This window comes from Agarivorans sp. QJM3NY_33 (assembly GCF_050870865.2).
GTDB lineage: Bacteria > Pseudomonadota > Gammaproteobacteria > Enterobacterales > Celerinatantimonadaceae > Agarivorans.
In genome coordinates, this window is record NZ_CP194039.2 from 4,987,374 (window position 1) to 5,083,309 (window position 95,936).

The 95,936-nt window shown below is 43.8% G+C and carries 91 protein-coding genes and 1 pseudogene (1 of these 92 only partly in view); 25 read left to right on the forward strand and 67 right to left on the reverse strand.

The genetic code is table 11. The features are described from left to right. The 3 genes from ACRRSY_RS22570 to ACRRSY_RS22580 all read left to right on the forward strand — a co-directional run. On the forward strand, positions 1 to 820 hold the 3' portion of the coding sequence (locus ACRRSY_RS22570) for an SPFH domain-containing protein (RefSeq protein ID WP_432460521.1). 116 nt of this gene lie to the left of the window's left edge; only the last 820 of its 936 coding nucleotides appear in the window; the start codon falls outside the window, past its left edge; it ends in the stop codon at positions 818 to 820. A gap of 3 nt (positions 821 to 823) precedes the next feature. Continuing rightward, positions 824 to 1,282: an NfeD family protein gene (locus ACRRSY_RS22575; RefSeq protein WP_432460522.1), complete on the forward strand. Its 459-nt coding sequence runs from the start codon at positions 824 to 826 to the stop codon at positions 1,280 to 1,282. A gap of 169 nt (positions 1,283 to 1,451) precedes the next feature. Next, positions 1,452 to 1,937, forward strand: a complete 486-nt coding sequence (locus ACRRSY_RS22580; protein WP_432460523.1) for an LEA type 2 family protein — start codon at positions 1,452 to 1,454, stop codon at positions 1,935 to 1,937. Between the two features lie 62 nt (positions 1,938 to 1,999). Here ACRRSY_RS22580 and ung read toward each other — a convergent pair whose 3' ends face one another. Together ung and ppk2 are read right to left on the reverse strand one after the other, a co-directional pair. Beyond that, complete coding sequence (ung, locus tag ACRRSY_RS22585; protein WP_432464076.1) at positions 2,000 to 2,668, reverse strand: uracil-DNA glycosylase; 669 nt, start codon at positions 2,666 to 2,668, stop codon at positions 2,000 to 2,002. Between the two features lie 73 nt (positions 2,669 to 2,741). After that, entirely contained in the window at positions 2,742 to 3,521 is a 780-nt protein-coding gene (gene ppk2 / locus ACRRSY_RS22590) for a polyphosphate kinase 2 (protein WP_432464077.1), read from the reverse strand. Between the two features lie 232 nt (positions 3,522 to 3,753). Here ppk2 and gmk point away from each other — a divergent pair, with 232 nt between their 5' ends. The 4 genes from gmk (at position 3,754) to trmH (ending at position 7,690) form a co-directional block, all read left to right on the forward strand. After that, positions 3,754 to 4,380 carry a guanylate kinase gene (gene gmk, locus ACRRSY_RS22595; protein WP_432455317.1) on the forward strand — a complete coding sequence of 209 codons (627 nt, stop codon included), beginning with the start codon at positions 3,754 to 3,756 and terminating at the stop codon, positions 4,378 to 4,380. A gap of 83 nt (positions 4,381 to 4,463) precedes the next feature. Continuing rightward, positions 4,464 to 4,739, forward strand: a complete 276-nt coding sequence (gene rpoZ, locus ACRRSY_RS22600; protein ID WP_432455316.1) for a DNA-directed RNA polymerase subunit omega — start codon at positions 4,464 to 4,466, stop codon at positions 4,737 to 4,739. Positions 4,740 to 4,846: 107 nt separating this feature from the next. Beyond that, complete coding sequence (gene spoT / locus ACRRSY_RS22605; protein WP_432455315.1) at positions 4,847 to 6,958, forward strand: bifunctional GTP diphosphokinase/guanosine-3',5'-bis pyrophosphate 3'-pyrophosphohydrolase; 2,112 nt, start codon at positions 4,847 to 4,849, stop codon at positions 6,956 to 6,958. A gap of 15 nt (positions 6,959 to 6,973) precedes the next feature. Further along, positions 6,974 to 7,690, forward strand: coding sequence for a tRNA (guanosine(18)-2'-O)-methyltransferase TrmH (gene trmH, locus ACRRSY_RS22610; protein ID WP_432455314.1), 717 nt, complete (start codon positions 6,974 to 6,976; stop codon positions 7,688 to 7,690). Between the two features lie 101 nt (positions 7,691 to 7,791). Here trmH and ACRRSY_RS22615 read toward each other — a convergent pair whose 3' ends face one another. Together ACRRSY_RS22615 and ACRRSY_RS22620 are read right to left on the reverse strand one after the other, a co-directional pair. After that, positions 7,792 to 8,031, reverse strand: coding sequence for a hypothetical protein (locus ACRRSY_RS22615; protein WP_432464078.1), 240 nt, complete (start codon positions 8,029 to 8,031; stop codon positions 7,792 to 7,794). Positions 8,032 to 8,066: 35 nt separating this feature from the next. Beyond that, positions 8,067 to 8,501, reverse strand: coding sequence for an HIT domain-containing protein (locus tag ACRRSY_RS22620; protein ID WP_432455312.1), 435 nt, complete (start codon positions 8,499 to 8,501; stop codon positions 8,067 to 8,069). A 417-nt stretch (positions 8,502 to 8,918) separates the two neighbouring features. Between ACRRSY_RS22620 and ACRRSY_RS22625 the strand changes: the two genes are divergently transcribed. Together ACRRSY_RS22625 and ACRRSY_RS22630 are read left to right on the forward strand one after the other, a co-directional pair. Then, the gene (locus ACRRSY_RS22625) at positions 8,919 to 10,595 is read left to right on the forward strand and encodes an ABC transporter substrate-binding protein (protein ID WP_432464079.1); all 1,677 of its coding nucleotides are present in this window, start codon (positions 8,919 to 8,921) and stop codon (positions 10,593 to 10,595) included. Further along, positions 10,583 to 11,317 (forward strand): substrate-binding periplasmic protein, encoded by a 735-nt coding sequence (locus ACRRSY_RS22630; RefSeq protein WP_432464080.1) that lies wholly within the window; start codon positions 10,583 to 10,585, stop codon positions 11,315 to 11,317. Before ACRRSY_RS22625 ends, ACRRSY_RS22630 begins: the two co-directional genes overlap by 13 nt. Positions 11,318 to 11,491: 174 nt before the next feature. Here the strand turns inward: ACRRSY_RS22630 and ACRRSY_RS22635 are convergent, their stop codons facing one another. From ACRRSY_RS22635 to ACRRSY_RS22670, 8 genes are all read right to left on the reverse strand, one after another. Further along, positions 11,492 to 12,100, reverse strand: a complete 609-nt coding sequence (locus ACRRSY_RS22635; protein WP_432464081.1) for a thiol:disulfide interchange protein DsbA/DsbL — start codon at positions 12,098 to 12,100, stop codon at positions 11,492 to 11,494. 245 nt (positions 12,101 to 12,345) lie between these two features. Then, positions 12,346 to 14,007 carry an AMP-binding protein gene (locus ACRRSY_RS22640; RefSeq protein WP_432455308.1) on the reverse strand — a complete coding sequence of 554 codons (1,662 nt, stop codon included), beginning with the start codon at positions 14,005 to 14,007 and terminating at the stop codon, positions 12,346 to 12,348. A gap of 108 nt (positions 14,008 to 14,115) precedes the next feature. Further along, positions 14,116 to 14,589 (reverse strand): CYTH domain-containing protein, encoded by a 474-nt coding sequence (locus ACRRSY_RS22645; RefSeq protein WP_432455307.1) that lies wholly within the window; start codon positions 14,587 to 14,589, stop codon positions 14,116 to 14,118. A gap of 1 nt (position 14,590) precedes the next feature. Next, the gene (locus ACRRSY_RS22650) at positions 14,591 to 15,562 is read right to left on the reverse strand and encodes a serine/threonine protein kinase (protein ID WP_432460530.1); all 972 of its coding nucleotides are present in this window, start codon (positions 15,560 to 15,562) and stop codon (positions 14,591 to 14,593) included. A gap of 80 nt (positions 15,563 to 15,642) precedes the next feature. After that, positions 15,643 to 16,038 carry an MAPEG family protein gene (locus tag ACRRSY_RS22655; RefSeq protein ID WP_432460531.1) on the reverse strand — a complete coding sequence of 132 codons (396 nt, stop codon included), beginning with the start codon at positions 16,036 to 16,038 and terminating at the stop codon, positions 15,643 to 15,645. 6 nt (positions 16,039 to 16,044) lie between these two features. Then, positions 16,045 to 17,460 carry a cytochrome c oxidase accessory protein CcoG gene (gene ccoG / locus ACRRSY_RS22660; protein WP_432464082.1) on the reverse strand — a complete coding sequence of 472 codons (1,416 nt, stop codon included), beginning with the start codon at positions 17,458 to 17,460 and terminating at the stop codon, positions 16,045 to 16,047. 81 nt (positions 17,461 to 17,541) lie between these two features. After that, the gene (locus ACRRSY_RS22665) at positions 17,542 to 17,808 is read right to left on the reverse strand and encodes a YihD family protein (protein ID WP_432456120.1); all 267 of its coding nucleotides are present in this window, start codon (positions 17,806 to 17,808) and stop codon (positions 17,542 to 17,544) included. Between the two features lie 2 nt (positions 17,809 to 17,810). Continuing rightward, entirely contained in the window at positions 17,811 to 18,959 is a 1,149-nt protein-coding gene (locus tag ACRRSY_RS22670) for a diguanylate cyclase (protein ID WP_432455303.1), read from the reverse strand. A gap of 288 nt (positions 18,960 to 19,247) precedes the next feature. On the opposite strand from ACRRSY_RS22670, the gene pgi reads away from it, so the two are divergent. The 4 genes from pgi to ACRRSY_RS22690 all read left to right on the forward strand — a co-directional run bounded on the left by pgi (position 19,248) and on the right by ACRRSY_RS22690 (position 24,930). After that, positions 19,248 to 20,900 carry a glucose-6-phosphate isomerase gene (gene pgi / locus ACRRSY_RS22675; protein ID WP_432464083.1) on the forward strand — a complete coding sequence of 551 codons (1,653 nt, stop codon included), beginning with the start codon at positions 19,248 to 19,250 and terminating at the stop codon, positions 20,898 to 20,900. Between the two features lie 141 nt (positions 20,901 to 21,041). Next, the gene (locus ACRRSY_RS22680; RefSeq protein ID WP_432455301.1) at positions 21,042 to 22,124 is read left to right on the forward strand and encodes an acyltransferase family protein; all 1,083 of its coding nucleotides are present in this window, start codon (positions 21,042 to 21,044) and stop codon (positions 22,122 to 22,124) included. A gap of 152 nt (positions 22,125 to 22,276) precedes the next feature. Continuing rightward, positions 22,277 to 24,619 (forward strand): DNA polymerase II, encoded by a 2,343-nt coding sequence (locus ACRRSY_RS22685; RefSeq protein WP_432464084.1) that lies wholly within the window; start codon positions 22,277 to 22,279, stop codon positions 24,617 to 24,619. Positions 24,620 to 24,792: 173 nt separating this feature from the next. Then, a complete protein-coding gene (locus ACRRSY_RS22690; RefSeq protein WP_432455299.1) occupies positions 24,793 to 24,930 on the forward strand; it encodes a hypothetical protein in 138 nt (45 codons plus the stop codon). Here the strand turns inward: ACRRSY_RS22690 and glgX are convergent. The 3 genes from glgX to ACRRSY_RS22705 form a co-directional block, all read right to left on the reverse strand. Then, positions 24,927 to 27,017 (reverse strand): glycogen debranching protein GlgX, encoded by a 2,091-nt coding sequence (gene glgX / locus ACRRSY_RS22695; RefSeq protein WP_432460534.1) that lies wholly within the window; start codon positions 27,015 to 27,017, stop codon positions 24,927 to 24,929. The two genes, ACRRSY_RS22690 and glgX, sit on opposite strands and share 4 nt — an antisense overlap. Before the next feature lie 177 nt (positions 27,018 to 27,194). Next, positions 27,195 to 27,377 carry a hypothetical protein gene (locus tag ACRRSY_RS22700; RefSeq protein WP_432455296.1) on the reverse strand — a complete coding sequence of 61 codons (183 nt, stop codon included), beginning with the start codon at positions 27,375 to 27,377 and terminating at the stop codon, positions 27,195 to 27,197. Between the two features lie 79 nt (positions 27,378 to 27,456). Continuing rightward, complete coding sequence (locus tag ACRRSY_RS22705; protein ID WP_432455295.1) at positions 27,457 to 28,578, reverse strand: 1-acyl-sn-glycerol-3-phosphate acyltransferase; 1,122 nt, start codon at positions 28,576 to 28,578, stop codon at positions 27,457 to 27,459. Positions 28,579 to 28,746: 168 nt separating this feature from the next. On the opposite strand from ACRRSY_RS22705, the gene ACRRSY_RS22710 reads away from it, so the two are divergent. Beyond that, entirely contained in the window at positions 28,747 to 30,105 is a 1,359-nt protein-coding gene (locus tag ACRRSY_RS22710) for an MATE family efflux transporter (RefSeq protein WP_432460535.1), read from the forward strand. Positions 30,106 to 31,424: 1,319 nt separating this feature from the next. Here ACRRSY_RS22710 and ACRRSY_RS22715 read toward each other — a convergent pair. After that, positions 31,425 to 32,045: a trimeric intracellular cation channel family protein gene (locus ACRRSY_RS22715; RefSeq protein ID WP_432464085.1), complete on the reverse strand. Its 621-nt coding sequence runs from the start codon at positions 32,043 to 32,045 to the stop codon at positions 31,425 to 31,427. 104 nt (positions 32,046 to 32,149) lie between these two features. Beyond that, positions 32,150 to 32,980: an ammonia-dependent NAD(+) synthetase gene (nadE, locus tag ACRRSY_RS22720; protein ID WP_432455292.1), complete on the reverse strand. Its 831-nt coding sequence runs from the start codon at positions 32,978 to 32,980 to the stop codon at positions 32,150 to 32,152. Positions 32,981 to 33,603: 623 nt separating this feature from the next. Here nadE and pyk point away from each other — a divergent pair. Next, the gene (gene pyk, locus ACRRSY_RS22725) at positions 33,604 to 35,040 is read left to right on the forward strand and encodes a pyruvate kinase (RefSeq protein ID WP_432460537.1); all 1,437 of its coding nucleotides are present in this window, start codon (positions 33,604 to 33,606) and stop codon (positions 35,038 to 35,040) included. A gap of 161 nt (positions 35,041 to 35,201) precedes the next feature. Here pyk and ACRRSY_RS22730 read toward each other — a convergent pair whose 3' ends face one another. Together ACRRSY_RS22730 and ACRRSY_RS22735 are read right to left on the reverse strand one after the other, a co-directional pair. Next, positions 35,202 to 35,888 (reverse strand): DUF2786 domain-containing protein, encoded by a 687-nt coding sequence (locus ACRRSY_RS22730; protein WP_432455290.1) that lies wholly within the window; start codon positions 35,886 to 35,888, stop codon positions 35,202 to 35,204. A 216-nt stretch (positions 35,889 to 36,104) separates the two neighbouring features. Next, entirely contained in the window at positions 36,105 to 37,802 is a 1,698-nt protein-coding gene (locus ACRRSY_RS22735) for a mechanosensitive ion channel domain-containing protein (RefSeq protein ID WP_432464086.1), read from the reverse strand. 183 nt (positions 37,803 to 37,985) lie between these two features. Between ACRRSY_RS22735 and ACRRSY_RS22740 the strand changes: the two genes are divergently transcribed. Beyond that, complete coding sequence (locus ACRRSY_RS22740) at positions 37,986 to 38,813, forward strand: hypothetical protein (RefSeq protein WP_432464087.1); 828 nt, start codon at positions 37,986 to 37,988, stop codon at positions 38,811 to 38,813. A 51-nt stretch (positions 38,814 to 38,864) separates the two neighbouring features. Here the strand turns inward: ACRRSY_RS22740 and trpB are convergent, their stop codons facing one another. The 16 genes from trpB to mioC all read right to left on the reverse strand — a co-directional run bounded on the left by trpB (position 38,865) and on the right by mioC (position 54,006). Next, positions 38,865 to 40,088: a tryptophan synthase subunit beta gene (gene trpB, locus ACRRSY_RS22745; protein WP_432464088.1), complete on the reverse strand. Its 1,224-nt coding sequence runs from the start codon at positions 40,086 to 40,088 to the stop codon at positions 38,865 to 38,867. Positions 40,089 to 40,243: 155 nt separating this feature from the next. Then, complete coding sequence (gene glmU, locus ACRRSY_RS22750; protein WP_432464699.1) at positions 40,244 to 41,605, reverse strand: bifunctional UDP-N-acetylglucosamine diphosphorylase/glucosamine-1-phosphate N-acetyltransferase GlmU; 1,362 nt, start codon at positions 41,603 to 41,605, stop codon at positions 40,244 to 40,246. A 157-nt stretch (positions 41,606 to 41,762) separates the two neighbouring features. After that, complete coding sequence (locus ACRRSY_RS22755) at positions 41,763 to 42,188, reverse strand: F0F1 ATP synthase subunit epsilon (RefSeq protein WP_432455286.1); 426 nt, start codon at positions 42,186 to 42,188, stop codon at positions 41,763 to 41,765. Between the two features lie 31 nt (positions 42,189 to 42,219). Then, positions 42,220 to 43,596, reverse strand: coding sequence for a F0F1 ATP synthase subunit beta (gene atpD / locus ACRRSY_RS22760; RefSeq protein WP_432455285.1), 1,377 nt, complete (start codon positions 43,594 to 43,596; stop codon positions 42,220 to 42,222). A gap of 35 nt (positions 43,597 to 43,631) precedes the next feature. Next, on the reverse strand, positions 43,632 to 44,495 hold the full coding sequence (gene atpG, locus ACRRSY_RS22765) for a F0F1 ATP synthase subunit gamma (protein ID WP_432455284.1): 864 nt from the start codon (positions 44,493 to 44,495) through the stop codon (positions 43,632 to 43,634). Between the two features lie 29 nt (positions 44,496 to 44,524). Continuing rightward, positions 44,525 to 46,066 carry a F0F1 ATP synthase subunit alpha gene (atpA, locus tag ACRRSY_RS22770; RefSeq protein WP_432455283.1) on the reverse strand — a complete coding sequence of 514 codons (1,542 nt, stop codon included), beginning with the start codon at positions 46,064 to 46,066 and terminating at the stop codon, positions 44,525 to 44,527. Between the two features lie 14 nt (positions 46,067 to 46,080). After that, positions 46,081 to 46,611, reverse strand: a complete 531-nt coding sequence (gene atpH, locus ACRRSY_RS22775; RefSeq protein WP_432455282.1) for a F0F1 ATP synthase subunit delta — start codon at positions 46,609 to 46,611, stop codon at positions 46,081 to 46,083. Between the two features lie 20 nt (positions 46,612 to 46,631). After that, positions 46,632 to 47,105, reverse strand: coding sequence for a F0F1 ATP synthase subunit B (gene atpF / locus ACRRSY_RS22780; protein WP_432455281.1), 474 nt, complete (start codon positions 47,103 to 47,105; stop codon positions 46,632 to 46,634). Positions 47,106 to 47,138: 33 nt separating this feature from the next. Continuing rightward, positions 47,139 to 47,393 (reverse strand): F0F1 ATP synthase subunit C, encoded by a 255-nt coding sequence (gene atpE, locus ACRRSY_RS22785; RefSeq protein WP_432455280.1) that lies wholly within the window; start codon positions 47,391 to 47,393, stop codon positions 47,139 to 47,141. 45 nt (positions 47,394 to 47,438) lie between these two features. Then, the gene (gene atpB, locus ACRRSY_RS22790) at positions 47,439 to 48,251 is read right to left on the reverse strand and encodes a F0F1 ATP synthase subunit A (protein WP_432455279.1); all 813 of its coding nucleotides are present in this window, start codon (positions 48,249 to 48,251) and stop codon (positions 47,439 to 47,441) included. Beyond that, positions 48,241 to 48,645 (reverse strand): ATP synthase subunit I, encoded by a 405-nt coding sequence (locus ACRRSY_RS22795; RefSeq protein WP_432455278.1) that lies wholly within the window; start codon positions 48,643 to 48,645, stop codon positions 48,241 to 48,243. The genes atpB and ACRRSY_RS22795 overlap by 11 nt, the downstream gene beginning before the upstream one ends. Positions 48,646 to 48,928: 283 nt before the next feature. Then, positions 48,929 to 49,849: a ParB/RepB/Spo0J family partition protein gene (locus ACRRSY_RS22800; RefSeq protein WP_432455277.1), complete on the reverse strand. Its 921-nt coding sequence runs from the start codon at positions 49,847 to 49,849 to the stop codon at positions 48,929 to 48,931. A gap of 17 nt (positions 49,850 to 49,866) precedes the next feature. Continuing rightward, entirely contained in the window at positions 49,867 to 50,658 is a 792-nt protein-coding gene (locus ACRRSY_RS22805) for a ParA family protein (RefSeq protein ID WP_432455276.1), read from the reverse strand. Between the two features lie 11 nt (positions 50,659 to 50,669). Continuing rightward, complete coding sequence (gene rsmG / locus ACRRSY_RS22810) at positions 50,670 to 51,296, reverse strand: 16S rRNA (guanine(527)-N(7))-methyltransferase RsmG (protein WP_432455275.1); 627 nt, start codon at positions 51,294 to 51,296, stop codon at positions 50,670 to 50,672. Positions 51,297 to 51,305: 9 nt separating this feature from the next. After that, positions 51,306 to 53,195, reverse strand: coding sequence for a tRNA uridine-5-carboxymethylaminomethyl(34) synthesis enzyme MnmG (gene mnmG / locus ACRRSY_RS22815; RefSeq protein WP_432455274.1), 1,890 nt, complete (start codon positions 53,193 to 53,195; stop codon positions 51,306 to 51,308). A gap of 373 nt (positions 53,196 to 53,568) precedes the next feature. Further along, a complete protein-coding gene (gene mioC / locus ACRRSY_RS22820) occupies positions 53,569 to 54,006 on the reverse strand; it encodes an FMN-binding protein MioC (protein WP_432464089.1) in 438 nt (145 codons plus the stop codon). Between the two features lie 354 nt (positions 54,007 to 54,360). On the opposite strand from mioC, the gene ACRRSY_RS22825 reads away from it, so the two are divergent. Then, the gene (locus tag ACRRSY_RS22825; protein WP_432455272.1) at positions 54,361 to 54,681 is read left to right on the forward strand and encodes a heavy metal-binding domain-containing protein; all 321 of its coding nucleotides are present in this window, start codon (positions 54,361 to 54,363) and stop codon (positions 54,679 to 54,681) included. 96 nt (positions 54,682 to 54,777) lie between these two features. Here ACRRSY_RS22825 and ACRRSY_RS22830 read toward each other — a convergent pair whose 3' ends face one another. From ACRRSY_RS22830 to urtA, 10 genes are all read right to left on the reverse strand, one after another. Next, positions 54,778 to 55,782 (reverse strand): cytochrome d ubiquinol oxidase subunit II, encoded by a 1,005-nt coding sequence (locus ACRRSY_RS22830; protein WP_432455271.1) that lies wholly within the window; start codon positions 55,780 to 55,782, stop codon positions 54,778 to 54,780. After that, positions 55,779 to 57,170 carry a cytochrome ubiquinol oxidase subunit I gene (locus ACRRSY_RS22835; protein WP_432455270.1) on the reverse strand — a complete coding sequence of 464 codons (1,392 nt, stop codon included), beginning with the start codon at positions 57,168 to 57,170 and terminating at the stop codon, positions 55,779 to 55,781. The genes ACRRSY_RS22830 and ACRRSY_RS22835 overlap by 4 nt, the downstream gene beginning before the upstream one ends. Before the next feature lie 26 nt (positions 57,171 to 57,196). Beyond that, positions 57,197 to 57,760, reverse strand: coding sequence for a GbsR/MarR family transcriptional regulator (locus ACRRSY_RS22840; RefSeq protein WP_432455269.1), 564 nt, complete (start codon positions 57,758 to 57,760; stop codon positions 57,197 to 57,199). A 266-nt stretch (positions 57,761 to 58,026) separates the two neighbouring features. Next, positions 58,027 to 58,383 carry an FmdB family zinc ribbon protein gene (locus ACRRSY_RS22845; RefSeq protein WP_432455268.1) on the reverse strand — a complete coding sequence of 119 codons (357 nt, stop codon included), beginning with the start codon at positions 58,381 to 58,383 and terminating at the stop codon, positions 58,027 to 58,029. A 12-nt stretch (positions 58,384 to 58,395) separates the two neighbouring features. After that, the gene (gene fmdA, locus ACRRSY_RS22850; protein WP_432455267.1) at positions 58,396 to 59,631 is read right to left on the reverse strand and encodes a formamidase; all 1,236 of its coding nucleotides are present in this window, start codon (positions 59,629 to 59,631) and stop codon (positions 58,396 to 58,398) included. 38 nt (positions 59,632 to 59,669) lie between these two features. Beyond that, the gene (gene urtE / locus ACRRSY_RS22855) at positions 59,670 to 60,359 is read right to left on the reverse strand and encodes an urea ABC transporter ATP-binding subunit UrtE (RefSeq protein ID WP_432464090.1); all 690 of its coding nucleotides are present in this window, start codon (positions 60,357 to 60,359) and stop codon (positions 59,670 to 59,672) included. Between the two features lie 11 nt (positions 60,360 to 60,370). Next, positions 60,371 to 61,123 carry an urea ABC transporter ATP-binding protein UrtD gene (gene urtD / locus ACRRSY_RS22860; protein ID WP_432464091.1) on the reverse strand — a complete coding sequence of 251 codons (753 nt, stop codon included), beginning with the start codon at positions 61,121 to 61,123 and terminating at the stop codon, positions 60,371 to 60,373. Further along, positions 61,110 to 62,294: an urea ABC transporter permease subunit UrtC gene (gene urtC, locus ACRRSY_RS22865; protein WP_432464092.1), complete on the reverse strand. Its 1,185-nt coding sequence runs from the start codon at positions 62,292 to 62,294 to the stop codon at positions 61,110 to 61,112. The genes urtD and urtC overlap by 14 nt, the downstream gene beginning before the upstream one ends. An 11-nt stretch (positions 62,295 to 62,305) precedes the next feature. Then, positions 62,306 to 63,232: an urea ABC transporter permease subunit UrtB gene (urtB, locus tag ACRRSY_RS22870; protein WP_432455263.1), complete on the reverse strand. Its 927-nt coding sequence runs from the start codon at positions 63,230 to 63,232 to the stop codon at positions 62,306 to 62,308. Between the two features lie 63 nt (positions 63,233 to 63,295). Continuing rightward, a complete protein-coding gene (gene urtA, locus ACRRSY_RS22875) occupies positions 63,296 to 64,558 on the reverse strand; it encodes an urea ABC transporter substrate-binding protein (protein ID WP_432464093.1) in 1,263 nt (420 codons plus the stop codon). A 294-nt stretch (positions 64,559 to 64,852) separates the two neighbouring features. Between urtA and ACRRSY_RS22880 the strand changes: the two genes are divergently transcribed. Together ACRRSY_RS22880 and ACRRSY_RS22885 are read left to right on the forward strand one after the other, a co-directional pair. After that, entirely contained in the window at positions 64,853 to 68,236 is a 3,384-nt protein-coding gene (locus ACRRSY_RS22880; RefSeq protein WP_432464094.1) for a hybrid sensor histidine kinase/response regulator, read from the forward strand. Continuing rightward, positions 68,233 to 69,141 carry a response regulator transcription factor gene (locus tag ACRRSY_RS22885; protein WP_432464095.1) on the forward strand — a complete coding sequence of 303 codons (909 nt, stop codon included), beginning with the start codon at positions 68,233 to 68,235 and terminating at the stop codon, positions 69,139 to 69,141. The genes ACRRSY_RS22880 and ACRRSY_RS22885 overlap by 4 nt, the downstream gene beginning before the upstream one ends. 481 nt (positions 69,142 to 69,622) lie before the next feature. On the opposite strand, the gene ACRRSY_RS22890 is transcribed toward ACRRSY_RS22885, so the two are convergent. After that, positions 69,623 to 70,576 (reverse strand): helix-turn-helix domain-containing protein, encoded by a 954-nt coding sequence (locus tag ACRRSY_RS22890; protein ID WP_432464096.1) that lies wholly within the window; start codon positions 70,574 to 70,576, stop codon positions 69,623 to 69,625. Positions 70,577 to 70,744: 168 nt separating this feature from the next. Here ACRRSY_RS22890 and ACRRSY_RS22895 point away from each other — a divergent pair, with 168 nt between their 5' ends. Both ACRRSY_RS22895 and ACRRSY_RS22900 read left to right on the forward strand, forming a co-directional pair. Further along, positions 70,745 to 72,184: a PKD domain-containing protein gene (locus ACRRSY_RS22895; protein ID WP_432464097.1), complete on the forward strand. Its 1,440-nt coding sequence runs from the start codon at positions 70,745 to 70,747 to the stop codon at positions 72,182 to 72,184. Continuing rightward, positions 72,165 to 73,253, forward strand: coding sequence for a PKD domain-containing protein (locus tag ACRRSY_RS22900; RefSeq protein ID WP_432464098.1), 1,089 nt, complete (start codon positions 72,165 to 72,167; stop codon positions 73,251 to 73,253). Before ACRRSY_RS22895 ends, ACRRSY_RS22900 begins: the two co-directional genes overlap by 20 nt. 175 nt (positions 73,254 to 73,428) lie before the next feature. Here the strand turns inward: ACRRSY_RS22900 and ACRRSY_RS22905 are convergent, their stop codons facing one another. The 3 genes from ACRRSY_RS22905 to ACRRSY_RS22915 all read right to left on the reverse strand — a co-directional run bounded on the left by ACRRSY_RS22905 (position 73,429) and on the right by ACRRSY_RS22915 (position 76,586). After that, entirely contained in the window at positions 73,429 to 74,553 is a 1,125-nt protein-coding gene (locus ACRRSY_RS22905) for an ISAs1 family transposase (RefSeq protein ID WP_432464099.1), read from the reverse strand. 412 nt (positions 74,554 to 74,965) lie between these two features. Beyond that, positions 74,966 to 75,814, reverse strand: a complete 849-nt coding sequence (locus ACRRSY_RS22910) for a hypothetical protein (protein WP_432464100.1) — start codon at positions 75,812 to 75,814, stop codon at positions 74,966 to 74,968. A gap of 388 nt (positions 75,815 to 76,202) precedes the next feature. Next, complete coding sequence (locus ACRRSY_RS22915) at positions 76,203 to 76,586, reverse strand: hypothetical protein (RefSeq protein ID WP_432464101.1); 384 nt, start codon at positions 76,584 to 76,586, stop codon at positions 76,203 to 76,205. A 103-nt stretch (positions 76,587 to 76,689) separates the two neighbouring features. Here ACRRSY_RS22915 and ACRRSY_RS22920 point away from each other — a divergent pair, with 103 nt between their 5' ends. Beyond that, positions 76,690 to 77,016, forward strand: a complete 327-nt coding sequence (locus ACRRSY_RS22920) for a helix-turn-helix domain-containing protein (protein ID WP_432464102.1) — start codon at positions 76,690 to 76,692, stop codon at positions 77,014 to 77,016. A gap of 135 nt (positions 77,017 to 77,151) precedes the next feature. Here the strand turns inward: ACRRSY_RS22920 and ACRRSY_RS22925 are convergent, their stop codons facing one another. The 9 genes and pseudogenes from ACRRSY_RS22925 to ACRRSY_RS22965 form a co-directional block, all read right to left on the reverse strand. Then, complete coding sequence (locus ACRRSY_RS22925; protein ID WP_432464103.1) at positions 77,152 to 77,850, reverse strand: hypothetical protein; 699 nt, start codon at positions 77,848 to 77,850, stop codon at positions 77,152 to 77,154. 107 nt (positions 77,851 to 77,957) lie between these two features. Continuing rightward, positions 77,958 to 78,467 carry a hypothetical protein gene (locus ACRRSY_RS22930; RefSeq protein ID WP_432464104.1) on the reverse strand — a complete coding sequence of 170 codons (510 nt, stop codon included), beginning with the start codon at positions 78,465 to 78,467 and terminating at the stop codon, positions 77,958 to 77,960. Further along, positions 78,467 to 79,045 carry a conjugative transfer protein MobI(A/C) gene (gene mobI, locus ACRRSY_RS22935; RefSeq protein ID WP_432464105.1) on the reverse strand — a complete coding sequence of 193 codons (579 nt, stop codon included), beginning with the start codon at positions 79,043 to 79,045 and terminating at the stop codon, positions 78,467 to 78,469. Before mobI ends, ACRRSY_RS22930 begins: the two co-directional genes overlap by 1 nt. Positions 79,046 to 79,607: 562 nt before the next feature. Further along, complete coding sequence (locus ACRRSY_RS22940; RefSeq protein ID WP_432464106.1) at positions 79,608 to 80,642, reverse strand: virulence RhuM family protein; 1,035 nt, start codon at positions 80,640 to 80,642, stop codon at positions 79,608 to 79,610. 51 nt (positions 80,643 to 80,693) lie between these two features. Continuing rightward, complete coding sequence (locus ACRRSY_RS22945) at positions 80,694 to 81,551, reverse strand: HNH endonuclease (protein WP_432464107.1); 858 nt, start codon at positions 81,549 to 81,551, stop codon at positions 80,694 to 80,696. A gap of 124 nt (positions 81,552 to 81,675) precedes the next feature. Beyond that, entirely contained in the window at positions 81,676 to 81,999 is a 324-nt protein-coding gene (locus tag ACRRSY_RS22950; RefSeq protein ID WP_432464108.1) for a hypothetical protein, read from the reverse strand. Between the two features lie 114 nt (positions 82,000 to 82,113). Then, a pseudogene (locus ACRRSY_RS22955) lies at positions 82,114 to 82,245 on the reverse strand (hydroxyacid dehydrogenase); the annotation flags it as partial. Between the two features lie 65 nt (positions 82,246 to 82,310). Next, the gene (locus tag ACRRSY_RS22960; RefSeq protein WP_432464109.1) at positions 82,311 to 84,722 is read right to left on the reverse strand and encodes an AAA family ATPase; all 2,412 of its coding nucleotides are present in this window, start codon (positions 84,720 to 84,722) and stop codon (positions 82,311 to 82,313) included. Positions 84,723 to 84,791: 69 nt separating this feature from the next. Then, the gene (locus ACRRSY_RS22965; RefSeq protein ID WP_432464110.1) at positions 84,792 to 85,304 is read right to left on the reverse strand and encodes a type II toxin-antitoxin system RelB/DinJ family antitoxin; all 513 of its coding nucleotides are present in this window, start codon (positions 85,302 to 85,304) and stop codon (positions 84,792 to 84,794) included. Between the two features lie 563 nt (positions 85,305 to 85,867). On the opposite strand from ACRRSY_RS22965, the gene ACRRSY_RS22970 reads away from it, so the two are divergent. The 3 genes from ACRRSY_RS22970 to ACRRSY_RS22980 are packed head-to-tail and all read left to right on the forward strand — an operon-like array spanning position 85,868 to position 88,117. Beyond that, a complete protein-coding gene (locus ACRRSY_RS22970) occupies positions 85,868 to 86,059 on the forward strand; it encodes a helix-turn-helix transcriptional regulator (RefSeq protein ID WP_432464111.1) in 192 nt (63 codons plus the stop codon). A 12-nt stretch (positions 86,060 to 86,071) separates the two neighbouring features. Next, positions 86,072 to 87,730 (forward strand): DUF927 domain-containing protein, encoded by a 1,659-nt coding sequence (locus tag ACRRSY_RS22975; protein ID WP_432464112.1) that lies wholly within the window; start codon positions 86,072 to 86,074, stop codon positions 87,728 to 87,730. Positions 87,731 to 87,781: 51 nt separating this feature from the next. Then, positions 87,782 to 88,117: a helix-turn-helix domain-containing protein gene (locus ACRRSY_RS22980; RefSeq protein WP_432464113.1), complete on the forward strand. Its 336-nt coding sequence runs from the start codon at positions 87,782 to 87,784 to the stop codon at positions 88,115 to 88,117. Positions 88,118 to 88,136: 19 nt separating this feature from the next. Here the strand turns inward: ACRRSY_RS22980 and ACRRSY_RS22985 are convergent, their stop codons facing one another. The 9 genes from ACRRSY_RS22985 to ACRRSY_RS23025 form a co-directional block, all read right to left on the reverse strand. Next, entirely contained in the window at positions 88,137 to 89,321 is a 1,185-nt protein-coding gene (locus ACRRSY_RS22985) for a site-specific integrase (protein WP_432464114.1), read from the reverse strand. 171 nt (positions 89,322 to 89,492) lie between these two features. Next, positions 89,493 to 90,857: a tRNA uridine-5-carboxymethylaminomethyl(34) synthesis GTPase MnmE gene (mnmE, locus tag ACRRSY_RS22990; protein WP_432460551.1), complete on the reverse strand. Its 1,365-nt coding sequence runs from the start codon at positions 90,855 to 90,857 to the stop codon at positions 89,493 to 89,495. A 97-nt stretch (positions 90,858 to 90,954) separates the two neighbouring features. After that, entirely contained in the window at positions 90,955 to 92,592 is a 1,638-nt protein-coding gene (yidC, locus tag ACRRSY_RS22995; RefSeq protein ID WP_432464115.1) for a membrane protein insertase YidC, read from the reverse strand. A 7-nt stretch (positions 92,593 to 92,599) separates the two neighbouring features. Further along, a complete protein-coding gene (gene yidD / locus ACRRSY_RS23000) occupies positions 92,600 to 92,854 on the reverse strand; it encodes a membrane protein insertion efficiency factor YidD (protein WP_432455255.1) in 255 nt (84 codons plus the stop codon). Beyond that, on the reverse strand, positions 92,815 to 93,132 hold the full coding sequence (gene rnpA / locus ACRRSY_RS23005; RefSeq protein WP_432456118.1) for a ribonuclease P protein component: 318 nt from the start codon (positions 93,130 to 93,132) through the stop codon (positions 92,815 to 92,817). The genes yidD and rnpA overlap by 40 nt, the downstream gene beginning before the upstream one ends. A 49-nt stretch (positions 93,133 to 93,181) precedes the next feature. Continuing rightward, entirely contained in the window at positions 93,182 to 93,316 is a 135-nt protein-coding gene (rpmH, locus tag ACRRSY_RS23010; protein WP_016400276.1) for a 50S ribosomal protein L34, read from the reverse strand. Between the two features lie 218 nt (positions 93,317 to 93,534). Beyond that, positions 93,535 to 94,281 carry an amino acid ABC transporter ATP-binding protein gene (locus ACRRSY_RS23015; RefSeq protein ID WP_432464116.1) on the reverse strand — a complete coding sequence of 249 codons (747 nt, stop codon included), beginning with the start codon at positions 94,279 to 94,281 and terminating at the stop codon, positions 93,535 to 93,537. Position 94,282: 1 nt separating this feature from the next. Further along, on the reverse strand, positions 94,283 to 94,951 hold the full coding sequence (locus tag ACRRSY_RS23020) for an amino acid ABC transporter permease (RefSeq protein WP_432455253.1): 669 nt from the start codon (positions 94,949 to 94,951) through the stop codon (positions 94,283 to 94,285). Continuing rightward, positions 94,951 to 95,709 carry an amino acid ABC transporter substrate-binding protein gene (locus ACRRSY_RS23025; protein WP_432464117.1) on the reverse strand — a complete coding sequence of 253 codons (759 nt, stop codon included), beginning with the start codon at positions 95,707 to 95,709 and terminating at the stop codon, positions 94,951 to 94,953. The genes ACRRSY_RS23020 and ACRRSY_RS23025 overlap by 1 nt, the downstream gene beginning before the upstream one ends. Positions 95,710 to 95,936: the final 227 nt, after the last annotated feature.

Sequence of the window (95,936 nt, forward strand, 5' to 3'; positions counted from 1 at the left end):
GCGCTTCGGTAAATACCAATCCACCAAAGAAGCCGGGCTGAACTTTCTATTACCGATGGTCGATCAGGTTGCAGCGCGTCGAACCCTAAAAGAACAAGCCTTCGATATTCCGAGCCAAGCCGCGATTACCAAAGATAATATTTCACTCACGGTTGACGGCGTATTGTACTTTCGAGTCCTTGAGCCTTACAAAGCCACCTATGGTGTAGAAGACTATGTTTTCGCAATTACCCAGCTCGCACAAACCACCATGCGCTCAGAAATCGGTAAAATTGAATTGGATAAAACCTTTGAGGAACGTGACACCCTCAACGCAGAGATTGTCAATTCAATCAATGAAGCATCCGCCTCTTGGGGCGTCGCAGTCATGCGTTATGAAATTAAAGATATTACGCCACCAGCATCAATTATGGATGCGATGGAATCGCAAATGCGTGCCGAACGTGAACGTCGCGCTAAAATTCTCGAATCGGAAGGTGAAAAAGCCGCCGCGATTAATATTGCCGAAGGTCAAAAACAATCGCGTGTTTTAGCTGCCGAAGCTGAAAAACAAGAACAAGTATTAAAAGCTCAAGGCGAAGCGCAAGCATTAATAGCGGTTGCCGACGCACAAGCACAGGCGATTAATACCATTGGTGCCTCTGCTGCAACCGAACAAGGCCAAAAAGCGGTACAACTAGACTTAGCGACTAAAGCCATTGAAGCGAAATTGGCAATAGCCAAAGAATCAACCGTGGTATTATTACCTGATAGCAGCAGTGAGGCAGGCTCTATAGTCGCCCAGGCAACTAGTATTTTAAATACCCTAAATCGAGGTTAAATCATGACTGAGCTGTTTGCCAATCACATTCCACAAACCATGGTTGCGCTAGGCTTGATCTTGCTGACCATTGAAGTTGGCCTGATCGGCTTTGCCACCTTTATTTTATTTTTTGTTGGTTTGTCGTTGGTGCTGACAGGCTCTTTGATTTGGTTAGATATACTGGCTGATAGCTGGAATAGCATCTTGCTGTCGAATGCGATTGCCAGCAGCGTATTAGCCGGTTTGCTGTGGAAACCGATGCGCAAACTACAAAATCATTCCGATGATAAAACAGTAAGCAGTGACTTTGACGGTCACCGTTTCTTTTGTGAGCAAGCCATCGATAGACGCGGTCAAAGTAGCTATAAACATTCAGGGATTAGCTGGGTGTTAAAAAGCGAACAAGCCATTGCCGCCGATACTGAAGTAGAAGTGATTAAAGTGGAAGTGGGAACCTTTTGGGTCAAGCCAGTTGATTAAATGCTTTCACTGGTGAGAGCGGTTGCTCTCACCAGTCCCTTTCAGTATACGCCATAACTTCTCAGTAGAATGCTCTGTTAGCGAACAGGCGCTTGATTCAGCATGCAAAACCCAAACAATTATGCTTAACTTAAGCCTGTTCTCCGCTCACTCTCGTAGGCTAAAATGGATGCTTAAATTGTTCACTAAACCCACTGTTTTATTGCTTATTATTGCTTTGAACGGCTGTAGTAGTATCGCCCCCACCGAAGCTCCCAAGGTTAATTTAGTCTCGGTTGTACCAGTCAGCAGTGATGGTATGGCTCCTAATTTCAAGATTAATCTGCGGGTGGTCAACCCCAACCAACAAGCCCTAAGCCTCGCTGGCGCCGTCTATTCCTTATCCTTGAATGGCCATGAGGTGGTCAACGGTGCCACCAGCGATTTACCCAGTGTTCCCGGCTATGGAGAAGCAAATTTTAGCCTGCCCGCCCAAGCCAACCTGATTGCCAGTTTTCGCTTGCTTAGCTCCTTAATGCAACAGTCGCGTCCGGAGTTAGCATATCAGGTCAAAGTGAAACTAGATCTCGGCAGCTTTTGGCCCGACATTACACTCAATGAGGAGGGCAAACTGAAATTGGAAGATCTCGGCGATACTCTCAACTCAAGCCTATAGCTCGATGTCTCGCAACCGTTAAAAATGATGCTAGCGCTGCGACGCAACACCGAACCGTTGAGTTAAACTTGCCAATTAATCGGCTTTTGCCCCTGCTCACTCAGTAAACGATTGGTTTGGGAGAAATGTTGACAGCCAAAAAATCCTCGGTGCGCCGACAAAGGTGATGGGTGCACCGCCGTTAAGCAATGATGCCGCGAGCTATCGATGGCTCGCCCCTTTTGTTGTGCATGCGCGCCCCACAATAAAAAGACCACACCAGAACAGTGCTGATTAATTTGAGCGATCACCGTATCGGTAAATTGCTCCCAACCATATTTGGCATGAGAATGAGCCTTGCCCTGTTCTACACTCAATACGGTATTTAGCAGCAATACCCCTTGTTCAGCCCAAGCCAGCAGGTCGCCATGCTCGGGGATCTCAAAGCCACTGATATCGGTCGCCAATTCTTTATAGATATTACGCAAAGAAGGCGGGATCTTAATGCCCGGCGGCACACTAAAACTTAAACCGTGGGCTTGGCCTGGCCCGTGATAAGGATCTTGACCCAAAATCACAACTTTTAGTTTAGCCAAGGGCGTCGCTTCAAAGGCGGCAAATAACTGCGTATCGGCAGGATAAATCAGCTTCCCAGCCTGACGCTCATCTTTAATTCGTTTCATCAGAGTCTGAAAGTAAGCTTGTTGCTTCTCAGCCTCCAGTAATCTGTCCCATGTCAACGCTTTGGTCACGGTTTGCTCTCTATTAGTCATACGCCAACATCATAACTGATCGCCCAACAGATCGATATGCTGTGGGCTTCAGCTAATAAGACTCCGGCACAAAACTTTGCTCATGCAACGGCACTCTGACATAACCTTGGCGATCAATCGTCGGTAATTCGATCGCTGGATGCGGTAACTCTTGATAATCAATTTGCGATAACAGATGACGAATACAGTTGAGTCGCGCACGTTTCTTGTCATCCGAATTCACCACCCACCACGGAGAATGTTTGGTATCGGTATGCGCGAACATTTCATCTTTGGCTTGAGAATAGGCCACCCAACGAGAGCGAGACTCAAGATCCATCGGACTAAATTTCCAGCGTTTTAAGGGATTGTTAATTCGCTCGAGAAAACGCTTTTCTTGCTCTTCATCGGAAACCGAAAACCAATACTTCAATACAATAATACCGGAGCGGATCAACATCCGTTCAAATTCAGGACAGGCGCGAAGAAAATCTTGATGTTGCAGCTCATCACAAAAGCCCATCACCTTTTCCACGCCAGCACGGTTATACCAAGAACGATCAAACAGCACCATTTCTCCGGCCGCAGGCAAATACGCCACATAACGCTGAAAATACCATTGGGTTTTCTCGCGCTCACTCGGCGCAGGCAAGGCGGCAATCCGACAAACGCGAGGATTAAGCTTTTCCGCAATACGTTTAATCACTCCCCCTTTACCAGCCGCATCCCTACCTTCAAAAATCACCACCACTTTCAAGCCAGTTTCCACTATCCAGCGCTGTAGTTTCACCAACTCAACCTGCAATTCGGTTAAACACTGCTCATACTCTCGTTTACTCAATTTATCAGCCATAGACTCGCTCACCTTGTTTGTTCAACTGCATTGAAAATAAAACCAATGAATACAAAGAGTTAAATCAATAGATCGTAAAACTAATAATGCTTCACACTAAGCATAACGATTTAAGCTTAGTAAATCCGTTCAGCAGAGTGAGCACTTGGTATGAATTTTCACTGACAATACTTTAAAAAAAAACTTAAAATGGTAACCTTAGGCGCCTTTATACACTCGCTAAGAACTCAGCATGGCAATCACAGGCACTCTTTATATCGTATCGGCCCCCAGCGGCGCAGGTAAATCAAGCATGATTAATGCTTATCTTTCGCGCCATCGCGCTTATCCCGCTCAAGTGTCTGTCTCGCATACCACCCGATCGGTCCGTCCCGGTGAGATCGATGGTAATCACTACCATTTTGTAGACCATCATCAGTTTAAACAGCTCATCGATGAACAAGCCTTCTTCGAATACGCCGAAGTATTTGGCAACTTTTATGGAACCTCTCGGCATAGCATTGAGCAAACCCTCGCCGAAGGGATCGATGTATTTTTAGATATCGATTGGCAGGGCGCTCGCCAAGTGAAAATGATGATGCCAGAAGCGGTATCGGTATTTATTCTGCCTCCCAGTCGTGAGGAGCTGGAAAACCGCTTGCACATGCGTGGCCAAGACAGCCCTGAAGTAATTAAAAAACGAATGAATGAAGCCGAAAGCGAAATGTCCCACTACGATGAATACGATTATCTAATCATCAATGGCAATTTTGATGAGGCGCTCAGTGAATTAACCGCCATCATTACGAGCCAAAGGTTACAAACTCGACAGCAAGCAGCAAAACACCAAGCCTTGCTAAATGAACTTTTATCGAAATAAATACCGTAAGTTCTAGCAAATCTTGCTAAGATCGGCTAGGATCTTGCGTCATTTTTAGTCAACATACATCAACGGAGCTGTGCATGGCACGAGTAACAGTAGAAGATGCAGTAGAACAAGTCGGCAACCGCTTTGACCTTGTCCTTATCGCCGCACGTCGCGCGCGTCAGATCGCAGTAGAAGGTAAAGAGCCTCTAGTTGACGCAGATAACGACAAACCCACAGTTATCGCTTTACGTGAAATTGAAGAAGGTTTGATCACCACCGAAACCATGGATGCTCAAGACCGTCAAGAACGTCAAGAACGTGAAGCAGCCGAATTGGCAGCTGTTGCAGCTATCGCCGATAAACGCATCTAGATCTTCCCGCTATAAAATTACCGTGCTGGGTTTACTCCGCACGGTAAAACTCCCATAATTCATTCAATCATATCTATCACTGCGATCCTCTGCTACTGAGGTACTGTTTGTATTTATTCGAAAGCTTGCGCGAAGTCGCTTCTAGTTATTTAAGTGAAGAACACGTGATCCTGTTACGTGATGCTTATTTATTAGGTCGAGATGCCCATGAAGGCCAGTTCCGTTCTAGCGGAGAGCCTTATATTACCCACCCACTAGCGGTGGCGCGGATTTTAGCCGAGGTGAGGATGGACCATCAAACCCTCGCGGCCGCGATATTGCACGACACCATCGAAGATACACCGGTAACTTATGAACAACTCAGTGAACAGTTTGGCAGTGAAATTGCCGACTTGGTGGAGGGCGTAAGTAAGCTCGATAAAATTAAGTTTCGCGACAAAAAAGAAGCCCAAGTCGAAAACTTTCGCAAAATGATGATGGCGATGGTTCAAGATATTCGGGTGATTTTAATCAAGCTCGCCGACCGCACCCATAATATGCGAACCTTGGGTTCGCTGCGCCCAGACAAACGGCGCAGAATTGCCCGGGAAACCCTCGAAATTTACGCGCCCATCGCCAATCGGTTGGGGATCCACAGCATCAAAACTGAACTAGAAGAACTCGGTTTTGAAGCGCTCTATCCAATGCGTTATCGCGTCTTAAAAGAGTGTGTAAAAAATGCCCGTGGCAATCGTAAAGAATTAATCAACGGGATCCATCAAGAGCTACAAGGGCGGATCGAAGATGCAGGGATCGAAGCATCGGTGACTGGCCGCGAAAAAAACCTCTATAGCATCTATAAGAAGATGGTCAGCAAAGAGCTTCAATTCCATGAAGTGATGGACATTTATGCCTTTCGAATCATCGTTGACCAACTTGATACCTGTTATCGCGCCTTAGGTATTAGCCATAGCCTCTACAAACCTCGCCCAGGCCGATTTAAAGACTATGTCGCGATTCCTAAGGCTAATGGCTATCAAAGCCTGCATACCTCGTTGGTTGGCCCTCACGGCGTCCCTGTCGAAGTGCAAATTCGTACCGAGCACATGGACCAAATGGCCGATAAAGGTGTGGCCGCACACTGGACATACAAACAAGCAGGCGAAAGCCCTGGCACCACCGCACAAATTAGAGCCCAGCGTTGGATGCAGAGCTTGTTAGAACTACAGCAAAGTGCTGGCAGCTCCTTCGAATTTATCGAAAATGTGAAAACCGATCTGTTCCCCGATGAAATTTATGTATTTACCCCAGAAGGGAAAATTATTGAACTACCAGCCGGCGCCACCCCGGTAGACTTCGCCTATGCGGTCCATACCGATGTGGGCCACGCCTGTGTAGGCGCACGGGTAAACCGTCACCCTTTCCCTCTTAGCAAAGCCTTAAGTAATGGTCAAACCATCGAAGTCATCACCGCTCCGGGCGCTCGACCCAATGCCGCTTGGTTAAACTTTGTGGTGACCGGTAAGGCACGCGGTAAAATTCGCCAATTGTTAAAAAATCAACGCCGCGAAGAATCGGTTAGTTTAGGCCGCCGCCTGTTAAATCATGCGCTAGGCAGTACCAAACTCGCCAACATCGATCCGGCACACCTGGAGCAGGTATTACAAGATCTAAAAGCGGAGTCTATCGACGATCTGTTAGCCGAAATCGGCTTAGGCAATGCCATGAGTATTGTGGTCGGTAGACGATTATTGGGCAATACCGAAGAACTTGGCCAACACAAGGGCAAAGGGATTATCGCGATTCAAGGCGCCGAGGGTTTGTTACTCACTTATGCCAACTGCTGTCGACCTATTCCCGGCGATCCGGTCGTGGCACATATAAGCCAAGGCAAAGGCTTAGTGGTGCATCTCGAATCCTGTAAAAATATCAGCGGCTATCAAAAAGAGCCTGATCGCTACATCAATGTCGATTGGTCAAAAGATGCCGAGAATACCAGCGAATACAAAACCGAAATGCGTATCGACATGGTTAATCACCAAGGGATCCTAGCCAGTTTAACCAATGTCGTAGCCTCGACTGGTGCCAATATCGTAAACATTGTCACCGAAGAAAAAGAAGGACGGGTTTATACCGTCGACTTGCTCATTACCACCCATAGCCGTATCCACCTAGCCAACATCATGCGAAAAATCCGAGTCATGCCAGAGGTATTACGGGTGGTTCGCTTAAGAAATTAAATAAACGAGAAACTAATGACACCTGAACGCCATCAGCGCATTCGCGCTATGTTAGACGCCCGCCAAACAGACTTAACCGTTTGTATGGAGAACGTACACAAGCCACATAACTTATCGGCGATTGTGCGTACCTGTGATGCCGTGGGTGTCGACCATGTACATGCCATTTGGGAAAACTATAAAGACGAACTTCGTCGAGGCACCGCCACCGGCAGTCAAAACTGGGTGAAAGTGCATAACCACGACAAGATCGAAGATGCAGTGGCTCAGTTACGCAACAGCGGCATGCAGATTTTAGCCACCAACTTGTCAGATAGTGCGGTAGACTTTCGTGAGATTGACTATACCAAACCCACCGCAATCTTAATGGGCCAGGAAAAATACGGGATCTCTGATACTGCGCTTGCCTTAGCCGATCAAGACATTATTATCCCCATGGTTGGGATGGTACAGTCACTGAATGTTTCGGTGGCTAGTGCACTGATTCTTTATGAAGCGCAGCGACAACGCCAACTGGCGGGGATGTATCAGGGTCCTTGCTTGGTCAGCCCAGAAGAGCAAAACAGGATTATGTTTGAAGGCGGCCACCCGATTTTTGCCGATGTCTGCAAACGCAAGGGTTTACCCATCCCACAGATAGATGAACATGGCCAAATTGCCGCCGATGATACTTGGTGGGCCAAGGTACAAATGAACAAAGAAGCCTGGGATCATCTGGACGACGAGTCATAAGCTTCGCCAATCAACAGCCATTGACCTTATTGGTCAGTGGCTATGAGTCCATCGGCCGCTATTAACATCGCAACACCAGGCTACACTTATTCAAGTGAGGACTACTCGCTCTCACTCGAATATAGCTTAAATTGATAATCATCATCCCAAGGCAAATGATAACCCCATACCATCGGCTGGCCCACTTGCTTATCCACCCAAACAAACGGGGTAGCTAAGAATCGAGGGATCTCTAATCGGATGCCATTGCTTTCAGCCTGATATAAAGACGCATGAGTTTCACAACGCACCAATAACATCACCACAATGATAATCAATAACCAACGCCAAAAACCTTCCATTGTTTATCCTATTTAGCTTAAGTCCAATTGTTACATCATGATTCGGCGACCACCTGCCAATGCGCTTGCAGAGCCTGTTGGATCTGGCTCACCTGCTTCGCACGCTGCTCAGGGCTGTAGGCTTTGAGCGGCAATTGTCCCCAAATGGCTTGCGGCCACAACGGATCATCATGAAACCTCACCACATGATGCACATGTAGCTGCGGCACCACATTTCCCAAAGCAGCAAGATTTAATTTGTCCCCTTGATAGAGGTCCATTAAGGCTTCACTGACCCGTTTAGATTCTCGCCAAAACTGCGCTTGTTGACAATTATCCAACTGGTAAATATCAGCAATATTATCTTCCATTGGTACTAATACTAGCCATGGAAATTGACTATCATTGATTAATAATACTCGGCATAGTTCAAAATCGCCGAGCCAAATGCCGTCTTTTGCCAATTGCGGATGTAACACAAAATCAGTCATCGTATTTCCTAAGATGTGGGTTTTTAGGCTCACCAATACAAACCTTCAGCGCTTAAACCTTTGCCGATTCTTACGCTCGCCCTCATAGCATCAGAAACCAAGGAATAAACACCAATCAAAAAATGATTATACGGCGAGCTTCAGCACATTGTTACGCTTTTATACTAGAACATAAATCATTCGATACGAGCACCCAAAAACAAAGCCTAAGGGGGGCCACAACGCTATTCAAACGACTTAAGCATGGGCACAACAAGCCTCATGATTTAAGTAGAGTTCTTATGTTATTTAATATAAAAATAAATCACTAATATCCAGAATTCAAATTCAAAACCCAGCTCATCCCAGAAAGTCTTAGGCTTCAATTTTTAAACATCTGCTATTTTTAGTAGGAGGATATAACAATAGGTGGATAACATGCGAACAATACTATTGTGCTGCGCTCTCAGTAGCGTGAGTCTCGCCGAAGAATGGGATCCATGGTTAGATGAATTTAGCCCGTCAACCCTCAGTCGCCAGCAACAAATCGAAGAATTAATCTGGTTTAAACAAGCCGCCAAACCCTATCAGGGAATGACCATTCGTGTTGCAACCGAGCGTATAAGCACACATTGGTATGAAGCAACCGTTATCGCACCATTATTTCAAGATCTCACCGGTATTAGGGTGATCCATGAAGTCATTAATGAAAATGACGTGGTCAAAAAATTACATAATCAAATCGATTTAGGCATCAACCATTACGACATTTATGTGAGTGACAGCGATCTCATTGGTGGCCATTACCGCTCCAATAAAATACTCAATTTGAGTCATTTTATGCAGGAAGAAGGCAAAGCCGTTACCCTGCCAAATTTAGACTTAAGCGACTTTATGGGACTTGCCTTCACCACCGATCCATATGGCAACTTATTACAGTTGCCGGATCAACAATTTGCAAACCTCTATTGGTATCGACAAGACTGGTTTGAGCGCCCAGAACTGCAACAACGATTTGCTCAACTATATGGCTATCCACTGGCAGTACCTCAGAACTGGTCAGCTTATGAAGACATCGCTGAGTTTTTCACCATTCACGTCAAAGAGCTTGATGGACAAAAAGTATATGGTCATATGGACTTTGGTAAAAACGACCCTTCATTGGGTTGGCGGATCTCCGATAGTTGGTTATCGATGGCAGGGGTGGGGGATGTTGGTCTACCAAACGGTCTACCAGTCGATGAATGGGGGATCCGTAACCAAGATTGCCACCCTGTAGGCGCAACTGTAAAACGAGGCGGGGCTCTCGACTCACCCGCGGCCATTTACGCGATAGAAAAATATGCCGATTGGCTGAAACGTTTCGCCCCCCCCGAGGCTATCAATTTAGATTTATATCAAGCCCAAGCCGAACTAAAAAAGGGACACATTGCCCAACAGATATTTTGGTATACCGCCTTTATCCCCGATTTAAGCCATCCCAACCTACCATTGACTGACTCCCAAGGATTACCACTTTGGCGGGTTGCACCTGCACCACGCGGCGCTTACTGGCAACAAGGAATGAAATCGGGTTATCAAGACGTGGGCGGTTGGACCTTATTAAAATCAACAAGCTTAAAAAAACAGCAAGCGGCTTGGCTGTATGCTCAATTTAATGTTGCTAAAACCGTGTCTCTGAAAAAAACCATGGTCGGCCTCACGCCGATCCGACTCAGTGATGTCAACTCAGACAATTTCAGCGCACGCTCTGCAGAATTGGGAGGCTTAGTCGAGTTTTACCAAAGTGAGGCTCGTAACGAATGGACTCCCACGGGCTTTAATGTCCCCCACTACCCAAGCTTATCAGAGCTTTGGTGGCAATACATTGGTCGAGTGAATCAACCTGGAGCCAACATTCCACTCATCATGAGTGAACTCGCCGAACACATGGATCGGGGTTTAGCAAAACTAAATCAACACAGCCAAACTCTATGCAACCCTCAACTCAATCCCATCAAAGATAAACAGTATTGGTTAAATCAACCCGGTTCACCTAAACCGCCCCTGAGCAATGAAAAACCGCAAGGTAAAACAATCAACTACTCAGACTTGCTACAATCATGGAAAAAGTAATCATCGCACTTTATTTGGGGCTGATGGCACTGGCCGCAAATGCCAGCCCCTTGATTTTTTATACACATGTCAACCCACCCTATGTAATTCAAGAGCAACAACAACTCTCGGGGCTTAATATTGATATATTTCAATTACTCAAACAAAAAAGTGGACTCGATCTCCAACTCAGGGTTTTGTCTCCTAAACGAGCCTACAAGCTCACTCTCTACTCCCCCAATAGCTGCGTATTTACGATTGAACGAACTGAATCAAGAGAAAGCTTATTTACTTGGATAAGTCCACTATTCGCCAATCGTTTCGCCCTATATCAACGACATAAGAATGCCAAAAACTTACGTAGTTTGGCTGATTTTAATGGTATAAAAATAGGCAGCTACCTCGGTAGTAGCGTGAGCGAGTACTTAAGTAGTTTTAATTTGAAACTAGACTTAACAACAACCAACCTAAACAGCGCCGAAAAACTCCACCGAGAACGAATCGATGCCTGGGCCAGTGATACTTTATTAACCGCCTATATACTGGACAATAATAATTTGGATATTAACCCGCAAGGATTTGAGTTTTATAGTTCATTAGAAGCCATCGCCTGTAATAAACAAAGTAATCCAGCCATATTGCAGCGCCTACAAGAACACTTAAACCAACTACAGCGCTCCGGAGAAATAAACAAACTGATACAGCACTATCAACGACTATATGGGATAAACACAGATTTATAGAGCCATTGGGCGCAGTTAGCGGTGATTTAGGCCCGCCAACATGGATAAATAATGAGCTAGATTGGTACTAAAAGCGCGAAATTAGCACCGATAATACATATCAATATCTAGCCAATGAAGACAAACAAAAAAACAGCCTAAAGAGACTGTTTTCTTATAAGGAATTGTGAAGGATTAGACTTTTAAGTTAACCAAGTAAGTCACTAATTGATTGAGCTCTTCAAGAGATTTAACCGATCCAGTGTTCACTTGATATTTACCATTAATCACTAAAGCGGGTACCCCACGAATTTTATAGTTAATGGTATTTTTATCCATCTGCGACACCATGCCATTGACCACAAAACTGTTGGCAGCACTGTCAAATTTCTTGGCATCCACACCATTGGCAACAAAAATATCGCGAATATCATCACGACTAGAAAAACGCTGGCGCTTAACATGGATTGCATCAAAAATAGCGCTGCTTACTTGCGAATCCACATTTAGCATTTCTGCCACAGCATAGGCACGAACCATTTCTTCGCCCATGACTTTACCACCGAGAAAACTCACATGGCTCTTCTTAAATGCAACTCCAGCAGGCAAAGAGGATTGAATGCTTTTCGCTACCGGTTCAAACTTATAACAATGGGGACAGTAGTAAGAGAAAAACTCCATAACTTCGGGCTTTGCGGTGGCGGTTTGCTTAATCACTTCATAATGTGTGCCTTGCTTAAAGTCTGTCGCCAATGCCATCGGTATAACCAACAGCGCCATGAGAGCAATCAGTATTTTTTTCATCAATCTAAAATTCCTTCAATGTACCCATAAAAAACCGAGCATAAAGATAAGCAAGTACTCGGTCAATCGCTTTACCATGACTTTATCACCCCCTCCGCGAGAGCGAAGGGATGATAATAAGAGTCATTAGCTTCCATTTATATATAAAATAAAAATAAAAACAAATACTTAAGTTTATCTAGGTAAGCATTAACGCCTACAACCTACAACAAGATGAATAGCAGCGTTCAACAATCCCGCGCGACTTAAGTGTACCAGTGTCCGTTTTCAAACATCACTTCGGCCTCTGCAGGCTGATGAATTAAGCTTGCATAACAGTGCTCAATTTCACTGCGCCTAATTTTTAATGTGGGCGTGAGCAAGGCATTATCAACATTCCAATCCTGCTCTACCACTATCAAATGAGACAGTTTGGCATGGCTTTCCAGATGCTGATTTACCTGAGTTAGTGTACGGCCTAAGCTGGTTTCGATTTGCTGCTGCGAATGCTGCTTCAGCTCAGCAGCTAACACAACTAAGGCGCAGGGCTGAGTCAATGCACTACCAACCACACACACCTGTTCTATCATCGAATTTTCCGCAAGGCGCTGTTCAATAGGAACTGGCGCAACATACTTTCCTTTCGCCGTTTTAAAACTTTCTTTAAGCCGGCCTATAATTTTTAGATAACCGTCGCTATCGATGGTTCCCTTATCACCAGTGTGCAGCCAACCATCGACCAACGCCTCGGCGCTCAACTCTGGGTGTTTATAATAGCCTCGCATCATCGCTTTGCCTTTCACCAGAATTTCACCTTGATTGGACAGCTTCAATTCTACCCCAGGGCCAACTTTACCGATGGTTCCTATCTTATCGGCTCTAAAAGGCACATTTAAACTGCCATAGGCTAAGTTTTCGGTCATCCCCCACGCTTCTGAGATGTTAAGACCGAGCGTTTGATACCAATGTAATAAGGCGGGGGCAATCGGTGCGCTGCCACAACCTAAAATACGCGCCTTATTCAACCCCAAAGCCTTTCTTATTTTTAATTTGATCAAACTCGACAACAGCGGAACCGTCAGTAACAACTTAAGCTTCTTAGGGGGGATTTTTTCAAATACGCCTTGCTGAAAACGTGCCCATAGCCGCGGTACCGAAATAAATAAGGTTGGTTGAACACTGCGTAAATTGTCGGCAAAAGCGGCTAACGATTCAACAAAAGATACCGTAGGTTGACCGCTAAAAATACTTGTGCCTTGTATATAAACACGCTCAGTAATGTGGGCTAAGGGGAGGTAGGAAATCATCCGGTCATCACGATTGGCCTCTAATACCACAATCAGACGCTCGCAGGCATAGCGATAAGCAGCAAAACTAATTTCAGCACCTTTCGGCTCACCAGTACTACCAGAGGTATAAATAATGGTCATAATGTCTTGCGCCGACCAAAGATGATGTTTGTCGATGGCCGACAAACGGTCTAACCAGTCTTGCCATTGAATATCGCAAGCCATAGTGTGGTAAGGCATTGCCACCGTAGTTAAACCATCAGGAATTGCGGCCGCTTGCTTATCCCAATCATCTAACTTACCAACAAACAATAACTTTGCTTCACTATGCTGCAACACAAAGCGGATGGTATCGACACTGGCGGTGGCATAAATAGGCACACTAATACAACCGGCCATGATAATAGCCAAATCAGCGATAAACCATTCTGCGCTATTTTTGGCCAAAATCGCCACTTTGTCACCCGGCGCTAAATTTTGTTGTCGCAGCCCTTGAGCAATTTGCCCAGCTTCACGAGCCACCATTGCCCAAGTTTTTTCATGAAATACACCATCAATCGGCTGGCGTAAATAGACCTGTTGTGGTTGTATGCGTTGCCAATGCATCAAAGCGTCCACTGGTGTCACAAACTTTTTCATAACAAACCCCTTACAAAAAACCAACCTTTACAGTTAATCCTATATCGATAACTACAGGATGCCAGCTAAATCAAAATATTAGCCTAGGGAATGTGACAAACACTCGGTTTAAAGCCAAGTTTTAAAGGGCGTTTTCGCTAACATACTATTGTAATATTGCCGCTGTCCGGTGACTTCTTCTGCTAACCAATCGGGCTTTTCAAAATGCTCTTGTTCGCTGTTTAATTCAACTTCTGCTACGATCAGCCCCTGATTATTTCCAGTAAAAACATCTACTTCATAGGTATGTTGACCCACTGGTACCAAATAACGCAACTTATCGATAGCCCCCGGCTCACACAAATTTAATAATTGCTCGGCTTCGGCCAAAGCCAAAGGCTGTTCCCATTCGAAACGACTCAAACCAGCGGCATTACTCACGCCTTTAATCGTTAAGTAGCCCTGCTCTCCCTGGATCCGCACCCGAACCGTACGCTGCTTATCGCTGTTGAGATAGGCCTGCACTATCCGCAAGGAGGCTGTCGCTTGGGCAACAAAATCCATATTTTTCACTAAAAACTTACGCTCAATTTCGAGGCTCATATTAATATCCTGGCGTTAATGACAATGGCGGCTGCTGCAAGGCAGATAATTGCTCTTTAAGCGCCAGAATCTGATCTTCCCAATAACGCTGTGAATTAAACCAAGGAAAGGCACGTTGAAAAGCAGGATCTTCCCAGCGACGTGCCAACCACCCCATATAATGTATCATCCGCATCGCCCGCAGTGGCTCAATCAGCGCCAACTCTCGCTTATCAAATTCACAAAATGATTCATAACCTTCAAGAAAAACCTCTAATTGCAAACGACGCTCGTTATCATCGCCCGCCAACATCATCCAAATATCTTGCACAGCTGGACCATTACGCGCGTCATCCAAATCCACCAGCATCGGCCCATCACGCCACAAAATATTGCTGGGGTGACAATCGCCATGTAAGCGAATAATTTTATTGGGCTTGTAGGCCACTTTCGCCGCATCCGCAACTTGTTCGGCAATAGTAAAAAAGGGTAAGGCGAGGCCCTTAGGTAACCAATCCTTAAGCAAGGCAATAGGTTGCTCTAACATCTCTTCGGTATTGATCGATAAACGATGTTCAAATAACTGACGCCCCACACGTTGGTGCATCCGTCCCAAATATTGACCAACCCGTTCCAGTTGATCAAGATTATCCACTTCAAAGCCTCGCCCACCCACACTAAGAAAAAGGGCAAACCACCAACCTTGATACGCAAACAAGCTTTGACCATCGCGAACAATCGGAGCAACAACAGGAATGTCAGACGCAGCCATCGCTAAACTAAATAGATGTTCTTCGATAATCTGTGCTTCGCTCCAACGCTCAGGACGATAAAATTTAACCACATAACGCAAGTCATCTTCAGCCATAAACTGATAGACTCGGTTTTCATAGGAATTTAAGGCAAGTAAACCACTACTGGGGTAGATCCCCTGTGATTCAATGGCATCTAAAATTAGATCGGGATGCAATTCGGCAAATAGGAAGGCGCTCATAGAATGACTTCAGCACTATGGGTAAGTTATCCGCGCAGTGTAACAGTAAAACGATCAGCCTAGCCAGCCGACAAGGAGGCTTAGCTTTGCTGAAAAGCCAAAACGACAATGTAAATACAGCTTAACCAGCCCACCGCGGCTAAGGCTGAACGCAAATAAGCTTGGCCCAAAAGATAAACCAAGGGATGTAAGATCCTGACCAACAAATATACAACGGCAGGCACATCGAGCAATTGCGGATCTAAACCAGAAAAGTAAGCAATCACGATAACAGCGATGAATAAAACTAAGGCTTCCCAGGAATTTTGTTGGGCAGCGTAGATCCGCTGCCCGCGTTTATCCAATTGTAGCGCTTGCTGGCGAGGGTCCTGATTATCCACTCGTCCCAGCTGCCGCTTACGCATCCAAGAGCCAAATGCTGCCAATAAATAGGGCAGCATTAACAATAAAGCCAAGCAGCTTAACGCCACGCTCATGCGACGTTAACCACCACTAATGAAGCGACTATGTTGCGTGACCTGCTGGCCATTACTTTGCATGACAAACTCAATATCGGTGATCGGTCGCGGTAGTAAATAAGGGTCACTCACCAGAGTTACCGGTAAATTAAGCACTTCGCCACCCTTAACCTCTACTTGATGAGCACCCAGCCATTCAACCTCTTCTAGACCGAGCACACTCAACTGAAACGCTTGCGCTTCAGAGGACTTATTAATCACCTTGAGGGTGTAAGTATTTTCGATTAAGCCCTCGGCATTTTCATTGTATAAAGATGAGCGATCACGCAATACATCCAGTTGCATCGGTTTAATATTAATCAAAGTCATCACAAAGGCGACTAACATCACCGTTAAAACCACTCCATAACCAATCAGTTTGGGTCGCAGGATTGCGGTTTTCTGACCCGCTAAATTATGTTCGGTTGTATAACGGATCAAACCTTTCGGATAGTGCATACGCTCCATGGTTTGGTCACAAGCATCGATACAAGCACCACAGTTAATACACTCATACTGCAAACCTTCACGAATATCGATCCCCGCGGGACAGACTTGTACGCAGAGATCGCAATCCACACAATCACCTAAACCAAGCGCTTTGGGATCGGCATTACGTTTACGCGGTCCTCGCGTTTCGCCGCGTTGAGTATCGTAACCCACGATGAAGGTATCTTTATCAAACATCGCTGATTGAAAACGCGCATAGGGGCACATATGAGTACATACAATGGTGCGCATCCAACCTGCATTGGCGTAAGTGGCAACCGCGAAGAAAATAATAGAGAAGGTCACGCCGCTGGTTGCGTTGAACGTAAAAAAATCCCACCACAACTGTTTAACGGGTACAAAATAGGCGGCAAAAGATAGTGCCGTAAACACCGATACAGCGCCCCAAGCGGCATGCTTAGCGGTTTTACGCCAAATTTTATTCACATTCCAGGCAGATTGATCTAACTTACGCCGCTTATTAGCACTGCCTTCAATTCTTTCTTCAAACCAGATAAAAATAAAAGTCCACACCGTTTGCGGACAAAGATAGCCACACCAAACCCGCCCTAAGAAGGTGGTTATAAAAAATAGAGCGAAGGCGGCAATAATGAAAAAGCCAGCCAGTAGTAATAAATCTTGCGGCCACAGAGTAAGACTAAAAAAGTGATATTGCCGAGCTGCGATATCAAACAAAATCGCTTGGCGATCGCCGTAGGGGATAAATGGCACAAGCACAAAAGCGGCAATAAATAACCACCCCATATATTTGCGTACACGTTGGAACAAGCCTTTTTGTTCACGTACATAAATCTGTTCTTGAGGGTTGTATCGATCGACCGGCGCACGTTTCTTGGCATTTGTTTTTCTAGCGGGTGGACTCACGTCTTTAACGGGAATTCGTTCACTCATCACTCAATCCTTTTGAGGGGCATCAATCGTTTACAGGCTTACCTATAAAACAAGTAAGCCCTAACAAACTGGCGGGCAATACTAAGCTTTAATACCTCGAGCTTTTAGTAACGCAGTTTTAAAATCATCTTCGCAATCTTTAGCTAGACCAGGGATCATCTCATCCTTGGCTAGATTCAACATTTTCAATTGATAAATTAAAACATCGTCAGTTAACTCACTCAAAGGTTGTTTAAACCCTGCTTGGTCGGCGATTTGGGTGAGCATTTCGACTAAATTTAACTCCGGCTGTTGACGCCAAACCGGCTTGAGTAAATCGATTAGCTCTTCAATACGATGTAACTGCATACTCATTCTATTTCTCCACGAGCGGCCACTACAGCTTGGTTTCTACCTAACTGCTTGGCTCTATATAGGGCTATATCAGCCTTGTTTACGAAGTCTTTAGCATTCTGTTGCGCCACAGGAATAAGACAGGCTATTCCAATGCTCACGGTCACATAGCTAGCCACCGTGGAGTACTCGTGCCGCAACTTTGCCTCTGCAAGTAGTGTTCTGATTCGTTCCGCAACTTGCAATGCGCCTTTAGTATCGGTATTGGGCAAGATCATTACAAACTCTTCGCCGCCATAGCGCGCAACGATATCATCTTCACGCTGTAAGGCTTGTGTAAACAGACTCGCAACCAAGCTTAAACACTGATCTCCAGCGACGTGCCCGTAATGATCGTTATATGGCTTAAAGAAATCAACGTCGATCAATAATAAACTTAAGGAAGTTTTAGCTCGGCCACTTAAACGCCAATGCTGAGCCAAGGATTGCTCAAATATCGCCCGATTATATAAACCGGTCAGCGCATCTCGCTCGCTTTGTTCACGCATCAAGGCATGACTATCGGCCAACTCTAAAACTTTAAGCCGATTTCGCGCACCCTCGGTAAAATTTGCCTGAACCAAGGCTTCAGCACGCTTCAAAACTAAATTTAGCTGCACCCAGCTCAGCCACAGCACTAAACAGGCCACCAATTCGACTTGACTACGATCCACCGAAACTACCGTTAGCGCCAATAAAATGGGCAAACAAAAACCATTGAAGCTACTAATGCTTAATAAATTGGGAACCACCACCAAGGATAACAGTGAGCCGAGTAAAATCATTAACAACAGGCGCTCTGCGCCACCTAAGTCTGGGGCAAATAGCAAGATACCAACCCCCCATAAGATCCCACTACTAGTCGACAAACTAAAGTAACGAACGAGCTGTGAAGCAGGCGCTGAATGCGCCGAAAAGTCACGATTTAGGCGCAAGAAAAAATAAAATGCCGCAGCTAAAAGCAACATGCACAGTAACCAAATGAAACCCGGTACAAAACGATAATCAGGAGAAAATAGCCACCACCATAACAAACTATACAGCGCGGTCATTAATGCCACCAAACGACCACTATTCAGTAAATAATGGGCATTATCAGACTTTATTTGAAGCTGTACATTGCGCAAACATCGATCCTTGTTAGCAACATTAGTGAACAATTTGTGGTCATTGTAACAACAACTCGAACAGCCCGCACACCAAAACAAGAGTTAAAAACTAGACAAAAAACTTAAAAAATAATGAATTTTCGATAAATGTGCCACATTTGGCAAATACAAAACACAGGCTTTCATAGTATTTTGATCTGATTGCTTGCGTCTTTTTTCCCAGAAAGGGTAAAGTGCTAGCCGCAAGTTACGGTCAATAAACTTGCAACTCGGTCAATTAGGTTAAGTATCTAAGGAACAAGGTCAATGCTGGACAATATCAATCCAACTCATACACAAGCGTGGAAAGCGCTACAAGCGCATTTCGAGGCACAGAAAGATGTTCAACTCAGCGAATTATTCGCCGCTGACGCTGAGCGTTTCAAGCGTTTTTCAGTTTCGTTTAACGAGCAAATTTTACTCGATTACTCGAAAAACCTGATCACTAACGACACAATGCAACAGCTGTTTGCACTCGCCAAAGAAACCAAGCTCGATGGCGCGATTAAGGCAATGTTCTCTGGTGAGAAAATCAACCAAACAGAAGGGCGTTCTGTATTACATACCGCCTTACGAAATCGTAGCAATACCCCGGTCATCGTAGACGGCGAAGACGTCATGCCTGCGGTTAATGCGGTATTGGAAAAAATGCAAGGCTTCTGTCAAAAAATCCACTCCGGTGAATGGAAAGGTTATACAGGCAAAGCCATTCGCAGCATTGTAAATATTGGGATTGGTGGTTCAGACTTGGGTCCAGTGATGCTTACTGAAGCGTTGGGAGCTTACAAAATTGAACATATCAAAACCTACTTTGTTTCGAATGTAGATGGCACTCATATTGCCGAAATTCTAAAACAAGTCGACCCCGAAACCACCTTATTCCTGGTGGCATCAAAAACCTTTACCACCCAAGAAACCATGACTAATGCGCATAGCGCACGCGATTGGTTCCTAGCTGCGGCGAACGATCAAGCCCACGTGGCTAAACATTTTGCAGCCCTGTCAACCAACGGCCCTGCAGTAGCCGAATTTGGTATCGACACCGACAACATGTTTGAATTTTGGGATTGGGTTGGCGGTCGTTACTCTTCTTGGTCGGCGATTGGTTTATCAGTCGCGTTAACGGTAGGTTACGATAACTTCATCGAATTGCTCGAAGGCGCGCATGCCATGGACAAGCACTTTGCTGAAACCGATTTTGAACAAAACTTACCGGTAATCCTTGCCTTGCTTGGCATTTGGTACAATAACTTCTTCGGTGCGGAAAGCGTTTCGATTCTGCCTTACGACCAATACATGCACCGCTTTGCAGCTTACTTCCAACAAGGTGACATGGAGTCCAACGGTAAAAATGTCGACCGTAATGGCAACCCGGTTGATTACCAAACCGGCCCAATTATTTGGGGTGAGCCGGGAACTAACGGTCAGCACGCCTTCTACCAATTAATTCACCAAGGCAGCAAGTTAATCCCATGTGATTTTATCGCACCAGCAATGAGCCACAATCCTTTGTCTGATCATCATCAGAAATTAATGTCTAACTTCTTTGCCCAAACCGAAGCCTTAGCCTTTGGTAAGTCTCGCGATACCGTTGAAGCAGAGTTAGTGGCCGCAGGTAAATCAGCTGAAGAAATTGCTGAACTGGCACCGTTTAAAGTATTCACTGGTAACAAACCAACTAACTCTATTTTGCTTAAGAAAATCACCCCTTACTCTTTAGGTGCACTGGTTGCGATGTACGAGCACAAAATCTTCGTACAAGGCGTTATCTGGAACATCTTTAGCTTCGACCAGTGGGGCGTAGAGCTTGGCAAACAGTTGGCCAACCAAATTTTGCCCGAACTAAAAAGCCAGCAAGCCGTCACCGCTCACGACAGTTCAACCAACGGCTTAATTAATACCTTTAAAGCCTGGAGCTAAACTTTAGCTTTTAAACGTAAAACTAAATGCAAAGAGCTGGCCCTGGCCAGCTTTTTTTATGCCCACCATTCCAACAACGAGCAATAAATAATCAACTAATATAAACAAGCCTATACTCAAAATATAAATATTGGCCAATCAATGCAGCTGCAAGAATTACTGAAAACCAAAGATAATAACTTCAAGCTAATAAGGATGTTAGCGGCATGTTTAGTGGTATACAGCCACAGCTTTTGCTTGGCGACAGGTAATGAACACAGTGAGCCCATCGCCCAATATCTAGGCTTATCTTTAGGCTATATTGCGGTGGATATTTTCTTCATTACCAGTGGTTTGCTAGTTTGTAAAAGTTTACTTACCGCAAGATCTTTAACTATTTTTGTATTATCCCGATGCCTCAGGATCTACCCTGCACTGATCACCTCTGTTATTTTTTGTTGCTTACTCGGTTTACAACTTTCTAAATTAAGCCTAGGCCAATATTTGAGCCATAACGAGACCCAAAATTTTCTGATCTACAATAGCTCTATTATTGTTGGCGACTACCAAATGCTACCCGATGTATTTACCAGTGCTCCCTACAACCGCAGTGTGAATGGTTCGCTATGGACCCTGCCATGGGAACTAAAGATGTATTTAATATTAACTGGGTTTGGAGTGACTTATCAGTTTGCTAGAAAACTAAAAGTTGCCGTAAACTGGCTACCGACAGTGATCGTCCTCACCGCCCTTATCTGCCTAATGTTATTTATTCATGACCAGCTCAGTGGTCGCGAGCCGCATTGGTTTTATAGTAAATTCTATCGTTTCGCGAGCGCCTTCTTTATCGGCGGTAATCTCTACGTTTTTAGGGCTTGGATTGGCATCAACTACAAAGGCATGTTAGCCGCGATACTGATACTGCTGTTGGCATTCTTCAGCCTAAACCAGAGTTTGTTTTTTATTAGCTACCTAATCATCACTCCCTACTTAATCATGTGTTTTGCTTATCTACCTAAAGGAAAAATTCTGCATTACAATCACTTAGGCGACTATTCTTACGGCATGTACATTTATGCATGGCCAATACAGCAACTGATAGCCACCACAATCCCGAAAGTGACAGCGATTCATATGTTTGTGATGGCTTTCTGTTTAACCCTGCTACTCGCTTATTGCTCTTGGAATTACATAGAAAAACCCGCTTTGGCACTCAAGAGACATTTATACCAGCCGTCGTCCTAAAGCAGATTAATTTTATTCATTCCATTATTGTTCAAGCGAGTCCAACGAAGCACGAAACACTCTAGAAATAGCCATTGGCTAAAGCAATTAGTTGTATGCTAAGTTCCTTTAGTACATTCGCCGCTAAACCTATAATATAGATCGAGCCAATCGTGACCAGCCAAGCAATTCAAGGATTTCTACTCACAGCCAATAGCTATGACCGTCAAGGCCAGGCTCATATTCAGCTGTGGTTGGCCAGCGAACAAGGTGCTATTTGCCTCGAGATAGATGATCAACAGCCAGTTTTTTTTGTTCTCAACCATCAGTTAAATGCGGTGCTCGCCCTGCTGGGATCACAGCTAAACCGTCATGCTTCGGTGTCCCTAAAAACCTTCCAACATCAGCCGGTAAGCGCACTCTATTTTTCTAGTATCAAAAACCACAGCCAAGCTGCGCAACAGTTAAAACAGGCAGGGTTAAGCTGTTTTGAGAGCGATATAAAACTGCATGAGCGTTTTCTCACGGAACGCTTTTGTTATGGCAGCATGCTGTTTACTGGCCAGCAGAGTCATGACTCTCGTTACCCCGCCTTGCAGCAGGCAAAAATTAAAGCGGCGCAATATACGCCCCAACTGTCGGTATTATCGCTAGATATTGAGTGCAGTGAAAAAGGTCAGCTATATTCAATTGGTTTATATAGTGACAACTACCAACGGGTATTGATGATCGGCCCAGAGCAAGCCGCCGACACGCCAATCACTTGGCTAGCCAATGAGTACGCACTATTAAAACAATTAGAAGTAGAGTTTCAAAACCTCGACCCAGACATCATCATTGGTTGGAATGTCATCAATTTTGATTTTCGATTGCTGGTTAAACGCGCTGCCGTGCATGGGATTAAATTGGCCATTGGTCGCCATCATGGCATTGCCAGATGGCGTGAACGTCACGATATGCCTCACATCGGTTTTATTAGTATCCCCGGGCGAGTGGTGATCGATGGCATCGACTCGCTAAAATCAGCGACCTACCACTTTGATAGCTTTAGCCTAGAAAATGTGGCTCGGCAGCTATTAAACCGAGGCAAATTGGTAGCCGAAGTTGAAGATAGAATGGCCGAAATAAACCACAATTTTGCCCATGATAAGCCACAGCTAGCCGCTTACAATTTAGAAGACTGTAAATTAGTACTCGATATTTTCAAGCATACCCAACTCCTTGAATTTCTTTGCTTACGCGCACAACTCACCGGTTTAATGCTGGATAGAAGTGGCGGTAGTGTTGCAGCTTTCACCAATGTTTACTTACCCAAGCTGCATCGCGCGGGTTATATCGCGCCTAACTTAAGCCATGACTTTGTCGCCGACAGCCCTGGCGGCTTTGTGATGAACTCTAAGCCTGGGCTATATAAAAATGTACTGGTACTCGATTTTAAGAGCCTCTACCCCTCTATTATTCGCACTTTTAAAATTGATCCCTTAGGCTTAATTGAAGGCCTAGCAAGCCCAGACAATGCCATTGAGGGCTTTAGAGGCGGCGTATTTAGCCGCGACAAACATTTCTTACCCGATATTATTAATCAGCTGTGGTTACAGCGCGATCAAGCCAAAGCGAATCAAGACAAAGCCCGTTCGCAGGCGATCAAGATTTTGATGAATAGCTTCTATGGAGTGCTTGGCTCTACCGGTTGTCGCTTTCACGATCCCCGCTTGGCAAGCTCAATTACCATGCGCGGCCACCAGCTGATGCAACAAACCGCAGACTGGATCACCGAACACGGCTACCAGGTGATTTATGGTGATACCGACTCTACCTTTGTCTGGCTCAATCAAGAACTAAGTCCAGAACAAGCGAGTGCCATTGGTCAACAACTAGCCAAAGAAATCAACCTTTTTTGGCGCAATAAGCTCAGCCAAGAAATGCAGCTAGAGAGCTACCTAGAAATTGAATTTGAAACTCACTTTTCACGCTTCTTAATGCCGACTATACGCGGCTCAGAAACTGGCAGTAAAAAACGCTATGCGGGTTTAACTGCGCACAACCAAATGGTGATTAAAGGGCTAGAAACGGTACGTTCTGACTGGAGCGAACTGGCAAAGATTTTTCAAACGGGATTGTTAGAGCGGCTATTCTCCGACCAAGACCCACGCCAATTTGTTCTAGATACCGTCGCTAAGTTGTTAGCGGGTGAATACGACCCACAACTGATCTACCACAAGCGCTTACGCCGCAAGCTCGATGAGTACGTAAAAAACGTGCCACCACAGGTTCGGGCTGCACGCCTCGCCGACCAACATAATCAGGCTTTAGGTAAACCACAGCAATATCAAAATAAAGGGACTATTAATTATTGGATGACCGTAAATGGGCCTGAACCTGTTGCTTATTGCCGCAGTCAAATCGATTATCAACATTACTTAGATAAGCAATTGCAACCCATTGCTGATGCAATATTACCTTTCATTAACTTAGATTTTGAGCAAATAATTAGTGCTCAACTGGGCTTGTTTTAAGCTTGGAAGCTGCTGAGACCTTTGCCCTGAGAATTAGGGAAACATCACAGTAATTAAATATAAACCCAAAAAATATCAACTACTTGAAACTTTTACTTAGTTTACCCTTCCAATAACTAAAGACTTAAATCATCTGAGGCCATAGGGAAGGGCAAACTAAAGAGGTAAAACTAGTGGCTATTTTTTCTATGAGTATTCGTATATTGGTATTAATGGTGATGCTGGGGAGTGTATTTCACGACCAACACTCCCCCTCGTGTTTTTTAACTCAGCTGACTATTGCTGCATCTCAGCAAACGACCTCTAGTTAAACAAAGCAATTTTCAATACGTTTATCAATTTGTGGATTCGCCACAAACACTTTTACCGAGTGAGCCGCCACTTTAAACGAAGAATTTTGTAACATTGGAGCCGATTTAAAATCGTAAATATCGTTAGGCGGTTTAGCCGCTGTATCGACTAACATCACCCAATACCCTTCAATATCGGGAGCCACAAACTCTAAGTCTTCCCAGTAAGCATTAAACACCATATACATACGATCTTTTGAATAAGGGTCTAAGAAGGTCACCGCGATAGAATGGCTATCTTCAGACCAATCCGGTTCAGCTTGTTGCACACCATGCCATTCAATGTTCGCATCATGGATCACATCCGATAAACTGAGGTGGATTTTTTCCTCTAACACGTCATCGTAACAGCGTAATTTAATTAAATTTTGCACAAAATTTAGGAGATCACTGTTTTCATCCACCAGATTCCAATCAAACCAAGAGATTTCATTATCTTGGCAGTAAGCATTGTTATTCCCATTCTGACTACGCTTCACCTCATCACCCATAGTGATCATTGGCGTTCCTAGAGATAACAGCAAGGTGGTAAAGAAATTCTTCATTTGCTGTTCACGTAATTGATTAATCTTGGGATTTAAAGTTGGCCCCTCTACCCCATGGTTATAGCTCACATTATGATTATCACCGTCTCGATTATTCTCCCCATTTTCTAAATTGTGCTTTTCGTTATAACTGACTAAATCATTGAGGGTAAAACCATCATGTGCGGTGACTAAGTTCACGGAACGCTGAGGTGAATGATGATCTTTATAGTAAATATCAGGACTACCTAATAAACGACCAGAGAACTTACTCACAACAGCACGATCGCCACGGAAGAAGGCTCGAACATCATCGCGAAACTGACCATTCCATTCATTCCAACGATCACCAACAAATTCACCCACTTGATACAGTCCCGCGGCATCCCAAGCCTCTGCGATAATTTTAGTGCCAGCAAGCGAGGGATCTGAATCAATCGACCACAATAAAGGCGGCTCTTTCATCACATTTCCCTGTGAATCTCGAGCCAATACCGAGGCCAAATCAAAACGAAAACCATCAACATGCATATCATTGACCCAAAAACGCAACGAGTCACGGATCATCCTGCGCATGACCGAATGATTTGCATTACAAGTATTGCCACATCCAGAGTAATTTCCATACCAACGTTTCTCTGGCTGCAGCATGTAGTAACTATCATTTTGTAAGCCTTTTAAACTCAAGGTTGGGCCATCATGCCCTCCCTCTGCGGTATGATTAAAGACCACATCCAGAATCACCTCGATGCCAGCTTTGTGGAGCTCTCGCACCATGATCCGGAATTCATTAAAAGCGCCACAAACACTTTTATCTGAGCTATAAGCATTATGCGGAGAAAAGAAAGCGATGGGACTATAACCCCAATAGTTTTGCTTACCCAGCGGAGCATCTTGCAAATCAAATTGTTGCACAGGCATCAGCTCAACAGCGGTAATGCCAAGCGCCTTTAAATATGGGATTTTTTCGATAACTCCCGCATAGGTGCCACGTTTATGGGCCGCTACCCCCGAAGAAGGATGCTTGGTAAAACCAGCAACATGTAGTTCATAAATAATGGTATCTTGCAATGAACGCTTAATTGGCTGAGTGCCTTGCCAATCAAAGCCACGCAAATCAACCACCGCCCCTTTAATGCACTGATCAACATTATTGTGGCCATGGCGCGCAGCCACCAAACGTAAATAATTATCCGGAAAGTGGGTCACCTTGGCATAGGGATCCAATAAAACCTTACTTGGATCAAAACGTAAGCCGAGTTCCGGTAACCATGGACCATCGACCTGAAAGCCATAAAGAGTCCCGACATCAAGGTCTTCAACATAAATATGCCAATAATGATCGGTACGATTAATAGTTGGGTTTAGTGGGATATTCGCGAACGGTTTACGTGAATTAATCTCTTTAAATAGTAATAGATTAACTGCCGTTGCGCTTTTTGAAAAAATACTGAAATTAACGCCAGTGCCTTTGTAACTGGCACCCAGAGGAAATGAGCTCCCCGCTTGTATATTTAGATCCATAATTTGTGCTGTCTTATTAAAGTTTAAATGCAAATAACCTGAGATGACGAGCCTATAATTGGCTCTTCAGTATAGTTTAGCAGCATCAGAACTTTAGACAGCACAGATAGATCGACTAATTAAGCCTCAGTCGTGCGAATAGGTAACTTCGTGATTAGGTCCAACTTTTGTTATAGCTCAGAACTTTGCCGATATAGAATGTGAACGACCACCACATTGACGCTTTCTACGACAATGTTGCGAACCAAGTTGATCCAATTCCGAAACTTCATCGGGCAACATCAAAGAAAGCAATTGCTCAAGTTTATCGCCATTGGCTAAAACGTTTGCGATGGTTTGGCTAGTTTTACTACGGAACATAACATACCCTTTTAAATAATACCTATAAGGGGGTATGCAGCTAAAGTGCCAATTGTATTATTTTATAAAAATTTGATTATTAATCATATAGTTGCATTCTAGCTTTGACTGGATTTGCATACATGGCATACAACTGAGTTTGGACCTCTGCACTAATATCGCGAGACTTCGCCTCAAAATAGCGCTTCGCTTCTGCCAACTCATTCGCGGAAACGTCTTCAGGTATAGCATCACCCAGAGCAAGCCAGTTAGTCGGCATCAATTGATAGTTACCAATAATGGCCTTATCTAAGGCTTGAGCAACTTGTTTTGCCGACTCAAACTCCCCTTGCAAGGTCTCGGAAAAATGCACATGCACCCGGCCTTTTTGACCAACAATCCCTCGAGAAATACTCGAAATATCTTCATGTTCTTGTTTTAAATATTCACCATGCTGATTTTGTGAAACCAGTTCATTTGCCTTGGCCACGTCACAGGGGTCAAATTCATAGGAAATAGAAACGGGCACAATGTTTAACTGATTGATGTAATCCGCAAAACTTTGTTGTTTCGGTTTATTTAAGGCCAACATAGAAATTAATGCTGAATTAGTCACATCTAAACCGTCTTTGGCTCGTCCTTCACGTTGCGCAATCCATATGTGATCACTAGTATGACTTAAGGTGTGCTGAATATAGGCGGATAGCTGTTTTGAGTTCTCTAATTTTTCACGTTTTGTGGTCGCCGAACGTTTAACAATAAAACTACGATTTAAACGCATCAGGTCAGAAACCCAAGGCTTGGTTAACAAATTATCACCGATGGCATTTTGCACGGTATCTTGGCCATTATTATGTAAGATGTAATTAATAAATGCCGAATCCAGTGCGATATCCCGATGATTAGAAATAAATAGATGTGGTTTAGTTAAATCTAAATGATCCAAGCCGCTAGAGCTCAATTGACTGGTGGTAGTTTTGATCATATGCGCCATATAAGTTTCAACCATCACTTGAAAATCATATACCGAGCGAATATTCCTGACCTTAAATTTAAGTATCTTTCGCAAAATAAAAGAAGTCAGCCAAAGAAAAACGCCCTTCGCCTTGGCAAAGCGAAATTTAATCAGTGTAGTAATCAATTCAGGATCATTGATAAGACGTTTAAGTATTTGTTCTACTTCAGAATCTTGATAAGGGCGAATACTGTCAAACTCAGACATAACTTCTCTCGCAATTTAGGAAGGCGCAATTTACCGCTTTCCCACCCTAAAAACAACCGAAGCGGTTAAAAAACAAGCAACTTACAGTTGTTTCAAGCGCTATCCTGCGACTTTCACTGTGCTTATTTGCCAAGTATACTGATAACAAGTTTTCCCAATCCAATGTGAATGGAACAACAACGCCAACAATTGCTTGATGCCCCCATCACGCCTCTCATTATTCATAAAGCCCTCCCCAGTTTAGTGGGCATCTTTTCGATCATTTTTTTTAATTTAGTCGACACATTTTTTGTCGCTATGTTGGGCACAGATCCGCTGGCAGGAGTCTCTTTTACTTTCCCTATCACCTTTGCAATTACCAGCATCGCCATGGGGTTAGGCATCGCCCTTTCGTCTCATGTTGGACGACTATTAGGGGCCGAGAAAAAACAACAAGCGGCCCAATTAACCAGCCATAGTTTATTGTTTAGTTTACTATTAATTACTACCCTAGCCGCTTTAGGCTATTTCAATATTGAACGATTATTTTTATCCCTCGGTGCGGAATTACCAGTTATGCCCTATATCGAACAATATATGCAGATCTGGTACCTTTCGATCCCTCTATTAGTTATCCCCATGGTCGGCAACAGTGCAATCCGAGCCAGTGGCGATAGCAAAACGCCAAGCCTCATGATGCTAGTCGCCGGGATAATGAATGGTCTTTTAGACCCAATTCTAATATTTGGTTGGGGCCCGATACCCACTTTAGGTGTGAAAGGTGCGGCACTAGCGACCGCCATCGCTTGGCTACTCACTTTTTGCATGGCGATTTACTTACTCAAATACAAACTACAACTGCTCAAATTTGAAACCTGTTCCCTTCAGCAGTTAATGAACTCTTGGAACAAACTATTAAGTATTGCAATACCGGCTGTATTTTCCCAATTGCTCACCCCTATCGCCACCACCATTACAATGGCTATATTGGCAACCGCCGGAACCGCAACCGTGGCCGCTTATGGCTTTGCCACACGAGTAGAAGCCTTACTATTTATCGGAGTGATGGCGATAAACTCAGTGATCCCAATGCTCGTGGGACAAAATGTCGGGGCAGGGAACTTAAATCGAGCGCAGCAAATTGTGCATCAAGCCATTCGTTTAGCGGTTATTTGGCAATTACTGTTAGCCATACTCATGTATTACCTGGCACCGCTGATCAGTCGCAGTTTCAATCAAGATCTCGAAGTCGCCAGATTAAGCCAATATTACCTACAACTGGTGCCTTTTTGCTACGGAATGATGGCGGTTCCCTTATTACTCGCACAAACACTCAACGCCTTGGCTCTACCGATGATGGCAGTGATGATTAACCTCATTCGTTTGTTTGTCTTTATGTTGCCAGCCATTTACCTAGGCGCCTTAGCTGCGAACAGTCAAGTGATCTTCTTAGCAATCATTGTCGCCCATACGGTGGCAGGCCTCTGCAGTTTAATTCTATTGACCTACCTCATGAAAAAAGCAAGTTGGTGGCAAGCGCAGCATTAAAAAAGACAACATCGATCTCATGATGTTTAATCGAATAAAAAATTAAGGGCGATACCGAAGTATCGCCCTTAAGCTAGTCATATCGCTCAAATCCATGAACGTTAATTGCTCCCTGCAATCCTTTTGACTGTAGCACACCATTCCTTAGTGTTTCCCCTTGCTCCTTCCCTAGCGCTATCCTTTAGCCTTCTGTGGCCTAACTGCTCATCCTAAGCGGTTGCTCGCTCCATCCTGGAGGTGTCCTGATAATCATCCTTAAGCTCTTGTGTCACCAAGGCTAATCGCACTCCTGTGCTCACATCCCTAGCTCATCGATCCTGACAAGCCGCTCATCCTAAGCGTTCCTATAATGCCGCTAGCTTCATGCTTTGGCTGCTTTCCCTGCCCGTCCTTGTATGAGCTACTTTACGCTTTGGTTCAATAAAACCTAGATGAGCCCGTGAAATAATTTTTGAATTGATTCAATCAAGAGTCATCGGATTTAATTAATTATTTGAATTTAAAGGGTTTAAATAATTTTTACGCAATATAGAGCAGCCATATCAGCGCTCAAGCGTAGTCGATCTCTCACAGCACCTCGGGGCTTATCGTCAAGCCTAGAAACCTTAATTTTGGCTTACTAATGTTTGTTCAAGATAAAAGCGAAGAGGAATAAAAAAACGCTGTTGGTAGATGACAATCACCGCTAACAGCGTTATCTGGTAATTAGAGCCACTAGTGACTGCACTTCATGCCTATTTATCGGCAGATTTATACGACACAATAAGTTGATCATATAATGAATCAGATTGGCATAGCATAAATTGTAGTCACAAAAAAACCAGCATTAAGCTGGCCTAAAAAGTCGGGGCGACACTTACGTGTCGCCCCTAGTAGTCATATCGCTCAAATCCGTGAACGGGTAATTGCTCCCTGCAATCCTTTTTGACTGTTTTACTACATCCTGTAGTTGTCCTTTTCTCAAATCCTTTGAGCTGTCCTTTAGCCTTCATTGGCATAACCGGTTGTCCATACCAGTTGCACGTCTCCTTCCTAGGAGGTGTCCCTTACTACATCCTGTAGTTGTCCTTTCAGCTCCTGCTACGTTTCTCATCCTGATAAACGTCAGTGCCTCCGTGCAGAACTAACTATACGGCATTAATACTTGAGAAAAAGCTCCAGAACAAAAAAAACTCATCTTTTTTTACATAAACAGCATTAGAAAAAACTAAGTAATTGATATACATGGATATTGTTATTGTCTATCTGCAAGATTTACTGCCTTTAACTTACAACCTTGTAAGAGATCTCTCACAAGGAGTGCAGTCTTTAGACTAGACCTAACGATTTTTTGAAAGCTTAGGTAAAGATAGATGATAACGAATTGCAACTAAACGGATGACTAAAGCACTAATAATACAACTGCTAGTTGCAATGGTCGTGGAAAAACCTAAGTTCTCTGTAATCGTCCACACACAACCCCCAACAATACAAGCCGTTGCATAGATCTCGCGCTGCAGTACTAAAGGAACCTGGTTGGCCAGCACATCACGGATCATCCCCCCACCACAGGCCGTAATCACCCCCATAGTGACCGAAACAATCATCGGAGCGCCCATTTGTAAGGCCTTATTCGCACCAATAGCCATAAACACAGCCATACCAATAGCATCGGCGACTGGTAATAACCAACGAGGAGGACTAGGAAAATTATTGAGCAAAACAATTGCCCCCAGACTAGCCGCTAAGATCACCCACAAATATAAACCATTTTCCACCCAAAAAACTGGGCTAGCCCCTAATGCCATATCACGAATGGTGCCTCCACCAATCGCGGTCACGCAGGCAAGTACTAGGGCTCCAAATAGATCCATACGTCGCCGACTAGCGATTAATACCCCAGAAATGGCGAATACCGCCGTACCAAAAAGATCGAGACTAAAAATAATGGTGTTGCCCAAAGTCGGCTCCTCAAAAAAATAGGCTGCAATGAGGCAACATGTATGGTGAACAATATAAGAGACCGGTCAAACAACACCGAACCCGGGTGGGTCCGGTAAATAAATCAATCATAAATAGTCGGAATGGCTTGCCGTTTATGTTGGGTCCGTAAATAAATACCGATTAATTTTTCTTCTACCCCAGCATCAACCAATTTACCTTCTAAAAAGTCATCAATTTGATCGTAAGTTAAACCAAGCGCCACTTCATCTGGCAGCTGCGGGCGATCTTCCTCTAAATCAGCTGTTGGCGCTTTACCAATCAACTTCTCTGGCGCACCCAAGTAACTCGCCACTTGGCGAACCTGACGCTTATTTAAACCAAAGATAGGCGTTAAATCGCAGGCACCATCCCCATGCTTAGTGTAAAAACCGGTAATATTCTCAGCCGAGTGATCGGTACCAATCACCAATGCACCGGTTAGTCCCGCAATTTCATACTGAGCAATCATTCGCATCCGCGCCTTTACGTTGCCCTTAGCAAAATCGATCCCAGCTTGTTGCGGTAAGGCTAAACCCGCGTTCTGCAAACCTAACAGTGCGCTTGAGTGTGCCCCTTCGGTGCCATCTTTAATATTTGTGGTCACGATATAAGAGGGTTTAATAAAATCTAAAGCTAATTGCGCATCTGCTTCATCTTTCTGCTCTCCATAAGGGAGGCGCATCGCAATGAAACGATAGTCTTGAGTCGAGTGCTCTTGATTAAGCTGTTCTACAGCCAACTGAGCGAGCCGTCCGGTGGTCGTAGAATCAACACCACCACTAATACCTAAGATTAGGGTTTTTAAGTTCGCCTGTTGTAAACACTGTTTGATAAAGTCTATGCGACGTTTTACTTCAAACCCCGGGTCAATTTCAGGTAGAACCTTCATCTCCGCTAATATTGCTTGTTTCATCTCATCCCCCACAACAAATGTAATCCTCATCAGGCAATGTACTTGAGAGATAAAAAAAAACCAAGAGACAAGCTGATTTACATACAATTAATCACTAAACAGATTAATATAATTAGGGGCTGTTAATCTTTGGTGATGACTTTTACAGCTGTTTGTGACTCATTTAGGCAAGTCATGTGAAATATCGCTAGCGGTATAGCTCATAACAATACACTGCAGTAATGCACCACAAATACTGCCTAAACAATTTGACTAGAAGCGTTTTACCGTTGATTAGAGGTATCTACTTAGCACTCTAAGCGAGACACCTCTCGCCACGATAAAAATGCTTTTTTCTCAAAAAAGTAGCTCACAAAAGAACCGCCTCTAGCCATCTAAGGTATGCTATTGGTCAAACAACAGAGCCATTTGGCAAGGAAAGAGAATAACTTTAGTTTTTCTATTTGAGTGAGCAACCCAAAATGGGAATTTTAGCGCTAAAGATGCGCATTATTTTTTCAGATAAGTTGTCAAATATTCATCTAGAGTCTCTAGAATTTATTTTCCCTAGCTGTTGGATATAAATCAATTGGCGCCAAGGAGCGACAGCTTCTGATTGAATATTTCATTTTAAGGATAAAACTATGCTACGACGCACCAAAATTGTGACAACTTTAGGCCCAGCCACCGATAAAGACGACATTTTAGAACAACTGCTGCTCAGCGGCGCAAATATGGTGCGACTCAACTTTTCTCACGGCAGCGCCGACGACCATATCGCTCGCGCCAATAAGGTCAGAGAACTTGCAGCCAAACATAAACTACACGTGGCTATTTTGGGTGACCTACAAGGTCCCAAAATACGCGTATCCACCTTTAAAGAAGGTAAGGTTAAATTGCAAGTTGGGGATAGCTTTTTACTCGATAGTGATTTAGCAAAAGGCTTGGGAGATCAACAACAAGTTGGCCTCGATTATAAATACTTGCCTAAAGACGTGGCCCCTGGCGATACCCTGTTACTTGATGACGGTAGAATTCAATTGAGAGTCACCGCCGTAGAAGGCAATAAAGTCACCACCGAAGTGACCATTGGCGGATTTTTATCCAACAACAAAGGGATTAATAAACTCGGTGGTGGTTTATCTGCCGCAGCCTTAACCGATAAAGACAAAGCCGATATCCTCACCGCAGCCAAAATCAATGTCGACTATTTAGCTGTATCCTTCCCAAATAGCGGTGAAGATATGCACTATGCCAGACGTCTGACTCAACAAGCCGGACTCGCAACAAAACTAGTGGCAAAAGTTGAACGAGCAGAAACAGTTGCCACCGAAGAAGCGATGATCGATATCATTACCGCTTCCGACGCAGTGATGGTAGCTCGTGGCGATCTCGGTGTTGAAATTGGCGATGCCGAATTAGTGGGAGTGCAAAAGACTCTTATTCGTCTGACTCGAAAATACAATCGCGCGGTGATTACCGCAACTCAGATGATGGAATCAATGATTAGTGCGCCGATGCCAACTCGCGCTGAGGTCATGGATGTAGCCAACGCAGTATTGGACGGTACCGATGCGGTGATGTTATCCGGCGAAACAGCCGCTGGCCAGTACCCTGTGGAAACCGTCCAGGCCATGGCTTCGGTTTGCCTAGGTGCTGAAAAACAACGCAGCATTAACGTATCCAAATATCGAATCAATGAAACCTTTGAGAGTATTTCGGAAACAGTGGCGATGAGTACCATGTTTGCGGCCAATCACATGCAAGGTATGACCGCCATTATTGCACTCACCGAATCAGGCAGCACGCCTTTATTAATGTCTCGCCTCAGTAGTGGCTTACCCATTTTTTCTTTATCTCGCCACCAAGCAACCTTGAGTCGTTGCGCCTTATACCGAGGCGTATACCCGATTTACTTCGACGAAACCAACCACGATATCATCCAAGTATCACATAGCGCGATTAATTTGTTGAAACAACAAGGCTATTTGAATAAAGGTGATTTAGTGATTTTGACCCATGGTGATGTATTCGACCAAACCGGGCATACCAATACCAGTAAGATATTAAAAGTCGGTTAAGCGCTAAACATGAGCGCTTAGTTAGCTCGGTGTATACACCGAGCTAACTATCGAAAAATAATGACCAGAGCATTCAAACGAAGATCAATTTAAATCACTAAAGCAATACAGGATCACATCCGAAACAGCAAAAATACCCAATGTGTGCGTATCAATGAATATTAATTGTGGTTTAACTGCGGACTTGCTCGAGTACCTTCCACAGGACGATTCACAGATAGTTTGCGTCCCTTGGTGATCCCGGTTTGAAAATCTGGGGTAAGCTGACCCATTGAGGCCTTAATTTTCGCCTTAAAGGTTTCACGGTCTAACTTCTCAAACATCTCATCCAAGTAGTCATCCATATGTTCATTGCGTCCATCGCTTGTTAGATCGGGGAGTTTTTCTAAAGCCCCCTCCAACCAACCGGCAGTAAAAGAAGTAACCCGTCGTGCCACAGTGACATTATCGGTACCGGAACCGGCAAAGCTATTTCGAAATGAACCCACCTGTTGGTTCATTTCTCGATAAACAATATCAAATGCAAAGGCGGCAAATACGGCACGCTCGGCCATGCCAACAAATTCAGCTCTTTTTAAACCTTTATGATTAACCAGTACCGCTTCCACACCAAAACGTGAGTTAATACCACGAATAATGCGTAAGATATTTTCGTTTACATTGGCGGGTAACAAGGTTTGAGTAGAGGTTTTCCCCATTTGAATTAAATCAATATCGGCTTGCTCTAAGCCGTGTTTAAGCATTAAGCGATGCGCCATACGGATCGCTTGAGCAGCCTCATGAACATTAGAGGAGTTACCCAACTCTAAGCACTTTGCAATTTTTTCTAGGGCTCGTTGACGACTCACGAAATTGCTACAACCTCTGTTCAAAAATGAAGCGTCATTTTACTGGTTTTAGCCAAATTTTCCAGTAATACCGAGCCCAGAGCCAGCGCTTCGTTTAGAATTTAGACTCAATTTTCCACTTGAAACACCGAAAAGAAAACCCTCTGGCAATGCAATGGGTCACTTTCCAGTCGTGCCAGCGTCGAATACAGCTCGCTTTAGAAGCAAACGAGGCACTTATCCATTCGAATGTCCCTCACCACCATTGCCTGTAGAATAAACATGAACATCGCGCTGTGGGAAAGGGATCGAGATACCATCTTGATCGAAGCGCATTTTCACTTGTCGAGTAATATCCCAATAAACGTTCCAATAATCATCGGTTTTTACCCAAGGACGCACGATAAAATCTACCGAAGATTCATTTAAAATATGTAGTTTAACCATAGGAGCAGGTTCGGCTAACACCAATGGGTGCTTGGCTAATAATTCATTCAACACGGCTTCCGTTTTATCGATATCATCGCTATAGCCAATCCCAAAAACTAAATCAACGCGACGCAGTTTTTGTGCAGTTACATTTTTAATCACATCCCCCCAAATTTTACCATTTGGGATCACTAATGTTTGGTTATCGATGGTTAAAATAGTGGTCGAAACTAAATTCATACTTTTCACTTTGCCAAAGACGCCACCGCCCACTTCCACCATATCGCCCACATCATAGGGACGATAAATAAGAATCATCATCCCAGCGGCAAAATTACTCAAGGTATCTTGCAAGGCAAACCCAATAATGAAACCAGCGACACCTAACCCCGCTAAAACCGGTGCCAGTGATATACCAACTTGGGCCAAAGCAAATAAAATTCCAACAATAACCACGACCCGAGTCACCGAGGACACTATCATCTCTTTCATCAACGAAGATAACCGTAGCTTGGAAGAATCTAAACTTTTAATCAGTAACTTACGGGTTAAACGAGCAAGAGCACGAAATACAAAATAAATGAGTAACAACAAAAATATTTTGAAGATCCACTCTCCGCCGTGCTCAACAAAATACTCACTAAGTCGAACGACCCAACGTTTAGCAATACCGTTCAATACGTTGATATCCAACACATCGGTGGTGATTTGCCCACCTAATTTAAGCAATGTCTGTTGATAAAATCCGGTATTAAAACCAAGCTGAGTGAGTAATTCAACGGTTAATTTGAAGCTTAACCCTGCGACCGATAATTGCTCTTTGACCACGGCTAATTGGTCTTTTAGTGCTTGATCATCGGGAGTCAATTTAATAAATTGACTAAGCTCCCTGGTTTTATTTTCGAGTAAGCCAACCATCCCAGAAAATGATTCAGCCCGCAGATAAAGCAAATCGATCAGATGATGATTTTGATCCGTTACCTCAAAGCCAAGGGCTTGGAGATTATTAATTTGCTGTACCAAGGCCGAAAAAATCACATCAGATCGATTCAAGTAATCAATATATAACTGAAAAGACTTAATATTATCCGAAGGTTGTTGTGCGTAGGCTTTATTAAACAACTGCTGCTGTTGCTCGATCCGCTGAATTAAACTTTGATAATTATCGACGATAATTTGCTTAACTTGATGGTTTATAGCAGGTTCCGTCAAACCCAGAGCTTGTTGTTTAATTAAGTATTGGGTGAGCTGATTAATCGTTTCAAAGGAACTTAAATGACGCTCAACTAAACGATAATCGATGGCCGCTTGCTCGATAGCAGAGACCGTATTTCTATTGGCTTGTATCTTTTCAATCCGCTGCTGTTGACGCTGATATTTTTCCAACAATAGCTGCGCTTGGTCGCTACCGGAATCAGCCGCATGCAAGCAAAAAACAGCGCTCGAAAAAAATAGTAAAACCCACTTCATCAAACTCTGATACCACCGAACAAATTCCGTTTTCATCTCTGCCTCCTAAATAAACTACAAACAACTATAAAAAAAACAAGCCAACAACTCATAATTAAATTATGTTTTATGATCTAAAGGGGCCGCTTAATCCTAAATCATAAGCAACAATGAATAGGACATGGCTCGGTTTACAATCATGATTACGGATATCACAGAGCACTCAACTAAGGACAGTATATGAATATAGCGCGTTGGCTAAGTAAACTTTGGTTTGTGAGTTTAGTCAGTTTTCCGCTCAGTGCTGGAGAATGGACCTTCAAAACTGGAGCGTTTTGGTCACAAACAGACTCATCAGTCACAACTAAAAGCTTCGATAACCAAGATATTACCTTAGATTTTGAAGATAGTTTACAGCTAGAAAAACATCTGTTGTTACCCTTTTTCGAGCTGGGTTACAAATTTAATCAACGCCACCACGTCTACGCCGATTGGCGTCGTTTACATCGAAGCGCATCGAGCAAAACCAATTTTGGGTTTACCTTACCGAATCATCCCGATTCTGGCGTAATCGCTGGCGCAAATCTAAATACCCGGATGGATATTGATATTCTGAGTGCTGGTTATGGCTATTCATTTTATCAAAATGCTAAAACTGAAATTGGTGGCTCACTTGGTTTGCATGTGATGTTTATTGAAATGGGCTTTAGCGGCGATATCTCAGCTTGTGTCAATAATGCAGGGAATATTATTTGTAATTCAACCGCGACCAAAGGTGAAGTGGTTGATGAATCGGCCACCGCACCGCTACCTGATATCGGCTTATGGACCCATTATCAATTAACCGACGATTGGACACTGAATGCTCATAGTCAATTTTTTTATCTAAAAATTGACCAAGTGAAGGGTTATCTAGCCGATCTGAATGCCTCCATTAGTTACCAGATCAATCCCAATTGGGATATAGAGTTAGGCTATAACTACTACATTGTTGAAGCAGAGTGGGATGAAATCCAACTTAAATATAATTTTCAAGGGCCGATGGTAAACTTCGCTTATCGATTCTAGCCCATCACTTATAGGCTACCAACGGGCTGGTAGCCTATAAGTTCACTTGCTTCAAATCAGTTCAGCAATCCCATATTGTTTACCATAGTGTTCAATGACAAAGTCGATGTCTTTATCACCACGACCCGATAGGTTAATTAAGATACGACCATTAAGCCCCTGTTTAGCGAGCTTAATCGCATGTGCAACCGCATGCGCCGATTCTATCGCTGGAATAATGCCTTCTAATCGCGATAGTTCAAAAAACGCATCAATCGCTTCTTGATCGCTCACAACCCCATACTGAACTCGGCCTAAATCTTTTAAATAGGCATGCTGAGGTCCCACCGAAGGATAATCTAAACCACTGGCGACCGAATACACCTGTTGCGGTTCCCCTTGCTCATCCTTCAGCATATAGGAATGGAATCCATGCATGGTCCCCGGCTCCCCTTTGGTTAAAGTGGCAGCGTGTTCACCCACTTGTTCCAAACTTCGTCCTGCAGGCTCACAACCATGCATCGCCACCGCTTGATCCTCCAAAAAGGCACTAAATAAACCCATTGCATTAGAACCACCGCCAATACAAGCGACTAAGTGATCGGGCAATTCACCTGTCATCTCTTGAAACTGCTGACGCGCCTCAATACCAATAATCGATTGAAAGTCTCTCACCATCATTGGAAAAGGATGCGGCCCAACCACCGAGCCGATGGCATACAATTGACTATGAGGATCGGCCATATAAGCCTCAAATGCGCTGTCTACAGCCTCCTTAAGGGTTTTACGACCATGAGTGGCGGGAATCACATTGGCGCCGAGAATTCGCATTCTCACCACGTTAGGATGCTCTTTGGCAATATCCACTTCCCCCATATGAATATCACATTCAAGACCAAGCAACGCGGCAGCTGTGGCCAGTGCAACCCCATGTTGGCCAGCACCAGTTTCGGCGATCACTTTACTCTTGCCCATTTTTTTCGCTAGCAGCACCTCACCCAAGCAATGGTTAATCTTGTGAGCACCGGTGTGATTTAGATCTTCGCGTTTGAGATAAATCTCACAACCATAAGCCTTAGACAAATTTTCCGCATGAAAAATGGGACTAGGCCGACCCACATAGTGTTGGTAAAGACGGGTTAGTTCCGCAATAAAACTCGGATCTTGGCGGATCGCATGATAAGACTTGGTAATGTCGTCCATGACCCGTTGTAGCTCCGGAGGAATAAAGCTCCCGCCGTATTCTCCAAAATAGCCTTGTGGGTTTGGCAAAGCGTGCTCAAATTGATTTTGCATTATAAATTCCGATTAGAAAAAGCTTAGTTATACCGAATCTTATCAAGGAAATATGTGCGCTAGTTAGAGCTTCGATCGATAGCTTTCTTGAATAAATAGAGACTAAAACATAAAAAGCGACCTTAGGTCGCTTTTTTATAATAACATCAGTAAAGTCAGGCTTTTTTCACTGGCCGCTGCCAACCAGAAATAGTTCGTTGTTTGGTTCGAGAAAGAGCCAGCATTTCAGCATCTACATTACAGGTAATGGTTGAACCTGCACCAATGGTGGCATTTTTACCCACCGTAACCGGTGCAACTAACTGGGTATCACTGCCAATGAAGGCACCATCTTCAATAATTGTTTGAAACTTATTCACGCCATCATAATTACAGGTAATTGTCCCTGCACCAATATTCACACCAGCGCCAACAATAGTATCCCCAAGATAAGTTAAATGCCCAGCCTTGGAACCTTGACCTAAGGTTGATTTTTTCATTTCAACAAAATTACCAACATGCGCATCTTGTTTTAATTTTGCACCAGGACGTAGCCGCGCAAATGGTCCCGCCGAAGCATCTTCGGCAAGGCTCGCTTGCTCAATAATACTGTTGGCTTTAATGGTGACGTTATCACCGATTTCACAATCAATTAAAATACAATTTGACTCAATGGTGACATTGTTCCCCAGGCTCACTTTACCCTTGATAATCACATTAATATCGATGAAGCAATCATGACCCATGCTCAATTCACCCCGCAAATCAAATCGATTGGCATCGGCCAAACTAAGACCTTCAGCCAATAAACGCTCCGCTTGAGCAAACTGATAAGCCCGCTCTAAACGATTCAGCTGTACCCGATCATTTACCCCTTGAACTTCAACTTCAGAGTCTGGTTGTACCGCTTGTACCAAATGTCCTTCTTGAGTCGCCATTTCGATAATATCAGTCACATAGTACTCACCTTGCGCATTATCATTACTCAATTGCGCTAACCAACGATTAAAGTCATCGCTATTAGCAACTAACACACCAGTGTTCACCTCAGTAATATCCAGCTGCTCTGGGCTGGCATCTTTATGTTCAACAATCGCGGCAACACTTCCATTTTGCCGAACAATTCGACCATAGCCAGTAGGGTCGGCAAGATCCACCGTTAATAAGCCAATTCCGCCTTTTGGCAGAGCTTCAATTAAACGTTGGATGGTTTGTTGGCTAATCAGCGGAGTATCACCATATAACATCACCACCGCCTGGTTGGCGGCAAAATGCGGCGCTGCCTGCTGCATCGCATGACCAGTTCCTAACTGTTCTGCCTGCTCCACCCAATTTAGCTGAGGATCTTGGATCTGCTGTTGAATCAACTCACCACCATGACCATAGATTAAATGAATCGTTTGCGGCTCTAGTTGTTTAGCGGTATCAATAACATGTTGTACCATTGGTTTATCAGCAAGTTTATGCAAAACCTTAGGCAAGCTTGAGCGCATCCGTGTGCCTTTTCCTGCGGCTAATATCACTACACTAAAATTCATCATCTATCCTTCATAACGGTAAGCTTTGCTCAATTTAAACGAGTCTTTTCAAAAGTAGTGTAAGCCAAACCACTTTACTTTGGAATTCACCCTTGATATTGCATCTTTAAAATACAAAAAAGGCGCTCAATGAGCGCCTTTTTATACTTAAACTAAACTATCTAACGTTTTTACCGAGAATTTCGATAACCCGTAATTGCGCCATTGCTTTGGCTAATTCAACCTGCGCTTTGGCAAAATCGATATCGCTGCTAGGATTGCTAATGCTTTCCTCTGCCGCGTGTTTAGCTTGTTGGGCCTTGGCTTTATCGAGTTCGCTGCCTCGAATCGCGGTATCAGCTAAGACGATCACGTTTCCTGGTTGTACTTCCAAAAAACCACCCGAGATATAAATGACCTCTTCGTGTCCGTGCTGTTTTACCATGCGAACCATACCAGGCTTAATTGGAGTCAGTAATGGGGCGTGACCAAACATCACCCCTAACTCACCCTCTTCACCGGTTACTCGTAAGTGTTCGACGCGACCAGAAAAAATTTTCTTTTCCGCGCTTACCACATCCAAGTGAACTGTCATCGCTGCCATTTTAGCCTCCTGTTACGCCAATTGGCGATGCTTACATATTTTTGGCGCGCTCAAGCACGTCATCAATATCGCCAGCATACAAGAACGCTTGCTCTGGGATATCATCGTAATCGCCAGCCAATAGGCCTTTAAAGCTACGAATCGTATCTTTAAGCGGAATAAGCTTACCCGGGTTACCGGTAAATACTTCGGCTACGTGATAATCTTGCGTTAAGAATTTTTCAATTTTACGCGCTCGAGCTACGGTCTGTTTGTCTTCTTCAGACAATTCGTCCATACCTAGAATTGCAATAATATCTTTTAATTCTTTATAGCGTTGCAGTACACCTTGCACGCCACGAGCAACTTCATAGTGCTCTTGACCAACCACTAAAGGATCTAACTGACGAGAGTTTGAATCCAATGGGTCAATCGCAGGGTACAGACCCATGGCCGCAATGCTACGGTTGAGTGTCACCGTTGCATCCAAGTGAGCAAAGGTGGTAGCAGGCGATGGATCGGTCAAGTCATCCGCAGGTACATAAACCGCTTGGATCGAAGTAATCGAACCAGTCTTGGTTGATGTAATACGCTCTTGAAGAACACCCATTTCTTCCGCCAAAGTAGGCTGATAACCTACCGCAGAAGGCATACGACCCAGCAATGCAGATACTTCGGTACCGGCTAGGGTATAACGGTAAATGTTGTCAATAAACAACAGTACGTCTTTCCCTTCGTCACGGAACTTCTCAGCCATCGTTAGACCAGTTAACGCAACCCGTAGGCGGTTTCCTGGTGGCTCGTTCATCTGACCATAAACCATGGCTACTTTATCAAGTACCCCGGCTTCTTCCATCTCGTAGTAGAAGTCATTACCTTCACGAGTCCGCTCACCAACACCAGCAAACACAGATAAACCTGAGTGTGCTTTAGCAATGTTGTTGATTAACTCCATCATGTTTACGGTTTTACCGACACCGGCACCGCCAAACAGACCAATTTTACCACCCTTAGCGAATGGACAAATTAAGTCGATAACTTTTACGCCGGTTTCTAATAATTCATTAGAACTTGACTGCTCTTCGTAACTAGGAGCAGCTCGGTGAATTCTGTAGCGCTCTTCTGTCGCAACTTCACCTTTACCGTCGATGGTATGACCAAGAACGTTCATAATACGACCTAAGGTGGCTTCACCTACAGGTACTTTAATCGCGTCACCAGTATCAACCACTTCTAGGCCGCGGCGAATACCTTCCGATGCACCCATACAGATACAACGTACTACGCCACCACCAATTTGCTGTTGAACTTCAAGGACTAAGTCTTCACCTTGAACTTCTAGAGCATTGTATACCTTCGGTACACTGTCATGTGGAAATTCAACGTCCACAACAGCGCCAATTACTTGGACGATGTTACCGTTACTCATGTTGATTCCTCTAAATATTGTGCTTATGCCTTGCCTTAAACGGCTGCAGCCCCCGCAGAAATTTCAGTCAATTCTTGAGTAATTGCTGCTTGACGTTCTTTGTTGTAAATCAACTGTAGTTCGTCAATCAGGTTACCCGAGTTATCGGTTGCCGCTTTCATTGCAACCATTCGTGCAGCTTGTTCACAGGCGAGGTTTTCAACCACCGCTTGATAAACTTGAGACTCGATATAACGAACCAACAAACCGTCGAGAATTTCTTCGGCGCCTGGCTCATATAAATAGTCCCAACTGCGAGACGCAATTTCTGGGTCATCTGCTTTAGGCAGCGGCAATAATTGGTCAATTTTGGGCTCTTGCACCATGGTATTAACAAACTTGTTATATACCACATAGATGCGATCTAACTTACCTTCGTTGTAAGCTTCAAGCATCACTTGTACGGTACCGACCAACTCATCGACAGTTGGGTGATCGCCCAAACCTGAGTTTTGAGCCAATACATTCCCACCATGGCTGTTAAAGAAAGAAGTTGCTTTACCGCCAATAACGGCCAAATCAGCACTCACACCTTTCTCTTTCCACTGCTTAATCTCAGTAACGGCATTCTTAAACAAGTTAATGTTTAAGCCGCCACAAAGACCACGGTCTGTAGACACCACGATATAACCAACACGTTTGGTTTCTCTTTCTATAACATAAGGATGTTTATATTCGAGTTTACCTAACGCGATATGACCAATAACTTTGCGCATAGCTACTGCGTAAGGTCGGCTACCTCGCATGCTGTCTTGAGAACGACGCATTTTACTAGCAGCAACCATTTCCATCGCTTTGGTAATTTTTTGAGTGTTTTTAACACTGGCAATCTTACCTTTAATTTCTTTAGCGCCGGCCATATCTATTCGCTCCTATTCGTCAGCTTAGATTACCAAGTTTGAGTCGATTTAAAGCTTTCAATTAATGACTTAATTGAAGCATCGATTTCATCGTTGTAATCGCCTTTCTGGTTAATAGACGCCAATAGATCGGCATATTCATTGTTGGCATAAGCTAACAATGCGCCTTCAAAATCAACAATCTTATTGATTTCAATATCAGCCAAGAAACCTTTCTCTGCAGCATATAAACCTAAGGCTTGCTCAGCAACAGTCAATGGGCTGAATTGCTTCTGCTTCATTAACTCAGTTACTTTCTGACCATGGTCTAACTGCTTACGCGTTGCATCATCTAAATCAGATGCAAACTGAGCAAAGGCTGCTAGTTCACGATACTGTGCAAGCGCAGTACGAATACCACCTGACAGTTTCTTGATAATCTTAGTTTGTGCTGCACCACCCACACGAGATACCGAAATACCAGGATCAACCGCCGGACGAGTACCAGAGTTGAATAGCTGGCCAGTCAAGAAGATTTGTCCATCGGTAATCGAAATTACGTTGGTTGGTACGAAGGCTGATACGTCACCGGCCTGAGTTTCAATAATCGGCAAAGCCGTTAACGAACCCGATTGACCTTTCACTTCACCTTTAGTGAACTCTTCCACATATTTTTCATTAACCTGAGCTGCGCGCTCTAGCAAACGAGAGTGTAGATAGAATACATCACCAGGATAAGCTTCACGGCCAGGTGGACGACGCAATAACAATGAAATTTGACGATAAGCAACCGCTTGTTTCGACAAATCATCATAGATGATCAAAGCATCTTCACCGCGATCTCGGTAGTATTCACCCATTGCACAACCTGCATAAGGTGCTAGGTATTGTAATGCAGCTGAATCAGACGCTGAGGCTGCAACAATGGTAGTGTATTCCATGGCGCCAAACTCTTCTAACTTACGCACAACGTTAGAGATAGTTGAAGCTTTTTGACCAATCGCCACATAAACACATTTAATACCGGAGTGTTTTTGGTTAATGATGGCATCAACCGCAATTGCCGTTTTACCAATTTGACGGTCACCAATGATCAATTCACGTTGACCACGACCAATTGGGATCATTGAATCAATCGCTTTAATACCAGTTTGAACTGGTTTATCGACCGACTTACGTTCCATCACCCCAGGTGCAATCACTTCGATAGGTGAGAATCCATCATGTTCGACAGGTCCTTTACCATCAATTGGTTCACCTAGTGTATTCAGGACTCGTCCTTGTAGGCCACGACCTACAGGTACTTCCAAAATACGACCAGAACTTTTAACTTTGTCACCTTCTGCTAAATCAGCATAAGGCCCCATCACAACCGCACCTACAGAGTCACGCTCTAGGTTTAATGCGATGGCATAACGACTACCAGGAAGCTCAATCATTTCGCCTTGCATTACATCAGCAAGACCATTAATACGAATAATACCGTCACTAACAGATACGATAGTACCTTCGTTACGAGCTTCACTGACAACTTCGAACTGTTCAATACGTTGCTTGATCAGATCGCTTATTTCAGTGGAATTCAGTTGCATGCTCTATTCCCCAATTACGCTTGTAGTGTATTAGATAGTTTTGCCAATTGCCCTTTTACGGAGCCATCAATCACCAGATCACCAGCTTGAATATACAAGCCAGCCAACAGTGAGGCATCGACACTACAGTTAAGCTTCACTTTGCGCGACAAGCGCTGCTCTAAGGAAGCACTAATTTGCGCTTGCTGCGCGGCATCTAACTCAGAAGCAGAAACAACCTCGGCGGTTATCTCTTTAGCCAATTCGGCTTTATATCCTAAGAACAGCGCTAACACAGCAGGCAACGCCTGTAAACGGCCATTTTGTGCCATTAACTTCAAGAAGTTAAGGCCATGCTCATCAAGCTGCCCAGCACAAACAGTGGTAAATAAATCTACCAAGGTCTCTACCGATTGCCTTTTTAACTGAACAGATACATGTTCATTCACCGCCACTTCGGCGACAAAAGCTAACATATTCGTCCACTCTTCTAAGGCTTTATGCTCAATGGCAAAATCAAACGCAGCTTTAGCGTAGGGACGAGCAATGGTGGTTAAATCAGCCATAAGCTCTACCTTTTATCCCTTTATTTCAGCTCAGCGACTAGTTTGTCAACAATCTGCTTGCTAACTTCTTTGTCGATAGAATGCTGAATAATTTTTTCAGCACCAGCGATGGCTAAAGCAGCCACTTGCGCACGTAATTCTTCACGAGCACGATTGCGTTCAGCTTCAACTTCAGCGTTTCCATGAGCGATAATTTTCTCACGCTCAACGTTAGCCAACTCTTTTGCTTCGTCGATAATTTGAACTTTACGTTTGTTAGCTCTGTCGATAATACCTGCGGCCTCAACCTTTGCTTCTTTCATTTGTTCAGAAGCATTAGCTTGCGCTAATTTAAGATCTTTACCCGCACGATCAGCATCAGCTAATCCATCCGCAATTTTCTTCTGACGAGCTTCAATCGCATCAATTAATGGCGGCCATACGTATTTAACGCAAAACCAACAAAAAAATGCGAATGCGATCGCTTGTCCAAGTAATGTTGCATTGATATTCACAACGACACCTCCCTAAGTTAAGGAATCGAAGGATTAACCCAATAAGCCAATAAACGGGTTAGCGAAAACGAAGAATAGCGCGATACCTACACCAATCATTGCGATCGCATCAAGAAGACCGGCAACAATAAACATTTTGGTTTGTAGGGTAGACGCTAGCTCAGGTTGACGAGCCGCTGCTTCAAGGAATTTACCACCAAGCAGACCAAAACCAATCGCAGTACCCAAAGCACCTAAACCGATTAGTAGTGCAGCCGCTATAGCAGTTAAACCAACAACAGTTTCCATAATTATCTCCAATATATATGTGTTAGGTAGTTCTAATTTAATTAATTAATGATCTTCATGAGCCAAAGCTAAGTAAACAATGGTTAGCATCATGAAAATAAACGCTTGAAGCACAATGATCAAAATATGGAATATTGCCCATGGAACTGACAAAGCCCACTGAGCCCAAAATGGAACAAGGGCGGCAATAATAATAAAGATCAATTCACCCGCATACAGGTTACCGAACAAACGCAGCGCCAGCGAAAATGGCTTAGCCAACAAAGTGACCGATTCCAATAAAAAGTTAAAAGGAATAAAAGCCCAGTGATTAAATGGTTGTAAAGTAAGTTCTTTTACAAATCCACTCACACCTTTCACTTTAATACTGTAAAAAAGTATCAATACAAACACTACCAAGGCCATGCCAAGAGTAATGTTTAAATCAGTAGTGGGTACAATTTTAGAGTATGGTATGCCTGCTTGAGCGGCGGCTTGAGGAAGAAAATCAACAGGGATTAAGTCCATCAGGTTCATGAGGAAAACCCAAACGAAGATGGTTAAACCAATTGGCGCAATGACTTTATCGCTACGATGAAAAGCATCTCGTACCGAGCCATCAACAAATTCCACGAGAATTTCGATAAAACATTGAAACTTTCCGGGAACGCCAGATGTTGCTTTTTGTCCCGTTCTATAAAAAACAAATAAGAACAGAACCCCCAAGACAACTGATATTAGGAGTGAATCAACGTTAAATGTCCAGAACCCTGCTTCATGACACCCATGGTTAAACGCGAGGCCACCAGTTTCGGCCACGCACATTTGTGCATTAGTCAGGTGATGCTGGATATAACCTGTAACAGATTCAGCAGCCATTTATCATCCTATTTTTCTTAGTCAAAAAAATAGAGGCGGTCCATTGCGTTAAACTACTGAGAACAAAACCGAGCAGTAGAGCGAGGGGCTCCACCTTAAGCAGGGTAAAGACCAGTACAAACAATATGGCAATAAGAGATAGTTTTACGACTTCCCCTAGATAAAAACTTGTTACTACTTGTTTTTGCTTAGTTGCACCGACAAACCGAAACGCCATCAGCGTAAATAAGCTATTGGGTAGTAAGAAGATTATACCTCCGAGTAACACAGAAATAGCAATATCCTTATTAAAAAAGAAACCACTGTTTAGCGTTAGTAATACGACAAAACTCGTCTGAAAAATAACATAATAAAGCGCCTTGCGACGAATTGCAGATGTTAAAGAACCAGACATTCTCGACCTCTACTAGTGTTTTACGTTAAACCTAAAGCCCAGACTAGGGCGAATAGGCTTGCTAAAAAGCCTAATGATTATACGTTGAAAGTCTGGTTTTGCAATCAGAAGCCGCGTTCAATTCACTAATTCGTAACAGCTTATATAAACAAAATATGGTTATTGTTAATTTTTATGTTACAAACCAGATAGTTTGGTCAGCTAAAGGTGAAATATAGTGTTTTAAATATGCAACATAGGTAACCAAGATCAAAGACTTGTGGCACAAATTAGTTTATAAAAACTAAAGTGTTTCATCCGAGTCGATGAAAAGCCCCAAAATAGCATCTAACTCATCTAAGCTAGCATAGTCGATCACTAGTTTTCCTTGGCCTTTTTTATTTTGCTGGATCTTTACCCCTGCCCCCAAACGCTCACTAATTCGTTGTTCTAAAAGACTAATATCGGGATCGACCTTAGCAGGTGCCTTTGGTTCTTTGGGATTGAGAACCGCCTTCACTAATTTTTCTGTATCACGAACTGTTAAACCTTTAGCAGCAACACTACGCGCGGTTTCAGCCTGAACTTCTCCCGTTAAGGCTAATAGCGCACGAGCATGGCCCATTTCTATATCGCCATGCTCTAACAGAATTTTCACATCGGCATCGAGACTATTTAAACGTAATAAATTGGTCACTGTGGTACGAGATTTACCAACCGCATCAGCCACTTGTTGATGAGTCAGTTCAAACTCATTCATTAAACGGTCTAAGGCCACCGCTTCTTCCATAGCATTCAGATCTTCACGTTGAATATTTTCAATTAAGGAAATAGCAACCGCGTTTTCATCACTCACATTTTTAATTAAACATGGAACTTCATGTAAATGAATTTGTTGCGAGGCTCGCCAGCGGCGCTCACCGGCGATAATTTCAAACTGATTGTCACCGACTGCACGAACTACAATCGGTTGAATCACCCCTTGCGCTTCGATGGAATGCGCTAATTCTTCCAGGGCTTCCGCTGACATATCTTTACGAGGTTGATATTTACCTGGCCGCAACAATTCGATGGGTAAACGACGTAAATCACCACGATTATCATCGACAGTTTGTTGGTTAGTATCGGCTTTCGTATCTTCTTCAACCTGACGTTGACGAGCATTATTACTGGTACTTAGTAATAAATCTAAACCTTTACCTAAACCGCGTTTTCTCGCTGACATGTCTTTATCCATACTCATTAATCCAGGGCCATCGTTTGTGCTTCTTCTTCATGGCGACGAATAATCTCTCCGGCCAATGCAAGGTAAGCCTTAGAACCACTTGATGTTTTATCATAATACATGGCTGGTTTACCAAAGCTAGGCGCTTCGGCTAAACGTACGTTTCGAGGGATCACTGTACGGTAAACTTTTTTACCAAAATGTTGTTTAAGCTGATCACTAACATCAGAACCTAAGCGATTACGTGGATCAAACATGGTACGTAGAATACCTTCTACTTTTAAATCAGGATTCACTACCGAGGCCAACTTACTGATAGTGTCAACCAGGGCAGTTAAACCTTCTAATGCGTAATATTCGCATTGCATTGGGACTAATACTGAATCAGCAGCTGCCATTGCATTCACGGTGAGCATGTTTAATGAAGGCGGACAATCGATAAAAATATAGTCGTAATAATCACGCACAGGAGCTAATGCATTACGTAAACGGACTTCCCGGGCAAAAAATTCCATGAGTTTAATTTCAGTGGCGGTCACATCTGAATTAGCGGCAATTAAATCGAAAAAACCACTGGTTTCTTTAATTACGACCTGTTCGATCGGCTCTTCGTCAATCAACAATTCATAGGCTGTTTTTGGTGCATCATATTTATCAACACCGCTGCCCATGGTTGCATTGCCTTGTGGGTCAAGGTCGATTAACAATACTTTACGTTTAGTGGCTGCCATTGAGGCTGCTAAATTCACGCTAGTGGTTGTTTTCCCTACGCCACCTTTTTGGTTGGCTACCGCAATCACTCTACCCACAATATTTTCGCCTAAGAATTGGTTTTATCAATAATAACTAGATGTCGCTGACCTTCAAGTTCGGGAACCGTTAAACTTTCAATACGGTGTAAATGGCAACCTTCAGGTAAACTTTCTAGCTCTTGTTCGGGCACTAAGCCCTTTAAGGCATAGAATTTACCATTATTTGCAGGTAAGTGAGAACACCAGTTCAACATATCGTGCAAAGAAGCAAAGGCTCTGCTTATTACACCATCAAATTCTAGGTTTTGTTGATAATTTTCGACTCGGCTTTGCACCGCAGTCACATTTTTTAGCTTCAGTAAATGGCATACCTGACGAATAAAGGTGATTCGCTTACCTAAACTGTCGAGTAAAACAAACTGCTTATCTGGATTAATGATTGCTAAGGGTAAGCCAGGTAATCCCGGACCGGTCCCTACATCAATAAAGCGTTTCCCCTGTAAGTGAGGACTAACCACTAAACTATCTAAGATGTGTTTAACTAACATTTCCATGGGATCTCTCACTGAAGTGAGATTATAAGCTTTATTCCACTTATCAAGTTGTTCAACCAAACAGACCAATTGTTCTATTTGTAATTCTGTCAGTTGTAACTGAGTTTGGGCCAATAGGCCTACAAGACGTGATTTTAGCACCCGATCATCCTAAGCCGACTTACGCGCTAAGTCGTGTTTTTTCAAATAAACTAATAATAACGAAACCGCCGCCGGTGTAACCCCCGAAATTCGCGCTGCTTTGCCAATGGTTTCAGGTCGTGCATTGGTCAATTTAGCAACAACTTCATTGGATAGCCCACTAATTTTTGAAAAATCGAGATCGAGCGGTAAAAGCGTATTTTCGTGTTTTTGGGTTTTCTTAATTTCTTCAAGTTGACGCTTGATGTATCCCGCATACTTGATTTGAATTTCTACTTGCTCGGCCGCATCTTGTTGGGCTAAACCGGGACCAAAACCTTCAATCCCCATTAATTTCTCATAACTGAGTTCAGGGCGACGGATCAATTCTTCTAAAGAATGTTCACGAGTAATCGGATTTTTCAATAAAGGGTTTAATTGATCTAATTGGATTGAATTGGTGTGTACCCAAGTATCTTTTAATCGTTGGCGTTCTAATTCAACGGCTTCCATTTTGATATTAAATAACTGCCAACGATGTTCATCAACCAAGCCGAGTTGATGGCCCTGTTCGGTTAAACGTACATCTGCATTATCTTCGCGCAATAATAAACGATATTCGGCTCGGCTGGTAAACATCCGGTAAGGTTCTTTGGTGCCTAAAGTTGCTAAGTCGTCAATTAGTACGCCCATATAAGCTTGATCGCGACGTGGCGCCCAACTATCTAAACCTTGAGCAAATAACGCAGCATTTGCGCCAGCAATTAAGCCTTGCGCACCAGCTTCTTCATAACCAGTTGTCCCATTAATTTGACCAGCAAAGAATAATCCTTTTAAGTATTTGTTTTCTAAGCTTTGTTTTAAATCTCGAGGATCAAAAAAGTCATATTCAATGGCGTATCCTGGACGGGTGATATGGGCATTTTCTAAACCTTTCATTGAATGAACTAAATCAACCTGTATATCGAAGGGTAAGCTGGTTGAGATCCCATTAGGATAAACTTCATGGGTTGTTAGCCCTTCTGGTTCAATAAAGATCTGATGAGAACTTTTATCGGCAAAACGAGTTACTTTATCTTCAATTGAAGGACAGTAACGTGGCCCTACACCTTCAATTACGCCGGTAAACATTGGGCTACGGTCAAGACCACCACGGATAATGTCATGCGTTGCTTGATTGGTATGGGTGATATAACAAGGGATCTGTTGCGGATGATCGCTGGCTTGACCAATGAACGAAAATACCGGCGTCGGATTATCACCTGGTTGAGGCTGCATGACCGAGAAGTCAATGCTACGAGCGTCAATACGAGGAGGGGTGCCGGTTTTTAGACGATCGACTCGGAGAGGTAATTCACGTAAGCGTTGTGCTAGTGCAATCGATGGTGGATCGCCTGCACGACCACCGGAGTGATGATTTAGGCCGATGTGGATCATACCACCTAAAAAAGTACCTACGGTTAACACGACACTGCGAGCACGTAAGCGCAATCCCATTTGGGTAACAACACCAACCACTTGATCGTTTTCTACGATCAAATCATCACAAGCTTGTTGGAAGATCGTCAGATTTTTTTGGTTTTCTAAGCGATGTCGGATCGCGGCTCGATAAAGCATTCGATCGGCTTGAGCACGAGTCGCTCGAACTGCTGGTCCTTTGGAAGAATTAAGTGTTCTAAATTGGATCCCGGCTAAATCGCTTGCTTGAGCCATTAAACCACCCAAGGCATCTATTTCTTTCACTAGATGGCCTTTACCAATCCCCCCAATAGCGGGATTACAAGACATTTGACCCAGAGTTTCAATGTTGTGAGTAAGTAATAAAGTGTTTTGTCCCATACGGGCTGCAGCTGCAGCAGCTTCGGTACCAGCATGACCACCACCGATTACTATTACGTCGTATTGTTGTTTATAGAACATTTCTTAATACCTCAAACCTGCCAGATCCCCAAAGGGTGCAGCATTTTACTGGTTAAGCGTCGATAAGGGAATGCTTAGATCAGAATTAGATCTATAAGGGATCTCTATAAATATATATATAAGATCTTTCTTTAAAGATCTTTTATTAGATCTACTATTAGGATCACCTTGATCTGTAGATAAGTCATTTTTTATGAATTGGATCATTCACTTAGATCAGATCAGATCTTGTTAGCAGAACCCGATCTAAACAGGGGACAAGCTGGGATCTAAAATGCTAGTTATCCACAAATAAAATCATTCAAAAGTTATCCATAGGAATCAGTGTAGTTAATTAAGAGCTAATCACTATGCTTATCCACAGGAAATAATTTTAGATCAGTTCGTTTTTCCAGCAGTTTAGCCACTCAACAGCGGGTTCTTCAGGCACAGGATCGACATCGACATCGATTTCTAAGCGATCTTTTAAGCGTTTTGCGCCTAATTTTTCCAGTTGTTGATCAAGTTTTTTTCCCGCTCCACAAAAGGTATCGTAACTACGACTGCCGATCGCGATAACAGCATAGCTAATTTCGGAAAGATCTGGCTGTTGTTCGAGTAAATATTGATAAAAGGGTTGTAAATTGTCTGGAATATCGCCAGCACCATGAGTCGAGCTACAAATAAGCCACAGCGCGTGAGGCTTTAATTCAGAAAACTCTGCATTTAGATGGATGATGACCTTATGTTGTTCACTTAATAAGGCTTCTAATTCATCGGCGACGTATTCAGCTGAACCTAAGGTTGATCCCACGATTATTTCTATATCCATTTTACATCCTGTTTATCCACAACGGTTTGGCTATTGTAACTTGATCTTTGGTTGATTAACTAGTTGCGGATTAGTTGTGAGTGAGTTGTTGATAGTTTTTATCACTTTAAAGTTATTGAACATTAGAAATAAGCGCTATAAGGGATGATCCCTTTTATTGTTTGTGGGTAAGTATTATTCACAATTTAGTGATCCTTACTTTTTATACTGTTTTAAGGAAGGTATTTGGGTGACAAATGCGGATGTTGATCTTTTAGAAAAGTGATAACAGATACCAATAGCATGCTGCATTACTCGCATCATTACGCTTTATGCTTTAGCTTTATTAAGTGGGGTCGAATGAAAGGAGGGTAAATGATCTATTCAACGACGGAAACCATTCCTGGCCGTGAAATTGAGGTCATACTTGGTATTGTTACGGGCAATGTAGTGCAGGCTAAACATATTGGTCGCGATATCATGGCGGGCCTTAAAAGTATTGTTGGAGGAGAAATTAAGGGCTATACCGAGATGCTGAGTGAAGCGCGAGACTTAGCTGTACAACGCTTAGTGGCAAGCGCTCAGCAAAAAGACGCAGATGCAGTGGTGGGGATCCGTTTTACTACGAGCGCTATCATGGATGGTTCTTCAGAAATCATGGTATTTGGTACGGCGGTGAAACTTAAGGCTGAATAGTTCGCTTGTTGGTCGTGAGTATCGATGATTTATTTGGATATAAAAATAGAGCGCCATTGGCGCTCTTTACATCATTGAAGGTATAAATTTTTATGGTTAATGGTAGTTAAGTGAGGTGGCTTTACCTCTAAACACCCAATAAGAAAACGCGGTATAGGCTAAAATAATCGGCACGACTACGACCGCACCCAGTAAAATCACGGTTAAAGATTCGGGGGCTGAAGCGGCCTGCCAAATAGTCATTTGTCCCGGAACCACATAGGGGAAGAAGCTAAAGCCAAGTGCGCTAAAACACAGCAAGAAGATTAACATGACCAGCATAAATGGTAGCCAGCAGTGGCGATCATTGGCTTTGGGTAAGCGGTTTAGCAAGATATCGTTGAAGATAAAGGCAGCGAAACATACGACCGGGATCAATAATACAAACATGACCAAGGGGAAGTCGAACCAACGATCAAATACCCCTGGATTGACCAGCGGATTCACCAGCGAAACCGCTAGAACGCCAATAAAGCAAAGTCGGCCAGTGATTTTTGCCCATCTTACCGCGCGCTGCTGTAATTCACCTTCTGTTTTCATTACCAACCACGCTGAACCTATGTAGCTATAAGCTGCGGTGACGCCAAGGCCACTGAGCAAGGCAAACAGATGAGCACTGATGCTATTTTCAAACCCCATCACATAGAGGCCTAACATATAACCTTGGGCAATGGTGGTGAGAATTGAGCCGGCTTTAAAGGTTCTATCCCAAGCGAGCTTATAATCGATGGCTGCCTTGGCTCTAAAGTCGAAGGCGACACCACGCATAATAAGTCCGATCAACATAATTGCGACCGGTATATAAAGGTGATAAAGCACGATGCTATGTGCAGCCGGAAAAGCAATCAGCAAAATGCCGATTGCTAATACCAACCAGGTTTCATTGGCATCCCAGAATGGACCAATCGAAGCTATCATGGTATCGCGTTGGGCTTCGTCGGTTTCGCCTAATGGCAGTAAAATACCAACCCCAAGATCGTAGCCATCCAAGATAGCGTAGACCAATACCGAGAGCCCCATCAGGCCAATAAAGATAATGGCTAACCAGTATGCATCAATCATACTTTGCTACTCCCTTTGTGATTCTCTAAATTTGGCTCGATATGGCTAAGACTGGCATCGGCCTGCGGTGAGCTAGTTTCAAACTCTTCTACTTTGACAGCCTTACGTGCCATCGATAATAGGGTATGGATGTAGGCCCACAACAAGAAGGCGTAAACCACTAAATACATGATTAATGAAAAACCTACATTTGCCGCAGGTAGGCTGGTGACAGCGTCTTCGGTGCGAAGTACTCCGGTGACCAACCACGGTTGGCGACCTATTTCAGTGACATACCAACCAGCGAGGGTGGCGACCCAACCACAGAAGGTGGTAGCAACTAAGATCTTTAAGGTCCAGTTAGGGAGTTTGCCTCGGCGGAGCAAGCAATAACTACTAAACCAGCTGAGGGCGATCATCAATAAGCCCATGCCGACCATGACCCGGAAGCCCCAGAACACTGGGGCTACTGGGGGATGGTTATTTTCAAACTCATTTAGCCCTTTAATTTCACCCTCTAAGTCATGGGTTAAAATGAGGCTGGCTAAATTGGGAATAGCGATGGCATATTTGTTGGTTTGGGTTTCTTTATCGGGCAATGCAAATAGCAGTAGTGGTGCGCCTTTCTCGGTATGCCAAATACCTTCCATCGCGGCAATTTTTGCTGGTTGATGTTCTAGGGTGTTTAAACCGTGAAAATCACCAACCACTGCTTGAGTTGGTGCTAACACCGCGGCCACCAGTAAACTTACTTTTAAGGTGAGTCGAGGGGCTTTTTTCACATCCCCTTTGAGGATTCGGTAAGCAGAAATACCAGCTATAAAGAAAGATGCGGTGAGTCCCGAAGCTATCAACATATGGGTGAGTCGATAGGGGAATGATGGGTTGAAAATAATCGCGAGCCAATCGGTGGGGTGAGCGACGCCATCACGCATTTCAAAGCCTGCTGGGGTTTGCATCCAGGAATCCAGCGCTAAAATCCAAAATGCCGATAGGCTGGTGCCAATCGCCACCAGCACGGTGGCTAAGGTATGAATTTTATTGGGAACCCGTTTAATACCAAATAGCATGATACCGAGGAAAGTTGCTTCTAAGAAGAAGGCGGTTAGTACCTCATAGCCAAGCAGTGGTCCGGCAATATTGCCCACGGTTTCCATATAACCTGGCCAGTTGGTGCCAAATTGAAAAGACATGGTGATCCCGCTGACCACACCAATGGCGAAGGATAAGGCAAAAACCTTCACCCAAAAACGGTAGGCTCGCATCCAAATTGGCTTACCAGTCATATCGTGGCGAACTTTAAAAAATACTAAAAACCAACACATCGCAATGGTGATGGTTGGAAATAGGATGTGAAAGCTAATATTGGCTGCAAATTGCATCCTGGATAATATCAGGGCATCAAACATGGTTTGCCTCATCGAAGGTTAATAATTTACGGGTTGGTGCCAGTTCCATTGTTACCAACGATTTTGTCTTTTAATTCAATAATCTTGCTAATTCCTGAACCCATTTTCATCAAACTTTGTAGAGTCTCGGGGCTCATGTTGTTTAAGGTATTCGACCATTGCGTGATTAATTCCAACAAGTCATGGATTTCAGCCATTTTTTGTTGGGTATAGCGATCCGCTTCATTTTCTGGAGGGTCGATTAAATTAGAACGTAACAGCGACAGGGTTGGATCTACTTCTCGCTTAGTTCTTTCTTCAAATACTGTTTTAGCCATCTCCCAAATTGAACCCGCAGCGGTAAAAAACTCTCGGCGCTGGCCTGCTTGATGGCTTAATTTAACTAGGCGCCATGATTGCAGCTCTTTTAAGGCCATGCTTACATTGCCTCGGCTAATCCCAAGTTGTTCCATAATTTGTTCGGCATGCAAGGGCTGTTGGTTGATCACCAATAAGGCGAGAATTTGTCCAACGGTGCGGTTAAAGCCCCAGCGACTGCCCATTTCGCCAAAATGAAGTACAAAAGCCTGGCTCTTCTCTGATAATTGCATCGGGCCGATTCCTTATTATTGAACTTTCAGAAAACGCTGAAACCTTATATTAAAATTGATTTAAGTCAATCTTTTTGGTTTTAAATGAGTGTCTATTCTAAAATTTGCGCTGGGTTAAAGATTTTTGAGGGAAATTGTTGTTGCTGATTTTTATTTGAGGTTTTTCGGCTACTGATTTGAATCGTTGAAGAAAAACCCTAAAAGATAATTTAGGGTTTTATGCGGTTTCAGCGATTAAGTGCGAATGTTTAGTATCTTCTGCTTATTTAATGGCTGATCATCCAGGGACGCATGGAAGGAAACATTTTTTCTCCCTTGGCGGTATAAAATAGTTTTGAAGCACCTCGTTTGTGATGCTGACAGCCGCAGCCTTTTTTTAAGCGTTCAGTATTTTCTGCTCGGCTATCAATGGTTGAATGTTGCGGTTCATGTCTTGCTTGTTCGTTGCGGGCGATCGCCTGCTTGGTTTCTGCGGCCATATCTAATACTGTTGGCGGCAAAATAATTACCCTTGGTGCTAACTGATTGCACTGTGGACAAGCGGCCGGTTTAGCGCAGTCGTCTAAGGCAGCAAGTTGGTAAAATGCGCCATGTTCGGCACATTTATAGTCATAAACAGGCATGGTTCACCTCTCTTATTTATCTAGATCTGGGGCTAAAGGCATATCGACACTGCCATCTAAATATTTTGTTGGACCTTCGGCGTTGGGTTTTATATCGAACTCGAAGATGTCGGTAGGTAACCAGAGGGTTGCGCAAGAGTTTGGCACATCGACCACGCCACTGAGATGTCCTTGTACTGGTGCTGTGCCGAGTAAAGAGTAGGCCTGAGCACCACTGTAACCAAATTTCTTCAGGTATTCGATGGCGTTTAAGCAAGCTTGACGATAGGCCACATTGGCATCTAAATAATGTTGTTTGCCATGTTCATCTACCGAGATGCCTTCGAAAATCAGATAGTCATCGTAGCGAGGTGTAATTGGACTGGGTTTAAAAATGGGGTTTTTAATCGCGTATTTTGCCATGCCATCTTTGATTAAATTGACGCGAAGATGGATCCAACCTGCCATTTCAATGGCCCCACAGAAAGTGATTTCACCATCGCCTTGGCTAAAGTGTAAATCACCCACCGATAAACCTGCATCTTTAACATAAACTGGGAAGTAGATTTTTGAGCCACGTGATAAGTCCTTAATATCACAGTTACCACCATGTTCACGGGGGGGCACGGTTCTGGCTGCTTCTTCGGCGGCGACTTTCGCCTGATCGGGTTTCATTTTTCCCATGTGAGCCGTTGGTGCATAGGGAAGGGCGGCCAGCATTGGTACCCGCTCGGGGTTGGTATCAAATAGTTCTTTTTCCCGTTTGTTCCAGACGTCTAACATCTCTTTCGAGGGTAAACAGCCAATCAGGCCCGGGTGGATTAAGCCTGCAAATTCAACTCCTGGAATGTGCCGAGACTTGGTAAACATGCCGTTGAAATCCCAGATAGATTTTTGTGCTTCAGGGAAGTGTTCATCAAGGAAGCCTCCACCATTTTGTTTCGAGAAAAAGCCGTTGAAACCCCATTGTGAATCATCAAAGGTGCCAATATCGAGAATATCAACTTCTAAGAGATCGCCAGGCTCGGCACCCGTAACCCCCACAGGACCCGATAAAAAGTGAACCTGAGATAAGTCGACATCTCGAACATCGGAAGCATCATCATTGTTTTTTATTTGCCCGCCAGTCCAGTCGATACATTCTAAAATAAAGTCGTCACCCGGTTTTACCATTGCCGCCATGGGAATATCTGGATGCCAGCGATTATGCAGTTTTTCATTGTCGTAGGCGGATTGTTTTAGATCTATTTTAATGATTGTTTGTGCCATGGTTATTCTCCTTGAGTATCAATTTCCATGTATTGCCTTTACACCGACAAATAGGCGGCGACTTGGTTTTCATCTACTTCATCACGCTGAACGTCGTGAACGATTTTTCCTTTTTCGATAACTAAGATGCGATCCGCAACATCAAGGGCAAAGCTCAGTACCTGCTCCGAGACTACGATTGATAAGCCGCGTTGATCACGGATCTGTTTGAGGGTTTTAGCCATATCTTTAATGATTGAAGGTTGGATCCCTTCTGTCGGTTCATCCAATAGCAATACGCTGGGATTACTGGCTAAGGCGCGGGCTATCGCCAGTTGCTGTTGCTGTCCTCCTGATAAATTACCGCCGCGTCGATGGCGCATTTCCCATAACACCGGAAAGGTACTATAGAGGTCGTCCGGTACCCGTTTGGCATTGCTGGTGGTTAAACCCGTTTCGATATTCTCTTGTACCGTCATCGTGGAAAAAATCATTCGTCCCTGGGGCACAAAACCTAAACCAGCAGCCACTCGCTGGTGACTCTTTTTATGACACAGTTCTTTGCCAGCCAGCTTTAGCTGACCGCTGCGACTGGGAATGATTCCGATCAGTGATTTCATGAGGGTGGTTTTGCCCATGCCATTACGGCCTAAAATCGCGACAATTTCATTCGCCTTGAGTGAAAAGTTCAAATCGGATATCACTTCACTTTGGCCATAGGCAACGTGGTAATTAGTTAGCTCGAGCATGCTTGTTCTCCTTAATGGCCAAGGTAGACTTCAATGACTTTGGGATCATTTTTCACCCGCTGCATTGAGCCTTCCGATAAGACCTTGCCTTGGTGCAATACGGTGACTCGGTCAGCAATGTCTTCGACAAATTGCATATCGTGTTCGATCACCAATACCGAACGATTCTTGGTGATGCTTTGCAGTAGCTCGGCAGTTTGTTTACGCTCGGCCACCGACATGCCAGCGACGGGTTCGTCGAGCATCAGTAGTTCTGGATCTTGGATCAGCAACATGCCTATTTCTAACCATTGTTTTTGGCCATGACTGAGTAAGTCGGCTTGCTGGTGGAGTTTGTCGCTGAGGTATACCATTTCGGCAATTTCTTTAATTTTATCTGTTACCGCTTGGTCTCGTTTAAAGGTTAATGCTCCCCATACATTGCGACCCCGTGGATAAGATATTTCTAAGTTTTCGAATACGCTGAGATCTTCATAGATGGAAGGATTTTGAAATTTGCGACCAACTCCCGCATGGACAATTTGATGCTCTTTCAGTTTGGTTAACTCTTGTTGCTTAAATTTAATCGAGCCATCGGTGGCTTTAGTTCTGCCACAGATTAAATCTAAAACGGTGGTTTTTCCGGCACCATTGGGGCCAATAATCACCCGAATTTCTTGCTCTTCTACATATAGCGATAGGTCATCGACAGCCTTAAATCCATCAAAGGAAACGCTGAGGCCTTCAACACTGAGAACAAAGTCTTTCTTATTAGGCTGAGACATTTCGACGCTCCTCTATATCTGTAGGCTCAGAGCTTGGCGGAGCAGGCTCAATCAACTCAAGTGCAACAGGTTGACGCTGACGAAAGCGGCTTAACCAAGGATGGATGTAACTTTGATAGAGTCCGGCTAAACCATCGGGAAAAGCTAACACCACGCCGATAAATAAAGCGCCCATGGCAAATAACCACAGCTCTGGGAAGGATTCAGAGAAAGTGGTTTTGGCTAAGTTCACTACAAGCGTGCCGTAAATCGCTCCCAGTAGTGATAAGCGTCCGCCCACCGCACAGAAAATCACCATTTCAATCGAGGGCACAATGCCAACGAAGGAAGGCGACATAAAACCCACTTGAAGGGTGAACATGGCGCCACCAATTGCCGAGAAAGCCGCAGCGATACAGAAGATAAAAATTTTGAAATTAGCCACGTTATAACCAGAGAAACGAACTCGATCTTCTTTCTCTCGCATCGCAACCAGTAAGCGGCCCAACTTACAATTTTTGATGTATAAGGCGATAAATAAACACGCGAGTAACAAAGCTGCATTCACGAAATACAACAGGGTCTGTGCTGATTCACTGCGAATATCCCAAGTCAAAAATGTCCGTAGATCGGTGATCCCATTCACTCCGCCGGTATAACCCTGTTGGCCAATAATTAATATGCTGAGGATGGCGGCAATAGCCTGAGTGATAATTGCAAAGTACACCCCACCGACGCGGCGGGTAAACATTGCAAGTCCAATGATAAAAGCAAATAACATCGGTACTGCAATTACGGCTAGCAGGGTAAAGCTTAAGCTGTGGAAGGGTTGCCAAAACCATGGCAATTCGGTGAGCTGGTTCCAATCCATAAAATCTGGAATACCCGGTGTAGATTGGATGGCCGTAGCTTCCGGGTTGGAGGCTTCTAGTTTTAAGAACATGGCCATGCAATAACCGCCTAAGCCAAAAAACACCCCTTGGCCAAGGCTTAAAATACCGCCACAACCCCAGCATAAAACTAGGCCCAGTGCGACAAAGGCATAGGTGAGGTATTTACCGACTAAATTTAACCGAAATGCATCTAAACATAGCGGTAAGATAATCAAGATAAGCGCAGCCAGTAGCAGGTATTGCCACCATGCGATACGGTTTCGATTGTGCTCGGTTTGAGCTTCTATTGGAGTGAACATGGTGACTCTCCCTAGCGACGAATTTTCAATGAAAACAGACCTTGGGGACGGAGCATCAGAATGCCAACCACGGTCAATAAGGTGAGAACTTTAGCCATCGAACCACTGAGGAAAAATTCCATGGTGGATTGGGCTTGAGAGATGGTAAATGCCGAAGCAACAGTGCCGAGCAGGCTGGAAGCGCCGCCAAATACCACCACTAGAAAGGTATCAACAATATACTGTTGTCCAGCGGTTGGGCCTGTCGATCCGACCATGGTGAAGGCTGAGCCAGCAATACCAGCAATACCGCAGCCTAGGGCAAAGGTATAACGATCCACTTTTTCGGTATTAATCCCGACGGCACCAGCCATGGCTCGGTTTTGGACTACGGCTCGGGTTTGCTTACCTAAAGATGATTTTTGCATTAGTAGGTAAACGCCAAAGGTAATCACGATAGTTAGACCCATTACGAAGATCCCATTAATCGGGACTTCGATGATGTCGGTAATGGCATAAGAGCCCATCAGCCAATCGGGTAGACTCACGCCGACTTCTCGGGCGCCGAATACGGTGCGATAAACTTGTTGTAGGATCAGGCTTAAGCCCCAGGTGGCAAGTAAGGTATCTAATGGGCGTTTGTATAAGTGGCGGATCATGGCCCATTCCACCAGCGCACCTAAGGCGGCTGTGCAAATAAAGGCGAACAGCATCGCGACCAAGAAATAGCCGTCGTATAGTCCGGGAAAATAGTGAGTAAACAGTTGCGAAGTTAAATAGGTGATATAGGCCCCTAGGATCATAAATTCGCCATGTGCCATATTAATCACACCCATTTGACCGAATATGATGGCAAGGCCTAAGGCCATAAGAACAAAAACAGAAAATAGAATTAGACCGGCAAATCCTTGCATAGCAAAAATAGCGGTGAGTTCTGCACTGGTATAATCGGCAAACATAGCAAATCCCTCGTGAACGCTTGCGAAAACAGAAGTTGGCCTGTTGACACAGGCCATGAGTTTTTACTGATAACCTTCAGGGAATGGATTGGGTTCAATCAGCTCATCGGTCTCATAAACGATGTCATACTGGCCATCTGCTTTGGCATGACCAATTCGGGTTTTTGACCAAAGGTGATGGTTAGGGTGAACTCGTACATAACCTTCTGGGGCGGTGGTAAGCTCGATCCCCGGTGAAGCTTCACGTACTTTATCGATATCGAAAGACCCTGCTTTTTCTACGGCGGCCTTCCATAACCAAGGGCCTAGATAAGCGGCTTGAGTCACATCGCCAATGACAATGTCATCTCCCCAGCGTTTTTTAAAGGCGGCAACAAATTGTTGGTTGTTTTGATTGGTGAGGCTTTGGAAGTATTTCATTGCGGCATAAGCGCCTTGAATGTTTTCACCGCCAATTCCCAGAATTTCATCTTCGGTTACTGAAATTGTGAGAACCAATGGTTTTTCCTTGGTCATATCGATCCCGGCGGCTTTCAATTGTTTGTAGAAAGCGACATTGGATCCACCCACAACGATGGCATAAATGACATCGGGTTTTTTCAGCTTAATTTTGTTTATCACTGAGTTAAATTGGGTATGACCGAGCGGATAGTACTCTTCGCCTACGACTTTTAGGCCGAGTTTTTCGATGTGTTTGCGGGCAATTTTGTTGGAAGTGCGGGGCCAGATATAGTCAGAGCCGAGTAGGAAGAAGCTTTTCGCGCCCTTGGTTTTTGTTACCCAGTCAATTCCTGCGATAATTTGTTGCGTGGCTTCTTGGCCCGTATAAATGACATTGGGTGACTGCTCTAAACCTTCGTAAAAAGTCGGGTAGTAAAGCATGCCGTTATATTGCTCAAATACGGGTAATACAGCTTTACGTGAGGCTGATGTCCAACAGCCAAATACAGCCGCCGCTTTGTCTCTTACCAGTAGTTTTTTAGATTTTTCAGCAAAGGTTGGCCAATCACTAGCTCCATCTTCTTGAATATATTCAATCTTTCTGCCGAGTATGCCGCCCATGGCATTAATCTGTTCGATCGCAAGCATTTCAGCCTGAACCGATCCTGTTTCACTGATCGCCATAGTGCCGGTGACCGAATGTAAGATCCCAACCTTTACCGTGTCATCGGTCACGGCGAGCCCCGTGGTGTTAATGACATCGGTAGCGGGGTTTGCCGCTAAGCTGAGCTGAGAAACCAGCATCGCAGCGGGCAGCGCCAGCATTCCCTTGAGTAGTTGGCGACGTAAGTGTGTACGTAGGCCTGTGTTGGTGGTTTTTTGCATAATGATATCCCTATATGTGGTGGATGCTTTACCGAGATTTGGCGGTAGAGCCATCATGCAAAACTTATTGCGGGAGGGTAATGAGCTAATCACCCTAGGCAACTACGTCATTTAACGCATGGTTATGCGGAGCGCATCGGGTTAGGGTCAGAGTGACAGCCTAGGCGCAAATAATATTTATAGAGAACATAATAACTTACTGATTTTGTTGATTATTTAAATATTAAGATAAGATGTATAGGCTTGATTCGTGCTTAAAATAGAACTTAACCAAGTGCTTGGAGTTAGTCAGGGATGAAAGACCAGCATGTATTTAAGGTGAGGAGGAATTATAACCGTTGGGTAGTGAACCAAACCTTAGAAGATTATGCCTTACGTTTTACCGCGAAGCGGGCCCGCCAGTGGTCGGCGGCTCGCGTTGCTAATACTGCCATTGGTGCGATCTCTTTCTTAGCTTTGGAAGCGATTGGTGGGGCGATTATGTTGAATTATGGCTTCACCAATGCCTTAGCCGCTATCATGATTGTTTCAGCGATTATCTTTTGCTGTGGCATTCCTATTTCTTATTATGCTGCCCGCTACGGGGTGGATATTGATTTACTGACCCGCGGCGCGGGTTTTGGTTATATTGGTTCAACCATTACTTCGCTAATTTATGCGTCATTCACCTTCATTTTTTTCGCCATAGAATCGGCCATTATGGCTTCGGCCTTGGACTTGCTGTTTGGGATCCCTGTGAGTTGGGGGTATCTACTTTGTGCTGTGTTGGTGATTCCGTTGGTGACGCATGGCATCACTTTTATCAGTCGCTTTCACCTATGGACTCAGCCTTTATGGATCGTGCTGCAACTGACCCCTTTTGTGTTTATTTTATGGAATGAATGGTCATCGGTAGACAGTTGGACTCACTACCGCGGCCGTCACCAGAAAGTTACCGATGATGGTTTTAGTTTGCATTTATTTGGTGCAGCGGCGGGGGTATTGTTCTCTTTAATGGGGCAAATTGGTGAGCAAGTCGATTTTCTACGTTTTATGCCAGAAAAAACCAAGCGTAAACCCTTTTATTGGTGGTTCGCCTTGATTAGTGCGGGTCCGGGGTGGGTAATCATTGGCGCGATTAAAGTTTTAATGGGAACTTTTTTGGTGGTGTTGGCGCTTGATGCACAGGTTGACCCCCGAGTGGCCGATGATCCGATCCAGATGTATCAGGTTGCCTTCTCTTATGTGAGTTCTCAGCCTTTGGTTGCGTTGTCTTTAGCGGGCATTTTTGTGATTGTTTGCCAGCTCAAGATCAATGTAACAAACGCTTATGCTGGCTCTATTGCTTGGTCTAACTTTTTTTCTCGTTTAACTCATAGTCATCCGGGACGGGTGGTTTGGTTGGTTTTTAATGTGATTATTGCGTTGTTGATTATGGAGTTGGGTATTTATGCGGCGATAGAAGATACGCTTGGGATTTATTCGAATATGGCGGTCGCTTGGGTTGGCGCTTTGGTTGCCGATTTAGTGATTAATAAACCGCTTGGTTTAAGTCCTAAATACATTGAGTTTAAACGAGCCCATCTCTATGACATTAACCCAGTGGGAGTTGGGTCGATGTTACTGGCATCGTTGATTGGTATTTATTGTTATAGCGGAAACTTAGGCGCTTTGGCTCAATCCTTATCGCCATTTATAGGTTTAAGCGTGGCTTTTGTTTGTTCTCCGCTCATTGCTATCTTAACCAAAGGGCGTTATTACCTCGCTCGCGAACCCAATTTGGCCGCGCTTAAACAAACCGATTGTACCGTTTGCCAAAATAATTTCGAACCGGAAGATCTGGCTTTCTGCCCTGCCTACGGGGGCGCGATATGTTCATTATGCTGCACCCTTGATGCGCGTTGTCATGACCAATGTAAAAGCAATGCTCGTTTCGCTCAGCAACTAAGCCAGTTTGTGGCCTTAGTTTTACCCAAGTCGGTATCTTCGTTAATGAATACTCGTTTATTACATTTTTCGGGCTTGATGTTTTTGATTGCATCCTTGGTCGCGGGTTTGTTCTATTTGGTGTACTTACGGATCCCCAGTGATGATATGACGACTCAGTTGGTGGTGTCGGGAACTCTGAGTCAGGTGTTTTTTCTATTGATGATCATTGTTGGGGTATTGGTTTGGTTATTTGTATTAGCCAACGACAGTCGTCAATTTGCTTTAGATGAATCAAAACGCCAGACGCAACTGTTAAGCCGAGAAATTGCCGCTCACGAAGCCACCGATCTGGCTTTACAGCAAGCCAAAGAAACTGCCGAGTCGGCCAATCAGGCGAAGAGCCGCTACTTAACCAGCATTAGTCATGAGCTAAGGACGCCACTCAACTCAATCCTCGGTTATGCTCAACTATTAGAAAATAGTCATGATTTAGCCACGCCCTATCTTAGTAAGGTGGCTTTGATTAAACGAAGTGGTGAACATCTTGCCGATATCATCGAAGGTTTATTAGATATTTCAAGAATAGAAGCGGGGCGTTTAGAACTACATCGAGATCAGGTTGCGATTGCCGATTTACTGGATGATTTGGTGGCAATGTTTAGTTTACAGGCGAAAGAGAAAGGGATTGAGTTTTACTATCATCCTAGCCGCTATTTACCAAAATGGGTGACCTCCGATGAAACCCATTTACGACAAATCTTAATTAATTTGTTATCCAATGCCGTCAAGTTTACCGCTCAAGGTTCGGTATCATTTGCAGTACGTTATCGAAACCAAGTGGCCGAATTTACCATTAGTGATACCGGCTTTGGGATTGATGAGCAAGATCTTGAACGTATCTTTCGTCCTTTTGAGAGGGTACGTAAGCCGGGACAGGCCCATAGTCCGGGCACTGGCTTGGGTTTAACTATCACTCAACTATTGACCGATATTATGGGCGGAGATCTCAATGTAAGTAGCAAGGCTCAGCAAGGCAGTGTTTTTAAACTGAGTTTGATGTTATCTAGTATCGATAGCCCAGTGCGACCGCTACTCAGGCCTCGAAAAATCGCTGCCATTGAAGGTGAAAGTAAAACGGTGATGGTGGTGGATGATGATGCCAATCATCGCGGCTTAGTGGTCGAAATTCTCAGTCCTTTGGGGTTTGTTGTTTTAGAAGCGGTTGACCCTTATGCCTGCCTCAATCATCTTGGTCATGCTTATATCGACTTATATTTATTAGATATTTCGATGCCGGGTATGAATGGTTGGCAGTTATTACAGCGCTTGCGAGACCGAGCTATCACTACGCCAGTGATTATGGTCTCTGCTGATGCCACCGAAACGCTACCCAGTGAGTATATTGATAGAGCGGATAAGCTTGCCCTATATAATGGCTATTTAGCGAAGCCACTTCGTGACTATTTGCTGTTAGACAAAATAGCGGAAATACTCAATCTTCAATGGCGCTATGCCACGTCGCAGCCAGCTCATGTGATAGCGCCGCCTGCGGTTCCCGTGCAACAAGCGATAGCTTCGGCAAGCGTTGAGCCCTTAAAACAAATTGTCGATATGGCCCAGCTTGGTTTTGTGCAGGGTATTGAAGAGTTGCTGATTAGCTTAGACAAACAACAACAAGATAGTGCTTTGGTTCGCTCGTTAAGGGCCGAATTGGCGAACTATCAGTTTTCTAATATTCAACTTATTTGTAAAAAGGCACTGGCACAATGAGTCGCGAGGAGTCAAAAGGAATTATCTTGGTGGTCGATGATGCTACCGAGTCTTTAGCTATGTTAAATACAGCCTTAGTCAGCCAAGGGTATACGGTGCTGGTTGCTATGGATGGATTACAGGCTTTAAATATTGCTGCCCGAATGGTACCAGATGTGGTGTTAATGGATGCCCTTATGCCCAATATGGACGGCTTTGAAGCATGCTTATTATTAAAACAAAATAAACAATTAAGTGATGTGCCAGTGATTTTTATGACTGGTTTAAGTGACAGTGAATCGGTGGTAAAGGGGCTGGAATCTGGTGGTGTTGATTATATTCAAAAACCAATCAAGTTAGAGGAGTTATTCGCACGAATTAAAGTTCATCTGGGGAATTCGCGTTTAACTCGCAGTGCCCATAGTGTATTAGAAGAGATAGCTCAGGCAACATTTACTTTTAATTTGAATAGCCATATTGTCTGGGCCAGCTCTAAGGCGAAGGATTTATTACAAAGTGCAGGGATTGCTGCCAGTCTTGAATCGTCAAAACTTAATCAACAGTTAGCGGACTGGTTATCATTGATGCCTGATAAACATAGTTTGTTGACGATTTATCAGTTCAATATATCATTAAAAGTTAGGTATTTAGGTGAGTCTGCACCAGGTGAGCACTTACTACGGATTATCAATGATGATGACGTGAGTGTGCGAGAGTCATTGCGTCAGCGTTTTAAGTTAACCGAGCGAGAATCTGAAGTATTGCTTTGGTTAACCAGAGGCAAGACCAATCGAGAAATCGCGCAGATTTTGTCGATGAGCCCGCGCACGGTTAACAAACACTTAGAGCCAATATTTCAAAAGTTAGCCGTTGAAAATCGCACCACCGCCGCTGCGATTTGCCTTGAATACTTGAATCAGCGTTAACTGGTTTTTTAGTTTTTGCAGATCAAATCGAACAATAATTTAATCCTTTCGAGCGTATACAACTAAGCGGAGGTGGCGGTCAGCATCGACGGTCATGTATCGGTATAAACAACTGATAGGTGGAAAATTGAATTTATGGAATTACAACGCTTAAGTGGGCGAGATGATGGCAAGTGTAGGAGCGTTAAACAAAATGACTAGGCTAGATATTCTTGTTCGTTAGGTAACAGGCTAAATAGCGCAATAGCTTAGGATGACTACATCCTAAACGAACAACGCCACCAAAATAATAAAAAGAGCCTAAACCCAAGTTTACTTATCTAATAGAATATAGTCGTTTGATCGTGATACTTTCGTAATAAATAAAGGTCATGTTTAGGGTTCAGTTTATAGATTGTCATAGGCCAGTTAAGTAATTTTAAGTAGTGGTTTGAGCTTCTCAAATGGCTTTGTAGCAGATAAGAAAAAATATCTATTATTGCTAGCTTGAAAGCAGTAATGAGATAGCTTCAGCACGGCTACGTACGTGTAGTTTTTTGTAGATGTCACTGAGTTGGTTTCGTACAGTTTTTGAGCTTATATTCAAGTTGTTAGCTATGATTTTATCAGGAAAACCTCGAACTAACTCAGCCGTGATTTGTTGTTCTCTAGGACTTAATTTTGCTGAAGCCTGTAGTTTAGCCACTTGTAAATGGAATAGACCCTGAATATTACGCACTTCAATATTAATACTGTTACTTAGGGTAATTGTATTAACTTTTTCCGGATCAATATCTTCGTTAAAAGGGCTTAAAAATCGAAAACTATTTACATATTGACCAAGGCGTTCAACAAAGCCTGTTTGACTCTCAACAAATACGCCATGACTATCACAAATAGCATTATAACAATGATCAAATTGAGGGTTTTTAAAATTATGGATCAGGTTTTGTCTAAAGCTTTCCACAAAATGTGGTGCAAGCCATTGTAGCATCTGCCTATCTTCTTCTGAAAAAGGTGCTAGTACATTGTTTCTGTATAGGCTGATAATTGAATACACACCATTAAAAATTCCTTTACGTACTGTAGTCAAACCTTGTTCTAGACCAAAAGGTTTACAGTGTTGCTCATACAGTTCAGGGATCGTCGAGGCTTGAGAACTAACCGCTAAGTTTTCCATTTTTATCGCTTGTTCAAACAATAAATTTTTAAGGCCTAAATTGTAGATTACTTTGTGGTAATTATTGATCATCTCTGGAGGTTGATTAAAAAGGAAGGTATCAAATTTATCTATCGGTTTACGAATTCTGGAAATATTTATCCATATTGCAGAGTCAAATTGAAGTAGTTCTTGGACAGTTGTAAAAACAAAGCTTCTGAATTGGGTCAACTCCAGTGAAGCACTATGCTGATATAAGTGGGTGATAACATCGCTTAGCTTAGGATTCCATTCCATTAGATAGCCTTATAAAACCAGAAATTTCGATAGCTGGACTTAACTCTTATGCTCTAGGTGTTTGATTTTAATTGAATTTTAAACTTAAGGACAAATGTCCTATTTATCTGTAAATCACTTGCGGGTTAAGTTTAGCCTAAGTAATTGTAAATATGAACAAGGATGAATATGAATATGGAAATTAAAGGGTGGATGGGTGGCTGTCTGTTTATTTTGCTTCTTTCGGGTTGTGGGGGAGGGGGGAGTGAAGAGCTTGGTCATACACCCCCTGTAGTTAGTGCAGGTGAAGACCAGCAGGTTCAAGAGTTAAGCTTAGTAACACTAAAAGCCTCCGTTAGTGATCTAGATGGTGATATTGTCACTTTAGACTGGGAGCAAAGTGCTGGCATTCCTGTAGTTTTGTTCAACGACGCTGATGGTAATAAGGCTTTTGAAGCGCCATTTGTTGAAACCGTTAGTGAGTTGGTATTTAAAATATCAGCAACTGATAACCGAGGCTCTGTGAGCAGTGATAAGGTTAAGGTTGTGGTTAATCCAACAATAACAGAACATCTTGCAGTGCAAGGCAAGTTGAAGTTGCCTGCTGGTAATACTAGCATTGACCCAACGGTAATTAGCTTTTCTTCGGCTGTATCTTCAGAGCTTGAACTTATAGACAGCGATAATCCATCGCTGGTTCAAGCTACTGATCATGATGGAACTATCTATTTAAACACTGCAAATAATGAAGGGGATTTTCAAGGCAATGGTATTGATTCTTTAGAGTTTAGTAATCGTTCTAGTGCTATTGTGGTTATAGCGTCATCTGCAGGTTATTCCCCATTTTTAATTGACCAAGACATAACAAACTTCATTATTAGCCATAATGATTTCGAAACTTTAGTGTCACGTTTGGATGCATTGCAGGAAATAGACAAGAATTACCTTGATCGATTAATGGAATATGACGATGAGTTAAGTTTAATTCGCTCGATAGCACAAGATCTTAAGATTGAAAATAATCAAGCTGTTACCACATTGCTCAAATCAGAACCACAATACTTAAGTAGTCGTATTGCCCCATTGAATGTCGATATTAAGAATGACTTTTACTGTTATTCTCCCCTCTGTAGTCCTTGGTCCGCTCATCAACCTTGGATTTGGTATGGAGATGCACAAGGTTTACAAGATTCAATACCGGATATGTCATATAGTGACACATTAAAAATGGTAGCAATGGCCTTTTCCCCAGGATCTTTCATTGGGTATATTTCTGCAGATAAGTATACAAATTTACTAAGTGATACAACTACCCCCCCATTTTTGGCTACAGCTTTAGACGAAGAGGGCATTTATGCGGTTGCTAATCCAAATATGGCTCACTATGTATTAGAAATGTATAACGGTAATGCACTGGTTGATTGGTTTGTTGTTCCTCGTAACAGTACTATTATTCAAAAATTAATTAATTCAGGGGCTGCTTATCGTAAACTAACATTAGGTGAGTTGGGGCCAAATATCACTAATGTGCATATCCAACGCTATATGTTCAGTTCTGACTTTTCTACTTCGCAAGCTAAGTTAGCCCGTTTTTTTGAATACTATTCACTTGGCTATTTCAGCTATTAATATCGCTTCAGATCTGAGTGAAGTAGGAAAATATATTGATCATCTTGCAACTGACACTACAACTTTGCGTGATACTCTCGCTTGTGCAATAAATGTAGCAAATGGTGTTGATCTATACACAGACAGTGATACCGATGGGGCTTCAGGGCAAATATTGGCCTTTGCAAAGTACTCTGCCCCCAGCATAGTTGAAACTTTAATCACGGATGATAGTTGCCGAAGCATCGCTATTAGCGGAGGTAAGAAGTTGAGCAGCGTGTTGGTAAAACAAGGTGTAAAATCAGCAGCAGACACGGTAGCCAATTTGACCCCTGTGGGTTGGGCTAAAACCGCTTTTGACTCTGCAAATGATGTGGTCCCTGTTTATGCATCGATTCTAAACCCATTAAATGAAAAGGTAGATTATTATCTCACATGGGATGGAGTTTCTCTTGTGGATGTATCTACTATTCAGAGTCCAGTGGCTATCTTCGGATACTCTCCTCAGGGTTTAACCGTTAGTTTTGACGCAAGTCCATCTACTTATGCTCAAGACTCATCTCCGACCTTTACTTGGTATGTTGATGGACAGCCCATCGAACAGAGTAAGTCAATGATCATTTATGATTTTGAGGCTTCTGGGGATTATGAGGTCAGCCTTACCTTAAGTGATGACAACGGAAATACTAGTACGTATAAACAAGTTATTCATGTTAACGCTGAAAGAATTTCTGTTCAAGGTGAGTGGAATTACCTGGCTGAATCTGCTCATTGCCCAGGTAAAGAAGAGCGAGGTATTGCTACTTGGTCTTATTTCGATGGCCGTCACTTTTTGAGTTATGTTTCAGATAATGGTTTAGAAATACCCGATTGTCAGTATTCAGGAGCTTACGCTATAGGAGGTAGCACCACAGGGTATGAAGCGGATCGAGTAATTTCAGAGCCGACTTTTTTAAATGGTATGCAAGCATTCTTTGGTAGTACTTACTTCATACGTGAAGTCGAGTTTGTAAATCAAAATACTATTAATATGGAGGCTACAACGAACAATGGGAAAATCCCATTTCAGGTCGTGATGACCCGCCGTTAATATATGTAATGGTACAGTAATAACGTAATGCTAAGTAATCGGGAGAGTGTTTTGTGCAACTAAATCAGAACATTTTTCTTCGATACTTCTTCCATAAAGATAAAGTGGTCAAGCAATATTGGCCACAGTTTTATACGCAGCCAGTATCTTCGTTCCAGGGTGAGAGCGTGAATGGTTACTTTTCGCTCTCATCCCGCGAGAATCCTGCCGATAGTACCTGTTCAAGGTAAGTCGTATTCATTGCCGCGATATTTTGCTTTCGTCTGATACTGGCCTTTTTATCCTTTTCCTGTCGCAGCAGGTTCAGTGCTATATGGCGGATAATCGCCAAAAGCTCAGCAGCGTTCTCTCGGTAGATTTGGCAGTCATCTTCGTTGAACGATGTATCAAGCACCCAGTGAAGGCTGTTTTCGATACCCCAATGGCCTCGCGCTGCATCAGCGAATTGTTCTTTGTTCAACTCTGCCGAGCTGATGTAGTAGCGGTACTCTAGCGACTCTTTGCCGTTAGTTGCCATGCGATAACCCATTGCAACACCGAGCGTTTTCAGCCCTGGCCAATGCGCGAACTCTTTCGCCAGCTCGTTGGCAGGCAGCACCGCATAGGCTCTCGCCTCCTTGCGGCCTCGGCCTTTCTCTATACATACAATGGGGTCATCAATTACGGGTTTCAGTTGAGCTTGCACAGCTTTATAGAGTGACTCTTGATTACCTTTTACTGCCAGCAAGTAATCCGCTTTTCTGTCTGTTATGGTTTTTGCGATATTGGTTTGGCAACCCATGGCATCTATCGATACAAGCGCCCCCTTGAGCTCTAGTGCATTGAGCAGCTCTGGGATAGCGGTAATTTCGTTGGATTTGGCATCGGTTTTTACTTGCCCCATTACGACACCATTGGCGGTGGCAAACGCGCTGACCATGTGTATCGTAGACTTGCGGTCATCCCGACTGTAGGAGCTGCGGAGCACCTTGCCGTCTACTGCAATTAGCTGCCCACCGGTTTGCTCACTCACCGCTAACATCCACTTGCTGAAGCACTGCTGAAACTGCGATGGGTCAAGCCGTGAAATCAACCGAGCAATGGTATCGTGTACTGGTAGGCCTGAAGCAAACAGGCCCTTTTCACGTAACCAGCTGAAGTGGGCTTCACCAAAATCTTCGATATCCTCCCAACCTTTGGCTCCGCCAATAGTTGCACATACGGTAAGGAACAGCACATCGAACAGCGGATAGCTTACTTTAGCGCTTTGACGAGGGTCTTTAATGCTGGCGAAATGCTCAAAAAATACGTCGATAGTCATGGAGGGCTCCCGAAAAAGGGAGTATAAGATCACAGCTTGAGGTTCAGGTCACATAGCTTGTGCTTGCTCAAAAAACGTTCGCGATCTCACCCTGATCTTCGTTCTGACTCATTTGGTGTTAATCCACAGTATAACCGTAATCATAAATAAGCCGTAAAGCTCTCGTTTTGTTTGCTCTAGGTGTAAGTTTTTCAAAATAAATTTTATTATTTGCCCACTTTACTTTCCAATACAGAAAGTGAAGTTTCCCGCCATTGCTGGCCTGACATAAGGTCTTGGGGGCCGATTGGGGACCAAGTTGCAATTTATGGTCAATTTTTCACTTCCCAAGATGACTTCCATCATAGCTCAGTGTGGGAAAAGTGGGAATGGTGGGAAACGGTTTTCCAGCGCACTTTCATTTAACGGCTCATTAGCTTTCTTCTGGATGGATAAAAAGATGTGCTTTACCTTGTTCCAGTAAGTATGGTGCCTTTACAGTCGTCTTGTTGATCTGAATATCGCCAGATGCAATGTATAGGTAAACCCATTCAGGTAGCTTGCTGCTTACAGTGGCATACATTTGGTCTGTCGGAACATTGCTATCACGCCCTGGGGTCACTCGGAAACGGTGGTAATACACTTTATGATTAGACTCGAACGCATATGAGTTTTGTGCCGAGCTAACGAACGAAGGCGAGACCGTTTCGCGAGGTTCAAATATTTCAGTGGCAATGTAGCAAAGGTCTTTGTTGGTCATGCCTTGTTGGTACTCTGGGCAGCCAAACTCTTCATTGTGGAAGTAGAGCTCTACTTTGCGCTCAGAATTGCCATTGGTAACTTCGTAGCTCAACCCCATTTCCTGGAGGGTATCTTCCATCGCCACTTTCATCTGGCTTACCAGCTTTGCCTGTGCTTCTTCAGAGGTAGCCGCTTCGCTTTGTGGCATCCAGGCAACAACACTGTTACGAGAAGCTGTACCGGGTTGTTCCAGAACAGATGTCAGCAAGCCCATACCCAGGCCCGCCCCCAAATCCATATTAGCACCGAGCGATGAGGTGAATAACAGAGTATTGGTGGTAGTGTTGCCAGTGAATATCAGAGACTCGTATTCCGTTCTTGGCACGATGCGATCTTTTACTTCATATAGTCCCCCCGCTTGAGCGATATTGAACGCTTTACTGTGTGTCTTATCGTAAGCAGCAGAGGTTGATGTTGTCGCGCATCCGGTCATCAATATTGGGGTTGTAGCCAATAGCATGGCTAGCTGGTTTATTTTCATGTAATGATTCCTTTCGTTTTAATCGAAATGCCTTAACCGTGGGAATGGTCTCGCCAGACTTGGGGCTTTCCTTGCTTTATTCGTGGGTGGTGCCGTAGACCAGTCTGATGCGCTCCATGCTGAGACCACAACGGTTATCAAAAATGATGCGAAGCCTATTACTGCTAGCTGCCAATCTATATAAGAAAATCCTACCCAGAAGAGTAGAGCGATAAGTCGAACCCTGTGAATAAGCAGAAGATATCTTTTGATCCAGCAGATGATGGGGAAGATGATCGCTGCGAGTTGCCAAAAAGGATCCGAGAGCATCAACCCTAATAGGATCATCAATAGTCCTAGTAGGTTGATCAAATGCTTTGCTAATCCAATAGACCCATTGATGTTTATATCAGAAACAACCATCAACGTTCCCATCCATATCAACGTCCATACCACCATGGCCCATCATGGGCGAACCAGTCGCAGAGTTGAATTGCGGTTGTTTTTTCCTTTTACGGACTCTTCTGGGGTGTTCGTACTGACAGTGCAAACTCCAAACGTGCTTAGCAAAATAAGTTAGTGCAGTAGCTATGCCAAGAAGCCAATGGAAGTAGATAAGTACCAACCAAAATAGCACCGCAGCCAAGCGTTTTTTGTGAAAAAAGTTCAGCGGAGTTTGAAACCAGACAACAAGTGGGATGGCCGTTAGCACCAATCCCCATGACTGGTATGTTGCAATTAAACAACCAAGGGAAAATAAACAAAAGAGCGCAAAATTTATCAATGTCTTCATGCCGTTCTCTCCGCTAACCAAACTTATACTTAGTTATCCTAAGTATACAGATATAATTAAAACTTAGAAAATCTAAGCATCGTAGGTTGATGATGATTCTCACTTGTCTAAAACAAATCCATTTCCACAGCACCTTAAACAGGCAAGAAATCGCGTTGGTATCAGCCAGAGGGAGCTTGGTATCCGTTTGGGTATGGACCCAAGTTCAGCTAGTGGCCGTATGAATCATTATGAAAAAGGGCGTCATATGCCCGATATCGGTACGCTACAAAAGCTTGCTCAGGAGCTTTGTGTGCCTGTTGCGTTTTTCTTTTCAGATTCCGACAGCTCAGCAGAACTCGCATGTTTGATTGAAAAGCTCAGTGAAACTAAAAAGCAGGCGCTTATTGAGCAGATCAGGCAGGAACTCGATAACATCGACCAGTCATAAAGCTATCGCTCTCGTCCGGAATACCAAAATACCCCGCCAACTGCGGCGACTGTCAGTAATAAACCACCCAGCCAAATCCAAAGCTCCATATTCACCTCCTGTAAGTATCTTCTATCTCTGTTTAGCTTAGCTTTCCTAAGCATGAATTTCATTGAAAGCATGCGTTACCTGAGAAAAAACCGTCACAACCAACTTGTGTTCAGCTAAGGATGCAATTTGAAAGTAAAGATTGCCTGTAGGGTTGGCCCAAATTTCATGTTGCTCGCTTCCGTAACGGAGTAGCTTTTGAAAACGTGTTCTTGATGACAAAGCCAGTCTTTCTAGATTTGGATGGGAGAGTTGCTTCTGTAAGCTGTGCCATGGATTGCGAATATCACCTTGCTTGTGTCTTTGTTGGTAGCGTTGCATTGCATGGTTGCTAATGGCGATGGTGCCAAGTTTTGCAACCTCAAACGTCGGATAGGGTGAAGCATAAGGCGTAATAATGTCTTTTGTTTCTGGATGAGTGATATCAACAATCTCGTCAGAATAAAGTTTGATACCGTATAGACGGTTGGACAGAAACAGTGCGGCTGCTTTGAGAGCTTCATTCTTGGCCGCTAAAATGGTTTCTTTGGTTAGGCTGAGTGCGAGACCTTTACCGCTGTTTGGTAAGCGCCCGAGTACCTGTTTGTCGAGAATTAAGAACCTAGCCGCCGTTAACTCTGCTATAGCGCACCGGAACTCACTTTGAGCAATTTGAACAGTAACGATACCGTGATTGTTCAACCCCGCGAACCAAGCGATATCGACGCTTGTAGAATTAATTTTTTCAACCTGAACTTTCAATCTCATCACAGCATTTTCTCCTCACTTTACTACCAGCGTATCATCGATTTTGAAAATGCAAACTGTGGCTAGAAGCTTCATTTCACGGTATGAAGCTTCCTGATTGGATAAAACTAATTTTGCAGTTTTTTTATCGCTCGCATCGTTTTTCTCACCTGACAAGACAGTTCTCTTATAGGCTTCACACGCTGTTCCAGTTGGTTGAGTTCGTCTAGCAAATGCAAATACAGCGGGATTTCCCAATCCATTGCATGTAAAAAACGACGTAACACCCCATTTGAAACTTCTTGGGTTTCAAGCTCAGGATACCAGCCTCCACGAGCGATCACGCGGTACCACTTGATTTTTGGTAAGCGCTGTTCACTCGTAACTATGAACTCATAGCGAAATGGGTACTCTACGTTGTACTCTTTTGACAAGGCTTTCTTTAGTTTATCCATTTGTTTCTTCAGTTCTTTTGCTGCTGCCATCAAGTGCTTTGACTCTGTCGCAACGAAATTAGATAAACCATCGATTCTTTCTGGCAAAGGAACTGGCTCAGGCAGCTTCAACTTGAGATTACTTAACTCAATTTCCTTGTTTAGTTGTGCGATACCGACGTTGGGCGTGGTTTTCTTAGTCATTATGCTTCTCTATTTTGGGATTTTTGAAAGTGCTCACGAAGCTTGTGAAGTCGTTTTGTACAGATTTGGGCTTTTTGTTTGATGGTGAGGATTTCATGCCGCACTTCGCGGATCAGTGCGAAGGCATCTTCTGTGTACTCAATAAGATCGGATTCCCATTTCACGTTGGCTTTTGAAAAGCGACCCGGTGGGTAACGAAAGCCTTTGCCTTTGGCTAAATGCTTTGAGCGAACACGCTGTTCTTTGTTGTTTCGCTGTGACATTTGATTAGCACTGAGATACCAGTTGTAGTACCAAGCCGCTTCAAAGCGATGGTTGCGAACTCGAACCCGACATCCGTAGCGGCCAGGTGAGGTGTCCTTATGGGCTCGATGGATTCGCCAAAACTGGTTAGCGTAGCAACTCGCTAAAAACTCAAGCAAGTAGGGCTCCTGCATTGCAAAGTTCTCGATATCATTAAGGGCTTTTAGCGATTGTGATAGCGCGAGTTCAAAGCACTCTTGTTCACTTTCGGGATGTCGCTGCTGGGCTCGTTGATGCCATTGATAGGCGGCGGAATGTTCATTTAATACAGTCATAGTGGCTCCTTGTTTGTTTTGCTCAAGGTAGCGCAAACGTACTATTACTTACGCATCTGTAATTGCCCTTTTGGGGTGCGTAAATTTTCCTCGTGTCCCACCGCTGATTGGCAAGCATGGCAGCGATTCCTCTCCTGGGACCTATCCTTGTGCTTTCCAGATACCTATCTTTGTGGGATGTTGCTACGGATTATTTTCGTCGCTTTATTATTTAGTCTGGGATGTAGGGAGTTTTACTCTAATTATTGTGGGACCTGAGCGTCGATTATTTTTTCTGATGGAATTGTGACGGTAAATTTCTAGATTATTGTGGGATTTTACCTGTTTGTAGTGCATGAGGGCTGATGTACTTTCACATGTGAAAGCCCGTGGGGTAGCACGCGGTGGGCAGTGAGTAAGAGCGCTTTTGGGTTGCTTTTCGATTTGCTAGTTGTATGAGATAGCCAGTTGAAATCTTAAAGTGGTTTTTCGATGGTGTTTTGGCGAGATAAATAACAGACCCGAGAACGATGGTACCGACATCAATGTCGGTACCATGGCTGGTTCAACTTAGTTAGTCACGTTATTTGTCTTTTTTGAGTATTGCTTTGAGGGCTGAAATATTAGCAAGTGCGCCTTCGGCTTCTTTTAAACGGCGGCGTTGCTGGGCAAAGCGATCAAACTCTAATTTCGCCTTATCATCTGCGTCTTTCTTGGTGATTGTTCCCGCTCCGCTTAATACGTCCCGATCATTAAAACTTAAAAACTGGTCTAGCTTATCGGCCCAGTCCTTTAGGAATACCTGTTTGCGTCGAAGCGCTTGGTCTTCAGCAAAGTCGAGCCACATATTGACGATTCGATTGAGCTCTTTGATTTCGTCTTCACGCAGATAGTTTTTGGCGATGGTGACATCAGTCTTACGCACTTCATCGCCTTTATAGCTAGTTAGCCCCATATCTGGTTTACTGGCATCCACACGACTAGCAATCAGCTCAGCGGCCGTCATATGTGTACAGGCATAATGCAGCTTGTTCTGAATGGTTTGAAAGAAGCGGTTAGTTTCTTGGTTGGATGGCTCGTAATCGGCAGCCATGGTAAAGATGTCTTTGACTCGCAGATAAACACGACGCTCACTGGCTCGAATATCGCGAATGCGTTCTAGCATCTCGTCAAAGTAGTCAGGCACCGCAGAGTGACCAACGGGTGGATTTTTGAGGCGCTCGTCATCCATGGCAAATCCCTTGATCAGATATTCTTTCAGGATTTGCGTTGCCCATTGGCGGAACTGTGTTCCACGTTGCGAACGAACTCTGTAGCCAACAGACAGAATGGCATCGAGATTGTAGTGGTCGATCTCGCGAGATACTTGGCGAGTACCTTCCAATCGAACTATCCGGAATTTCCGGATGGTTGCGTTTTGTACAAGCTCACCTTCGTTGTAGATATTGATTAGATGCTCATTGATTGTGCGAACGTCTTTATCATAAAGCTCAGCCATTGCAGCCTGAGAAAGCCACAACGTGTCAGACTCAAAACGACACTCAACGCGGGTTTGACCGTCAGCACTGGTGAAAAGAACAAACTCACCTTGAGGAGCTTGTGGGGTGTTATCGGTCATTGAGTCTCCTTTTAGTAATGCTGAGTTTAGGTGGCAGGATTTGGTGCATAATCACAACTCCAACATTAGCGTCACGCACATGACCCTTTCCCAATGGTTAATAAATGGCGATGTATTGATGACACTCTGAAAAATGATGTTCTTACTTGTTGCTTCATCTACTTGATTGTCAAGTAGAGCTTGGTATTGAGTCATTAATACTACTAGTCGAGGCCCTGCTTCTTTAGAAAATCTCAAGGCTAGTTCAAAGTCCTTAAAGTGCTTTTCTACTCGCTTTTTCTGTGCAGGCTCCCAGTAGTCAGGAGGAGAAACAAAGTACTCTATAACACCTGGTTCATTCCTATCACCTGGAAGGTACCGAGCATGTAACCATTGCTCATTGAAGAAGCGATCGTCGTCTAGATAGGGCTGTATAACTTGTTCTGCTTCTGTCGTTGCAAAAGCTTCCCCCTTGCCATCCATGTTACAATCTCGACAAGATGGCACTAGGTTTACTGGTACTATCGAAAACTGAGGAAAGTGAGCCTTAGGCAGATAGTGGTCCAAGTTTCGAGGTCGTCCGATTCCACCACAAAATGGGCATTTTTCATCAGCGGCAAGCATCAAAGCATCATATACATCTCGAGCTGGTTTCTTTTTCCCCACCAGATAATTACCATATAGCTTAATCAAATCAGATTTTTTGAGTAGCCCTAAAACAATAGGGTCATCCTCATCTTGAGTTTGTAGAGGTTGAATTGTAAATAGCTCACCAGTGGTACCAGAAGCTTCATATGCTTGAGCTTGTGACTGTAGAGCTTGGGTCGCATTGTTTACCTTCTGGAGTAACCCTATGTTACCTGTTATCCCATCTCGGCAGAGAGCAAGCGCATCAGCATAAGCATAAGCTGGTTGTGTAAGTTTTAGCATCAGTGTTTACTCCGATCTCTGTACACAACAAGGGCTTTTAGTAATGCTCTTGCTTCAACACCAAGCTGATCACGATAGTCATCCACTATCTTTTGATACGAATCGCCAGTATTGACGGATTTGACTAACAGATCATGGAAACCTGATTGGGCGCCGATAGTTTTGAGATTTTCTTATAGTAGTCAACATCCATGCCAACGGAAAAATATCCATCTGGTAGCTTTTGAAATTCTGAATCTAATGTTTCGTAGGTTGATTTATCCGTTGTTTGTCCTTGGAAACCAATTTTGATATTTCCGATTTCGTGAAGAGCACCTTTCTCATCGAACAGTGATAAGTAAAACATCGTAACGAATGAAAAATCATTCCAGTGGTCAATATGAAGATAGGCGGTACTAACTCCAGATGGGGGGATCCTCTGATTTCTTGGGACTATAACAATATTCATGTCACTCTCCGCTGTGGTGCTGAGTTGCACCTTGATTCATCATGTTAAAAATCAGCTCAACATAACTTGCCATTATCTGTAGGTCTTTGTGTAGTGGTATCGCCTTCTTTCAGCAGAGCTTGCCTGTACAACGGCTTGCTTCGCAGCTTGTGACAGCAACAAGGTGTCTGATTCAAAGCGGCACTCTACACGGGTTTGACTGTCAGCACTTGTAAAGAGAACAAACTCCTCTTGAGAGGCTGTGGGCTGTTATCTGCCATAAGTTCAGCCTCGTACGTTACTAGTTATGAATACTGAGTCAGTATCCCAGATCATACGGTTTCCACCTCAACTGCCTCACCAACGCTTTTCATCAATGAAGTAAATTGGTCGCTATCTTGCTTGAGTCGTTCAATGATTTGTCTAGCGGTAGTTTGCATTTCTGGAACTTCAACAGGGGATGCGCCCCTCTCAAAGACTCCTGACAGGTGAGAATACTCATTGTTAATCCTGTCTGTTAAGACCGCCGGAATACTATCTTCACCAAAAAATGCACTTAGGGTCTCCGGCGTCATGCCTTGATCGGGATATCTGTAATAGAGATAAATCTCGAAAAACTTCCTCGCATTGTTGGCAAAATTATAAAAGGTTACGTAGTTGGTATCATCGATAGTATCAAGAGAGGCACATTTATGGATCTGATGAAACAGGTAGTTAAACTCAGTAACATATTCTTTTAAGTACGACGGCATTACCTGTAAGGTGGATTTTTTATCCTGTCTAACCACAACAAAGTAAGCTTTCTGACATTTCACCTTGTCGCCTTCAGCAGTAAGGCAATTGTCTTTAAGCCTCTTCAAATACTTTAAGAAATCAAGGTTGTGTGTTGAAACAAATAGCTGTGCAAATTTCCCCTTCTCGACCACTTCCGCATTCAACAAGCTATAAATAAAGAAAATATGGTTGCCATCGAGCGAGGAGATAGGATCATCAATCCAAATAATGGGTTTAGAGTCTTTGGTTGCGACATCATCCAACTTGGCCAAAAAGTAGCAGAATGCCAGCAAGCTGCACTCCCCTTCGCTTAGGTGATAAGCTTTCTTACCGTCACGGATCACTTCAAACCGAATACGTTTTGCCTCTTGCGTTGGTCCTTCATCCTTTTTAGCCTCCAACGTCAAAAACTGATGCCCGAAAAAATTATTCAGATATTCATTTACCTTTTTAGCCCCTTTTTCTTCATCATTCAGTTCACGTTTCTTAGCCGTAACTTGTGCTTGTTTTTTGGTAATATTAGCATTGATAGCCTCCTGCGCTTGCTGAGCCTCGTCTCTTTTTTGCTGTAAGGTTTCAATTGAATTGAGCTGTGTTTGGTAATCAATCGTAAGCAAATACTCAGCGACCTCTTTCAATCGCAAGTCGGCTTTAGCTTTGGTTTGTTCGTCGGCTAATGAGCTACTAAATAGCTCTGATTGAGCGCAAAGGTCAATATATTCCTGCCAGATTTGCGTTAGTTTCGCGGTGTCATCATCGACGCTCTCATAATCTTTAGCGTTTAAAATATCACCTTTTCGCGCCTTCAGTTGCTTGACTAGATTACCTAAAGCAAGCTGATAGTCTTTGGTTGCAGCTTTTAATCTGCAATCCAATGCGGTCAGTTGTGAGTAAAACTTGGAGTAAAAAACAGATTGATCAATGGTGAGTGCGGCATGAACTGTCTGGTTTTCGGTTTCAATCTTAGCAAGTAACGCATCAATCGACTTTTCCAATAGCTCAGATTCTTCATCAAAGTGCTTATCAAGCTCTGCCCATCGCTCTGACGAAATTTCATTGTCGCAAAATGCGCATTTTTCATACTTGTTTCGATGGTGGGTTCGACCTTCATTGACCCAGCGGTTAAGCACTGCATCTTTTACTAACGCCTGAATTTTGTCAGATTCACTGATGGGCTTGGTTACCAGCTTTTCAACTTGTTGTGCCAAGCTCAAAAAACTTAGCTTAGGCGGCGAAAAAGCCGGTATAGCAGGCAAAACTTTTTCATCAATCAGCTTTTCGTGCTCGCTCACTTGCTCTGATGTTAACTGCTGAAAATCAGGGCTACTTACAGTTTTAATATCAGCCTTTAATTTGGTAATGGTGTAGTTTTGATCACCAAAACGCTCAGGCTTGTATTTAATGCCGATGTCTTTATTGGTCGCTTTATCACCCAATTGTTTTTCTAGACTATCATTCGATTGTTTATGAGCGGTAAAAGCATTGCTGTATGCAACTGCGGCCTGATTTTTTTCGGCAAACAAACCGGTTTCTTGTCCTTCAATACTAGAACCGAGTTCTACCTCTAGAGCTTCAATCTCTTTTTCGATCTTATTATTGTCATCACCTAAAATAGCAAATGGCTCAATGCTGTCGTCAGGATTAGTGATAAAGCGTAGATTCTCTTTAATAAAATCTTCGTTAAATACGCGAATATTCTTATTACGGCTAGATAAGGTTTCGAGTGTTACATCTGAGTTGTCAGCAAATTTTAGCTGGAACGATGGCGATCCATATTTGTCAGATAAATAGCCAGTCTCTAGGGCTCGCGCAATACGTGATAGTGTGGTTTTACCCGAGTAGTTGCGACCATAGATGATGTTGATATCAACAAAGTTCTGAACAGCACCACCTTTGTTTTTAACTTCACTATCCCAACTGAAGTCTTTGAAGACACCAAGCTTCTTAATGTGTTGTATTTTCTTAAGCATTATCGCTCTCCTTATTGTGCTAGGTGGCCCGTCTTTAATTTGGTGCTTGGTTGTTATTTTGATGAGTTATTACGCTCCATTGCTAAAGATGGCTTGCCACCGACAAAACGCATTGCGGTGCCTGTCGGTCCACTGGGTGCAAATCACGTAGTTTTTTTCACCTCGCTGGGCCACTTTAGTGGTGGAGTAGCGGTTTCGCTCTTTGGCATCTTTTGCTGCACTGCGAATGTCTTCTGGCCGTGGTGATTTAGCCAGTTTTAGCACCGGGAATGACAACCCGAAGGTGTTGCGACAATAGGTTAGCTGCGTGAGGTTTTCTATTTCACTCAGTGGTAGAGCGTGTTCAACCAAGTCTTGGATAGCTTCGGTTATTTCGGCATTGCTGATTTTGTTTTGTGTTTGGCTGTGTAAGGCTTCTTGTGCCTCTGCTTCATTTTCAAGGGCAACCGAAAACGGAAAGCCTTTTGCTTGAACGGACTTTGCTAAAAATACGTTGATGGCCTGTTCAATCGGTAAACCTAACTCAGCAAAGATACTCGTTGCTTTTTCAAGTAGTTGAGAGTCTATCTTGGTTGATTTCATGTGGCTTACAAACCTACAAATTGTAATTTTTGTATCTTAGCGGGTTTTATGTGTAGTGGTGAGTACTTGGGTCAAAAAAGCGAGAAGAAATTGGCGTAGTGATTGCTTGGGATGAGGGAGGTGTACCGTTTTCGTCACATCGGTACAGTTTGGCACCGTGCTGATATATTGAAAGTAATTTAATAACAAAGGTTTAAGTTAACTAGTTGGTTGAACTGTACCGTTTTAGGTGTACCGGATAAAAGCGGTACACTTGGTTGTTTTCTCCGCTCAAAGCTTCTTATGTTTTCACTTTCACATGTGAAAGCGAGCTCACAACCAGTTTGGGTTGACCAGTACATAGTGATCAGCTGAACGCATAACTCTTTTAGGCTTGATGAATAATGGTGAAGCAAAGCCGAATCACTTTACTGCATCATTATCTGCTCTTTATTTCTTTTTTGACTCACTCTGGCTCCAGCTTTATTGCTCTAGTTGCCCAAATTGGGTCGGAGCACCGCGCGCTTTTTCAAGTCAAATCCCCAAAAATACACCTGTTAGTTCTTACATCGACAGGAGTTTCTATGAACGATCAAAAGCAATCAGGTCAGCTATTAAGTTATCAAGAGGTGTGCCAGTTGACGCAATTGTCGCAGGCTACCATACGCCGTTATGTAAAAAACGGTTCCTTTCCTTCTCCAGTGAATTTATCACCAGGTGCTCGAAGTGTGAGATTTCGCCTTGAAGATGTGCAGAAGTGGCTTTTGAGTCTTTGATAGGGGTCTGGTATGTATCGAAATAATGAAGAGGTTTTGGAGCATTGCGATAAAGATCAAGGCTGGAGGGGTATTAGCTCTAAGATCGCGGTAATAGCAAGGGTGAGGGCTGAGGATAAGAAGTCGGGCTACGGTGCCTGTATAGAGTTTATTAACATGGATCTTGTTCCTGTTCGGCTGGTTGTGCCAGCAAGCCGAATTTTAGGTAGCACAAGTAGTGCGCTCCGCGAGGAGCTATTTGATCTTGGCTTTTGGCTAGAAGATGACAAACAAAACTGGAGCCTTGTTCTGCGCTACTTACGCCAAGAGATCAAACAAGCACCGAAAGGTATTAGCGCTCTGAGTACTGGCTGGCATGGCAATGTGTTCGTGACGACTGAGATGACTTATGGGCAATCTGCCGAGCCATATTTTTATGCTGGAGATATGGCTGGTAATGGTATTCAGATTAAAGGGAGCCTAGTAGATTGGCAGTCTGAGGTCGGTCTACTGTTAATTGGTAATCCGTCGTTAATTTTTTCAGTCGGCGTTGCATTAGCGGCACCGCTAGTTGGCTTAATTGGCGGTGAAAATTCGATATTTCATATTGTTGGTACTTCTAGCCAAGGAAAGTCTGGGTGCATGTTTGTGGCGGTATCTGTTTATGGCTCGCCTAATTTCAAACGTTCTTGGCGGAGCTCTGCCAATGGTTTAGAGGCTGTTGCATCTGAGTATAACGATATGATGCTGCCGCTCGACGAAATGGGTGCCTGCGAGCCGGAATACGTTAGCGTTGCTGCATATCAAGTCGTAAATGGCGATGGAAAGTTAAGGGCTACAGAGACCGGTTCCTTAGCTAAACAAGCTAGTTGGCGAACACTTGCTCTTAGCACGGGTGAAGTTGGATTAGTCGATATGATGGAGCAGTCTGGTAAAAAACCAGCAGCAGGGCAGCTAGTCAGAATCGTTGAGATACCGCTAACCGAGAAACATGGCTGTTTTTCCAATATACACCGATTCAATAAGCCCGATGAGTTTGCCAAGCATTTGGAGTCGATTACGAGTGATGTCTACGGTGCCTTGTTTCCTGCTTGGATGGATCTACTCGTTTATCAAGAGGAATCAAAATTTCAGCTTAAATCTGAGGTTGAGCGCTTAATGGCACGCTGGAGAGATAATTGTATGTCTCCTCAGGTCCTGCGGGTATTACACCGCTTCTGCTTGATAGCCGTTGCACTCTCGTTGGCCTCGCGACACAAACTCGTACCGTGGAGCGAGGAAGAATCTCTATTCTCTGTGCACAGTATTTTTCAGAGATGGATTGCAGCCAGAGGACATATTCAAAATCACGAAGAGTTTGAAGTGCTTTTGGCATTTAAGCAGGCGCTTGCTAAATGGGAAAAGCAGTTAAGTGAGATATCCAGCGGCAGAGCATCAAATACAGGTTACTTCCGGCAAGATGGAGATGAGGTGCAGTGGCTGATTCATAAAAATGTATTTATTCGTGATCTCCAGCTTCGCAAACAATACATCAGCCAATTGACGCCTCTAGTTCAAAGACGCTGGTTTGAATCAAATGAGGGAGCTAGGGCGACGCTACGAGTAAAAGTGAACGGCAAGTTGGAAAGATTTTTTGCCTTTACTCCAGCTCAAATCATCCAAGAGCTAGAGGAGCTGACAGCCGATGCGTAATCCGTTTCCCAGTTTTCCCACATTTCCCAGTCGTGGCAGGGAGGGGAAGTAATGACAAGTAATGAACAGGTGCTCCTCCAGTCTATTTTGGCAAAAATTGATCATGTTGAGCGGGTTGTGTTGGAGCAGCGCCTACAACAGCAGAAGGTGGAGCTGCTTGAGAAGGACATTTTAACCGTTGATGAATGTGCAGCCTTGCTTGGTTTATCAACCAATCAGCTGTACAAGCTGACCAGCTCAGCGGAAATACCATTTTTCAAGCTTGGTAAGCACCTCCGATTTGAGCGTCAAGCCATCATGGACTGGGTAGAGCAGCAGCGTGTTTCATCTCACTATGAGATAGAAAAAAGGGCAGCAAACTACGTCGCCACCACTTCTCGTAAGTAATCTATTCATAGCAGCGGCCTCAGGCCGCTGAGTCCTTTCCAGAAGAAGCAAAAATATCGGGAAATGTGAGCATGGCTTCCATTCGGCGTTGTTCAATGATGTCAGCGTAGATCTCGGTTGTTTTGAGTTCGCTATGACCGAGCAATCGAGACACTGAGTAAATATCCACTCCTCTGCTCAATTGGATCACGGCAAAGGTATGGCGGCCACTGTGGAATGTAACATGTTTACTGATCCCAGCAGCCAGGCTCCATCTAAGCAATTCAACGTTCATGTACGAAGAGTACTTTAATCCCTTGAATACGCGCTCGTGAGAAGCTTTAGGACTACCCAGAAGAGTTTCAGCTGACTTTGGTATATCTAAATACTGAAGGCTCTTAGCATCGCCGTGAGAGAGCTTGCTCTGGTCGAAGATAATTCGTTTGTGTTCTTGAAACGTCTCTATTTCTGACCAGGTGAGTTTATGGATGTCGCACCAACGCATACCTGTTGAACATGAGAACAAAAATGCACGTTTTAGCACTGAGTAGCGGCACTCCGTTTGAGCCAGAGCGTTGACCTCATCTAATGTCAGATAAACACGCTGAGTCGTTTTTGCTTTGATGCTGGTTACTTGTGACAGTGGATTATCACGAATAATGCCTTCTCGATGTGCTTCGTTGATCGCCGCTCGAATTTTATTGAAGTAAGAGCTTTGTGTGTTGCGAGACAAAGGCTCATCACTCTTGGTTTTCGCCTCATTGGTTAGGTAATACTTAAATCCGTCTAACCAGTCTTTATCCAGTTCATCAAAGCTGAGGTCGTGCTTGCCGCAATACAGAAGCAGGTGTTTGCGAGCGGAGATCCAGATCGAGTGGTTGGAACTTGAGGTGGTCTGTTCTTTGATGTCGACTTGTCGTTGAAAGTAGTCAATGAAACTGGCAGTCCGTTTGCTTCGATCTTCAAAACCGTGTTTTTGAGATTGCCACTCAACCAGTCGTTTACTTTTGATAGTTTCGGCGAGAAGCATATGTTCTTTGTTGTGTTGGCGCTGGGTGGGGGTTTTAGGTTTGTCGTGAACGTACAGGTCTAGAGTTTCGTAGCTGCGCTTACGTTTGTTTTGGCGTCCACCTTGCGTATTTGTGGTGTAACCATAGTCGTAAACTAAGCGTAATGAGCGCGTGCCGTCAGCTCTAAGTGTTCGTTTTTCAATGGAAATTTTCATTTTAGCCCCCAATTGGTCCCCAATACGGCATTTATCATGTCATTGGGGGCCAACTGGGGGCTAGATTTGGCAATTAACGGCAGCAGATGGAAACAAACGGCAAATAACGATCTAATAAAATCAATATGTTATCTACCGTTGCTTGCTGTTGTTTTCCGTTATTTGCCCACTTTACTTGCCAATACAGAAGCTGCTGAAAATACGACTGAGTAAATCGTCGGAGCTAAATGCCCCGGTGATTTCGCTCAGTTGTTGCTGAGCGAGTCGTAACTCTTCAGCAAGCAATTCTCCGGCATGATAGACCTCGAGTTGGGTCTTACCATTGTCTAAATGTTCTGCGGCGTGTTGAATGGCATTAAGATGGCGACGGCGCGCCATAAAGTTACCTTCGCTACTGCCCTGAAAGCCCATACACTGTTTTAAGTGTTCTTTTAGGGTAGATAAGCCCAGTTCTGTTTTGGCCGAGAGTTTATAAACCGGGTGGCCGTGATCCATCACTACATTGAGATCTTCACCGGTAATATCAGCCTTGTTACGGACCACTGTCATGCCAATATTTGCCGGTAATTTGGCTACAAACTCTGGCCATATTTTTATGGGGTCAAGTTCGGCGGTGGTTGTGCCGTCCACCATAAACAATACCCGATCAGCATTATTGATTTCTTCCCAAGCGCGTTCGATACCAATTGTTTCGACCACATCTGCATCTTCACGCAGGCCTGCGGTATCGATGATATGTAGCGGCATGCCATCAATATGGATGTGCTCCCGCAATACATCTCGGGTGGTGCCTGCTATTTCGGTCACAATAGCGGCTTGTTTGCCAGCTAAGGCATTGAGTAGACTTGATTTACCAGCATTAGGACGCCCAGCTATTACTACTCGCATTCCATCTCGTAGTAGTGAACCCTGGCGCGCCTGAGTTTGTACTTCGGCTAGTTCATCGATGATGGCGTTGAGGTCTTTTTGTACTTTACCGTCACTCAAAAAATCGATTTCTTCTTCGGGAAAGTCGATGGCGGCTTCCACATAGATCCGCAGGTGGGTGACGCTTTCAACGAGCTGGTGGATCTTATTAGAGAATTCTCCCTGCAGGGATAGCAAGGCGCTTTTGGCGGCTTGTTCGCTGGTGGCTTCAATTAAGTCGGCTATCGCTTCGGCTTGTGCTAGATCCAATTTATCGTTGAGAAAGGCTCGCTCACTAAATTCACCTGGACGGGCCAGACGGATACCATCAATTTGGCAAATTTCACGGATCAACATATCGATGACAACTGGCCCACCATGACCTTGCAGTTCTAGGATATCTTCACCCGTAAAAGAGTGAGGCCCTTTGAAATACAAAGCAATGCCTTGGTCTAAGGTTTCACCTTGCAGGTTTTTAAACGCGAGGTAGTCGGCATAGCGGGGTTGAGGGCACTTACCTAACAGGGTCTGTGCCACCTGTTCCGATAGGGGACCGGACACTCGAATAATGCCGACTCCACCGCGACCCGGTGCTGTTGCTTGGGCGACAATAGTCTCATTTGATTGCATGCGGTTTTCTCTTTAAAAATCGAACTTAACTGGGCGCAAAAAAAAGCCACCCAGCTCACGCTGAATGGCATTTTAGCATTGATACCAAACTTTGTGTTTAGCGTTTATGCAAACCGTTTTTCTCTAGGTTACGGTAGATCAGAGTTTGCTGAATTAGCGTTACCACGTTACTCATTAACCAGTAAAGTACTAGACCTGCTGGGAACCACAGGAAGAAGACGGTAAAGATAACCGGCATAAACTGCATGACTTTGGCTTGCATCGGATCGCTCACCGCGGTGGGTGACATTTTTTGGATGAAGAACATGCTTACCCCCATCAATATCGGCAAGATGTAGAATGGGTCTTGTACCGATAAATCGGTGATCCAGCCAAAGAATGGAGCATGGCGTAGTTCAACGTTTTCCATCAGAGACCAATACAAAGAAATGAAGATTGGCATTTGCAGTAAGATTGGGAAACAGCCCCCGAGCGGATTGACCTTTTCCTTCTTGTATAATTCCATCATGCCTTGCGACATTTTCTGACGGTCGTCACCGAATTTTTCGCGTAGTTCAGCCATCTTCGGTTGCAGTAAACGCATTTTTGCCATCGAAGTGTATTGCGCTTTGGTGAGCGGATACATAATGCCTTTTACGGTGAAGGTGATCAGGATAATCGCGATCCCCCAGTTACCAACAAAGCTATGGAAGAAGGTTAATAACTTGGAAAGCGGTTGGGCAATAAACCATAACAAACCGTAATCGACGGTTAAGTCTAAATGTTGCGCCGCTGCGGCCATTTCAGTTTGTAGTTTTGGTCCGACCCATAAGGCGGTATCAAACTGTGTGGTTTGCTTGGGGGCGACAGTTTGCTGTGGCGCTTTGAATCCCATGAATACAAAACCGTTGCTTGCGCGAGAATATAACTGGTTATTTTGCTCTGGGTTACCTAACCAAGCACTCACAAAGTAGTGTTGCATCATCGCAATCCAACCACCTTGGGTTGAAATGTTAAGATTGTTTTTCTTAATGTCTTTGATGCTGTACTTGGAGTAACGAGTCGATTCGCTAGAATACGCGCCGCCATGGTAAACCGGCATTACCATATTGGTTGTATGCTCTTCTTCGGTTTGTTTTAGCTGGGTATATAGCTGTAAATTGAGATTTGAGGCACTGTTGTTAGTGACATCATAGTGAACGTCTATTTTGTAGCTGCCGCGGTTCAAGGTAAATATTTTATGGTAGCTGTTACCATCGGCGTCTTTATAGCTAAGCGTGACGGTGAGTTGGTCGCTACCGTCCTCTAAGCTAAAATTGTCGCTAGAGACTGAATAAATCGGACGACCTTTGGGATTTGCATCTGGCCCATTGGCTCCAATTAAGCCGCTTTGTGCTACATAGGTGAAGTCAGCGTTGTCTTCGAGTAATACAAAGGGGTCGGTCGCATCTTCAGTCACTGGGTAGGCGAGTAATTCGGCACTTACCACATCACCGCCTTGAGCGCTGATTTTAAGTTTTAATACGTCGGTGGTTACAGTGATTAACTGGCCTGTAGCAGAGGCCTTGGTTAAGTCTGAATCGTCTTGATGTGCCGCGCTTGGGGGTACATCACCATTTGCATTAGTCGCTGCTGCTGGAGCGGTATTGGTTGCCACGACAACGGGTTGTGGGCCGTAGTCTTTTTGCCATTGCTGATAGATAAGAAAACTTACAAACAGCAACCCAATTAGTAGTAAATTGCGTTGAGATTCCATAATTTAGTTAATCACTATTAGTTTTTTTTGAACCGGGAACGGGATCATACCCGCCAGGATGTAGTGGATGGCATTTTAATAGACGTTGGCTCGCTAACCAACAACCTTTTATCACACCATGCAAATTAATTGCTTCAATCGCGTAATCTGAACACGTTGGCGTAAACCTACAGCGCGGGCCAAGTAGTGGACTTATCACATATTGATAAGCCTTAATCGGCATTATTGCGATGATTCGCAACGGCGCTTTAGTCTTCGCCATGATTTCTCCAGGATCTTGCTCAGTTCTTGATTACTTAAGTCTGAAATACCGTTCTTAGAAATAATCACTATATCTATAGCGGGTAGGTCATGTTGATGTAGACGGAAGCTTTCTCTTGCTAAACGCTTAATTCGATTTCGGCCGACGGCAAGTTTGATGCTTTTTTTAGAAACAGCTAAACCTAAACGGGGATGAGAAAGAGAATTATTTTTGGCAAGGATAGTGAGTTGAGGAGTACCCACACGAACGGGGTTGGAGAATACGTGTTTGAAGTGCATGGGAGTTAACAAACGTAACTCCCTGCCGAACGAATGTCTTAGCACGTAATTATGCAGACAAACTTGCGCGACCTTTGGCACGACGACGGGCCAAAACTTGGCGACCGTTTTTAGTTGCCATGCGAGCGCGGAAACCGTGGCTACGCTTACGTTTTAGTACGCTTGGTTGAAAAGTACGTTTCATAGTTATTACTCTTGCTAGCTAGTTTTTTACTGTACAGTCGGTGCAATTTAACCAAAATGGTTGGCGCACCGGGTAAAAAAGAGGCGAAATTCTAATCATTCACCCCTTCTAAGTCAAACGAAATATCGCTTAATCGTAGAGACTCTACTTAAAAAGATCTTTTGGATCCTGCGCGGCATTATAGTACCGCTATATATAGGTGCAACAGTTGTTATTGTTTAGTCGCCAGTATGTTTGGCGATACGAGATATAAACTGTTGAGTTCTTGGGTCTTTTGCCTTGGTAAATAGCTGTTCTGGAGTGCCCTGCTCAATTATTTCACCGTCACTCATAAACACAATTCGATCCGCGACTTCTCGAGCAAATGACATTTCATGGGTTACAATCACCATCGTTTGCTGCTGTTTGGCAAGTTGCTTTATTAAAGCTAATACTTCAGCGACCCACTCGGGGTCTAAGGCTGAAGTGGGTTCATCAAATAAAATCGCTTTACTTTGGGTGGCCATGGCACGACCGATACCAACGCGCTGTTGTTGCCCACCCGATAATTGGCTTGGATAGTGATCGACTTTGTCTGCTAAACCTATATCTTTCAATATTGCACTGGCGCTCTCATAGGCTTGCTGTTTACTTTGTTGCCAAACCGTAATCAGAGGCTCTGCGATATTTTGCAGGGCTGTTAAATTGGCAAACAATGAATAGTTTTGGAATACAAAAGAGAGCTTACGCCTTAGCGCTAGAATTTCTTTAGCTGAGGCTTGCGCTGCATTCACCATAAGTTGGTCGACTTGAATACTGCCTTGATCGGGATGTTCCAGAAAGTTAATACAGCGTAATAAAGTCGATTTGCCAGTTCCTGATGGTCCGATGATCGCTACAACTTCACCTTCATTTATCTGAAGATCAACGTTTTTTAACACCATCTTGCCATTAAATGCTTTACTGATTTTATTGACTTTAATCATCTTAATAAGCCTTGGCTAAACGGTTTTCTGCGAGGGTTTGTAGTTGGGTAAACAGGGCTACGACGGCCCAGTAAATTAATGCTACGGCGAGGAATGACTCAAAGAACTTAAAGCTACTAGAGGCTTCCATTTGTGCTTTTGCCATAATTTCGGCAACACCTAAGGTGAAAGCTAAGGAGGTGCTTTTAATCATATCGATGAAGTAGTTCATCAAGGAGGGTAATGCGGTGCGCAGAGCCTGAGGCAGTATCACGCGTTTTAAAGCTTGAAGTCGCGTCATACCGAAAGCATAACTGGCATCCCATTGGCTTTTGTCAACGGAGTTTATCGCAGCTCGTATACTTTCCGCCATATAGGAAGAAAAGTGCAGGCTTAAGCCGATTACCGAAGCGCTAAATGCATCCAGACCGATCATGATGGGGAACACTTGGGGTAGGCCATAATACAAGATAAATAGCTGAACTAATAATGGCGTACCTCGGAAAAACGAGATGAAAACAACCGCTAGTGAATTTAATAGCGGTAGTTTAAAGATCCTCACTAGCGCTAGAGCTAAGGCCAGTATTAAGGCAAACACGGCTGCAATCGCAGCCATTTCCATGGTGGTAGCCAAATACTTAAAGAGGATTGGCATTAGCTCCAGCATGTAGTTGAAGTCAAATTGAGACATTATTTGGTGATGTCCCCATCAAACCATTTTTCGGAGATGGCGCTTAGGCTGCCATCTTGTCGCATTTCAGCTAGGCTCGCGTTTACTTTCGTTTGTAGAGCCTTACCAGCTGCGTTGTTGATAAACGGTAGTGCATTTTGGATGGTTTCGAAGGGTTGACCAGCCAATGCCAGAGGAAGACCTGATTTTTTAATCAGAGCTAAAGACGATACTCGGTCCATTACAAATGCGTCAGAACGGCCAAGTGCGACATCTTGTTCAATGCCGGTATCGTAAGTAACGATGTTTATTTGTTGGGCGCTGTCGTGCTTTCTTAATAGTTGCTCAAAATTGGACCCTAAATTGACGGCGACCTTTTTGCCCTTAAGATCGTTAATACCACTAATTTCGCTGTTGCCCTTGCGCACCACAATTTGTGCGCCATCGATAACATAGGGCTGCGAGAACAAATATTTAGCTTTGCGCTCATCGGTGATGGTGATTTGGTTGGCAATCGTGTCGACACGTCCGGTTTCTAACATCCCAAATAGGCCAGAGAAATTAGCGGTAACATATTCGACTTGCCAATCGTTACGCTTGGCAAGTTCATTCCACAAGTCTACTTCGAAGCCTTGTAACTTATCTTGCTTGACAAAAGTGAAAGGAAAGTAGCGTCCTGACATGCCAACTTTTACGGTTTCTTGAGCAAATACCGACCAAGGACTAAGGCTGATGAGTAGTACACTAATTAGCCAAGAGGATTTATTGAGTCTTTTCATTTGTATTTATCTATGTTTTGTTTTTACTGTGGATAAAAATACTACTTCAGTTCAAAATTACATACAAATACGCTGTAGTTATAATAAATAACGAAGCAGATATATACCGGATCCTATTTTATTCACATATTTGTTATCTGCTTGTGAATAATTCATAAGAAACCTAGAGTTTAAGCGGCTTCCGTTATAAAATAGACGGTCTTTTTGGTGATAACGCGGGGTCGCGA

Excerpts from the sequence above, each read along its gene's own strand:
- urtD (WP_432464091.1), bottom strand. The coding sequence starts at position 61,123 with ATGTCTCAGCCTAATAAGAAAGACTTTGTTCTCAGTGTTGAAGGCCTC.
- ACRRSY_RS22985 (WP_432464114.1), bottom strand. The coding sequence starts at position 89,321 with ATGAAAATTTCCATTGAAAAACGAACACTTAGAGCTGACGGCACGCGC.
- ACRRSY_RS22970 (WP_432464111.1), top strand. The coding sequence starts at position 85,868 with ATGAACGATCAAAAGCAATCAGGTCAGCTATTAAGTTATCAAGAGGTG.
- pyk (WP_432460537.1), top strand. The coding sequence starts at position 33,604 with ATGCTACGACGCACCAAAATTGTGACAACTTTAGGCCCAGCCACCGAT.
- ACRRSY_RS22700 (WP_432455296.1), bottom strand. The coding sequence starts at position 27,377 with ATGTTCCGTAGTAAAACTAGCCAAACCATCGCAAACGTTTTAGCCAAT.
- ACRRSY_RS22705 (WP_432455295.1), bottom strand. The coding sequence starts at position 28,578 with ATGTCTGAGTTTGACAGTATTCGCCCTTATCAAGATTCTGAAGTAGAA.
- atpH (WP_432455282.1), bottom strand. The coding sequence starts at position 46,611 with ATGGCTGATTTAACCACCATTGCTCGTCCCTACGCTAAAGCTGCGTTT.
- ACRRSY_RS22930 (WP_432464104.1), bottom strand. The coding sequence starts at position 78,467 with ATGACTAAGAAAACCACGCCCAACGTCGGTATCGCACAACTAAACAAG.
- gmk (WP_432455317.1), top strand. The coding sequence starts at position 3,754 with ATGGCAATCACAGGCACTCTTTATATCGTATCGGCCCCCAGCGGCGCA.
- ACRRSY_RS22890 (WP_432464096.1), bottom strand. The coding sequence starts at position 70,576 with ATGGAATGGAATCCTAAGCTAAGCGATGTTATCACCCACTTATATCAG.
- glgX (WP_432460534.1), bottom strand. The coding sequence starts at position 27,017 with ATGGATCTAAATATACAAGCGGGGAGCTCATTTCCTCTGGGTGCCAGT.
- ACRRSY_RS22640 (WP_432455308.1), bottom strand. The coding sequence starts at position 14,007 with ATGAAAAAGTTTGTGACACCAGTGGACGCTTTGATGCATTGGCAACGC.
- ACRRSY_RS22945 (WP_432464107.1), bottom strand. The coding sequence starts at position 81,551 with ATGCTAAAACTTACACAACCAGCTTATGCTTATGCTGATGCGCTTGCT.
- ACRRSY_RS23015 (WP_432464116.1), bottom strand. The coding sequence starts at position 94,281 with ATGATTAAAGTCAATAAAATCAGTAAAGCATTTAATGGCAAGATGGTG.
- ACRRSY_RS22950 (WP_432464108.1), bottom strand. The coding sequence starts at position 81,999 with ATGAATATTGTTATAGTCCCAAGAAATCAGAGGATCCCCCCATCTGGA.
- ACRRSY_RS22630 (WP_432464080.1), top strand. The coding sequence starts at position 10,583 with ATGGAAAAAGTAATCATCGCACTTTATTTGGGGCTGATGGCACTGGCC.
- ACRRSY_RS22635 (WP_432464081.1), bottom strand. The coding sequence starts at position 12,100 with ATGAAAAAAATACTGATTGCTCTCATGGCGCTGTTGGTTATACCGATG.
- urtA (WP_432464093.1), bottom strand. The coding sequence starts at position 64,558 with ATGCAAAAAACCACCAACACAGGCCTACGTACACACTTACGTCGCCAA.
- ACRRSY_RS22830 (WP_432455271.1), bottom strand. The coding sequence starts at position 55,782 with ATGATTGATGCATACTGGTTAGCCATTATCTTTATTGGCCTGATGGGG.
- ACRRSY_RS22915 (WP_432464101.1), bottom strand. The coding sequence starts at position 76,586 with ATGAAGACATTGATAAATTTTGCGCTCTTTTGTTTATTTTCCCTTGGT.
- glmU (WP_432464699.1), bottom strand. The coding sequence starts at position 41,605 with ATGAATTTTAGTGTAGTGATATTAGCCGCAGGAAAAGGCACACGGATG.
- ACRRSY_RS22755 (WP_432455286.1), bottom strand. The coding sequence starts at position 42,188 with ATGGCAGCGATGACAGTTCACTTGGATGTGGTAAGCGCGGAAAAGAAA.
- ACRRSY_RS22575 (WP_432460522.1), top strand. The coding sequence starts at position 824 with ATGACTGAGCTGTTTGCCAATCACATTCCACAAACCATGGTTGCGCTA.
- ppk2 (WP_432464077.1), bottom strand. The coding sequence starts at position 3,521 with ATGGCTGATAAATTGAGTAAACGAGAGTATGAGCAGTGTTTAACCGAA.
- ACRRSY_RS22825 (WP_432455272.1), top strand. The coding sequence starts at position 54,361 with ATGATCTATTCAACGACGGAAACCATTCCTGGCCGTGAAATTGAGGTC.
- rpoZ (WP_432455316.1), top strand. The coding sequence starts at position 4,464 with ATGGCACGAGTAACAGTAGAAGATGCAGTAGAACAAGTCGGCAACCGC.
- mobI (WP_432464105.1), bottom strand. The coding sequence starts at position 79,045 with ATGACTGTATTAAATGAACATTCCGCCGCCTATCAATGGCATCAACGA.
- mnmG (WP_432455274.1), bottom strand. The coding sequence starts at position 53,195 with ATGTTCTATAAACAACAATACGACGTAATAGTAATCGGTGGTGGTCAT.
- ACRRSY_RS22940 (WP_432464106.1), bottom strand. The coding sequence starts at position 80,642 with ATGACCGATAACACCCCACAAGCTCCTCAAGGTGAGTTTGTTCTTTTC.
- ACRRSY_RS23020 (WP_432455253.1), bottom strand. The coding sequence starts at position 94,951 with ATGTCTCAATTTGACTTCAACTACATGCTGGAGCTAATGCCAATCCTC.
- ACRRSY_RS22905 (WP_432464099.1), bottom strand. The coding sequence starts at position 74,553 with ATGACTATCGACGTATTTTTTGAGCATTTCGCCAGCATTAAAGACCCT.
- rnpA (WP_432456118.1), bottom strand. The coding sequence starts at position 93,132 with ATGCACTTCAAACACGTATTCTCCAACCCCGTTCGTGTGGGTACTCCT.
- ACRRSY_RS22895 (WP_432464097.1), top strand. The coding sequence starts at position 70,745 with ATGAATATGGAAATTAAAGGGTGGATGGGTGGCTGTCTGTTTATTTTG.
- urtC (WP_432464092.1), bottom strand. The coding sequence starts at position 62,294 with ATGTTCACTCCAATAGAAGCTCAAACCGAGCACAATCGAAACCGTATC.
- ACRRSY_RS22795 (WP_432455278.1), bottom strand. The coding sequence starts at position 48,645 with ATGTCTGGTTCTTTAACATCTGCAATTCGTCGCAAGGCGCTTTATTAT.
- ACRRSY_RS22615 (WP_432464078.1), bottom strand. The coding sequence starts at position 8,031 with ATGGAAGGTTTTTGGCGTTGGTTATTGATTATCATTGTGGTGATGTTA.
- ACRRSY_RS22800 (WP_432455277.1), bottom strand. The coding sequence starts at position 49,849 with ATGTCAGCGAGAAAACGCGGTTTAGGTAAAGGTTTAGATTTATTACTA.
- ACRRSY_RS22975 (WP_432464112.1), top strand. The coding sequence starts at position 86,072 with ATGTATCGAAATAATGAAGAGGTTTTGGAGCATTGCGATAAAGATCAA.
- ACRRSY_RS22845 (WP_432455268.1), bottom strand. The coding sequence starts at position 58,383 with ATGCCTGTTTATGACTATAAATGTGCCGAACATGGCGCATTTTACCAA.
- atpB (WP_432455279.1), bottom strand. The coding sequence starts at position 48,251 with ATGGCTGCTGAATCTGTTACAGGTTATATCCAGCATCACCTGACTAAT.
- ACRRSY_RS22980 (WP_432464113.1), top strand. The coding sequence starts at position 87,782 with ATGACAAGTAATGAACAGGTGCTCCTCCAGTCTATTTTGGCAAAAATT.
- yidC (WP_432464115.1), bottom strand. The coding sequence starts at position 92,592 with ATGGAATCTCAACGCAATTTACTACTAATTGGGTTGCTGTTTGTAAGT.
- fmdA (WP_432455267.1), bottom strand. The coding sequence starts at position 59,631 with ATGGCACAAACAATCATTAAAATAGATCTAAAACAATCCGCCTACGAC.
- urtE (WP_432464090.1), bottom strand. The coding sequence starts at position 60,359 with ATGCTCGAGCTAACTAATTACCACGTTGCCTATGGCCAAAGTGAAGTG.
- ACRRSY_RS22710 (WP_432460535.1), top strand. The coding sequence starts at position 28,747 with ATGGAACAACAACGCCAACAATTGCTTGATGCCCCCATCACGCCTCTC.
- ACRRSY_RS22620 (WP_432455312.1), bottom strand. The coding sequence starts at position 8,501 with ATGACTGATTTTGTGTTACATCCGCAATTGGCAAAAGACGGCATTTGG.
- urtB (WP_432455263.1), bottom strand. The coding sequence starts at position 63,232 with ATGTTTGCCGATTATACCAGTGCAGAACTCACCGCTATTTTTGCTATG.
- ACRRSY_RS22625 (WP_432464079.1), top strand. The coding sequence starts at position 8,919 with ATGCGAACAATACTATTGTGCTGCGCTCTCAGTAGCGTGAGTCTCGCC.
- ACRRSY_RS22960 (WP_432464109.1), bottom strand. The coding sequence starts at position 84,722 with ATGCTTAAGAAAATACAACACATTAAGAAGCTTGGTGTCTTCAAAGAC.
- atpG (WP_432455284.1), bottom strand. The coding sequence starts at position 44,495 with ATGGCCGGCGCTAAAGAAATTAAAGGTAAGATTGCCAGTGTTAAAAAC.
- ACRRSY_RS22650 (WP_432460530.1), bottom strand. The coding sequence starts at position 15,562 with ATGAGCGCCTTCCTATTTGCCGAATTGCATCCCGATCTAATTTTAGAT.
- yidD (WP_432455255.1), bottom strand. The coding sequence starts at position 92,854 with ATGGCGAAGACTAAAGCGCCGTTGCGAATCATCGCAATAATGCCGATT.
- atpE (WP_432455280.1), bottom strand. The coding sequence starts at position 47,393 with ATGGAAACTGTTGTTGGTTTAACTGCTATAGCGGCTGCACTACTAATC.
- mnmE (WP_432460551.1), bottom strand. The coding sequence starts at position 90,857 with ATGCAATCAAATGAGACTATTGTCGCCCAAGCAACAGCACCGGGTCGC.
- trpB (WP_432464088.1), bottom strand. The coding sequence starts at position 40,088 with ATGCAAAATCAATTTGAGCACGCTTTGCCAAACCCACAAGGCTATTTT.
- ACRRSY_RS22840 (WP_432455269.1), bottom strand. The coding sequence starts at position 57,760 with ATGCAATTATCAGAGAAGAGCCAGGCTTTTGTACTTCATTTTGGCGAA.
- ACRRSY_RS22910 (WP_432464100.1), bottom strand. The coding sequence starts at position 75,814 with ATGAAAATAAACCAGCTAGCCATGCTATTGGCTACAACCCCAATATTG.
- ACRRSY_RS22965 (WP_432464110.1), bottom strand. The coding sequence starts at position 85,304 with ATGAAATCAACCAAGATAGACTCTCAACTACTTGAAAAAGCAACGAGT.
- trmH (WP_432455314.1), top strand. The coding sequence starts at position 6,974 with ATGACACCTGAACGCCATCAGCGCATTCGCGCTATGTTAGACGCCCGC.
- mioC (WP_432464089.1), bottom strand. The coding sequence starts at position 54,006 with ATGGATATAGAAATAATCGTGGGATCAACCTTAGGTTCAGCTGAATAC.
- atpA (WP_432455283.1), bottom strand. The coding sequence starts at position 46,066 with ATGCAACTGAATTCCACTGAAATAAGCGATCTGATCAAGCAACGTATT.
- nadE (WP_432455292.1), bottom strand. The coding sequence starts at position 32,980 with ATGAAACAAGCAATATTAGCGGAGATGAAGGTTCTACCTGAAATTGAC.
- ACRRSY_RS22645 (WP_432455307.1), bottom strand. The coding sequence starts at position 14,589 with ATGAGCCTCGAAATTGAGCGTAAGTTTTTAGTGAAAAATATGGATTTT.
- ACRRSY_RS22885 (WP_432464095.1), top strand. The coding sequence starts at position 68,233 with ATGAGTCGCGAGGAGTCAAAAGGAATTATCTTGGTGGTCGATGATGCT.
- pgi (WP_432464083.1), top strand. The coding sequence starts at position 19,248 with ATGCTGGACAATATCAATCCAACTCATACACAAGCGTGGAAAGCGCTA.
- ACRRSY_RS22835 (WP_432455270.1), bottom strand. The coding sequence starts at position 57,170 with ATGTTTGATGCCCTGATATTATCCAGGATGCAATTTGCAGCCAATATT.
- atpD (WP_432455285.1), bottom strand. The coding sequence starts at position 43,596 with ATGAGTAACGGTAACATCGTCCAAGTAATTGGCGCTGTTGTGGACGTT.
- ACRRSY_RS23025 (WP_432464117.1), bottom strand. The coding sequence starts at position 95,709 with ATGAAAAGACTCAATAAATCCTCTTGGCTAATTAGTGTACTACTCATC.
- ACRRSY_RS22925 (WP_432464103.1), bottom strand. The coding sequence starts at position 77,850 with ATGAGATTGAAAGTTCAGGTTGAAAAAATTAATTCTACAAGCGTCGAT.
- ACRRSY_RS22740 (WP_432464087.1), top strand. The coding sequence starts at position 37,986 with ATGAATATAGCGCGTTGGCTAAGTAAACTTTGGTTTGTGAGTTTAGTC.
- ACRRSY_RS22880 (WP_432464094.1), top strand. The coding sequence starts at position 64,853 with ATGAAAGACCAGCATGTATTTAAGGTGAGGAGGAATTATAACCGTTGG.
- rpmH (WP_016400276.1), bottom strand. The coding sequence starts at position 93,316 with ATGAAACGTACTTTTCAACCAAGCGTACTAAAACGTAAGCGTAGCCAC.
- ACRRSY_RS22680 (WP_432455301.1), top strand. The coding sequence starts at position 21,042 with ATGCAGCTGCAAGAATTACTGAAAACCAAAGATAATAACTTCAAGCTA.
- ccoG (WP_432464082.1), bottom strand. The coding sequence starts at position 17,460 with ATGAGTGAACGAATTCCCGTTAAAGACGTGAGTCCACCCGCTAGAAAA.
- ACRRSY_RS22655 (WP_432460531.1), bottom strand. The coding sequence starts at position 16,038 with ATGAGCGTGGCGTTAAGCTGCTTGGCTTTATTGTTAATGCTGCCCTAT.
- ACRRSY_RS22735 (WP_432464086.1), bottom strand. The coding sequence starts at position 37,802 with ATGAAAACGGAATTTGTTCGGTGGTATCAGAGTTTGATGAAGTGGGTT.
- ACRRSY_RS22665 (WP_432456120.1), bottom strand. The coding sequence starts at position 17,808 with ATGCAGTTACATCGTATTGAAGAGCTAATCGATTTACTCAAGCCGGTT.
- ACRRSY_RS22580 (WP_432460523.1), top strand. The coding sequence starts at position 1,452 with ATGCTTAAATTGTTCACTAAACCCACTGTTTTATTGCTTATTATTGCT.